98 protein-coding genes and 8 pseudogenes (1 of these 106 only partly in view) are annotated in these 115,343 nt (G+C 50.3%); 64 read left to right on the top strand and 42 right to left on the bottom strand.

Annotated elements, in window-relative coordinates:
- Positions 1-1,154 (top strand): annotated as a pseudogene (locus tag G434_RS29985) (MFS transporter) (it extends 208 nt beyond the left edge of the window).
- Between the two features lie 48 nt (positions 1,155-1,202).
- On the opposite strand, the gene tsr reads toward G434_RS29985, so the two are convergent.
- Positions 1,203-2,867, bottom strand: coding sequence for a methyl-accepting chemotaxis protein (tsr, locus tag G434_RS06360; RefSeq protein WP_000919543.1), 1,665 nt, complete (start codon positions 2,865-2,867; stop codon positions 1,203-1,205).
- 118 nt (positions 2,868-2,985) lie between these two features.
- On the bottom strand, positions 2,986-3,432 hold the full coding sequence (gene hpaR, locus G434_RS06365; protein ID WP_000543916.1) for a homoprotocatechuate degradation operon regulator HpaR: 447 nt from the start codon (positions 3,430-3,432) through the stop codon (positions 2,986-2,988).
- A gap of 271 nt (positions 3,433-3,703) precedes the next feature.
- Here hpaR and hpaG point away from each other — a divergent pair, with 271 nt between their 5' ends.
- From hpaG to yjiA, 13 genes are all read left to right on the top strand, one after another.
- Positions 3,704-4,993, top strand: a complete 1,290-nt coding sequence (gene hpaG, locus G434_RS06370; RefSeq protein ID WP_000679091.1) for a 4-hydroxyphenylacetate degradation bifunctional isomerase/decarboxylase — start codon at positions 3,704-3,706, stop codon at positions 4,991-4,993.
- Positions 4,990-6,456 carry a 5-carboxymethyl-2-hydroxymuconate semialdehyde dehydrogenase gene (hpaE, locus tag G434_RS06375; protein WP_000723530.1) on the top strand — a complete coding sequence of 489 codons (1,467 nt, stop codon included), beginning with the start codon at positions 4,990-4,992 and terminating at the stop codon, positions 6,454-6,456. The genes hpaG and hpaE overlap by 4 nt, the downstream gene beginning before the upstream one ends.
- Position 6,457: 1 nt before the next feature.
- Complete coding sequence (gene hpaD / locus G434_RS06380; RefSeq protein ID WP_000516990.1) at positions 6,458-7,309, top strand: 3,4-dihydroxyphenylacetate 2,3-dioxygenase; 852 nt, start codon at positions 6,458-6,460, stop codon at positions 7,307-7,309.
- 9 nt (positions 7,310-7,318) lie between these two features.
- Positions 7,319-7,699, top strand: a complete 381-nt coding sequence (locus G434_RS06385; protein ID WP_001119872.1) for a 5-carboxymethyl-2-hydroxymuconate Delta-isomerase — start codon at positions 7,319-7,321, stop codon at positions 7,697-7,699.
- Positions 7,700-7,766: 67 nt separating this feature from the next.
- Complete coding sequence (hpaH, locus tag G434_RS06390; protein WP_000459750.1) at positions 7,767-8,570, top strand: 2-oxo-hept-4-ene-1,7-dioate hydratase; 804 nt, start codon at positions 7,767-7,769, stop codon at positions 8,568-8,570.
- A 10-nt stretch (positions 8,571-8,580) separates the two neighbouring features.
- Positions 8,581-9,369, top strand: a complete 789-nt coding sequence (gene hpaI / locus G434_RS06395) for a 4-hydroxy-2-oxoheptanedioate aldolase (RefSeq protein ID WP_000431702.1) — start codon at positions 8,581-8,583, stop codon at positions 9,367-9,369.
- A 174-nt stretch (positions 9,370-9,543) separates the two neighbouring features.
- On the top strand, positions 9,544-10,920 hold the full coding sequence (hpaX, locus tag G434_RS06400) for a 4-hydroxyphenylacetate permease (protein WP_001285761.1): 1,377 nt from the start codon (positions 9,544-9,546) through the stop codon (positions 10,918-10,920).
- Positions 10,921-10,929: 9 nt separating this feature from the next.
- Positions 10,930-11,820: a 4-hydroxyphenylacetate catabolism regulatory protein HpaA gene (gene hpaA, locus G434_RS06405; RefSeq protein ID WP_001205639.1), complete on the top strand. Its 891-nt coding sequence runs from the start codon at positions 10,930-10,932 to the stop codon at positions 11,818-11,820.
- Positions 11,821-12,070: 250 nt separating this feature from the next.
- A complete protein-coding gene (gene hpaB / locus G434_RS06410) occupies positions 12,071-13,633 on the top strand; it encodes a 4-hydroxyphenylacetate 3-monooxygenase, oxygenase component (RefSeq protein ID WP_000801481.1) in 1,563 nt (520 codons plus the stop codon).
- Between the two features lie 17 nt (positions 13,634-13,650).
- Positions 13,651-14,163 (top strand): 4-hydroxyphenylacetate 3-monooxygenase reductase subunit, encoded by a 513-nt coding sequence (locus G434_RS06415; RefSeq protein WP_001175460.1) that lies wholly within the window; start codon positions 13,651-13,653, stop codon positions 14,161-14,163.
- 392 nt (positions 14,164-14,555) lie between these two features.
- The gene (gene btsT / locus G434_RS06420; RefSeq protein ID WP_001309197.1) at positions 14,556-16,706 is read left to right on the top strand and encodes a pyruvate/proton symporter BtsT; all 2,151 of its coding nucleotides are present in this window, start codon (positions 14,556-14,558) and stop codon (positions 16,704-16,706) included.
- A gap of 49 nt (positions 16,707-16,755) precedes the next feature.
- Positions 16,756-16,959: a YbdD/YjiX family protein gene (locus G434_RS06425; protein ID WP_000467859.1), complete on the top strand. Its 204-nt coding sequence runs from the start codon at positions 16,756-16,758 to the stop codon at positions 16,957-16,959.
- A gap of 10 nt (positions 16,960-16,969) precedes the next feature.
- Positions 16,970-17,926, top strand: coding sequence for a GTPase (gene yjiA / locus G434_RS06430; RefSeq protein ID WP_001309196.1), 957 nt, complete (start codon positions 16,970-16,972; stop codon positions 17,924-17,926).
- Positions 17,927-17,971: 45 nt separating this feature from the next.
- Here the strand turns inward: yjiA and mrr are convergent, their stop codons facing one another.
- Positions 17,972-18,886 (bottom strand): adenine/cytosine-specific restriction endonuclease Mrr, encoded by a 915-nt coding sequence (gene mrr / locus G434_RS06435; protein WP_000217934.1) that lies wholly within the window; start codon positions 18,884-18,886, stop codon positions 17,972-17,974.
- A 187-nt stretch (positions 18,887-19,073) separates the two neighbouring features.
- Here mrr and hsdR point away from each other — a divergent pair, with 187 nt between their 5' ends.
- The 3 genes from hsdR (at position 19,074) to hsdS (ending at position 25,767) form a co-directional block, all read left to right on the top strand.
- Entirely contained in the window at positions 19,074-22,586 is a 3,513-nt protein-coding gene (gene hsdR, locus G434_RS06440) for a type I restriction-modification system endonuclease (protein ID WP_000981385.1), read from the top strand.
- Positions 22,587-22,786: 200 nt separating this feature from the next.
- Entirely contained in the window at positions 22,787-24,376 is a 1,590-nt protein-coding gene (gene hsdM, locus G434_RS06445; protein ID WP_001063200.1) for a type I restriction-modification system methyltransferase, read from the top strand.
- Positions 24,373-25,767 (top strand): type I restriction-modification system specificity subunit, encoded by a 1,395-nt coding sequence (hsdS, locus tag G434_RS06450; RefSeq protein ID WP_001272445.1) that lies wholly within the window; start codon positions 24,373-24,375, stop codon positions 25,765-25,767. Before hsdM ends, hsdS begins: the two co-directional genes overlap by 4 nt.
- A gap of 191 nt (positions 25,768-25,958) precedes the next feature.
- Here the strand turns inward: hsdS and G434_RS06455 are convergent, their stop codons facing one another.
- Positions 25,959-26,927: an IS5 family transposase gene (locus tag G434_RS06455; protein ID WP_073970534.1), complete on the bottom strand. Its 969-nt coding sequence runs from the start codon at positions 26,925-26,927 to the stop codon at positions 25,959-25,961.
- 133 nt (positions 26,928-27,060) lie between these two features.
- Between G434_RS06455 and symE the strand changes: the two genes are divergently transcribed.
- The 3 genes from symE to mcrC all read left to right on the top strand — a co-directional run bounded on the left by symE (position 27,061) and on the right by mcrC (position 29,989).
- Positions 27,061-27,402, top strand: coding sequence for an endoribonuclease SymE (symE, locus tag G434_RS06460; RefSeq protein WP_000132601.1), 342 nt, complete (start codon positions 27,061-27,063; stop codon positions 27,400-27,402).
- Between the two features lie 161 nt (positions 27,403-27,563).
- The gene (gene mcrB / locus G434_RS06465) at positions 27,564-28,943 is read left to right on the top strand and encodes a 5-methylcytosine-specific restriction endonuclease subunit McrB (protein ID WP_000443951.1); all 1,380 of its coding nucleotides are present in this window, start codon (positions 27,564-27,566) and stop codon (positions 28,941-28,943) included.
- Entirely contained in the window at positions 28,943-29,989 is a 1,047-nt protein-coding gene (mcrC, locus tag G434_RS06470) for a 5-methylcytosine-specific restriction endonuclease system specificity protein McrC (RefSeq protein ID WP_000437621.1), read from the top strand. Before mcrB ends, mcrC begins: the two co-directional genes overlap by 1 nt.
- 56 nt (positions 29,990-30,045) lie before the next feature.
- On the opposite strand, the gene G434_RS06475 is transcribed toward mcrC, so the two are convergent.
- The 3 genes and pseudogenes from G434_RS06475 to G434_RS06490 all read right to left on the bottom strand — a co-directional run bounded on the left by G434_RS06475 (position 30,046) and on the right by G434_RS06490 (position 40,348).
- A complete protein-coding gene (locus tag G434_RS06475) occupies positions 30,046-36,390 on the bottom strand; it encodes a DEAD/DEAH box helicase (protein WP_016238980.1) in 6,345 nt (2,114 codons plus the stop codon).
- 12 nt (positions 36,391-36,402) lie between these two features.
- A pseudogene (gene yjiT / locus G434_RS06480) lies at positions 36,403-39,685 on the bottom strand (protein YjiT).
- A 498-nt stretch (positions 39,686-40,183) separates the two neighbouring features.
- Positions 40,184-40,348 carry a DUF1127 domain-containing protein gene (locus tag G434_RS06490; protein ID WP_000394280.1) on the bottom strand — a complete coding sequence of 55 codons (165 nt, stop codon included), beginning with the start codon at positions 40,346-40,348 and terminating at the stop codon, positions 40,184-40,186.
- Between the two features lie 176 nt (positions 40,349-40,524).
- Between G434_RS06490 and G434_RS06495 the strand changes: the two genes are divergently transcribed.
- Positions 40,525-41,937, top strand: a complete 1,413-nt coding sequence (locus tag G434_RS06495) for an aminotransferase-like domain-containing protein (protein ID WP_000199300.1) — start codon at positions 40,525-40,527, stop codon at positions 41,935-41,937.
- Between the two features lie 243 nt (positions 41,938-42,180).
- Here the strand turns inward: G434_RS06495 and G434_RS06500 are convergent, their stop codons facing one another.
- Positions 42,181-43,101 (bottom strand): Rpn family recombination-promoting nuclease/putative transposase, encoded by a 921-nt coding sequence (locus tag G434_RS06500; protein ID WP_000181202.1) that lies wholly within the window; start codon positions 43,099-43,101, stop codon positions 42,181-42,183.
- Between the two features lie 478 nt (positions 43,102-43,579).
- On the opposite strand from G434_RS06500, the gene mdtM reads away from it, so the two are divergent.
- The 7 genes from mdtM to G434_RS06535 all read left to right on the top strand — a co-directional run bounded on the left by mdtM (position 43,580) and on the right by G434_RS06535 (position 50,602).
- Positions 43,580-44,812: a multidrug efflux MFS transporter MdtM gene (gene mdtM, locus G434_RS06505; protein ID WP_001137036.1), complete on the top strand. Its 1,233-nt coding sequence runs from the start codon at positions 43,580-43,582 to the stop codon at positions 44,810-44,812.
- A gap of 40 nt (positions 44,813-44,852) precedes the next feature.
- Positions 44,853-46,133 carry a DUF445 domain-containing protein gene (locus G434_RS06510; protein WP_001037419.1) on the top strand — a complete coding sequence of 427 codons (1,281 nt, stop codon included), beginning with the start codon at positions 44,853-44,855 and terminating at the stop codon, positions 46,131-46,133.
- Between the two features lie 115 nt (positions 46,134-46,248).
- Positions 46,249-47,400, top strand: a complete 1,152-nt coding sequence (locus G434_RS06515; RefSeq protein WP_001309191.1) for a double-cubane-cluster-containing anaerobic reductase — start codon at positions 46,249-46,251, stop codon at positions 47,398-47,400.
- Positions 47,401-47,409: 9 nt separating this feature from the next.
- Positions 47,410-48,177: a putative 2-hydroxyacyl-CoA dehydratase activator YjiL gene (gene yjiL / locus G434_RS06520; protein WP_000331745.1), complete on the top strand. Its 768-nt coding sequence runs from the start codon at positions 47,410-47,412 to the stop codon at positions 48,175-48,177.
- On the top strand, positions 48,174-48,431 hold the full coding sequence (locus tag G434_RS06525; RefSeq protein ID WP_000657675.1) for a putative Se/S carrier protein: 258 nt from the start codon (positions 48,174-48,176) through the stop codon (positions 48,429-48,431). The genes yjiL and G434_RS06525 overlap by 4 nt, the downstream gene beginning before the upstream one ends.
- Positions 48,432-48,495: 64 nt before the next feature.
- Positions 48,496-49,356: an SdiA-regulated domain-containing protein gene (locus tag G434_RS06530; RefSeq protein WP_001318795.1), complete on the top strand. Its 861-nt coding sequence runs from the start codon at positions 48,496-48,498 to the stop codon at positions 49,354-49,356.
- Positions 49,357-49,423: 67 nt separating this feature from the next.
- Positions 49,424-50,602 carry an MFS transporter gene (locus G434_RS06535; protein WP_001141224.1) on the top strand — a complete coding sequence of 393 codons (1,179 nt, stop codon included), beginning with the start codon at positions 49,424-49,426 and terminating at the stop codon, positions 50,600-50,602.
- Positions 50,603-50,614: 12 nt separating this feature from the next.
- Here the strand turns inward: G434_RS06535 and kptA are convergent, their stop codons facing one another.
- Positions 50,615-51,169 carry an RNA 2'-phosphotransferase gene (kptA, locus tag G434_RS06540; RefSeq protein WP_001151855.1) on the bottom strand — a complete coding sequence of 185 codons (555 nt, stop codon included), beginning with the start codon at positions 51,167-51,169 and terminating at the stop codon, positions 50,615-50,617.
- Between the two features lie 249 nt (positions 51,170-51,418).
- On the opposite strand from kptA, the gene G434_RS06545 reads away from it, so the two are divergent.
- The 4 genes from G434_RS06545 (at position 51,419) to hypT (ending at position 54,721) form a co-directional block, all read left to right on the top strand.
- Entirely contained in the window at positions 51,419-52,102 is a 684-nt protein-coding gene (locus tag G434_RS06545) for a nucleoside recognition domain-containing protein (RefSeq protein ID WP_001295597.1), read from the top strand.
- Complete coding sequence (locus G434_RS06550; protein WP_000211971.1) at positions 52,099-52,560, top strand: YjiG family protein; 462 nt, start codon at positions 52,099-52,101, stop codon at positions 52,558-52,560. The genes G434_RS06545 and G434_RS06550 overlap by 4 nt, the downstream gene beginning before the upstream one ends.
- 12 nt (positions 52,561-52,572) lie before the next feature.
- Positions 52,573-53,745: a beta-aspartyl-peptidase gene (gene iadA, locus G434_RS06555; RefSeq protein ID WP_000568432.1), complete on the top strand. Its 1,173-nt coding sequence runs from the start codon at positions 52,573-52,575 to the stop codon at positions 53,743-53,745.
- Positions 53,746-53,809: 64 nt separating this feature from the next.
- Entirely contained in the window at positions 53,810-54,721 is a 912-nt protein-coding gene (gene hypT, locus G434_RS06560) for a hypochlorite stress DNA-binding transcriptional regulator HypT (protein ID WP_000340740.1), read from the top strand.
- Here the strand turns inward: hypT and iraD are convergent.
- The 3 genes from iraD to ytiD all read right to left on the bottom strand — a co-directional run bounded on the left by iraD (position 54,714) and on the right by ytiD (position 55,445).
- Positions 54,714-55,106, bottom strand: a complete 393-nt coding sequence (iraD, locus tag G434_RS06565; protein ID WP_001309187.1) for an anti-adapter protein IraD — start codon at positions 55,104-55,106, stop codon at positions 54,714-54,716. The two genes, hypT and iraD, sit on opposite strands and share 8 nt — an antisense overlap.
- The gene (gene idlP / locus G434_RS29980) at positions 55,103-55,186 is read right to left on the bottom strand and encodes an iraD leader peptide IdlP (RefSeq protein WP_120795393.1); all 84 of its coding nucleotides are present in this window, start codon (positions 55,184-55,186) and stop codon (positions 55,103-55,105) included. Before idlP ends, iraD begins: the two co-directional genes overlap by 4 nt.
- Before the next feature lie 115 nt (positions 55,187-55,301).
- Positions 55,302-55,445, bottom strand: coding sequence for a protein YtiD (ytiD, locus tag G434_RS30995; protein WP_001301448.1), 144 nt, complete (start codon positions 55,443-55,445; stop codon positions 55,302-55,304).
- A gap of 333 nt (positions 55,446-55,778) precedes the next feature.
- Here ytiD and G434_RS06575 point away from each other — a divergent pair, with 333 nt between their 5' ends.
- Complete coding sequence (locus tag G434_RS06575) at positions 55,779-56,609, top strand: YjfZ/YjiC family protein (protein WP_000062552.1); 831 nt, start codon at positions 55,779-55,781, stop codon at positions 56,607-56,609.
- A gap of 140 nt (positions 56,610-56,749) precedes the next feature.
- Here G434_RS06575 and uxuR read toward each other — a convergent pair whose 3' ends face one another.
- From uxuR to uxuA, 3 genes are all read right to left on the bottom strand, one after another.
- A complete protein-coding gene (gene uxuR, locus G434_RS06580; RefSeq protein ID WP_000833679.1) occupies positions 56,750-57,523 on the bottom strand; it encodes a Uxu operon transcriptional regulator in 774 nt (257 codons plus the stop codon).
- A gap of 214 nt (positions 57,524-57,737) precedes the next feature.
- Positions 57,738-59,198, bottom strand: coding sequence for a fructuronate reductase (locus tag G434_RS06585; RefSeq protein WP_000208205.1), 1,461 nt, complete (start codon positions 59,196-59,198; stop codon positions 57,738-57,740).
- A gap of 80 nt (positions 59,199-59,278) precedes the next feature.
- Positions 59,279-60,463, bottom strand: coding sequence for a mannonate dehydratase (uxuA, locus tag G434_RS06590; protein WP_000438562.1), 1,185 nt, complete (start codon positions 60,461-60,463; stop codon positions 59,279-59,281).
- A 339-nt stretch (positions 60,464-60,802) separates the two neighbouring features.
- Between uxuA and gntP the strand changes: the two genes are divergently transcribed.
- Positions 60,803-62,146: a gluconate permease GntP gene (gntP, locus tag G434_RS06595; protein ID WP_000558251.1), complete on the top strand. Its 1,344-nt coding sequence runs from the start codon at positions 60,803-60,805 to the stop codon at positions 62,144-62,146.
- A gap of 242 nt (positions 62,147-62,388) precedes the next feature.
- Here the strand turns inward: gntP and fimH are convergent, their stop codons facing one another.
- From fimH to fimB, 9 genes are all read right to left on the bottom strand, one after another.
- A complete protein-coding gene (gene fimH, locus G434_RS06600) occupies positions 62,389-63,291 on the bottom strand; it encodes a type 1 fimbria D-mannose specific adhesin FimH (protein ID WP_000832247.1) in 903 nt (300 codons plus the stop codon).
- 19 nt (positions 63,292-63,310) lie between these two features.
- Positions 63,311-63,754 (bottom strand): type 1 fimbrial minor subunit FimG, encoded by a 444-nt coding sequence (locus G434_RS06605; RefSeq protein WP_306174507.1) that lies wholly within the window; start codon positions 63,752-63,754, stop codon positions 63,311-63,313.
- A 72-nt stretch (positions 63,755-63,826) separates the two neighbouring features.
- A complete protein-coding gene (fimF, locus tag G434_RS06610; protein WP_001244827.1) occupies positions 63,827-64,357 on the bottom strand; it encodes a type 1 fimbria minor subunit FimF in 531 nt (176 codons plus the stop codon).
- A 9-nt stretch (positions 64,358-64,366) separates the two neighbouring features.
- On the bottom strand, positions 64,367-67,003 hold the full coding sequence (gene fimD, locus G434_RS06615) for a fimbrial usher FimD (RefSeq protein ID WP_000121002.1): 2,637 nt from the start codon (positions 67,001-67,003) through the stop codon (positions 64,367-64,369).
- A 66-nt stretch (positions 67,004-67,069) separates the two neighbouring features.
- Entirely contained in the window at positions 67,070-67,795 is a 726-nt protein-coding gene (gene fimC, locus G434_RS06620; protein ID WP_000066560.1) for a type 1 fimbria chaperone FimC, read from the bottom strand.
- A gap of 36 nt (positions 67,796-67,831) precedes the next feature.
- On the bottom strand, positions 67,832-68,371 hold the full coding sequence (locus G434_RS06625) for a type 1 fimbrial minor subunit FimI (RefSeq protein WP_000824114.1): 540 nt from the start codon (positions 68,369-68,371) through the stop codon (positions 67,832-67,834).
- A 64-nt stretch (positions 68,372-68,435) separates the two neighbouring features.
- Positions 68,436-68,984 (bottom strand): type 1 fimbrial major subunit FimA, encoded by a 549-nt coding sequence (gene fimA / locus G434_RS06630; protein ID WP_000695564.1) that lies wholly within the window; start codon positions 68,982-68,984, stop codon positions 68,436-68,438.
- Between the two features lie 481 nt (positions 68,985-69,465).
- A complete protein-coding gene (gene fimE, locus G434_RS06635) occupies positions 69,466-70,062 on the bottom strand; it encodes a type 1 fimbria switch DNA invertase FimE (protein ID WP_000044711.1) in 597 nt (198 codons plus the stop codon).
- Positions 70,063-70,539: 477 nt separating this feature from the next.
- Positions 70,540-71,142, bottom strand: a complete 603-nt coding sequence (gene fimB / locus G434_RS06640; protein WP_000790583.1) for a type 1 fimbria switch DNA invertase FimB — start codon at positions 71,140-71,142, stop codon at positions 70,540-70,542.
- Positions 71,143-72,597: 1,455 nt separating this feature from the next.
- Here fimB and nanC point away from each other — a divergent pair.
- The 4 genes and pseudogenes from nanC to G434_RS30805 all read left to right on the top strand — a co-directional run.
- Complete coding sequence (gene nanC / locus G434_RS0125840) at positions 72,598-73,314, top strand: N-acetylneuraminic acid outer membrane channel NanC (RefSeq protein ID WP_001295734.1); 717 nt, start codon at positions 72,598-72,600, stop codon at positions 73,312-73,314.
- A 19-nt stretch (positions 73,315-73,333) separates the two neighbouring features.
- Positions 73,334-74,440: an N-acetylneuraminate epimerase gene (gene nanM, locus G434_RS06645; RefSeq protein ID WP_001309184.1), complete on the top strand. Its 1,107-nt coding sequence runs from the start codon at positions 73,334-73,336 to the stop codon at positions 74,438-74,440.
- A 64-nt stretch (positions 74,441-74,504) separates the two neighbouring features.
- Positions 74,505-75,485: a 9-O-acetyl-N-acetylneuraminic acid deacetylase gene (locus tag G434_RS06650; RefSeq protein ID WP_000991438.1), complete on the top strand. Its 981-nt coding sequence runs from the start codon at positions 74,505-74,507 to the stop codon at positions 75,483-75,485.
- Between the two features lie 109 nt (positions 75,486-75,594).
- Positions 75,595-75,800: pseudogene (locus tag G434_RS30805) on the top strand (restriction endonuclease); the annotation flags it as partial.
- Positions 75,801-76,099: 299 nt separating this feature from the next.
- Here the strand turns inward: G434_RS30805 and G434_RS06655 are convergent.
- Positions 76,100-77,080 (bottom strand): IS5-like element IS5 family transposase, encoded by a 981-nt coding sequence (locus tag G434_RS06655; protein ID WP_000019400.1) that lies wholly within the window; start codon positions 77,078-77,080, stop codon positions 76,100-76,102.
- Between the two features lie 186 nt (positions 77,081-77,266).
- A pseudogene (gene yjhR, locus G434_RS06660) lies at positions 77,267-78,507 on the bottom strand (helicase YjhR); the annotation flags it as partial.
- A 115-nt stretch (positions 78,508-78,622) separates the two neighbouring features.
- On the opposite strand from yjhR, the gene G434_RS30800 reads away from it, so the two are divergent.
- The 18 genes and pseudogenes from G434_RS30800 (at position 78,623) to G434_RS06735 (ending at position 93,960) form a co-directional block, all read left to right on the top strand.
- Positions 78,623-78,754 carry a GNAT family N-acetyltransferase gene (locus tag G434_RS30800; RefSeq protein ID WP_001309182.1) on the top strand — a complete coding sequence of 44 codons (132 nt, stop codon included), beginning with the start codon at positions 78,623-78,625 and terminating at the stop codon, positions 78,752-78,754.
- Between the two features lie 490 nt (positions 78,755-79,244).
- Positions 79,245-79,502: a YjhX family toxin gene (locus G434_RS06665; RefSeq protein ID WP_001054376.1), complete on the top strand. Its 258-nt coding sequence runs from the start codon at positions 79,245-79,247 to the stop codon at positions 79,500-79,502.
- 11 nt (positions 79,503-79,513) lie between these two features.
- Entirely contained in the window at positions 79,514-80,059 is a 546-nt protein-coding gene (locus G434_RS06670; protein WP_001309181.1) for a GNAT family N-acetyltransferase, read from the top strand.
- A 55-nt stretch (positions 80,060-80,114) separates the two neighbouring features.
- Entirely contained in the window at positions 80,115-80,861 is a 747-nt protein-coding gene (locus G434_RS06675) for an SAM-dependent methyltransferase (protein ID WP_000354251.1), read from the top strand.
- A gap of 168 nt (positions 80,862-81,029) precedes the next feature.
- Positions 81,030-81,248, top strand: a pseudogene (locus G434_RS29280) (hypothetical protein).
- 37 nt (positions 81,249-81,285) lie between these two features.
- A pseudogene (locus tag G434_RS30540) lies at positions 81,286-81,402 on the top strand (VOC family protein); the annotation flags it as partial.
- 244 nt (positions 81,403-81,646) lie between these two features.
- The gene (locus G434_RS06680) at positions 81,647-82,768 is read left to right on the top strand and encodes a M42 family metallopeptidase (protein ID WP_000010829.1); all 1,122 of its coding nucleotides are present in this window, start codon (positions 81,647-81,649) and stop codon (positions 82,766-82,768) included.
- Positions 82,765-83,043, top strand: coding sequence for a PTS sugar transporter subunit IIB SgcB (gene sgcB / locus G434_RS06685; RefSeq protein WP_000722973.1), 279 nt, complete (start codon positions 82,765-82,767; stop codon positions 83,041-83,043). Before G434_RS06680 ends, sgcB begins: the two co-directional genes overlap by 4 nt.
- Positions 83,044-83,054: 11 nt before the next feature.
- Entirely contained in the window at positions 83,055-84,368 is a 1,314-nt protein-coding gene (gene sgcC, locus G434_RS06690) for a PTS sugar transporter subunit IIC SgcC (RefSeq protein WP_000460843.1), read from the top strand.
- A gap of 12 nt (positions 84,369-84,380) precedes the next feature.
- Positions 84,381-85,187 (top strand): BtpA family protein SgcQ, encoded by an 807-nt coding sequence (gene sgcQ / locus G434_RS06695; RefSeq protein WP_000118626.1) that lies wholly within the window; start codon positions 84,381-84,383, stop codon positions 85,185-85,187.
- Between the two features lie 130 nt (positions 85,188-85,317).
- Positions 85,318-85,749: an SgcA family PTS sugar transporter subunit IIA gene (gene sgcA, locus G434_RS06700; protein WP_000606406.1), complete on the top strand. Its 432-nt coding sequence runs from the start codon at positions 85,318-85,320 to the stop codon at positions 85,747-85,749.
- Between the two features lie 11 nt (positions 85,750-85,760).
- Positions 85,761-86,393: a ribulose-phosphate 3 epimerase family protein gene (locus tag G434_RS06705; RefSeq protein ID WP_000600622.1), complete on the top strand. Its 633-nt coding sequence runs from the start codon at positions 85,761-85,763 to the stop codon at positions 86,391-86,393.
- Positions 86,394-86,409: 16 nt separating this feature from the next.
- The gene (locus tag G434_RS06710) at positions 86,410-87,192 is read left to right on the top strand and encodes a DeoR/GlpR family DNA-binding transcription regulator (RefSeq protein WP_000082780.1); all 783 of its coding nucleotides are present in this window, start codon (positions 86,410-86,412) and stop codon (positions 87,190-87,192) included.
- Positions 87,193-87,494: 302 nt separating this feature from the next.
- Complete coding sequence (locus tag G434_RS06715) at positions 87,495-88,283, top strand: IclR family transcriptional regulator (protein WP_000251798.1); 789 nt, start codon at positions 87,495-87,497, stop codon at positions 88,281-88,283.
- A gap of 4 nt (positions 88,284-88,287) precedes the next feature.
- On the top strand, positions 88,288-89,193 hold the full coding sequence (locus tag G434_RS06720; protein WP_000714563.1) for a dihydrodipicolinate synthase family protein: 906 nt from the start codon (positions 88,288-88,290) through the stop codon (positions 89,191-89,193).
- A 10-nt stretch (positions 89,194-89,203) separates the two neighbouring features.
- Complete coding sequence (gene yjhG, locus G434_RS06725; RefSeq protein ID WP_000116326.1) at positions 89,204-91,171, top strand: xylonate dehydratase YjhG; 1,968 nt, start codon at positions 89,204-89,206, stop codon at positions 91,169-91,171.
- Between the two features lie 106 nt (positions 91,172-91,277).
- On the top strand, positions 91,278-92,627 hold the full coding sequence (locus G434_RS06730; RefSeq protein ID WP_001128363.1) for a GntP family permease: 1,350 nt from the start codon (positions 91,278-91,280) through the stop codon (positions 92,625-92,627).
- A gap of 346 nt (positions 92,628-92,973) precedes the next feature.
- The gene (locus tag G434_RS06735; RefSeq protein ID WP_000373366.1) at positions 92,974-93,960 is read left to right on the top strand and encodes a sugar-binding transcriptional regulator; all 987 of its coding nucleotides are present in this window, start codon (positions 92,974-92,976) and stop codon (positions 93,958-93,960) included.
- Positions 93,961-94,000: 40 nt separating this feature from the next.
- Here the strand turns inward: G434_RS06735 and G434_RS06740 are convergent, their stop codons facing one another.
- The 13 genes and pseudogenes from G434_RS06740 to G434_RS06800 form a co-directional block, all read right to left on the bottom strand.
- Entirely contained in the window at positions 94,001-95,005 is a 1,005-nt protein-coding gene (locus G434_RS06740) for a GRP family sugar transporter (RefSeq protein WP_000471147.1), read from the bottom strand.
- Positions 95,006-95,108: 103 nt separating this feature from the next.
- Positions 95,109-95,750, bottom strand: coding sequence for an L-fuculose-phosphate aldolase (locus G434_RS06745; RefSeq protein WP_000439687.1), 642 nt, complete (start codon positions 95,748-95,750; stop codon positions 95,109-95,111).
- Between the two features lie 30 nt (positions 95,751-95,780).
- Positions 95,781-96,896: an S-methyl-5-thioribose-1-phosphate isomerase gene (gene mtnA / locus G434_RS06750; protein WP_001022014.1), complete on the bottom strand. Its 1,116-nt coding sequence runs from the start codon at positions 96,894-96,896 to the stop codon at positions 95,781-95,783.
- 9 nt (positions 96,897-96,905) lie between these two features.
- Positions 96,906-98,165 (bottom strand): S-methyl-5-thioribose kinase, encoded by a 1,260-nt coding sequence (gene mtnK / locus G434_RS06755; RefSeq protein WP_000132327.1) that lies wholly within the window; start codon positions 98,163-98,165, stop codon positions 96,906-96,908.
- Positions 98,166-98,904: 739 nt separating this feature from the next.
- Positions 98,905-99,003, bottom strand: a pseudogene (locus G434_RS28215) (TA system toxin CbtA family protein); the annotation flags it as partial.
- An 89-nt stretch (positions 99,004-99,092) separates the two neighbouring features.
- Positions 99,093-99,461 carry a type IV toxin-antitoxin system YeeU family antitoxin gene (locus G434_RS06760; protein WP_001295723.1) on the bottom strand — a complete coding sequence of 123 codons (369 nt, stop codon included), beginning with the start codon at positions 99,459-99,461 and terminating at the stop codon, positions 99,093-99,095.
- Between the two features lie 162 nt (positions 99,462-99,623).
- Complete coding sequence (locus G434_RS06770) at positions 99,624-99,845, bottom strand: DUF987 domain-containing protein (RefSeq protein WP_000692345.1); 222 nt, start codon at positions 99,843-99,845, stop codon at positions 99,624-99,626.
- Positions 99,846-99,907: 62 nt separating this feature from the next.
- The gene (locus G434_RS06775) at positions 99,908-100,384 is read right to left on the bottom strand and encodes a JAB domain-containing protein (RefSeq protein ID WP_001186775.1); all 477 of its coding nucleotides are present in this window, start codon (positions 100,382-100,384) and stop codon (positions 99,908-99,910) included.
- 15 nt (positions 100,385-100,399) lie between these two features.
- On the bottom strand, positions 100,400-100,873 hold the full coding sequence (locus G434_RS06780) for an antirestriction protein (protein ID WP_000855064.1): 474 nt from the start codon (positions 100,871-100,873) through the stop codon (positions 100,400-100,402).
- Between the two features lie 341 nt (positions 100,874-101,214).
- Positions 101,215-102,033, bottom strand: a complete 819-nt coding sequence (locus G434_RS06785; protein ID WP_001234653.1) for a DUF932 domain-containing protein — start codon at positions 102,031-102,033, stop codon at positions 101,215-101,217.
- Between the two features lie 117 nt (positions 102,034-102,150).
- Positions 102,151-102,346, bottom strand: a pseudogene (locus G434_RS06790) (DUF905 family protein).
- A gap of 70 nt (positions 102,347-102,416) precedes the next feature.
- A complete protein-coding gene (gene agn43 / locus G434_RS06795; RefSeq protein WP_000820498.1) occupies positions 102,417-105,536 on the bottom strand; it encodes an autotransporter adhesin Ag43 in 3,120 nt (1,039 codons plus the stop codon).
- 371 nt (positions 105,537-105,907) lie between these two features.
- Positions 105,908-106,780, bottom strand: coding sequence for a GTPase family protein (locus tag G434_RS06800; RefSeq protein ID WP_001069760.1), 873 nt, complete (start codon positions 106,778-106,780; stop codon positions 105,908-105,910).
- Positions 106,781-108,010: 1,230 nt separating this feature from the next.
- Between G434_RS06800 and G434_RS06805 the strand changes: the two genes are divergently transcribed.
- Complete coding sequence (locus G434_RS06805; RefSeq protein ID WP_001297234.1) at positions 108,011-109,495, top strand: YfjI family protein; 1,485 nt, start codon at positions 108,011-108,013, stop codon at positions 109,493-109,495.
- Positions 109,496-109,816: 321 nt separating this feature from the next.
- Here the strand turns inward: G434_RS06805 and G434_RS06810 are convergent, their stop codons facing one another.
- Positions 109,817-110,419, bottom strand: a complete 603-nt coding sequence (locus G434_RS06810; protein ID WP_000813451.1) for a hypothetical protein — start codon at positions 110,417-110,419, stop codon at positions 109,817-109,819.
- Between the two features lie 94 nt (positions 110,420-110,513).
- Positions 110,514-110,720, bottom strand: coding sequence for a helix-turn-helix transcriptional regulator (locus tag G434_RS29275; RefSeq protein ID WP_000235217.1), 207 nt, complete (start codon positions 110,718-110,720; stop codon positions 110,514-110,516).
- Positions 110,721-111,462: 742 nt separating this feature from the next.
- On the opposite strand from G434_RS29275, the gene G434_RS31120 reads away from it, so the two are divergent.
- Positions 111,463-111,630 carry an HHA domain-containing protein gene (locus G434_RS31120; RefSeq protein ID WP_001322502.1) on the top strand — a complete coding sequence of 56 codons (168 nt, stop codon included), beginning with the start codon at positions 111,463-111,465 and terminating at the stop codon, positions 111,628-111,630.
- A 213-nt stretch (positions 111,631-111,843) separates the two neighbouring features.
- Here G434_RS31120 and G434_RS30795 read toward each other — a convergent pair whose 3' ends face one another.
- Positions 111,844-112,044 carry a hypothetical protein gene (locus G434_RS30795; RefSeq protein WP_001297900.1) on the bottom strand — a complete coding sequence of 67 codons (201 nt, stop codon included), beginning with the start codon at positions 112,042-112,044 and terminating at the stop codon, positions 111,844-111,846.
- Between the two features lie 199 nt (positions 112,045-112,243).
- Between G434_RS30795 and G434_RS06820 the strand changes: the two genes are divergently transcribed.
- The 6 genes from G434_RS06820 to G434_RS06845 form a co-directional block, all read left to right on the top strand.
- Positions 112,244-112,813 (top strand): inovirus Gp2 family protein, encoded by a 570-nt coding sequence (locus G434_RS06820; RefSeq protein WP_000221515.1) that lies wholly within the window; start codon positions 112,244-112,246, stop codon positions 112,811-112,813.
- A gap of 259 nt (positions 112,814-113,072) precedes the next feature.
- Positions 113,073-113,474, top strand: a complete 402-nt coding sequence (locus G434_RS06825; protein WP_000270962.1) for a putative zinc ribbon protein — start codon at positions 113,073-113,075, stop codon at positions 113,472-113,474.
- Positions 113,462-113,896, top strand: coding sequence for a zinc-ribbon domain-containing protein (locus G434_RS06830; protein ID WP_001221615.1), 435 nt, complete (start codon positions 113,462-113,464; stop codon positions 113,894-113,896). The genes G434_RS06825 and G434_RS06830 overlap by 13 nt, the downstream gene beginning before the upstream one ends.
- Before the next feature lie 354 nt (positions 113,897-114,250).
- Positions 114,251-114,631 (top strand): IS66-like element accessory protein TnpA, encoded by a 381-nt coding sequence (gene tnpA / locus G434_RS06835; RefSeq protein ID WP_001171523.1) that lies wholly within the window; start codon positions 114,251-114,253, stop codon positions 114,629-114,631.
- A complete protein-coding gene (tnpB, locus tag G434_RS06840) occupies positions 114,628-114,975 on the top strand; it encodes an IS66 family insertion sequence element accessory protein TnpB (RefSeq protein ID WP_000612591.1) in 348 nt (115 codons plus the stop codon). Before tnpA ends, tnpB begins: the two co-directional genes overlap by 4 nt.
- 49 nt (positions 114,976-115,024) lie before the next feature.
- A partial coding sequence (locus G434_RS06845; RefSeq protein ID WP_016249744.1) for an IS66 family transposase occupies positions 115,025-115,343 on the top strand: 319 nt, incomplete at its 3' end.

Raw genomic sequence — 115,343 nt, 5'->3', positions numbered from 1 at the left:
AAGAATTGGGATTAAGTGCCACCGAAATCGGCGCTTTGCTCTCCGTGTTTTCACTCGCTTACGGGATTGCGCAACTTCCTTGCGGCCCACTATTGGATCGTAAAGGCCCACGCCTGATGCTGGGACTGGGGATGTTCTTCTGGTCACTGTTCCAGGCCATGTCTGGCATGGTGCACAGCTTTACGCAGTTCGTGTTGGTGCGTATCGGTATGGGGATTGGTGAAGCGCCGATGAACCCATGTGGCGTAAAAGTCATTAACGACTGGTTCAACATCAAAGAGCGCGGACGCCCGATGGGCTTCTTCAACGCAGCTTCTACCATTGGCGTTGCCGTAAGCCCACCGATTCTGGCGGCGATGATGCTGGTGATGGGCTGGCATGGGATGTTTATTACCATTGGTGTGCTGGGGATTTTTCTCGCCATTGGCTGGTATATGCTCTATCGCAACCGCGAGCACGTAGAACTGACTGCCGTTGAACAAGCTTATCTCAATGCAGGTAGCGTCAATGCCCGCCGAGATCCGCTCAGTTTTGCCGAATGGCGCAGCCTGTTCCGTAACCGCACAATGTGGGGAATGATGCTCGGATTCAGTGGCATCAACTACACTGCGTGGCTGTATCTGGCCTAGCTTCCTGGTTACCTGCAAACAGCCTATAACCTGGATTTAAAAAGCACAGGGTTGATGGCGGCTATCCCTTTCCTGTTTGGGGCTGCCGGGATGCTGGTCAACGGTTACGTTACTGACTGGCTGGTCAAAGGGGGAATGGCTCCGATTAAAAGCCGTAAGATCTGCATTATTGCCGGGATGTTCTGTTCTGCCGCCTTTACGCTGGTCGTACCGCAAGCGACAACATCCATGACGGCGGTTCTGCTGATTGGCATGGCACTGTTCTGTATTCACTTTGCCGGAACATCCTGCTGGGGCTTGATCCACGTCGCAGTTGCTTCTCGCATGACGGCGTCGGTGGGCAGTATCCAGAACTTTGCCAGCTTCATCTGCGCCTCTTTTGCGCCGATCATTACTGGTTTTATTGTTGATACCACCCACTCATTCCGTCTGGCACTAATCATCTGCGGTTGCGTCACCGCAGCGGGAGCACTGGCGTACATCTTCCTGGTTCGTCAGCCGATCAACGACCCGCGTAAAGATTAAACTCCCTATGCCCGATAACATTTTGCTTATCGGGCATTTTTATGGCGATTAAAACGTTTCCCAGTTCTCCCCGCTATCTGCCACTGCCATTTTACGCGGCGTAGCTGGCGTCACGTTTTTTACCACAGCCGATGTTTCACGCTGCTGTTGCTGCTGTTGCTGAATCCGGAACACTGCCACTGCTTCGGTCAGGCGACTGGCCTGCTCTTCCAGCGCGGCGGCGGCGGCGGCAGATTCTTCCACCAGCGCGGCGTTCTGTTGAGTTACCCGGTCCATCTCAGCAACCGCTAAGCCAACCTGATCGATACCACGGCTCTGCTCATCAGAAGCAGAAGCAATTTCGCCCATAATGTCCGTCACGCGGGTCACAGCACTGACAATCTCCGCCATTGTTTCCCCGGCGCTTTCGACCAGCGTAGAGCCAACATCCACTTTCCCCACCGAGTCTTCAATCAGGCTTTTAATTTCACGAGCCGCCTGGGCGCTACGCTGGGCCAGATTACGCACTTCTCCCGCAACCACCGCAAAACCACGTCCTTGCTCACCCGCACGCGCTGCTTCAACCGCCGCGTTCAAAGCCAGAATATTGGTCTGGAAGGCAATGCCGTCAATTACGCTGATAATATCGGCGATTTTCTGCGAACTGGTGGAGATATCACGCATAGTCTGCACCACGTTATCTACCACTTTGCCGCCGCGTTGCGCCGTTTCAGAAGCACTTAACGCCAGGTGGCTGGCCTGGCGCGCATTCTCGGCGTTCTGTTTCACCGTTGCGGTCAGTTGCTCCATGCTGGCTGCCGTCTCTTCCAGCGAAGCAGCCTGTTGCTCGGTGCGCGAAGAGAGATCGTTATTGCCGGTAGCGATTTCGCTGGCACCGCTATAGATGGCATTGGCCCCGTTGCGCACATCACCGACGGTACGCATCAGCTCTCCCTGCATATGGCGCAAACTCTCTGCCAGTTGCCCCATCTCATTAGAGCCATCCACCTCAATCGGTTTCACCAGATCGCCGCCTGCAATATGACGAATGCTGTCAATCAGGCGATTCATTGGCGCTACCAGCGAGGCTTTAATACCGAACCAGACGGCGAAGATGACCGCCAGTACGACGATCATCACGCCCACCAGAATCCACATCGCCTGGCTGTAGGAGGCATTGTTATCGCTGACGGCGATATCATGGAGCCGATCGTTTTGTTCCATGTAAGCCACATACTGCTTCTCGAAACCGTCCTGATATCCCTGGGTTGGCTGATCAAAGAACTCGTTGATTTTGCCTGCACCTAACAGTTGGATCAGCTCCGCCAGCGCATTGTGATAAATATCGTAATTACGTTTGATCTCTGCCGCTGCGGCGGTGCTCTGACGCGGGTCACGCGGCAACGCTTCGTAATCCGCCCAGTTTTTTTCCGCCTGTTTCAGCGAAATACTGGCACTCTGCATCAGCTCAGCAACGGTTGAACCGCTACCAATATTATTCTGATCCATCATGTAGCGGATACCCGCGCGGTTGAGGGTGTTACGCGTCTGCAACAACGCGACCCAGCTGCCATTCAGCGTGGATTGCTGCTGGCGAATGGTTTGTAAAACAGTGAAATTTTCTTTGTCATTCTTTAAGGCATTAAAGAACAGACCGCCTGATGTCAGTTGTAAAAGGCCAAAAACGGCCAAAACCAGCAGTAAGCTGGTCACAATTTTGATACGTTTTAACATGGTTTCTCTTTCCTGTGGACCGATGCAAGATTTTCGGCCTGGAAAGGAAAAACTTTATGAAAAGGTGTAACCCGCCATCCATGGAAAAACCAGGCGCTGGTTATCAGATATTAAAAAGTTATTCATTATCGCCCGGGATGTCTTCTTGTCGGGAATTACCCAGAGCAATAAATTCCTCTAACAGATGGGTTAACTGTTGCATTTTCTCGGCAGTAAACTGAGCTTCAATCTGCCGATAGGCCTCTTCAATCTGTGTCTGAGCGCGGTTATACAGCGCCTGCCCCTCTTTGGTCAGCGAGATATAGAGCTTCCGCTGATCATTGATCGGCTTTAATCGCAACACTAAACCGTCGCGTTCCATCCGCGTGAGGATCCCGGTCAGGCTTGGGCGCAAAATGCAGGCGCGATACGCCAGATCGTGAAAATCCATTGATGGGCTTTCCGCCAGAATACGCACGATGCGCCACTGTTGCTCAGTCAAATTATGCCGTTTAACGATTGGGCGAAAATAACTCATCGCCGCTTCTCGCGCCTGGAGCAACGCAATGGTTAGTGAGTCGTGCATTATCTTTCCCCTGAAAAATTCAAAATCATTAATATAGAAACAGTTAATCATCACGTTACCGGGACTGAGCTATCCCCGCAATTCCTCATTTTATCAAAATTGAGCATACTTTATTAACTTACTGATATTTAGTATTTTATTACCTGCAAATGTAAATAGTTTGTTAATTAGATCACATTTACATCACTTACTTTTGCCAAACTACGCAATCGGGAATAAAAGTAATCATTAACATATTAATGATTAAGATGATCGAATCCGAGGAGTGGTAATGAAAGGCACTATCTTCGCCGTAGCGTTGAACCATCGCAGCCAACTTGATGCATGGCAGGAAGCGTTCCAGCAATCCCCCTACAAAGCCCCGCCTAAAACTGCGGTCTGGTTTATTAAACCGCGCAATACGGTGATTGGTTGCGGTGAACCGATTCCCTTTCCACAGGGTGAAAAAGTACTGAGCGGTGCGACTGTTGCGCTGATTGTGGGGAAAACGGCGACGAAAGTACGTGAAGAAGATGCGGCAGAGTACATCGCCGGATATGCGCTGGCTAACGACGTCAGCCTGCCGGAAGAGAGCTTTTACCGCCCGGCAATCAAAGCAAAATGTCGTGATGGATTCTGCCCCATTGGCGAAACCGTGGCTCTCAGCAATGTCGATAATCTGACTATCTATACCGAGATCAACGGGCGTCCTGCCGATCATTGGAACACCGCCGATTTACAACGTAACGCCGCGCAGTTGCTGAGCGCTCTGAGCGAATTTGCCACGCTGAATCCAGGCGATGCCATTCTGCTCGGCACGCCACAGGCGCGCGTGGAAATACAGCCAGGCGATCGCGTGCGTGTTCTCGCAGAAGGTTTCCCGCCGCTGGAAAATCCGGTAGTGGACGAACGTGAAGTGACCACGCGCAAGAGCTTCCCAACGCAGCCACACCCGCACGGCACGCTGTTTGCCCTCGGCCTGAACTACGCCGACCACGCCAGCGAACTGGAATTTAAGCCACCGGAAGAACCGCTGGTGTTCCTGAAAGCGCCGAATACCCTCACTGGCGATAACCAGACCTCCGTGCGCCCGAACAATATTGAATATATGCACTACGAAGCGGAGCTGGTGGTGGTGATTGGCAAGCAGGCGCGTAACGTCAGCGAAGCCGATGCTATGGATTATGTCGCGGGCTACACCGTGTGTAACGACTACGCCATTCGCGACTATCTGGAAAACTACTACCGCCCTAACCTGCGGGTAAAAAGCCGCGACGGACTGACGCCGATGCTTTCAACCATCGTGCCGAAAGAGGCGATCCCGGACCCGCATAATCTGACCCTTCGCACCTTCGTCAACGGCGAACTGCGCCAGCAAGGCACCACCGCCGATCTGATCTTCAGCGTGCCCTTCCTGATCGCCTACTTAAGCGAATTTATGACCCTGAATCCGGGCGACATGATCGCCACCGGCACACCAAAAGGCTTATCTGACGTGGTGCCTGGCGATGAAGTTGTGGTGGAAGTAGAAGGCGTGGGCCGCCTGGTGAACCGAATTGTGAGTGAGGATACAGCGAAATGAAAAAAATAAACCATTGGATCAACGGCAAAAATGTTGCAGGTAACGACTACTTCCAGACCACCAATCCGGCAACGGGTGAAGTGCTGGCGGATGTGGCCTCTGGCGGTGAAGCGGAGATCAATCAGGCGGTAGCGGCAGCGAAAGAGGCGTTCCCGAAATGGGCCAATCTGCCGATGAAAGAGCGTGCGCGCCTGATGCGCCGTCTGGGCGATCTGATCGACCAGAACGTGCCTGAGATCGCCGCGATGGAAACCGCGGACACGGGCCTGCCGATCCATCAGACCAAAAATGTGTTGATCCCACGCGCTTCTCACAACTTTGAATTTTTCGCGGAAGTCTGCCAGCAGATGAACGGCAAAACCTATCCGGTTGATGACAAGATGCTCAACTACACGCTGGTGCAGCCGGTGGGCGTTTGTGCGCTGGTATCGCCGTGGAACGTGCCGTTTATGACCGCCACCTGGAAGGTCGCGCCGTGTCTGGCGCTGGGCAATACCGCGGTGCTGAAGATGTCGGAACTCTCCCCGCTGACCGCCGACCGCCTGGGTGAGCTGGCGCTGGAAGCCGGTATTCCGGCGGGCGTGCTGAACGTGGTACAGGGCTACGGCGCAACCGCAGGCGATGCGCTGGTTCGTCATCATGACGTACGTGCCGTGTCGTTCACCGGCGGTACGGCCACCGGGCGCAACATCATGAAAAACGCCGGGCTGAAAAAATACTCCATGGAACTGGGCGGTAAATCGCCGGTGCTGATTTTTGAAGATGCCGATATTGAACGCGCGCTGGACGCCGCCCTGTTCACCATCTTCTCGATCAACGGCGAACGCTGCACCGCCGGTTCGCGCATCTTTATTCAGCAAAGCATCTACCCGGAATTCGTAAAACGTTTTGCCGAACGCGCCAACCGTCTGCGCGTGGGCGATCCGAACGATCCAAATACCCAGGTTGGGGCGCTTATCAGCCAGCAGCACTGGGAAAAAGTCTCTGGCTATATCCGTCTCGGCATTGAAGAAGGCGCAACCCTGCTGGCGGGCGGCCCGGATAAACCGTCTGACCTGCCTGCACATCTGAAAGGCGGCAACTTCCTGCGCCCAACGGTGCTGGCAGACGTAGATAACCGTATGCGCGTCGCCCAGGAAGAGATTTTCGGGCCGGTCGCCTGCCTGCTGCCGTTTAAAGACGAAGCCGAAGGTCTGCGCCTGGCAAACGACGTGGAGTACGGCCTCGCGTCATACATCTGGACACAGGATGTCAGCAAAGTGTTACGCCTGGCGCGTGGCATTGAAGCAGGCATGGTGTTCGTCAACACCCAGAACGTGCGTGACCTGCGCCAGCCATTTGGCGGCGTAAAAGCCTCCGGCACCGGGCGTGAAGGCGGTGAGTACAGCTTCGAAGTGTTCGCGGAAATGAAGAACGTCTGCATTTCCATGGGCGACCATCCAATTCCGAAATGGGGAGTCTGATATGGGTAAGTTAGCGTTAGCCGCCAAGATCACGCACGTACCGTCGATGTATCTCTCTGAACTGCCAGGGAAAAACCACGGTTGCCGCCAGGGCGCGATCGACGGGCATAAAGAGATCAGCAAGCGTTGCCGGGAAATGGGCGTCGATACCATTATCGTTTTCGATACCCACTGGCTGGTCAACAGTGCTTATCACATCAACTGTGCAGACCATTTTGAAGGCGTCTACACCAGTAACGAGCTGCCGCATTTTATTCGTGACATGACCTACAACTACGAGGGCAACCCGGAGTTGGGGCAGCTTATTGCCGATGAAGCCTTAAAGCTCGGCGTGCGGGCAAAAGCGCACAATATTCCCAGCCTGAAACTGGAATACGGCACGCTGGTGCCGATGCGCTACATGAATGAAGACAAGCACTTCAAAGTGGTCTCCATCTCCGCATTCTGTACCGTTCATGATTTTGCCGACAGCCGCAAGCTGGGCGAAGCGATTCTGAAAGCGATCGAACAGTACGACGGCACCGTGGCGGTCCTTGCCAGCGGTTCGTTATCGCACCGCTTTATTGACGATCAGCGTGCGGAAGAAGGGATGAACAGCTACACCCGCGAGTTCGACCGCCAGATGGACGAGCGCGTGGTGAAGTTGTGGCGCGAAGGCCAGTTCAAAGAGTTCTGCAATATGCTGCCGGAGTACGCCGACTACTGCTACGGCGAAGGCAATATGCACGACACGGTGATGCTGCTGGGGATGCTCGGCTGGGATAAATACGACGGCAAGGTGGAGTTTATTACCGAGCTGTTCCCAAGCTCTGGCACTGGTCAGGTTAACGCTGTTTTCCCGCTTCCCGCGTAAGGAAAAACCATGCCGCACTTTATCGTGGAATGTACTGAAAATATTCGTCAAGAAGCCCGCTTACCTGAGCTGTTTGCCAGTGTTAACACCGCACTGGCGGCGACGGGGATTTTTCCGCTTGGGGGAATACGTAGCCGGGCACACTGGATCGATACCTGGCAAATGGCTGATGGCAAGCACGATTACGCCTTTGTGCATATGACGCTAAAAATCGGCAGCGGGCGCAGTCTGGAAAGCCGTCAGGAAGTAGGCGAAATGCTGTTTGATCTGATTAAAACGCACTTCGCCTCACTGATGGAGAGCCGTTACCTGGCGCTTTCATTTGAGATTGCAGAGCTGCACCCGACGTTGAATTTCAAACAGAACAACGTACACGCGTTGTTTAAATAAATTTGCACCAGCTTCCAGGCTGGATGATAAGGCGCAGCCGCATCCGGCAATGCCACAGGATATCGCTATGTTCGATAAACACACCCACACCCTGATCGCCCAGCGTCTGGATCAGGCAGAAAAACAGCGTGAACAGATCCGCGCGATCTCGCTGGATTACCCGGAGATCACCATTGAAGACGCCTACGCCGTACAGCGCGAATGGGTCCGACTGAAAATCGCCGAAGGCCGCACGCTGAAAGGCCACAAAATCGGCCTGACCTCGAAAGCGATGCAGGCCAGCTCACAAATCAGCGAGCCAGATTACGGTGCATTGCTGGACGACATGTTCTTCCACGATGGCAGCGATATCCCGACCGATCGCTTTATCGTGCCGCGCATTGAAGTGGAGCTGGCTTTTGTGCTGGCAAAACCGCTGCGTGGGCCAAACTGCACGCTGTTCGACGTCTACAACGCCACGGACTACGTGATCCCGGCGCTGGAGCTGATCGACGCCCGCTGCCACAACATCGATCCGGAAACCCAGCGCCCGCGCAAAGTGTTCGACACCATTTCTGATAACGCCGCCAACGCCGGAGTGATCCTCGGCGGTCGTCCGATCAAACCAGACGAACTGGATCTGCGTTGGATCTCCGCCCTGATGTATCGCAATGGCGTGATTGAAGAAACTGGCGTCGCCGCTGGTGTGCTAAATCATCCGGCAAACGGCGTGGCCTGGCTGGCGAACAAACTCGCACCGTATGACGTACAACTGGAAGCCGGGCAAATCATTCTCGGCGGTTCGTTCACCCGCCCGGTTCCGGCGCGTAAGGGCGATACCTTCCACGTCGATTACGGCAACATGGGCTCCATTAGCTGCCGCTTTGTTTAAGGAGAGAACGATGGAAAACAGTTTTAAAGCGGCGCTGAAAGCAGGCCGCCCGCAGATCGGATTATGGCTGGGGCTAAGTAGCAGCTACAGCGCAGAGTTACTGGCCGGAGCAGGATTCGACTGGTTATTGATCGACGGTGAGCACGCGCCGAATAACGTGCAAACCGTGCTCACCCAGCTACAGGCGATTGCGCCCTACCCCAGCCAGCCGGTGGTACGTCCGTCGTGGAACGATCCGGTGCAAATCAAACAACTGCTGGATGTCGGCACACAAACCTTACTGGTGCCGATGGTTCAAAACGCTGACGAAGCCCGTGAAGCGGTACGCGCCACCCGTTATCCCCCCGCCGGTATTCGCGGTGTGGGCAGTGCGCTGGCCCGAGCCTCGCGCTGGAATCGTATTCCTGATTACCTGCAAAAAGCCAACGATCAAATGTGCGTGCTGGTGCAGATCGAAACGCGTGAGGCAATGAAGAACTTACCGCAGATTCTGGACGTGGAAGGGGTCGACGGCGTGTTTATCGGCCCGGCGGATCTGAGCGCCGATATGGGTTATGCCGGTAATCCTCAGCACCCGGAAGTACAGGCCGCGATTGAGCAGGCGATCGTGCAGATCCGCGAAGCGGGCAAAGCGCCGGGGATCCTGATCGCCAATGAGCAACTGGCAAAACGCTATCTGGAACTGGGCGCGCTGTTTGTCGCCGTCGGCGTTGACACCACCCTGCTCGCCCGCGCCGCCGAAGCGCTGGCAGCACGGTTTGGTGCGCAGGCTACAGCGATTAAGCCCGACGTGTATTAATGCCGGATGCGCTGCGCTTATCCGGCCTACACTCGCACCAAACCGTAGGCCGGATAAGGCGTTTACGCCGCATCCGGCAAAAAGCCGTACCAAATCGCGGACCGGATAAGGCGTTTGTGCGCATCCGCCATAAACCTTGTCGTACCCTACAAAAATCCCATTAGAGGAAGAAAAATGAGCGACACCTCACCTGCCATACCGGAGAGTATCGATCCGGCGAATCAGCATAAAGCGCTGACTGCCGGACAACAGGCGGTTATTAAGAAGCTGTTTCGCCGCCTGATCGTCTTTCTGTTCGTGCTGTTTATCTTCTCGTTCCTTGATCGCATCAACATCGGCTTTGCCGGACTCACGATGGGACGCGACCTCGGTCTGAGCGCCACCATGTTTGGCCTCGCCACCACCCTGTTCTACGCCGCTTATGTCATCTTCGGCATTCCCAGCAACATTATGCTGAGTATTGTCGGTGCGCGGCGCTGGATCGCCACCATCATGGTGCTTTGGGGCATCGCCTCTACTGCCACCATGTTTGCCACTGGCCCCACCAGCTTGTACGTACTGCGTATACTGGTTGGCATTACCGAAGCCGGCTTTCTGCCTGGCATTCTGCTGTATTTAACCTTCTGGTTTCCGGCCTATTTCCGCGCCCGTGCCAACGCCTTGTTTATGGTGGCAATGCCGGTAACGACAGCGTTGGGATCGATCGTTTCCGGCTACATTTTGTCGCTGGATGGCGTAATGGCATTAAAAGGCTGGCAGTGGCTGTTTTTGCTGGAAGGCTTCCCGTCGGTATTACTCGGCATCATGGTGTGGTTCTGGCTTGATGACTCACCGGACAAAGCTAAGTGGCTGACGAAAGAAGACAAAAAATGCCTGCAAGAGATGATGGATAACGATCGTCTGACGCTGGTTCAGCCAGAGGGAGCCATCAGCCACCACGCCATGCAACAACGCAGCATGTGGCGGGAGATCTTCACTCCGGTGGTGATGATGTATACCCTGGCGTATTTCTGCCTGACCAACACACTTAGTGCGATCAGCATCTGGACACCGCAGATCCTGCAAAGCTTTAATCAGGGCAGCAGTAATATCACCATCGGCCTGCTGGCCGCCGTACCGCAGATTTGTACCATTCTCGGGATGATTTACTGGAGCCGTCACTCAGATCACCGCCAGGAACGAAGGCATCACACCGCCCTTCCTTATTTGTTCGCTGCCGCTGGTTGGTTACTGGCTTCGGCAACTGATCACAACATGATCCAGATGCTGGGGATCATTATGGCTTCGACCGGATCATTCAGCGCAATGGCGATTTTCTGGACAACACCGGATCAGTCCATCAGCCTGCGGGCACGAGCGATCGGTATTGCGGTGATCAACGCCACTGGCAACATTGGTTCAGCATTAAGTCCGTTTATGATCGGCTGGTTGAAAGATCTGACCGGCAGCTTTAACAGTGGATTGTGGTTTGTTGCCGCGCTGCTGGTGATTGGTGCGGGGATTATCTGGGCGATTCCAATGCAGTCCTCCCGTCCGCGAGCGACCCCGTAAGGAACGACGATGCGTGACCGTCAGATTGCCAATATTGATATCAGCAAAGAGTACGATGAAAGCCTGGGTACGGACGATGTGCATTATCAGTCGTTCGCCCGCATGGCGGCATTTTTTGGCCGCCATATGCTGCCACATCGCCACGAACAGTACTTTCAGATGCATTTCCTCAATAGCGGACAGATTGAGCTACAGCTTGACGATCATCGCTACTCGGTGGAAGCGCCCCTGTTTGTCCTGACGCCGCCGTCAGTACCTCATGCGTTTATTACGGAGTCTGACGCCGACGGTCATGTGTTGACGGTACGGGAAGATCTGATCTGGCCCCTGCTGGAAGTTCTGTATCCGGGCACTCGGGAAACCTTCGGCCTGCCGGGGATTTGCCTGTCACTGGCAGATAAACCCGACGAACTGGCGGCGCTGGAACACTATTGGCAACTGATAGAGCGGGAATCGGTGGAACAACTGCCTGGACGGGAACACACCCTGACGCTCCTGGCACAGGCAGTGTTCACCCTACTGCTGCGTAACGCAAAACTCGACGACCATGCCGCCAGCGGGATGCGCGGAGAATTAAAACTGTTCCAGCGTTTTCATATGCTGATTGAAAGCCATTTTCATCAGCACTGGACAGTACCGGATTACGCTAACGAACTGCATATCACCGAATCACGACTCACGGACATCTGCCGTCGCTTTGCCAACCGTCCGCCAAAACGGTTGATTTTCGACAGGCAGCTGCGAGAAGCCAAGCGGCTGCTGCTGTTTTCTGATAACGCCGTGAACAATATTGCCTGGCAACTCGGTTTTAAGGATCCGGCTTATTTTGCGCGCTTTTTTTATCGCTTAGTCGGTTGCTCGCCCAGTGCTTATCGTGCCAAAAAAGTACCTGTGACGTGAAAATCCCTTAGCCTTAACGGGAAACCAGGCACCACCTGCTATTCCCCTTTCTCCGCCTGGAGCAAGGGGATTTAGTAACGTCAAAAATCGCTAAAAGCGACCTCGATCACAAAACCGTACCCGACCTGAAAAGTACCAGCCATTGTCCCAAAAGTCTCTTCCCGTAATCGCCCCTGCAAGCTTCAATTGAATAACAAAAACAACACACAAAATTAACAATCGTATTCCGATTAATACTGTAGAGGTCGACATGAAACCAGAAGATTTCCGCGCCAGTACCCAACGTCCGTTCACCGGGGAAGAGTATCTGAAAAGCCTGCAGGATGGTCGCGAGATCTATATCTATGGCGAGCGAGTGAAAGACGTCACTACTCATCCGGCATTTCGTAATGCGGCAGCGTCTGTTGCCCAACTGTACGACGCGCTGCACAAACCGGAGATGCAGGACTCTCTGTGTTGGAACACCGACACCGGCAGCGGCGGCTATACCCATAAATTCTTCCGCGTGGCGAAAAGTGCCGACGACCTGCGCCAGCAACGCGACGCCATCGCTGAGTGGTCACGCCTGAGCTATGGCTGGATGGGCCGTACCCCAGACTACAAAGCTGCTTTCGGTTGCGCACTGGGCGCGAATCCGGGCTTTTACGGTCAGTTCGAGCAGAACGCCCGTAACTGGTATACCCGTATTCAGGAAACTGGCCTCTACTTTAACCACGCGATTGTTAACCCACCGATCGATCGTCATTTGCCGACCGATAAAGTGAAAGACGTTTACATCAAGCTGGAAAAAGAGACTGACGCCGGGATTATCGTTAGCGGTGCGAAAGTGGTTGCCACCAACTCGGCGCTGACTCACTACAACATGGTTGGCTTCGGCTCGGCACAAGTAATGGGCGAAAACCCGGACTTCGCGCTGATGTTCGTTGCGCCAATGGATGCTGATGGCGTGAAATTAATCTCCCGCGCCTCTTATGAGATGGTCGCGGGTGCTACCGGCTCACCGTATGACTACCCGCTCTCCAGCCGCTTCGATGAGAATGATGCGATTCTGGTGATGGATAACGTGCTGATCCCATGGGAAAACGTGCTGATCTACCGCGATTTTGATCGCTGCCGTCGCTGGACGATGGAAGGCGGTTTTGCCCGTATGTATCCGCTGCAAGCCTGTGTGCGCCTGGCAGTGAAACTCGACTTCATTACGGCACTGCTGAAAAAATCACTCGAATGTACCGGCACCCTGGAGTTCCGTGGTGTGCAGGCCGATCTCGGTGAAGTGGTGGCGTGGCGCAACACCTTCTGGGCATTGAGTGACTCGATGTGTTCTGAAGCGACGCCGTGGGTCAACGGGGCTTATTTACCGGATCATGCCGCACTGCAAACCTATCGCGTACTGGCACCAATGGCCTACGCGAAGATCAAAAACATTATCGAACGCAACGTTACCAGTGGCCTGATCTACCTCCCTTCCAGTGCCCGTGACCTGAACAATCCGCAGATCGACCAGTATCTGGCGAAGTATGTGCGCGGTTCGAATGGTATGGATCACGTCCAGCGCATCAAGATCCTCAAACTGATGTGGGACGCCATTGGCAGCGAGTTTGGTGGTCGCCACGAACTGTATGAAATCAACTACTCCGGTAGCCAGGATGAGATTCGCCTGCAGTGTCTGCGCCAGGCACAAAGCTCCGGCAATATGGACAAGATGATGGCGATGGTTGATCGCTGCCTGTCGGAATACGACCAGAACGGCTGGACTGTGCCGCACCTGCACAACAACGACGATATCAACATGCTGGATAAGCTGCTGAAATAACGCAGCAGGAGGTTAAGATGCAATTAGATGAACAACGCCTGCGCTTTCGTGACGCGATGGCCAGCCTGTCGGCAGCGGTAAATATTATCACCACCGAGGGCGACACCGGACAATGCGGGATTACGGCAACGGCTGTCTGCTCGGTCACGGATACACCACCGTCGCTGATGGTGTGCATTAACGCCAACAGTGCGATGAACCCGGTTTTTCAGGGCAACGGCAAGTTGTGCGTCAACGTCCTCAACCATGAGCAGGAACTGATGGCACGCCACTTCGCGGGCATGACAGGCATGGCGATGGAAGAGCGTTTTAGCCTCTCATGCTGGCAAAAAGGTCCGCTGGCGCAGCCGGTGCTAAAAGGTTCGCTGGCCAGTCTTGAAGGTGAGATCCGCGATGTGCAGGCAATTGGCACACATCTGGTGTATCTGGTGGAGATTAAAAACATCATCCTCAGTGCAGAAGGTCACGGACTTATCTACTTTAAACGCCGTTTCCATCCGGTGATGCTGGAAATGGAAGCTGCGATTTAAGCTCCAGCCCCTTCACGCATTCGTCGAAGGGGCATTTTTATTGTGATCTCAATCACATATCCACCCGATGAATAATTCTTGCCCAACCGCTCACCGCCATTCCTGACCGCTTACATCCCTAAAATAACCACTCAGTTATTTACCTTACTTTACGCGCGCGTATCTCTGGCAACATCACTGCAGGATAGCGGTCAATTTACCTCCTCAAACGCAACGCAAACCTAGAACGGCTTCGGCCTATGATTAACAAATTACTCTATGGATTTTGGTTTGCAGGAAGGCAGCAAGTGAGTGAATCCCCGGGAGCTTACAACAGTAAGTGTCAGAGGTGAACGAACGCAGCTGCCGCACCTGTAAGCCAAAAGACGACGAGTAAAATGCCAGGTTTTACTATGGATACGAAAAAACTATTCAAGCACATACCCTGGGTGATTCTCGGAATCATCGGTGCATTCTGCCTCGCGGTAGTTGCATTACGTCGGGGGGAGCACGTCAGCGCCCTGTGGATCGTGGTCGCCTCTGTGTCGGTGTATCTGGTGGCGTATCGCTACTACAGTTTGTACATCGCCCAGAAGGTGATGAAACTCGACCCCACGCGCGCGACGCCTGCGGTTATTAACAACGACGGTCTGAACTACGTTCCGACCAACCGTTACGTGTTGTTTGGTCACCACTTCGCCGCTATCGCCGGTGCTGGTCCGCTGGTTGGTCCGGTTCTCGCCGCGCAGATGGGCTACCTACCTGGCACGCTGTGGCTGCTGGCGGGGGTAGTACTGGCCGGTGCGGTACAGGACTTTATGGTGCTGTTTATCTCCTCTCGCCGTAACGGCGCATCTCTCGGTGAGATGATCAAAGAAGAGATGGGACCAGTACCGGGGACTATCGCGCTGTTTGGCTGTTTCTTAATCATGATCATCATCCTTGCCGTCCTGGCGCTGATTGTGGTTAAAGCCCTGGCCGAAAGCCCGTGGGGTGTTTTCACCGTTTGCTCAACCGTACCGATTGCGCTGTTTATGGGTATCTACATGCGCTTTATCCGTCCGGGGCGTGTGGGTGAAGTCTCTGTCATTGGTATCGTGCTGCTGGTTGCCTCTATCTACTTCGGTGGCGTGATTGCTCACGATCCGTACTGGGGTCCGGCACTGACCTTTAAAGACACCACCATTACCTTCGCGCTGATTGGCTATGCGTTTGTTTCCGCACTGCTGCCGGTGTGGCTGATCCTCGCACCGCGCGACTATCTGGCAACCTTCCTGAAAATCGGCGTTATCGTCGGCCTGGCGCTGGGTATCGTGGTGCTGAACCCGGAACTGAAAATGCCTGCGATGACCCAGTACATTGACGGTACTGGCCCGCTGTGGAAAGGCGCTCTGTTCCCGTTCCTGTTCATCACCATCGCCTGTGGTGCGGTATCTGGCTTCCACGCGCTGATCTCTTCCGGTACGACGCCGAAACTGCTGGCTAATGAAACCGACGCGCGTTTCATTGGCTACGGCGCAATGCTGATGGAGTCCTTCGTGGCGATTATGGCGCTGGTTGCTGCGTCCATCATCGAACCGGGTCTTTACTTCGCGATGAATACCCCGCCTGCTGGCCTTGGCATCACCATGCCTAACCTGCATGAAATGGGTGGCGAGAACGCGCCGATCATCATGGCGCAGCTGAAAGACGTTACCGCACACGCGGCGGCAACCGTCAGCTCCTGGGGCTTCGTGATTTCGCCAGAGCAGATCCTGCAAACCGCGAAAGACATTGGTGAGCCTTCTGTCCTGAACCGTGCAGGTGGTGCGCCGACGCTGGCGGTAGGTATCGCTCATGTGTTCCACAAAGTGCTGCCGATGGCTGACATGGGCTTCTGGTATCACTTCGGTATTCTGTTCGAAGCCCTGTTCATCCTGACCGCGCTGGATGCGGGTACCCGTTCTGGCCGCTTTATGCTGCAAGACCTGCTGGGTAACTTCATCCCGTTCCTGAAAAAAACCGACTCTCTGGTTGCCGGTATCATCGGTACTGCGGGCTGTGTGGGTCTGTGGGGCTACCTGCTGTATCAGGGCGTGGTCGATCCGCTGGGCGGCGTTAAGAGCCTGTGGCCGCTGTTCGGTATCTCCAACCAGATGCTGGCAGCCGTGGCGCTGGTACTGGGCACCGTTGTGCTGATTAAGATGAAGCGCACCCAATACATCTGGGTTACCGTTGTTCCGGCTGTATGGCTGCTTATCTGCACCACCTGGGCACTGGGTCTGAAACTGTTCAGCACCAACCCACAGATGGAAGGCTTCTTCTACATGGCAAGCCAGTACAAAGAGAAGATTGCTAACGGTACTGACCTGACGGCGCAGCAGATTGCCAACATGAACCACATTGTTGTGAACAACTACACCAACGCGGGCCTGAGTATTCTGTTCCTGATTGTGGTGTACAGCATCATCTTCTACGGTTTCAAAACCTGGCTGAAGGTGCGTAACAGCGACAAACGTACTGACAAAGAAACACCGTACGTTCCAATCCCGGAAGGCGGCGTGAAGATCTCTTCGCACCACTAACCGTGTTTAGCCCCGCTTCGGCGGGGCTTTGTTCTTATCAGAGTGAACTATGTTTGGTAACTTAGGACAGGCAAAAAAATATCTCGGCCAGGCGGCGAAGATGTTGATTGGCATTCCAGACTACGACAACTACGTCGAGCATATGAAGACCAACCATCCCGACAAGCCGTACATGAGCTATGAAGAATTCTTCCGCGAACGCCAGAACGCGCGCTACGGCGGCGATGGTAAAGGCGGTATGCGCTGTTGTTAATGGAGAGAGCATGAACCCGATTGCAGTTACCCTACTCACCGGTTTTTTAGGCGCGGGCAAAACCACCCTGCTGCGCCATATTCTTAACGAACAACACGGCTACAAGATTGCCGTGATTGAAAACGAATTCGGCGAAGTCTCCGTTGATGATCAACTGATTGGTGACCGCGCCACGCAGATCAAAACGCTGACCAACGGCTGCATCTGCTGTTCGCGCTCCAACGAGCTGGAGGACGCGCTACTCGACCTGCTGGATAATCTCGACAAGGGCAATATTCAGTTCGACCGTCTGGTCATTGAATGCACCGGCATGGCCGATCCCGGCCCGATTATTCAGACCTTTTTCTCCCATGAGATTTTATGCCAGCGTTACCTGCTGGACGGCGTGATTGCGCTGGTGGATGCGGTACATGCCGATGAGCAGATGAACCAGTTCACCATCGCCCAGTCACAGGTTGGCTACGCCGACCGTATTCTGCTGACTAAAACCGACGTCGCAGGCGAAGCAGAAAAACTGCGCGAACGCCTGGCGCGCATCAACGCCCGTGCACCGGTCTACACCGTTACCCACGGCGACATCGACCTGGGCCTGCTGTTCAACACCAACGGTTTTATGCTGGAAGAGAACGTCGTCAGCACCAAACCGCGTTTCCACTTTATCGCGGATAAACAAAACGATATTTCGTCGATTGTGGTGGAACTGGATTACCCGGTAGATATCAGCGAAGTTTCCCGCGTGATGGAAAACCTGCTGCTGGAATCGGCGGATAAACTGCTGCGTTACAAAGGGATGCTGTGGATTGACGGCGAAGCTAACCGCCTGCTGTTCCAGGGCGTCCAGCGCCTCTACAGCGCCGACTGGGACAGACCGTGGGGCGATGAAAAACCGCATAGCACGATGGTGTTTATCGGGATTCAGTTGCCGGAGGATGAGATTCGGGCGGCGTTTGCGGGGTTGAGGAAGTAAGGGGTTATGGGCCGGATAAGGCGCAGCCGCATCCGGCCTGATATTTCACTCAAAATAGTCCATATCCAGTTTCGGCACCTTCAACAAACGTGAAGAAACCCCTACTTCGTTTTCGATCATTAAGTGCACCAGGCGTTCCCCATCAACCAACACCATACCCTCGACGGATTGAGCAAAGTCACGCGCCTGAGACGTAAATCCAGAAGTGGTAATAAACACCCCACGTTTCGCCTTTTGCCCAGCCAGTGCGCCGTAAAATGCCTGTAATTCTGGCCTGCCTACAGTGTTCTGCCAACGTTTTGCCTGAACATAAACTTTCTCCAGGCCAAGTTTATCAAGCGATATCACACCATCGATGCCACCATCTCCAGTACCGCCAACACGCTGCAAATCATCACGGTGGCCGCCATACCCCAGGCGATGCAAAACATCCAGAACAATGACTTCAAAGCGCGAAGGAGAAACCTGCAATAAGTTTTCCAGAACCTCATCAGCCACCGCATCACGAAGCTCTTTTAGCGCCTGATCTAACCGATCGTCCGGGCTGCTCTTTGCTAGTTCTTCATGATCGGGAGAGTCGGCTTTCGGATCTAAATCGACGGCATCCGGCCGTGACTTAAGTTTGACATTCACAAAATCGAAGGCCAGATGGTTCGTCTCCTGCTCCGTCATTGGCTGGGGATGAGACGCAACCCAGTCAAAACCCGCAGGAGTCAGGCACCATTTGCCACGCGACAAACTTTGCGACAACCCGGCACGTTTTAAACGGTCATGTGCCCAGCCTGCACGATTTTTATAAACAAGTTGTCCGCTGGTAATGACTTTCGCTCGCTGGCTGTCATCCAGTCCTAATGCATCCGCGGCAGCCTCATGAACATCACGCGCGGCTGCACCTTCCGGTTTTGTCGCCAGATAACGCAGAACAGGTTCAATAAATTTGTCATAGGTAGGAACCGTCATAGTACATCCTTGCAGAATCAGGTAGATGTTTTTCGGCTACTATAACACTACCAAAATAGACGAACACGTTAGAAATGAGTCAGTTGCTGTGACTCCGGTCATTGTCCGGAAAGGTACAGAAAGCTAAGATAAGACGTTATGGGCCTTAAATATTTGGACAGGCCCACACAGCAATGGATTAATAACAATGATGAATAAATCCAACTTCGAATTCCTGAAGGGCGTCAACGACTTCACTTATGCCATCGCCTGTGCGGCGGAAAATAACTACCCGGATGATCCCAACACGACGCTAATTAAAATGCGTATGTTTGGCGAAGCCACAGCGAAACATCTTGGTCTGTTACTCAACATCCCCCCTTGTGAGAATCAACACGATCTCCTGCGCGAACTCGGCAAAATCGCCTTCGTTGATGACAACATTCTCTCTGTATTTCACAAATTACGCCGCATTGGTAACCAGGCGGTGCACGAATATCACAACGATCTCGACGATGCCCAGATGTGCCTGCGACTCGGGTTCCGCCTGGCTGTCTGGTACTACCGTCTGGTCACTAAAGATTATGACTTCCCGGTGCCGGTGTTTGTGTTACCAGAACGTGGCGAGAACCTCTATCACCAGGAAGTGCTGACGCTAAAACAACAGCTTGAACAGCAGGTGCGAGAAAAAGCGCAGACTCAGGCAGAAGTCGAAGCGCAACAGCAGAAGCTGGTTGCCCTGAACGGCTATATCGCTATTCTGGAAGGCAAACAGCAGGAAACAGAAGCGCAAACCCAGGCTCGCCTTGCGGCGCTGGAAGCACAGCTCGCCGAGAAGAACGCGGAACTGGCCAAACAGACTGAACAGGAACGTAAGGCTTACCACAAAGAAATTACCGATCAGGCCATCAAGCGCACACTCAACCTTAGCGAAGAAGAGAGCCGCTTCCTGATTGATGCGCAACTGCGTAAAGCAGGCTGGCAGGCCGATAGCAAAACCCTGCGCTTCTCCAAAGGCGCGCGCCCGGAACCCGGCGTCAATAAAGCCATTGCCGAATGGCCGACCGGGAAAGATGAAACGGGTAAACAGGGCTTTGCGGATTATGTGCTGTTTGTCGGCCTCAAACCCATCGCGGTGGTAGAGGCGAAACGTAAAAATATCGACGTTCCCGGCAAGCTCAATGAGTCGTATCGCTACAGTAAATGCTTCGATAATGGCTTCCTGCGGGAAACCTTGCTTGAGCACTACTCACCGGATGAAGTGCATGAAGCGGTGCCGGAGTATGAAACTAGCTGGCAGGACTCCAGCGGCCAACAACGGTTTAAAATCCCCTTCTGCTACTCCACCAACGGGCGCGAATACCGCGCAGCAATGAAGACTAAAAGTGGCATCTGGTATCGCGACGTGCGTGATACCCGCAATATGTCGAAAGCCTTACCCGAGTGGCATCGCCCGGAAGAGCTGCTGGAAATGCTCGGCAGCGAACCGCAAAAACAGAATCAGTGGTTTGCCGATAATCCCGGCATGAGCGAGCTGGGCCTGCGTTATTATCAGGAAGATGCCGTCCGCGCGGTGGAAAAGGCAATCGTCAAGGGTCAACAAGAGATCCTGCTGGCGATGGCGACCGGTACCGGTAAAACCCGCACCGCAATTGCCATGATGTTCCGCCTGATCCAGTCCCAGCGTTTTAAACGCATTCTCTTCCTTGTGGATCGCCGTTCTCTTGGCGAGCAGGCGCTGGGGGCGTTTGAAGATACGCGTATTAACGGCGACACCTTCAACAGCATTTTCGACATTAAAGGGCTGACGGATAAATTCCCGGAAGACAGCACCAAAATTCACGTTGCCACCGTACAGTCGCTGGTGAAACGCACCCTGCAATCAGATGAACCGATGCCGGTGGCCCGTTACGACTGTATCGTCGTCGATGAAGCGCATCGCGGCTATATTCTCGATAAAGAGCAGACCGAAGGCGAACTACAGTTCCGCAGCCAGCTGGATTATGTCTCTGCCTACCGTCGCATTCTCGATCACTTCGATGCGATAAAAATCGCCCTCACCGCCACCCCGGCGTTGCATACGGTGCAGATTTTCGGCGAGCCGGTTTACCGTTATACCTACCGTACCGCGGTTATCGACGGTTTTCTGATCGACCAGGATCCACCAATTCAGATCACCACCCGCAACGCACAGGAGGGTGTTTATCTCTCCAAAGGCGAACAGGTAGAGCGCATCAGCCCGCAGGGGGAAGTAATCAACGACACCCTGGAAGACGATCAGGATTTTGAGGTCGCCGACTTTAACCGTGGCCTGGTGATCCCGGCGTTTAACCGCGCCGTCTGTAACGAACTCACCAACTACCTTGACCCGACCGGGTCGCAAAAAACGCTGGTCTTCTGCGTCACCAATGCCCATGCCGATATGGTGGTGGAAGAGTTGCGTACCGCGTTCAAGAAAAAGTATCCGCAACTGGAGCACGACGCGATAATCAAGATCACCGGTGATGCCGATAAAGACGCGCGCAAAGTGCAGACCATGATCACCCGCTTCAATAAAGAGCGGCTGCCCAATATTGTGGTAACCGTCGACCTGCTGACGACCGGCGTCGATATTCCGTCGATCTGTAACATCGTGTTCCTGCGTAAAGTACGCAGCCGTATTCTGTACGAGCAGATGAAAGGCCGCGCCACGCGCTTGTGCCCGGACGTGAATAAAACCAGCTTTAAGATTTTCGACTGCGTCGATATATACAGCACGCTGGAGAGCGTCGACACCATGCGTCCGGTGGTGGTGCGTCCTAAGGTGGAGCTGCAAACGCTGGTCAACGAAATTACCGATTCAGAAACCTATAAAATCACCGAAGCGGATGGCCGCAGTTTTGCCGAGCACAGCCATGAACAACTGGTGGCGAAGCTCCAGCGCATCATCGGCCTGGCCACGTTTAACCGTGACCGCAGCGAAACGATAGATAAACAGGTGCGTCGTCTGGATGAGCTATGCCAGGACGCGGCGGGGGTGGGCTTTAACGGCTTCGCCTCGCGCCTGCGGGAAAAAGGGCCGCACTGGAGCGCCGAAGTCTTTAACAAACTGCCTGGCTTTATCGCCCGTCTGGAAAAGCTGAAAACGGACATCAACAACCTGAATGATGCGCCGATCTTCCTCGATATCGACGATGAAGTGGTGAGTGTAAAATCGCTGTACGGTGATTACGACACGCCGCAGGATTTCCTCGAAGCCTTTGACTCGCTGGTGCAACGTTCCCCGAACGCGCAACCGGCATTGCAGGCAGTTATTAATCGCCCGCGCGATCTCACCCGTAAAGGGCTGGTCGAGCTACAGGAGTGGTTTGACCGCCAGCACTTTGAGGAATCTTCCCTGCGCAAAGCATGGAAAGAGACGCGCAATGAAGATATCGCCGCCCGGCTGATTGGTCATATTCGCCGCGCTGCGGTGGGCGATGCGCTGAAACCGTTTGAGGAACGTGTCGATCACGCGCTGACGCGCATTAAGGGCGAAAACGACTGGAGCAGCGAGCAATTAAGCTGGCTCGATCGTTTAGCGCAGGCGCTGAAAGAGAAAGTGGTGCTCGACGACGATGTCTTCAAAACCGGCAACTTCCACCGTCGCGGCGGGAAGGCGATGCTGCAAAGAACCTTTGACGATAATCTCGATACCCTGCTGGGCAAATTCAGCGATTATATCTGGGACGAGCTGGCCTGACACGTATACACTTCATCCTTCAGGCTGCCTCTGCGTTGGCTGCGCTCGTTCACCCCGGTCACGTACTTCTGTACGCTCCCGGGGATTCACTCACTTGCCGCCTTGATGCAACCTGAATGATTTTGTGTATATTACCCTCGGCAATTTCTTCTTCTGCGGCTCGATGAATTTGGGCCGCTGCTTAATTTACGGAACTCACAATGAACAATAACGATCTGGTCGCGAAGCTGTGGAAGCTGTGCGACAACCTGCGCGATGGCGGCGTTTCCTATCAAAACTACGTCAATGAACTCGCCTCGCTGCTGTTTTTGAAAATGTGTAAAGAGACCGGTCAGGAAGCGGAATACCTGCCGGAAGGTTACCGCTGGGATGACCTGAAATCCCGCATCGGCCAGGAGCAGTTGCAGTTCTACCGAAAAATGCTCGTGCATTTAGGCGAAGATGACAAAAAGCTGGTACAGGCAGTTTTTCATAATGTTAGTACCACCATCACCGAGCCGAAACAAATAACCGCACTGGTCAGCAATATGGATTCGCTGGACTGGTACAACGGCGCGCACGGTAAGTCGCGCGATGACTTCGGCGATATGTACGAAGGGCTGTTGCAGAAGAACGCGAATGAAACCAAGTCTGGTGCAGGCCAGTACTTCACCCCGCGTCCGCTGATTAAAACCATTATTCATCTGCTGAAACCGCAGCCGCGTGAAGTGGTGCAGGACCCGGCGGCAGGTACGGCGGGCTTTTTGATTGAAGCCGACCGCTATGTTAAGTCGCAAACCAATGATCTGGACGACCTTGATGGCGACACGCAGGATTTCCAGATCCACCGCGCGTTTATCGGCCTCGAACTGGTGCCCGGCACCCGTCGTCTGGCACTGATGAACTGCCTGCTGCACGATATTGAAGGCAACCTCGACCACGGCGGCGCAATCCGTCTGGGCAACACCCTGGGCAGCGACGGTGAAAACCTGCCGAAGGCGCATATTGTCGCCACTAACCCGCCGTTTGGCAGCGCCGCAGGCACCAACATTACCCGCACCTTTGTTCACCCGACCAGCAACAAACAGCTGTGCTTTATGCAGCATATTATCGAAACGCTGCATCCCGGCGGTCGTGCGGCGGTGGTGGTGCCAGATAACGTGTTGTTTGAAGGCGGCAAAGGCACCGACATCCGTCGTGACCTGATGGATAAGTGTCATCTGCACACCATTCTGCGTCTGCCGACCGGTATTTTTTACGCGCAGGGCGTGAAGACCAACGTGCTGTTCTTTACCAAAGGCACAGTGGCGAACCCGCATCAGGATAAGAACTGCACCGACGACGTGTGGGTGTATGACCTGCGTACCAATATGCCGAGTTTCGGCAAGCGCACACCGTTTACCGACGAGCATTTGCAGCCGTTTGAGCGCGTGTATGGCGAAGACCCGCACGGTTTAAGCCCGCGCACTGAAGGTGAATGGAGTTTTAACGCCGAAGAGACGGAAGTTGCCGACAGCGAAGAGAACAAAAACACCGACCAGCATCTTGCTACCAGCCGCTGGCGCAAGTTCAGCCGTGAGTGGATCCGCACCGCAAAATCCGATTCGCTGGATATCTCCTGGCTGAAAGATAAAGACAGTATTGATGCCGACAGCCTGCCGGAGCCGGATGTATTAGCGGCAGAAGCGATGGGCGAACTGGTACAGGCGCTGTCTGAACTGGATGCGCTGATGCGTGAACTGGGGGCGAGCGATGAGGCCGATTTGCAGCGTCAGTTGCTGGAAGAAGCGTTTGGTGGGGTGAAGGAATGAGTGCGGGGAAATTGCCGGAGGGGTGGGTTATCGCCCCAGTATCTACGGTCACAACTCTAATCCGAGGAGTAACGTATAAAAAAGAGCAGGCAATAAATTATCTAAAAGATGATTATTTGCCTCTTATCCGTGCGAACAATATTCAGAATGGCAAGTTTGATACTACGGACTTGGTTTTTGTTCCTAAAAATCTTGTTAAAGAAAATCAAAAAATATCTCCTGAAGATATTGTTATTGCAATGTCATCAGGGAGCAAATCCGTAGTTGGTAAATCCGCACATCAGCATCTACCATTTGAATGTAGTTTCGGCGCATTTTGCGGTGTATTACGTCCTGAAAAACTTATATTTTCTGGTTTTATTGCTCATTTCACAAAATCTTCTCTTTATCGAAACAAAATTTCATCACTTTCTGCTGGTGCAAATATTAATAATATTAAGCCGGCAAGCTTTGATTTGATAAATATACCAATCCCACCACTTGCCGAACAAAAAATCATCGCTGAAAAACTCGATACGCTGCTGGCGCAGGTAGACAGCACCAAAGCACGTTTTGAGCAAATCCCACAAATCCTGAAACGTTTTCGTCAAGCGGTATTGGGGGGCGCAGTTAATGGAAAATTGACAGAAAAATGGCGTAATTTTGAGCCGCAACATTCTGTATTTAAGAAGTTAAATTTTGAATCTATCTTAACTGAATTACGTAATGGTCTTTCATCAAAGCCAAATGAAAGTGGTGTTGGTCATCCAATACTACGCATTAGTTCTGTACGTGCTGGCCATGTAGATCAAAACGATATTCGGTTTCTAGAATGTTCAGAAAGTGAACTAAACCGCCACAAATTACAAGATGGAGATCTTTTATTTACTCGCTATAACGGAAGTTTAGAATTTGTTGGTGTTTGTGGGTTATTGAAAAAATTACAACATCAAAATTTGCTATATCCTGATAAACTTATTCGAGCTCGATTAACCAAAGATGCTTTACCAGAATATATCGAAATATTTTTTTCATCCCCCTCAGCACGAAATGCAATGATGAACTGCGTGAAAACAACTTCTGGTCAAAAAGGTATTTCAGGAAAAGATATCAAATCCCAAGTTGTTTTATTACCTCCAGTAAAAGAACAAGCCGAAATCGTTCGCCGCGTCGAGCAACTCTTCGCCTACGCCGACACCATAGAAAAACAGGTCAACAACGCCTTAGCCCGCGTCAACAACCTGACGCAATCCATCCTGGCAAAAGCGTTCCGTGGTGAACTTACCGCCCAGTGGCGGGCCGAAAACCCGGATTTGATCAGCGGAGAAAACAGCGCCGCCGCGTTGCTGGAAAAAATCAAAGCTGAACGCGCAGCTAGCGGGGGTAAAAAAGCCTCACGTAAAAAATCCTGAACATTATTTTCTGGCGCACCTTTCCGGTGCGCTTTTTATTATTTCACGCCAATCATAACCCACATAAATATATTTAAATCATTCCAGAAATTGCCCATTTTATTCTATTTTTAGCTGGACTTTCCCCATATTTACGGCTTTGTTGAATAAATCAGATTTCGGGTAAGTCTCCCCCGTAGCGGGTTGTGTTTTCAGGCAATACGCACGCTTTCAGGCATACCTGCTTTCGTCATTTTGTTCAGCGCTCGTACCAGGGCCATAGCCTCTGCAACCTGACCATCGTAGTCACGCAGTGTCAGTGAACCTCCGAACAGCTGTTTTACCCGGTACATCGCCGTTTCCGCTATCGAGCGACGGTTATAATCTGTTGTCCATTTCCACCGCGCATTACTCCCGGTCAGCCGCTGATTCGCAACAGCACGGTTACGGTCTGCATATTCACCGGGCCAGTAACCCGCGCCTTTTCGGGGCGGGATAAGCGCGCTGATTTTCTTACGCCGCAGTTCATCGTGACAGAGCCGGGTGTCGTAAGCGCCGTCTGCCGATGCTGCCCTGATTTTTCTGTGAGTCTGCCGGATAAGACCCGGGAAGGCTTCTGAGTCCGTCACATTGTTCAGCGACAGGTCTGCACAGATGATTTCATGTGTTTTGCTGTCAACTGCCAGATGCAACTTTCGCCATATACGACGGCGTTCTTTGCCGTGTTTTTTGACTTTCCATTCGCCTTCACCAAAGACCTTCAGCCCGGTGGAATCAATCACCAGATGCGCGATTTCACCTCGGGTGAACGTTTTGAAACTGACATTAACCGACTTTGCGCGCTTGCTGACACTGGTGTAATCCGGGCAGCGCAACGGAACATTCATCAGTGTAAAAATGGAATCAATAAAACCCTGTGCAGCCCGCAGGGTCAACCTGAACACGCGTTTAATGACCAGAACGGTGGTGATGGCGAGATCAGAATAGCGCTGAGGTCTTCCCCGTGATGAAGGCGTTGCCGACTCATACCAGGCCTGAATAGCTTCATCATCCAGCCAGAAAGTTATGGAGCCACGGTTGATGAGGGCTTTATTGTAGGTGGGCCAGTTGGTGATTTTGAACTTTTGCTTTGCCACGGAACGGTCTGCGTTGTCGGGAAGATGCGTGATCTGATCCTTCAACTCAGCAAAAGTTCGATTTATTCAACAAAGCCCATATTTACTGATGATATATACAGGTATTTAGCGCGGTGCGGATGTGCGCCAACACACCCGCATCGCTAATCACAATCACTATTCCTGGAGAATAGCAGTTATGACTGACACGCATTCTATTGCACAACCGTTCGAAGCAGAAGTCTCCCCGGCAAATAACCGTCATGTCACCGTCGGTTATGCGAGTCGCTACCCGGATTACAGCCGTATTCCCGCCATCACCCTGAAAGGTCAGTGGCTGGAAGCCGCCGGTTTTGCCACTGGCACGGCGGTAGATGTCAAAGTGATGGAAGGCTGTATTGTCCTCACCGCCCAACCACCCGCCGCCGAGGAGAGCGAACTGATGCAGTCGCTACGCCAGGTGTGCAAACTGTCGGCGCGTAAACAAAAGCAGGTGCAGGCGTTTATTGGAGTGATTGCCGGTAAACAGAAAGTCGCGTAACAGCGTTTACTCCCGGTTAACCACCGGGAGCCTTCCACTGACTCAATAGAAACTTTCCCCCTCAGTAAATATTTACCAGTCTGATTTTGCAGTAAAAATCTATTGTTTCAGTACGTTGCGAAAGCGATAATAGAGGCTTAGCAATGAGGAAGGCATATCTTATGGAATCTATTCAACCCTGGATTGAAAAATTTATTAAGCAAGCACAGCAACAACGTTCGCAATCCACTAAAGATTATCCAACGTCTTACCGTAACCTGCGAGTAAAATTGAGTTTCGGTTATGGTAATTTTACGTCTATTCCCTGGTTTGCATTTCTTGGAGAAGGTCAGGAAGCTTCTAACGGTATATATCCCGTTATTCTCTATTATAAAGATTTTGATGAGTTGGTTTTGGCTTATGGTATAAGCGACACGAATGAACCACATGCCCAATGGCAGTTCTCTTCAGACATACCTAAAACAATCGCAGAGTATTTTCAGGCAACTTCGGGTGTATATCCTAAAAAATACGGACAGTCCTATTACGCCTGTTCCCAAAAAGTCTCACAGGGTATTGATTACACCCGATTTGCCTCTATGCTGGACAACATAATCAACGACTATAAATTAATATTTAATTCTGGCAAGAGTGTTATTCCACCTATGTCAAAAACTGAATCATACTGTCTGGAAGATGCGTTAAATGATTTGTTTATCCCTGAAACCACAATAGAGACGATACTCAAACGATTAACCATCAAAAAAAATATTATCCTCCAGGGGCCGCCCGGCGTTGGAAAAACCTTTGTTGCACGCCGTCTGGCTTACTTGCTGACAGGAGAAAAGGCTCCGCAACGCGTCAATATGGTTCAGTTCCATCAATCCTATAGCTATGAGGATTTTATACAGGGCTATCGTCCGAATGGCGTCGGCTTCCGACGTAAAGACGGCATATTTTACAATTTTTGTCAGCAAGCTAAAGAGCAGCCAGAGAAAAAGTATATTTTTATTATAGATGAAATCAATCGTGCCAATCTCAGTAAAGTATTTGGCGAAGTGATGATGTTAATGGAACATGATAAACGAGGTGAAAACTGGTCTGTTCCCCTAACCTACTCCGAAAACGATGAAGAACGATTCTATGTCCCGGAGAATGTTTATATCATCGGTTTAATGAATACTGCCGATCGCTCTCTGGCCGTTGTTGACTATGCCCTACGCAGACGATTTTCTTTCATAGATATTGAGCCAGGTTTTGATACACCACAGTTCCGGAATTTTTTACTGAATAAAAAAGCAGAACCTTCATTTGTTGAGTCTTTATGCCAAAAAATGAACGAGTTGAACCAGGAAATCAGCAAAGAGGCCACTATCCTTGGGAAAGGATTCCGCATTGGGCATAGTTACTTCTGCTGTGGGTTGGAAGATGGCACCTCTCCGGATACGCAATGGCTTAATGAAATTGTGATGACGGATATCGCCCCTTTACTCGAAGAATATTTCTTTGATGACCCCTATAAACAACAGAAATGGACCAACAAATTATTAGGGGACTCATAGTGGAACAGCCCGTGATACCTGTCCGTAATATCTATTACATGCTTACCTATGCATGGGGTTATTTACAGGAAATTAAGCAGGCAAACCTTGAAGCCATACCCGGTAACAATCTTCTTGATATCCTGGGGTATGTATTAAATAAAGGGGTTTTACAGCTTTCACGCCGAGGGCTTGAGCTTGATTACAATCCTAATACCGAGATCATTCCTGGCATCAAAGGGCGAATAGAGTTTGCTAAAACAATACGCGGCTTCCATCTTAATCATGGGAAAACCGTCAGTACTTTTGATATGCTTAATGAAGACACGCTGGCTAACCGAATTATAAAAAGCACATTAGCCATATTAATTAAGCATGAAAAGTTAAATTCAACTATCAGAGATGAAGCTCGTTCACTTTATAGAAAATTACCGGGCATTAGCACTCTTCATTTAACTCCGCAGCATTTCAGCTATCTGAATGGCGGAAAAAATACGCGTTATTATAAATTCGTTATCAGTGTCTGCAAATTCATCGTCAATAATTCTATTCCAGGTCAAAACAAAGGACACTACCGTTTCTATGATTTTGAAAGAAACGAAAAAGAGATGTCATTACTTTATCAAAAGTTTCTTTATGAATTTTGCCGTCGTGAATTAACGTCTGCAAACACAACCCGCTCTTATTTAAAATGGGATGCATCGAGTATATCGGATCAGTCACTTAATTTGTTACCTCGAATGGAAACTGACATCACCATTCGCTCATCAGAAAAAATACTTATCGTTGACGCCAAATACTATAAGAGCATTTTTTCACGACGAATGGGAACAGAAAAATTTCATTCGCAAAATCTTTATCAACTGATGAATTACTTATGGTCGTTAAAGCCTGAAAATGGCGAAAACATAGGGGGATTATTAATATATCCCCACGTAGATACCGCAGTGAAACATCGTTATAAAATTAATGGCTTCGATATTGGCTTGTGTACCGTCAATTTAGGTCAGGAATGGCCGTGTATACATCAAGAATTACTCGACATTTTCGATGAATATCTCAAATAAGCGGTAAGTTTTATAGAAAATACCGCTCCCGACACCACATCGGGAGCGGCTCATCATCAGGAGGCGATCACCTCCACCAGCACATCCGTTGCCCAACTCTCTTCGCTGTTGGCGACATTCCCTTCCTTGCAGGCCTGAGCCATTTTGACTAACTGGAAAGAAACGTCATCGCGGAAATGAAAGTAATGCCATTGCGATGAAAAGTTGATGCGCCAGTAGCCCATCCCCTGATCGAAGCGGATCTTCAATACCTGACCATCCTCAAAAGTCACCGTCAGTTTACGATGGTGAGGGATATCGCGCGGCGAGTCGAACACCGTCAGTTCTACCGGCCTGCCCAGCGCAGCAGCAAACCACTGATCAGCGAAATCCTGAAAATCCGCTATGCTCATCCAGTCATGGAAAGGCCGGTTACCGGGGCGATCTTTATCTTTAAATAGCGTATCCAGCGTCACTTCAGCGCCATCGGTCAGCTTTGTTTTTAGCGGTCTCAGAATTGATCCCAACAACGCCAGCGCAACCGGGTTTTGCAGATAGCGATCGGTATAGTGAACGCCGGTAATTCGCGTGTTATTCATCAGTGACTGCGCTTCTTCATGGTCGTTAAACAGCACGTCCCAGAAGCGTTGCCCAAACTGCGACAGTGGTCCATTCAACTGTTTGTGGATCTGAATGTCTTTGACCCGCTCGACAGCGTTGGTGGCTTTAGCCGGCAGAATAAACTCGTTCAGTTCTACCGTTTTATAACCGAGACTACGCACCACCAGTTCGTCATTCAGGTGCCACTCCGGCCCCGGAATCGTTGCCTGCTGGCTGCGAGAGGCCAGCGTCATCACGCGATCGGTAAAGGTGACCTGGGCAACGATCGGTAATTGCAGATCCTGTTCAACATGGCACAGCCGCACACCCAGCGCAGTAAATTGCGATAGTTCATGCAACAGGTCCGGGTCATCCACTCCCGTAGGAATAACAAGATCGACCTCGACGTTGTCTTTTAGCCGATAGTTCTGAACCGCCGCGCGGAACTGACGTGCGTATAAATCCCACTCATTGGGCGCGCCGGTCATCCACAGGGTGAGCTTTTCAGCGCCTTCGTTAATCGCCCGGCGAATCGTATCGCCAATGGCGCCAGGGCAGTAGCGGGCATCCGGCAGCGAGAATGTCTCTTCATCCGGTAAACCGATGTAATACGTGAAGTCATCGCCAAGCCAGGCCAGCGCCGCTTTGCGATCCAGCAAATCGTGATCGTGGCGAGTCTGGGAATCAAGCAGGCATTCACTACATGCAGTCTCACAATGGCGGCAGCCTAACTGTTTCACCATTCCCTGCAATATAGCTTCAATGTGTACCGGTGCGCTGGAGGCAAAACCTGCACCACCGCTGATCACATCATAAAGCTGTACGGCTAATACCGATTGCCCATCCTCCAGTCTGACCGGACGTACAGAATAGCCGAGTTCTGCGGCGGAGATACCCAGAACGCCCGCCAGCGCCTGACGCAGAGCAACCGCCAGAGTCATGGCAACAATCCGCCCCTCCTCTGTGTTATCTGGCAGATACTCGCCGTTTTGCGGTTTGCGCAGAACCATTTCAAAGACATCGGTACGCGCCAGTGCGCCCAGGGTGACATTCTTCATGAGTGCCGTCGAACCGGGGCAAATCAGACGATGATTCTGGCTGTCGCGATCCGCTTTACCCGGACGCGGTGGATAGTGAGCTTCCATACTTTTCGGCGCATCATTTTCATTCAGCATCGACTCAGCACGGCCACAGCTCAGACACAATGCATAACCGTGTCCACCTTCCCCCAAACTTTGCTGGAAAACATGCCCATCAGCCCCAGAAGCCATATAACCCATTAGCGGGTTAGGCAACGGTACGGGCTCTGCTTTAACAAAGACCCACGCGGGGACAACCGGGACGAATTTCATGGTTTCAATATTGTTCGTTACCGGAGCGTGTGCATCGGTGACAAACCCGGCAGGCTGCAGCACCTGACGGCGATTATCCATGATTATTTTTTCGCCGCAGGCGCTATTGGAGCAAAAGAGCATCCCGGAACTGCTCATCCCCTCTTCATAGCCAATGGTCCCGCATTTGTGACAGCGCCAGGCGCAATCCAGACGCTGGGCTTCATTGGTATCAGCATTAATGTTGTGCCAGTGCAGTGAGACACCGGCAGAGCGGAAGACACGGCCATCAAGGATGATCTCTGCTCCCGGTGCATATTCACGAATGGCAACACCGAGGTTACGGGAAGGTAATCCTTTATAACGGGAAACGTTATCTTCACGGTCCTTTTTATCACGACTTTTCTGCGATTTTTCGCGGATATAATCTTCCATCGTGAAGTTATCAAACGTCACTACATCTGTCGGGAAACCGTATCCCGGCAGGAAGGTTCTGGCAGCCAGATCGCGCAGCAGATACTCGCCACAGTGCCGTTTCTTCTCCAGCTCTATGCGCTTACGATAAGGCGTTTGCGGCTGCGACTCACGCTCCTGTGTCACGAGATCGCGATAAACGGAGAGCCACCGCTGTTGCAGGAAGGTGATCGCGTTGATTGTTTTATCCCGCAGATATTCGGCTCTTGCACCATGCAACGCCGTACCTTTCACCAGCCGTTCCAGCGCCGTGTCGATATCAAGAACCGGACGTTCCAGCCAGATTTTAAAGCGTTCGCATTTTGACTGCCCGTCATCTTCACCGAAAAACCAGAGGCTATCGAGGCTGGTTTTTTCTTTATCGGTTTCGCCAATAACGTTACATAAAAAGTCGGACAGTAATAATGCATTGACGTGACGTTGCACCAGTCGGGCGGAGTTCATCGCGACCATGGGTGCCGGGATCATGGTTTCAAATGGCCAGAGCGGGTTGGCAAAAACCTGCTGGTCGTGTGGGTTACCTTTACATAGGGTGTAAGAGATCGCGCGTGATTCTTTACTACGCCCGGCTCGCCCGGCGCGCTGTAAATAGTTGGCCGGATGTGGCGGTACGTTGTTCATTACCACCGCAGTAATACCCCCGATATCAACCCCCATTTCCATGGTGGTGGAACAGTTGAGAACATTTAGTTGCCCATTCTTGAACATCTTTTCATAGCTTTGCAGACGTTCTGACGACTGCTGGGCAGAGTGCTCGGCAGTACGATAGTAGAAGCCGCCTTCCACGACACGATCGTTAATGTCTGTCCAGACGTTTTCCGACCGCAATTGTGCGATCAGCGGATCATGGCTGACCCAGTCGCGTGCTTTTGCCAGACCCTCTGCGTAGTCTTCCTGTGAACGATCCAGCTTCCAGATTTCCGGCATTGTGACTTTCTGCGCGACAAAAGTGTCATATTGCGCCAGGGTAAGATGCTCGAACGAAATATGGGTAGGCAGATAAGGGGTTAAGCCTTTAAAAGCCGTATCCAGGATTTTATTGGTTACCGGGCAAATCCAGGCATCCGTGATTAAAGAAAAAGTCATATGCTCTTTCGGTAAATAAAAACGGTTGCCATCGGGTTTCAGTACTGCAAGCGGTCCGGTAAGTTGGGCCCATGCTTCTTTCAGCCATGTATTGATAATATCAATAGTTGCCGCATTGACGGTTTTGAATCCAGCCCCCAGCATCAGCAACTTCGCTAAACGATGGGATACGTTGCCATTACGAATTTGAGGCCAGCGTCTGTTCTGATTATCTTCAGGATCTTTTGATTCCGGGTTACGGACGAATTTTGATGAAAAACGGCTACCAATCCAGTTTTTCAGCTCATCATCCAGCTGTGTGAAGTTGCTCTCGCGAACGTAATGATCCAACGTAACCTTGAGAAAATCGCGCCAGTCATCCAGCGTTAATCCTTTTTCCTGCCAGTGCAAGGGGCTCTTATGTATTTTCTCCAGCCCCTGGTAACCAACCTGAACCAGCCCCTGTGTTTCCAGGCTGTTAGTCCGTTTAGGGCGACGCATGAATTCCCGGAACAACAACATTTCAGAAAGCTTAAGGGGGCCGCCGTTTTCATTAAACACTTCAGGCTTAAGATAATGGTTATATTGCAGAACCGGCCCGCGGATATCGGCTCTCTCTTTAAGCTCGTTAACCATCTCCGTCCAGGTTCGGGATACCAGGATAGTCGCAGCTTTCCCACCGGTTGCAGCCTGATAAGCCTGTTCAAGCTGTTCAGCCTGTGCTTGTGACAATTTCGCCTGGTCTGGCATTCCCCAGCTTCGATATTCTTCTGCCTGCTCACGGGCTTGCTTCGCCCTGGCCGCTAATTTTTCCAGATCGGCATTGGCATTCGGCGCTGTAGACGTTTGCGTCCTTTGATGCCAGCTGAGAATTTCGACTACGCTTCCGCGTAAGCGACTGCGTTCTGCTTCTTGCTGCATACGCACCGCCATTCGGGCTGTCCCTTGTCGACTGTCTGTAAAGGTGATGAGTCGACGACCTCGTCCTGGCAACGAATCTGGTCCGACGCCCTCTTTGCCTTCATCACTGGTAAAGTCCTGACAATACTCTAGAACGGTGGGCACGATATTAGTAACGTAAAATGGCCCACCTAATAGTGCACGCCGGAAGGGCTGTTTCCCACTCATGCCTCTGTAGCCACAGCCACTGGCACTACAAACCTGTTCAATATCATTAATAATCAGCGGAATGCTGTCATTGTTAATAACGCCAATACGGCGCGTCTGACGGTCGAGGCGTTGTAGGGTATAACCTGCCTCGCTGGTCTCTCCTGCGGCAATAATCAACGGAGGCTGAAAACTGTTCTCTTTTTCGACTTTTTCTTCTGTAGCGTCATGTTCAACAGGTACTTCATCCTGCAAAGAGAATTCATCGCCACCTTTATTTTCCCACTGGACTAGTTTGCCCTTTTTGTCCCGTGCCAGAAGATGAGGCTCATTACAATCATTACAGAATGCAACTTCGTATACAGGGCTTCCACAGTCACAATTTTGTCGCTGGTTCACATACACATAGCCAAAGGGCCAGCCTTTGTCGAGCGGTGTACCGTGCTTTAATCTGCAATCTTTATCAACACAAGCCCATATTCCCTGGGTATTACGCTGGAAGATATGCGCCCTGACTTTAAGAAATGCGGGATCCTTTGCATTAGGTTGAGTCCCTGAACAGACATCGATCCAACGCAGTACTTCCTGCTGGCTGTAATGCTGTTTTGTCAGCACGTGTAACCGCTCTGTTATCTCATCCAGCTTCATCGGATTGGGCTGTTTGACCAACATCTCACGTATGTAACGCGCTTCGGGGGAATGCGTAAGCGCATAAAAGCGCTCAGGACTTATCCCTTTAATTTTATTATCATTTTTATCTCTTAGATCCAGATCAGGTATTTGCTCTATCTCGTCTAACGGAACAGAAACGTTTTTGGATGGTTCCAGTTCAGGAATCACCCGACTTCCGTCCAGAACATCGATGCGCTCCTGCGGGATACCGGATAATTCAGAGAGAAATTTTTTCAGCTGCTTTTCAGCGTCGCTGCCGGCAATGGTCGCAGAGGTCGCGACAAAGCGCACGTCATCTGGTGTCACGCCAAACGCGGTCATCACACGACGCAGCTGGAGCGCCAGTTCAGCGGCCTGCGACCCTACATAGGTATGCGCTTCATCCAGTACAATCCAGCGTAGTGATTTTTGTGCTTTAGATTGCTGGATAATCGGGGCGTCGACCTGGCGAACCATCATATATTCCAGCATCGTGCCGTTGGTCACCAGAATCGGCGCAGGTTCTTCACGCATTTTTTCGCGCGAGAGCACCTCATTCGGCCTTTTTGCCTGTTCGCTTTTTACCGAAGCGTGTAGGTTTTCGGTGTTGCCGTTGTAAAGGCAGTAGCGGATCCCTGTACCAAAACCACGCGTCCAGGCATCCAGACGCTCGCGCTGTGAATTAATCAGGGCGTTCAATGGATAGAGAAAAAGGGCTCGGACACCGACCAACGGATTGTTGCCATTTTCATGCAGTTCCCGGTAAAGATCTTCCAGCACCGGTACCATAAAACATTCCGTTTTACCTGAACCCGTACCACTGGTTACCACCACTGAATGTTTCTTTTCCAGCAAAGCTTTCCAACTGGCTAACTGGTGCGTAAAAGGCCTCCAGTCAGCACCAAACCGGTACCGGCCATTATTCTGATCATCCAGTGAATCAACCACTGCTTTGCTCAACAATGCGTTGCCTTCCGTCAGGCTGCGCATCGTGTGGTTTGACTCCTTCCAGCCAAACATTTGCTGGAATACCGGAGAAGCAAGGAATGAGCCCGGTTTCCCACAATCAGCCCCCATTTGTTGCGCGAGATGTTCACGCAGCTGCGGGTTGGTAACGCCCATGATACTGAGCGTTGCTTCAGTTGAACGAGACAACGATTGTTCAATAAGTGACGAAAAATAGCGTGTAGTCATCCTTATTCCTTTTTATTTTTTAGCAACATAACGCAACAGGCTGCACTGGAAGATGGCCTTAAACCAGCGGGAATCGAAATCCCTGACTTGCCTCAGGAAAAATACGGCACCGGGTTTACGGTCAAATACAGATTCAAAAGAAGCATTTCCGCTTGCCACAGCTGCAGCGAAGACGGGTAACAAGGCCACGGAATAGCGGTGATTTGCGTCAGGATTAATACCAATCACTGGATTTTTTTGTGATGCCATCCAGCTATGCAGCCGCTTGCTGCCGTACTCTGGCCATTGAGCTTCACTATGCTCACGTAAAAGCTCCTGATACCACACGTGGACAAAAGACTCAGGAATAGACGGGGGGAAATGTCCGTTACTTAACCATTTCTCAATTTCATCGGCATATGTCGGGAACACGAGCCCCAGCCGTTGAAACATATTAGTAACCAGTAATTTCTGGGTTTCCTCCGGTGCACCTTTTTGGCTCAGGAACAATTTGAAACGCTCAGATGCCGCTTTGATCTCAAAGATGGGGAAAAACTCCCATAGAATAGGGAACTCATTCTCAATACGACTCAGGTACTCTGCTGACATTTCAAATTTGAAGAGCGACATTGCCAATGCCTGCGGATGCTGCACCAGTGCACGCCATACTTCAAAGGTTGCCAGTGGTAAATAACCAAATTGATCGTACAGGCTACGCATAAATTGCCAGCCGGAATGGGCAGGATCGTTAGCCATCTGTCCGAGAACCAGTGTGATGGTATTAACTTCTGCCTGTGGATTAAAAAGCTGGGTCGCTTTCTGCAATGAGCGGATGTTGCTTTCTTCTACCGGTAACGAAGATTCGCCACGAATGAAGCAGGGACGAAAAGCCATCTCTTCACCCGGTTTAGGGACAACCAACCACGGTCCATTTTTGTTAACGATTGAGCTCAACTCATATTCACCGACAGGCACTCCCTCGCTCATTCTTGATGCTAAGGGGATGGATTTCCTCTCGGGTTCACTTAACAGCATGATAACGGGGGAAGGAATCTGTCCAGCACGATGGTTCACTGACTGGCTGAGTAATAGTTCTTTTTCATAATCATAGCGCAGACTGTATTTATAGCGACGAATTTGCCAGGCCATGACCACACCCGCCCCCGTAATACGCATCTCAACAACCTGGTCAATACCTGCCTCAAGTGAAATCAGGTTCTCAATATGTTCGCGCAGACTATAGAGATTCAATTCAACAGGACGATCGCTCAACGCCGTATAACACCATTCGTGCCATGCCTGTAATCCACTAACGGAGCGCAAATGCAACTGCAATGTATATCTTGTCGGCTCGCCATTTCTGGAGAACAGAAACGCTCTGGAACCCAGCAGATCATGCAGCGTAATGTTTTTATCCAGAGGACGTCCGTTTACATCAAGAGCGAGACAGCCTTTAGCGGGAAAAGGTAACTCAATATCGATGGGGTCAGCCGCCAAATTAGGCAGAACTTGTAATGTAATAAATGCCGGAGGTACCCCTTCCGCTTTGAGTTGTATCTCTGTTCGCCCCTCAGTACGCTTACGTGTAGCCTCCAATGTTTTATCTTTAAGTTTTGCTACACAAGGATGCTGTGTGGTGATTACGATAGTGCCTTCATTTGCGTGTATTCCACCTTTTATCTCAATACTGAAATCAGCAGGCAAAATACCGATTTTGCGACGCAAGAGCGTTTCATTCTTACTATTACGGATAGAAAGATATTGAGCCCCCAGCATCTCTTGTATATGACATTGCTCAATTGAAATTCCGCTCAGGTAACGCGTTACATCAATGCTTTGAATATCCGGTAGTGTAGAAATGACTTTTGGTACACCAATAAATGTTTCATCTGGATGACAAACCCAGCTTGCACGCTTTCCATTTAGAGCAAACCTTCCGATGCTGATTTGTTCTCTTCCGGTGCGAATCCGATAAGTTTCATTTGCTGTAACTGTAACGTCCTGACATCCCTTCACAGGTAGTGCTTTTAGTCCTAATACGTTTACTGCCCTCGATTGGCCATCAAAACCAGCAACATTGCTATTATCCCGAGGGAGCACAATCAGAACATCGCTGCTTCGCACACTGCAAGAAGCCTGTCCCTGTAACAGCCATTGATCTGCATCAACGATGAAGGTTAACGGCACCTCACCAATGGCAATTTCACTGTCATCAAGTTTAATGCTCCCAACAATCATCCCTCCAGCACGAGCCACTAACGACAAACCTGCCGATGGATTTTGCCTGCCAAATCTCACTTCGCTTTTACGTAATCGAACTGTTGCCTGTCTGTTTTCCAGAGAAGCATAGGCTGGCCCAAGGCCAGAGACTTCCTCACCATCTTCACAAATGGCAAGTTCAAAGCGCGTAGTTGACGGCTCGCTTGTTACAGGAAAGGAAACTTCGTCCGGAAGAGATACTATCACCCTAAGCTCATCTGGATGCTTTTCTGACCAATAGAATTGGCAACGCGTACTCTTATTTTTTTGTAGTCGAGGCTTAGCCTCTACAGAGGCTGCGCATAGCAGTCCATTCAAAAAATGCGTTCCTGTTTCATCATCTAACGGTATTGGAAACTCGCTTCGCCAGGTAGGGTGAACCTTCTCAAGCTGTTGTACTGGTTCTTTGTGATTTATTAGGTTGTGAGTAAGTACTAAGGAATTGAGGTTATCAGCCATATGACTCTACAGAGGTATCTTCGCTAAAAACAGTTGGCAGCGCTGATTTTTCTATGACAGCTCTTGCCAGCGAAAGGGCAGAAAAACCTGACTGCTTTGCTTGCTCATATTGTCCAAGGATCCTGGAGAAAACAGCCAGAAAGCGACTGTCTGATTCTTTGAGTAGCCGGAAAGGTAAACCACCTTCACTGAATAATGTTCCGAGAAAATTGCGTCGTTCAGATTCATAAAATCGAATTGGGCGCAGCCAGTAATCTTCCATCCCTTTCGGTACGATAGTACCAAGCTCTGTGGCGGTGAATGAAATCCCTATTTTTTTATATATAGGGTCCCACGTCCATCCGCATTGCCGTTCATAATCCCTGCGGTACCACTCAGAGCAAAAAAGAACAAAACAGGCAGCAAAGTCCCTATTACATATATTAGATTGTGATTGACCGACTGCACGGAGTAGCTGCGTTAATTGGGTATATTCATCATTGGTTGCATGATATTCATAAAGAGGACGGCCATCCGGTTGTCTCAACCCTCTAAGATTCACAAAGTTACTTAGCCAGGAAGTACATTTTACCCATGAAATGTATTCTGATTGACCCAAAGCAAGCTCCTTAGAGATAAAAGATACAAAAACAAAACCCCACAACATTTCTAATTTGAAAGAAAACCTTTCAGAATATTGTATAGTTACTCAGGCGGCAACAACTATTTTTTCAGGTCGATACTATAAATCAATTTTAGATAAAAATGATATCAACCATCTATTAATCACAACTCATTTATCACCTGATTTTATAATTTCAAATGAAAATAAATCTCAAACAATCAAAAAGTATTCAGTAGCTGACATTTAACTTTCCAGGGTATAAAACAATTAGAGAAACTGCACAATAGCGAATAATGAGAGTTGTAAAGTCAGTCAAAAAACACAAGTAATCACTGTGCGTTTTTTGACCGTTATCGACATGAGTTTAAAGAGGTTAGTGAAGAAGATATTCCTGTACACTCCATACCTATTGATGAATTGTCTCGGGAAAATTTTTATAACTTAATTTAAAAACATAAAAACGTTTTATTATATATAAATCTATATCCCCCCTCACTCCACATCCTCCCTGCGTAACCCGATATCCTTCAACCGCTCATCACTCATCTGCTGTAACACGCGTCGGGTCTGCATTTGCCGCCGCCAACGCCTCACCGCCTGCCAGAGTTGCACCAAGCCGATAAACGGCGCTTTAGCTCTGTTTTCGTGAAATTCCATCTGCTACCTCCTCATCTTTCAGAGGCTTCATCATCCACCTTCTGGCAGTTCACAATACAGATTCAAATATTACTTTTATTTAACATACAGACAGGTTAAAACAGCATCTGCATCCGGTTTTTTAGCCTCATCTGTACCGGTTTTTCTCTCTGTATGGTCCACATAAGGAATACAGCATGACGCGTTATCAACATCTGGCGACTCTGCTTGCCGAACGGATTGAGCAAGGGCTGTATCGTCACGGGGAGAAATTGCCGTCGGTGCGCAGCTTAAGTCAGGAGCACGGCGTCAGTATCAGCACCGTGCAGCAGGCGTATCAGACGCTGGAGACGATGAAGCTCATCACTCCGCAGCCGCGTTCGGGTTATTTTGTCGCACAACGTAAAGCCCAGCCGCCAGTACCGCCGATGACGCGTCCGGTGCAGCGCCCGGTGGAAATTACCCAGTGGGATCAGGTGCTGGATATGCTGGAGGCGCATAGCGACAGTTCCATTGTTCCGTTAAGCAAAAGCACACCGGATGTCGAAGCGCCCAGCCTGAAACCGCTGTGGCGGGAGCTAAGCCGGGTGGTGCAGCATAATCTGCAAACCGTTCTCGGTTATGACTTGTTAGCCGGTCAGCGAGTATTGCGAGAGCAGATTGCCCGCCTGATGCTCGACAGCGGCTCGGTGGTCACCGCCGATGACATCATCATCACCAGCGGCTGCCATAACTCGATGTCGCTGGCGTTAATGGCAGTGTGTAAACCGGGCGATATTGTCGCGGTCGAATCCCCCTGTTATTACGGTTCGATGCAGATGCTGCGCGGCATGGGCGTGAAAGTGATTGAAATCCCAACCGATCCAGAAACTGGCATCAGCGTTGAAGCGCTGGAACTGGCGCTGGAACAGTGGCCGATTAAAGGCATCATTCTGGTGCCAAACTGTAATAATCCGCTGGGATTTATTATGCCGGACGCGCGCAAACGGGCCGTTCTCTCTCTCGCTCAGCGTCATGATATTGTGATTTTTGAAGATGATGTCTATGGCGAACTGGCGACGGAGTATCCGCGCCCGCGGACCATTCATTCCTGGGATATCGACGGGCGAGTGCTGTTGTGCAGCTCGTTCAGTAAAAGTATTGCACCAGGCCTGCGCGTGGGTTGGGTCGCACCGGGGCGTTATCACGATAAACTGATGCATATGAAATACGCCATCAGCAGCTTTAATGTGCCGTCCACGCAAATGGCGGCGGCAACGTTTGTGCTGGAAGGTCACTATCATCGCCATATCCGGCGGATGCGGCAGATCTATCAGCGCAATTTGGCGCTTTATACCTGCTGGATACGGGAATATTTTCCCTGCGAAATCTGTATTACGCGCCCGAAAGGCGGATTTTTACTGTGGATAGAATTGCCTGAACAGGTCGATATGGTCTGCGTCGCGCGGCAGCTGTGCCGCATGAAAATCCAGGTGGCGGCAGGCTCGATTTTCTCAGCTTCCGGCAAATACCGTAATTGTCTGCGCATCAACTGCGCTTTGCCGCTCAGCGAAACCTATCGCGAAGCACTGAAGCAAATTGGCGAGGCCGTGTATCGGGCAATGGAATAAATTCGAAATAGCGGCGAAGCGCCTGATTTCCTCTCATGCATAACCTGTGACTCGTTTTATCTTTGCTGGGTCATCGCCACGTTCCAGCCTGAATTAAGCAAAGTACGCTTTGTTCATGCCGGATGCCATGTGAACGCCTGACCAGGTCTACAAAAATCTTTAAAGTTCAATATATTTAATGGGTTATGTAGACCTGATAAGCATAGCGCATCAGGCTGCTTTGCGTTTGTCATCCGTCTCTGATTAACTCTTGAGCCATGAATAGCGCTCACGCTCAGGCAAGGGCTGCCTTAATGCCTGCATTTGCTCTGCCGAAAGTCCGGTAATCTTTTGTATCCATTCAGGATCCGCCCCATTCTGCAACAACAATCGAAGAATGCGCTGCTCCCCTTTTATATATCCATCATTATGAATTCGCTCTGCAATCGTCATTATTCGCTCCCTGTGTTGTGGCATTCGACGGGTAAGTTCACTGATAAACTCATTAAAACGCGCTTCATCGCCAGTCAGTAAAATGTAATTTAACAGCGCAGTTATCTGGCTGTCATTAGCACACTCTGTAACCAGTAATACTACCAGTTGATCGATAAGCCCCATCAGATCGCGCTGGCGAATATGCTTTTGGATCAACTCCAACAGGGCGACTCTGCGATGCTGCACAATCTCGTCGTCTGGCACGACAGTAACATCCACCAGCGGGAACGCGGCGTTATAAAGCTTCCGTGCGGTAGTCGGGTCGGCAAATTCGTCCAGCCAGCACAGGGACCAGGGGTAAGGACTACGGCTACCGTGATAAAATAGCATCGGGATGACCAACGGTAGCGGCTGGCGTTTATCATGCTCTATATGGCGCTGCATCACCGCCATGGAATAGCGCATCAGGCGAAAGGCCATATGAATGTCCTCGCGGCTCTGATGTTCAATCACCACATAGATATAGCCATCGCCTTCGCGGGTCTTTACCGACCATAAAATATCGGAGTGTAGCGCCCGCAATTTTTCATCGACAAAGCTGGCGGATTCCAGTTTTAAGCTATCGAGATCGCACAGTTCACGTAAATCTTTAGGTAAATGAATCTCCATAAAATCCCGCGCAGTGTCAGGGTGCGTGAGAAAGGTTTTAAATAATGCATCATGCGGCGTGCTGGTCGTGAAGTTTGTCATGGCGATCCATCACCTGTTGAAAAAGATGGCCTGACTTTAGCGACTAACAAAACCATTCTCACCCGGCAATTTCCCATTCCCCGAGGCGCTTTCCAGGCTATTTTTATTCTTCTGCAAACGATACATTTTTCCGGAAACAAGCTCGCGTTTTACATGTCCTGTACCCGGCAGATATTCCCCTTTCCACCGCGCTCTTTTGATTAACCGCAAATTTTAATTACACTTAAGGTGTATATTTTCTATGCAACCCATCAATTCAAGAGGTGTAATGTGCTGATGACTATTTGTAATCGTTATACATTCTGACCCGAAGTCAGAAAGTATTTCTCTGTCTGTGTGTTCACAGGCAGTGTGGTTGATTACATGAAATTCAGTACATTTGCAGTCTCGTTGCCCTTCTCACCTGCCTTTCGTCATTACCGACGGTATTGAATTTCGTTTTCCCCGTTGGGGTTCTCCGGACAAGGAGTTGTTTGTTATGCCACGTTTTTTTACCCGCCATGCCGCCACGCTGTTTTTCCCGATGGCGTTGATTTTGTATGACTTTGCTGCGTATCTGTCGACGGATCTGATCCAGCCTGGGATCATTAATGTGGTACGTGATTTTAATGCCGATGTCAGTCTGGCCCCTGCTGCCGTCAGTCTCTATCTTGCTGGCGGTATGGCGTTACAGTGGCTGCTGGGGCCGCTTTCCGACAGAATTGGCCGCAGGCCGGTGCTGATTACCGGGGCGCTAATTTTTACCCTTGCCTGCGCCGCGACAATGTTCACAACGTCTATGACACAGTTTCTTATCGCGCGTGCAATTCAGGGCACCAGTATCTGTTTTATTGCCACCGTTGGTTATGTCACGGTGCAGGAGGCGTTCGGACAGACAAAAGGGATCAAGTTGATGGCGATTATCACCTCCATCGTACTGATTGCGCCGATTATCGGCCCGCTTTCCGGCGCAGCTCTGATGCACTTTATGCACTGGAAAGTCCTTTTTGCCATCATTGCGGTTATGGGTTTTATCTCATTTGTTGGCTTACTGTTGGCGATGCCAGAGACGGTGAAGCGCGGCGCGGTTCCGTTTAGCGCCAAAAGCGTCTTGCGCGATTTTCGTAATGTCTTTTGCAATCGGCTGTTCCTCTTTGGCGCAGCAACCATCTCTTTAAGCTATATCCCGATGATGAGCTGGGTGGCTGTCTCGCCGGTGATCCTTATCGATGCAGGCAGCTTAACAACTTCGCAGTTCGCCTGGACACAGGTTCCGGTGTTCGGCGCGGTGATTGTTGCGAATGCCATCGTGGCGCGTTTTGTTAAAGATCCGACCGAACCGCGGTTTATCTGGCGTGCCGTACCCATTCAACTGGTCGGCCTCTCGCTGTTGATTGTCGGCAATCTGCTGTCGCCGCACGTCTGGCTGTGGTCGGTGCTGGGCACCAGTCTGTATGCTTTCGGGATTGGTTTGATTTTCCCGACCTTATTCCGCTTTACGCTGTTTTCCAATAAGTTACCGAAAGGGACCGTCTCCGCATCGCTAAATATGGTGATCCTGATGGTGATGTCGGTCTCGGTCGAAATCGGCCGCTGGCTATGGTTTAACGGCGGTCGCTTGCCGTTTCATCTGTTAGCCGTTGTGGCGGGCGTTATCGTCGTTTTCACCCTGGCGGGATTGCTCAATCGCGTGCGCCAGCATCAGGCAGCCGAGCTAGTGGAGGAGCAGTGATTTTTGCGCGATCCGGCCGTCAGGCTCTATTCTTAACGTTATGAATAAACTCATCGAACTCAGACGCGCCAAAAGGTTGGCGCTCTCTTTACTGCTTATCGCCGCTGCTACCTTTGTCGTTACGCTGTTTTTGCCGCCCAATTTTTGGGTGAGCGGCGTGAAGGCGATTGCTGAAGCGGCGATGGTCGGCGCGCTGGCGGACTGGTTTGCGGTGGTGGCGCTGTTTCGCCGCGTGCCGATTCCGATCATTTCTCGCCATACGGCGATTATCCCGCGTAATAAAGACCGGATTGGCGAAAATCTCGGCCAGTTCGTGCAGGAAAAATTTCTTGATACTCAATCCCTGGTGGCATTGATTCGACGCCACGAACCGGCGTTGCTGATTGGCAACTGGTTTAGCCAGCCAGAAAACGCCCGCCGCGTTGGTCAGCATCTGTTGCAGATCATGAGCGGTTTTCTCGAACTTACCGATGATGCGCGTATTCAGCGCCTGCTTAAGCGCGCGGTCCATCGGGCGATTGATAAGGTCGATCTTTCCGGCACCAGTGCGTTGATGCTGGAGAGTATGACCAAAAACGATCGTCATCAGGTGCTGCTGGATACGCTGATCGCACAGTTGATCGCCCTTCTCCAGCGCGATAAATCGCGCAAGTTTATCGCCCAGCAAATTGTTCGCTGGCTGGAGAGCGAGCATCCACTGAAAGCCAAAATTCTCCCCACCGAATGGTTGGGCGAACATAGCGCGGAGTTGGTTTCTGACGCGGTGAATTCTTTGCTTGATGATATTAGTCGCGATCGTGCGCATCAGATCCGCCATGCGTTTGATCGCGCCACCTTCGCCCTGATCGACAAGCTGAAAAACGATCCGGAAATGGCAGCGCGAGCCGATGCCGTAAAAAGCTATCTGAAAGAAGATGAAGCTTTTAATCGCTATCTCAGTGAATTGTGGGGGGATTTACGGGAATGGCTGAAAGTGGATATCAACAGTGAAGATTCTCGTGTGAAAGAACGCATCGCACGAGCGGGTCAATGGTTTGGCGAAACGTTAATTGCCGATGATGCCTTGCGGGCGTCGTTAAATGGTCATCTTGAACAAGCCGCGCACCGCGTCGCGCCTGAGTTTTCCGCATTCCTGACGCGCCACATCAGCGATACGGTAAAAAGCTGGGATGCGCGGGATATGTCGCGGCAAATAGAGTTAAATATCGGCAAAGATCTGCAGTTTATTCGTGTCAACGGTACGCTGGTTGGCGGTTGTATTGGGCTAATTTTATATTTGCTGTCGCAGCTCCCGGCCTTGTTCCCCCTCGGCAATTTTTAGAAATCCATGAAAAACTAAGTGGCTAACCGCGAGAGAGATCAAATAAACCATACTAAAAGAATGGTAATAATGTGGCCTCTTTTCATTATCTCCCGTGGTACGGGGAAGGAAAATCATGTCACTTGTCACCGATCTACCCGCCATTTTCGATCAGTTCTCTGAAGCTCGCCAGACAGGCTTTCTCACCGTCATGGATCTCAAGGAGCGCGGCATTCCGCTGGTTGGCACTTACTGCACCTTTATGCCGCAAGAGATCCCGATGGCAGCCGGTGCGGTTGTGGTTTCGCTCTGTTCCACCTCTGATGAAACCATTGAAGAAGCGGAGAAAGATCTGCCGCGCAACCTCTGCCCGCTGATTAAAAGCAGCTACGGCTTCGGCAAAACCGATAAATGCCCCTACTTCTACTTTTCGGATCTGGTGGTCGGTGAAACCACCTGCGACGGCAAAAAGAAAATGTATGAATACATGGCGGAGTTTAAGCCTGTTCATGTGATGCAATTGCCCAACAGCGTTAAGGACGATGCCTCGCGTGCGTTATGGAAAGCCGAGATGCTGCGCTTGCAAAAAACGGTAGAAGAACGTTTTGGGCACGAGATTAGCGAAGATGTTCTGCGCGATGCCATTGCGCTGAAAAACCGCGAACGTCGCGCACTGGCTAATTTTTATCATCTTGGGCAGTTAAATCCTCCGGCGCTTAGCGGCAGCGACATTCTGAAAGTGGTTTACGGCGCAACCTTCCGGTTCGATAAAGAGGCGTTGATCAATGAACTGGATGCAATGACCGCCCGCGTTCGTCAGCAGTGGGAAGAAGGCCAGCGACTGGACCCGCGTCCGCGCATTTTAATCACCGGCTGCCCGATTGGCGGCGCAGCAGAAAAAGTGGTGCGCGCGATTGAAGAGAATGGCGGCTGGGTTGTCGGTTATGAAAACTGCACCGGGGCGAAAGCGACCGAGCAATGCGTGGCAGAAACGGGCGATGTCTACGACGCGCTGGCGGATAAATATCTGGCGATTGGCTGCTCCTGTGTTTCGCCGAACGATCAGCGCCTGAAAATGCTCAGCCAGATGGTGGAGGAATATCAGGTCGATGGCGTAGTTGATGTGATTTTGCAGGCGTGCCATACCTACGCGGTGGAATCGCTGGCGATTAAACGTCATGTGCGCCAGCAGCACAACATTCCTTATATCGCTATTGAAACAGACTACTCCACCTCGGATGTCGGGCAGCTCAGTACCCGTGTCGCGGCCTTTATTGAGATGCTGTAAGGAGTGGCAGTGGCATATTCGATTGGCATTGATTCCGGCTCAACCGCCACCAAAGGGATCTTACTGGCAGACGGCGTGATTACGCGCCGTTTCCTCGTTCCAACCCCCTTTCGCCCGGCAACAGCAATTACTGAAGCCTGGGAAACTCTGCGCGAAGGGTTAGAGACAACGCCGTTTCTGACGCTCACCGGCTACGGGCGGCAACTGGTGGATTTTGCCGATAAACAGGTAACGGAAATCTCCTGTCACGGGCTGGGCGCACGGTTTCTTGCGCCAGCAACGCGCGCGGTAATCGACATCGGTGGCCAGGACAGCAAAGTGATTCAGCTTGATGATGACGGTAACCTGTGCGATTTCCTGATGAATGACAAATGCGCGGCGGGCACCGGGCGTTTCCTGGAGGTGATCTCGCGCACGCTTGGCACCAGCGTCGAGCAACTCGACAGCATTACCGAAAATGTCACGCCGCACGCCATCACGAGTATGTGCACAGTGTTTGCTGAATCAGAAGCGATCAGCCTGCGCTCAGCGGGCGTCGCGCCAGAAGCGATTCTCGCCGGAGTGATTAACGCGATGGCGCGGAGGAGTGCCAATTTCATTGCTCGTCTCTCCTGTGAAGCGCCGATTCTGTTTACTGGTGGCGTTAGTCATTGCCAGAAGTTTGCCCGGATGCTGGAATCTCACCTGCGAATGCCGGTAAATACCCATCCTGATGCGCAATTTGCTGGCGCAATTGGCGCGGCGGTAATTGGTCAACGAGTGAGGACACGCCGATGAAAGAGTTTTTATTTTTATTTCACTCCACGGTCGGCGTCATACAAACCCGCAAAGCGTTGCAGGCAGCGGGCATGACTTTTCGCGTCAGCGATATTCCCCGTGATTTACGCGGCGGCTGCGGGTTATGCATTTGGCTGACCTGTCCCCCCGGCGAGGAAATACAATGGGTGATCCCTGGGCTGACTGAGTCAATTTATTGCCAGCAGGATGGTGTCTGGCGCTGCATTGCACATTACGGGGTTTCTCCGCGTTAAGGATTCATTAAGGTCGCTACGTATACTTCTCGATATCTTATTGATTTGCCTTAAAGGGATTACCGTGACAAAAAGTATTTCGTTAAGTAAACGCATCTCCGTTATTGTGATTCTTTTTGCCATTGTGGCAGTGTGTACTTTCTTCGTGCAATCTTGCGCCCGTAAAAGCAATCATGCAGCATCATTTCAGAATTACCACGCCACCATTGACGGCAAAGAAATTGCAGGCATAACGAATAATATCTCTTCGCTGACCTGGTCGGCACAAAGCAATACTCTTTTTAGCACTATCAACAAACCTGCCGCCATTGTTGAAATGACCACCAATGGTGATTTTATCCGCACAATTCCTCTGGATTTTGTTAAGGATCTCGAGACGATCGAATACATTGGCGATAATCAGTTTGTCATTAGCGATGAGCGCGATTACGCCATTTATGTGATTTCACTGACCCCAAACTCGGAAGTAAAAATCCTCAAAAAAATAAAAATCCCGCTGCAAGACTCCCCAACCAATTGCGGTTTTGAAGGGTTGGCTTATTCTCGCCAGGATCACACTTTCTGGTTTTTTAAAGAGAAAAATCCGATTGAGGTCTACAAAGTTAACGGGCTGTTAAGTAGCAATGAATTACACATCAGCAAAGACGAGGCACTACAACGGCAATTTACTTTAGATGATGTGTCCGGCGCAGAATTTAACCAGCAAAAAAATACGCTTCTGGTGCTGTCTCATGAATCTCGCGCACTCCAGGAAGTAACCCTGGTTGGCGAGGTTATCGGTGAAATGTCACTAACCAAAGGCAGTCGAGGTTTGTCGCATAACATCAAACAGGCCGAAGGGGTTGCGATGGATGCCTCTGGTAATATTTATATCGTTAGCGAACCAAATCGTTTTTATCGCTTTACCCCTCAATCATCGCATTAACAGGCTGGCATGCTTCACCTTTTTGTTATTAACTTGTTAACAACAAAAATGACAAACAAGGTTAAACATGCCTTCGTCCACGCATCCCGTAGAACGCTTTTCTTTCAGCACCGCGCTTTTCGGGATGCTGGTTCTGACCTTAGGTATGGGTTTAGGCCGCTTCCTTTATACGCCTATGTTGCCCGTCATGATGGCGGAAGGATCGTTTTCATTTAGCCAGCTCTCGTGGATTGCCAGCGGCAACTATGCGGGGTATCTGGCTGGCAGTCTGCTATTTTCTTTTGGCGCATTTCACCAGCCATCGCGCCTGCGCCCATTTCTGTTGGCTTCTGCCCTGGCGAGCGGGTTGTTGATCCTCGCAATGGCATGGTTGCCGCCATTTATTCTGGTGTTATTGATTCGCGTCCTGGCGGGTGTCGCCAGCGCCGGTATGCTGATTTTTGGTTCGACGCTGATTATGCAGCACACGCGCCATCCTTTTGTGCTGGCAGCTTTGTTTTCTGGCGTTGGCATTGGCATCGCACTGGGCAATGAATATGTTCTGGCAGGCCTGCATTTTGACCTCTCCTCGCAAACGTTATGGCAAGGCGCCGGGGCGCTTTCTGGCATGATGCTGATTGCACTTACGCTTTTAATGCCCTCGAAAAAACACGCCATCACAACAATGCCATTGGCAAAAACGGAGCAACAGATAATGAGCTGGTGGTTACTGGCTATTCTGTACGGCCTGGCGGGATTTGGTTATATCATCGTCGCGACTTACCTGCCGCTCATGGCGAAAGATGCAGGCTCACCATTGTTAACCGCCCATCTCTGGACGTTAGTCGGCTTATCAATTGTGCCTGGTTGCTTTGGCTGGCTATGGGCAGCAAAACGTTGGGGGGCTTTGCCCTGCCTGACGGCGAATTTGCTGGTGCAGGCTATCTGTGTGCTGCTTACTCTCGCCAGCGACTCGCCTCTCTTGCTTATCATCAGCAGTCTTGGTTTTGGCGGTACCTTTATGGGCACGACATCTCTGGTGATGACTATCGCCCGCCAACTGAGCGTACCGGGAAATCTCAATCTTTTAGGCTTTGTGACGCTCATTTACGGCATTGGGCAAATCCTCGGCCCGGCGCTGACCAGTATGCTCAGCAATGGAACATCGGCGCTTGCCAGCGCCACTCTCTGCGGCGCGGCGGCGTTGTTTATTGCTGCGCTTATCAGCACAGTGCAATTATTTAAGCTACAAGTGGTCACTTCATGAGGGAAGTTTCCCTTACCACTCAAGAAACTCAACCGCAACCGTTGATGTCAGCCAGACCCCGTTTTCCGCTTGCCAGAAAGGGAGGCCTCGTTTCGCCATTTCCTGTGCTTTGACGGTTAAAATAACCGGCGATCCGTGTCTTGCTCCCACTTTGCGTGCCGTTGCTTCATCAGCAGAGAGATGTACGTAGTGACGCTCACCTGCAATCAGCCCCTGTTTTTTTATCTCGTCAAGGAAACGGCTTGCCGTACCGTGGTAGAGAAACTGTGGCGGTGTTTTTTCGGCAAAGGAAATAGCGACCTGCGAAGTCGAATGCCCCTGAACCGCGCGGATGCACCTACCATCACTGGAATAACTAAAACGCTTTTTATCGCTGGTGGCAACCACAGTATCCAGCAATGCACGGGTTAACCGCTTGCCCGCTTTTTGGGCACAAAGTATGAGCTTATCGATATCCGCCCATCCTTCACGGTCCAGTACGATACCAATCGCCTCCGGTTTGTGTCGGAGGACAAAACTTAAAAACTTGCTCGTATCCGCCAGCTCTTTTTCGTTGTACTTTGCCATCTCGTTTTCGTCCCTGGATTTTCTGTTTTTATTTACTGATGTCATTGTCACTTGGTTTATGAATTTTCTGCAACTCAATCCTGCGCAGAGCCTTTTCCACACAGCGTAATTTTTCCGCTATGCAAAAAACGCATAGCCAGAAACATACTTGCATTTTCCCCATACCCACATGGCTGATAAGGTTTTTCAGTTCCAGGAATTTTCCTGGCTCAAGCAACACACAAACACAAAAAAACAATGGGGATTGTTATGACACAACAAGGGGATGCTGTAGCCGGGGAGCTGGCGACAGAAAAAGTGGGCATTAAAGGGTATCTGGCCTTTTTTCTCACCATAATCTTTTTTTCCGGTGTTTTTTCCGGAACAGACAGCTGGTGGCGCGTTTTTGATTTTTCCGTTCTGAACGGATCGTTTGGGCAACTGCCTGGTGCGAACGGAGCCACCACCTCATTTCGCGGCGCGGGTGGCGCGGGGGCTAAAGATGGCTTTCTCTTTGCGCTGGAGCTGGCACCGTCAGTCATTCTCTCTCTGGGGATTATTTCAATTACCGATGGTCTTGGTGGATTACGCGCCGCGCAGCAGTTAATGACACCTGTGCTAAAACCGTTGTTGGGCATTCCAGGGATCTGCTCGCTGGCGCTGATCGCTAACCTGCAAAACACCGATGCCGCCGCCGGTATGACCAAAGAGCTGGCGCAGGAAGGTGAAATTACCGAACGCGATAAAGTGATTTTCGCCGCATATCAAACCAGCGGTAGCGCCATCATCACCAACTACTTCTCTTCCGGCGTCGCGGTGTTTGCCTTTCTGGGCACGTCCGTAATCGTACCTTTAGCCGTCATCCTGGTGTTTAAATTTGTCGGAGCCAACATTTTGCGCGTCTGGCTTAACTTCGAAGAACGTCGCAACCCAACGCAAGGAGCGCAAGCATGACAACTCAGGTCCGCAAAAACGTCATGGATATGTTTATCGATGGCGCGCGCCGTGGCTTTACTATCGCCACGACCAACCTGCTGCCAAACGTGGTGATGGCGTTTGTCATCATTCAGGCGCTGAAAATTACCGGCCTGCTCGACTGGGTGGGGCATATCTGTGAACCCGTAATGGCGCTGTGGGGATTACCCGGTGAAGCGGCAACCGTCCTTTTAGCCGCATTAATGAGTATGGGTGGCGCAGTCGGTGTTGCCGCCAGTCTGGCAACCGCTGGCGCATTAACCGGTCACGATGTCACCGTTTTACTGCCCGCGATGTATTTAATGGGCAACCCGGTGCAAAATGTCGGTCGCTGCCTGGGGACAGCCGAAGTGAATGCCAAATATTACCCGCATATCATTACGGTCTGCGTGATTAACGCATTGCTGTCGATCTGGGTTATGCAGCTTATTGTTTAACAAGGAGTTACCATGATTGATTATACCGCAGCCGGTTTTACCCTGCTGCAGGGAGCGCATTTGTATGCGCCGGAAGATCGGGGAATTTGCGATGTCCTCGTCGCTAACGGCAAAATTATCGCCGTTGCCAGCAATATCCCTTCTGACATTGTACCGAACTGCACGGTTGTCGATCTCAGTGGGCAGATCCTCTGCCCAGGTTTTATTGATCAACACGTCCATTTGATTGGCGGTGGCGGCGAAGCAGGTCCCACGACGCGCACGCCGGAAGTGGCGCTAAGTCGCCTGACGGAAGCGGGCGTCACGTCAGTGGTTGGTCTGCTGGGCACCGACTCTATCTCTCGCCACCCGGAATCCCTGCTCGCCAAGACCCGTGCGCTCAATGAAGAAGGCATCAGCGCCTGGATGCTGACCGGCGCTTATCATGTCCCTTCCCGCACCATTACGGGTTCCGTGGAAAAAGACGTGGCGATTATCGATCGTGTGATTGGCGTGAAATGCGCCATCTCTGATCACCGTTCTGCCGCACCGGACGTTTATCACCTGGCCAATATGGCGGCAGAATCCCGCGTTGGCGGTTTGCTCGGCGGTAAACCTGGCGTCACCGTGTTCCACATGGGCGACAGTAAAAAGGCGTTACAGCCTATTTATGACCTGCTGGAAAACTGCGATGTGCCGATCAGCAAGCTGCTGCCGACCCACGTTAACCGCAACGTACCGTTGTTTGAGCAGGCGCTGGAGTTCGCGCGCAAAGGCGGCACCATCGATATCACCAGCAGCATTGACGAACCGGTCGCCCCTGCCGAAGGTATTGCCCGCGCCGTTCAGGCGGGTATTCCGCTGGCACGCGTCACCCTCAGCTCCGACGGCAACGGTAGCCAGCCGTTCTTCGATGACGAAGGGAATTTAACCCATATCGGTGTTGCCGGTTTTGAAACGTTGCTGGAAACCGTGCAGGTGCTGGTCAAAGACTATGATTTCAGTATCAGCGATGCCCTGCGCCCGCTCACCAGTAGCGTAGCCGGTTTCCTTAACCTGACCGGGAAAGGCGAAATTCTGCCAGGCAATGATGCTGACTTGCTGGTCATGACGCCAGAACTGCGCATTGAGCAGGTATACGCTCGCGGCAAACTGATGGTCAAAGACGGCAAAGCCTGCGTGAAAGGAACGTTTGAAACGGCTTAAACGGTTGTCAGCCGCCCGAATGGACGTAGAATGCCCGCAAGGGCGGCTGACAGAGTAAAACGTAATGGATGACTGTGGTGCGATTTTGCATAATATTGAAACCAAATGGCTTTATGATTTTCTGACCCTGGAAAAATGCCGCAATTTTTCCCAGGCGGCAGTCAGTCGCAACGTCTCGCAACCGGCATTCAGCCGCCGCATCCGTGCGCTGGAACAGGCGATTGGTGTTGAATTGTTTAACCGCCAGGTAACGCCGCTGCAACTCTCAGAACAAGGGAAAATCTTCCATTCGCAGATCCGCCATCTGTTGCAACAGTTAGAGAGCAATCTGGCAGAGCTGCGTGGCGGCAGCGATTACGCGCAACGAAAAATCAAGATAGCCGCTGCACACTCTCTTTCCCTCGGGCTGTTACCGTCCATTATCAGCCAGATGCCGCCGCTCTTTACCTGGGCAATTGAAGCTATTGATGTCGATGAAGCGGTCGATAAACTGCGTGAAGGGCAAAGTGACTGTATTTTTTCCTTTCACGACGAAGATTTGCTGGAAGCGCCGTTTGACCACATTCGCTTATTTGAATCTCAATTGTTCCCTGTCTGCGCCAGTGACGAACACGGAGAAGCACTTTTTAACCTCGCGCAGCCACACTTTCCGTTACTGAATTACAGCCGCAACTCCTACATGGGGCGATTGATTAATCGCACCCTGACGCGCCACAGTGAGTTAAGTTTCAGCACCTTTTTTGTCTCTTCGATGAGCGAGCTTTTAAAGCAGGTTGCCCTCGACGGCTGTGGGATTGCCTGGCTGCCGGAGTACGCCATCCAACAAGAAATTCGCAGCGGGAAGCTCGTTGTACTGAATCGGGACGAACTGGTGATCCCGATTCAGGCCTATGCATACCGGATGAATACCCGCATGAATCCCGTTGCCGAACGCTTCTGGCGTGAACTGCGCGAGCTGGAGATTGTGCTTAGCTGACATTCTCCAGCGTCGCACTGCGCCAACCGCCATTATCCCAGACCAGATCAAACGTTAGCGGTTCATCGTCGTGGTACAGCATTATCTCAAGGCTGATCGCCAGAGTGTGGCAGTACGCTTCTTTCAAATTAACCTGCAACGCCGCAATCCGTGGCTCATGAAATAACAGTGCAGAACGCAGCTGACGGCAATACCAGCTCTGGAGATGTTTGTCGCTCGGGTTATGCACTTGCCACTCGGGCATGCCTGAAACAAGTAATGACGGTAATGCCGAATGAGGAGAATTAAAAAGAGTGAGGAGATCGCTGCATACCGATTTACGCAGCGATGACGTTTTATTGCCTGAAATTTCAGGTAAAACAGCCTGAAGTGATTGTCGCATCATTTTGCGCACTCCTGACGTTTAGCAACATATGCGGCTTGCCCTGAACACCGGGCACCACTGTATTGATGCTCATTTTCCATAGCCATTCCCTTTTGTTCATTACATCCATGTCAGTCTGAGACAGGCCTGAATCCTGTCAGCAAAGTATAAAACCTTACTTGCCTATGAATATCTACTGACTTTTCAGGAAAAAAGTCATGATTTGATAAAAATCATCAAACTCAAAAAAAAACCGCTAGTATATTCTGAATATTCCGAATAGTTACGTAGATGAAAATACTTGTCACCGCTGCTACTTAATTCCGGTGGGAAATTATTTATTTCCGCATAATCAGCCATGTATTATTTGAAACAATTAGTTTGTAAATAATATAAATTGATAACATATCAAATACATCAAAAATACCATTCACAGGCATTATTAATATAGACCTCAATATAGCAACATCAAATTCCAATTAGTAATAAGATATGCTTTTAAATTGCATGCAAATAATTTTAAATGAGCGTTTTTTGATACTTTAGAGTGTTTCCTACCCTTTAATATCACCGTGTAGAGTTGATATCACTACAACAGAAACATGCATGTCATTTGTTTACTTCTCTTTTTACTACAGAAAAATTTATCTATTTTTCTAAACATCAGTGAAATACTCATAAAAGGTAACTATTATGTCTATGCCATTAAGCAATGCCCTTCAGAGTCAAATTATTACAGATGCTCACTTCCTTCATCACCCAATAGTCGACAGTGAGTTTACACGTAAATTAAAATATGCACGCATGGATTCGGAAAACATCTATCTTCCGCCTCTTACTCGTGGCAATAACCATAATTACGATGGAAAAAGCGTTGTCGAAATTAGAAAACTTGATATTAGTAAAGAGCCTTGGCCATTTAATTATGTGACAGGAGCATGCAGAGAATCCGATGGTATTACAACAACAGGACGTATGCTCTATCGGAACTTGAAAATCACCTCAGCTTTAGACGAAATATATGGTGGCATATGTAAAAAGGCGCATGCTACCACAGAGTTAGCAGAAGGTTTACGGCTAAATTTATTTATGAAGAGCCCTTTCGATCCTGTTGAGGACTATACAGTTCATGAAATAACATTAGGCCCTGGTTGCAATGTTCCTGGTTATGCCGGAACCACGATAGGATATATTTCAACCCTTCCAGCTTCTCAGGCAAAAAGATGGACCAATGAGCAGCCAAGGATTGATATCTATATTGATCAGATAATGACGGTAACAGGGGTAGCAAATTCTTCCGGATTCGCCCTTGCCGCATTACTTAATGCTAATATTGAGTTGGGTAATGACCCAATAATTGGTATAGAAGCCTATCCCGGTACCGCGGAGATCCATGCAAAAATGGGATATAAAGTTATCCCGGGTGATGAAAATGCACCACTCAAACGTATGACTCTGCAACCGTCATCTCTTCCAGAACTGTTTGAATTAAAAAATGGTGAATGGAATTATATTGGTAAATAACTACCAGGAAGAATGAGTACTAACATTCAGGTTATACAGATAGCTAAACAATACCCTGCAATTTACAAAGTAATACTCATTGCGACTTCTTAATTTAAGAAAGCGCAAGGAACGTTTACCCTTGCGCTTATTATAATAAGTCAGGCGTCGACTTTATCCAGCGGCCATGAATCAAACAGATAGCCATCAAAATAAATATCGTCAACGTTCGAGAATTCCAGCAGACGTTGCTTAACGTTTTCCAGATGCTGCCACATTGCCAGCTTCGCCGCTCGGGCATCTTTTTTGATTAACGCGGCGAGGATCTGTTTGTGATCGCCCAACCACTCTTTGCGATACAGGCTGTCATCCAGATGGCTGTGCAACTGGATCCACATTGGATTGTTTTCCCGCCACTGCCAGGACTGACGGAACAGCTCCACCAGCATGCTGTTATGCGTTGCTTCGGCAATAGCGAGATGGAACTGCATGTCACCGCTTTCGCTGCTGCCCGGCGCACTGGAAGCCAGTTCACGCTCTTCCAGTTGCAATGCCTGACGCATTTTGACGATATCTTCGCGGGTAGCCTGCAAAGCGGCAAACTCGGCGATGTTGCTCTCCAATAACTGCCGCGCCTGTAACAGCTCAAAAGGACCGGCATCGTTGCAGACGTTGGCATCCGGACTGTCTGTGTTCTGGCTGCCTGAGTTATCAAGAACATAGATACCGGCACCCCGGCGTACTTCCACCAGCCCTTTGATCTCCAGCATGATCAGCGCTTCACGTACCACCGTCCGCGTGACATCAAGCATTTCTGCAATTTCACGCTCCGGCGGCAGCCGTTCGCCAGGATTGTACGGCGTCTTTATGATCAGATCGCGGATCATCGCCCCGACTTCCTGGTAAGGTCTTTGCGCAGAGGTGGCAGATTTCATGGTGTTGTGTCCGTTAGGTGCGGTTAATCAAATTTTTGCCGGATGCGGCGTGAACGCCTTATCCGGCCTACAACGGGCAATTTTACGGCCCCCGTTAATCTCAAACTATACCATTAGCACTGGAAGTTGGCACGTACAGGTGGGCAAAAAAACGAAAACTGGTCAACCAAATATCAGTTTGATTGACCAGTAAGTCTGTAGGGTAATCAGTTAGTTACAGCGCAGCCACACACTCGCGCGCACCGCGTTCGCACAGCTGCTGATATGCCGCCGTCACTGCGCCAACAAAGTCGGCATTCTGCGGCAGATCATCGGCAAAAATACCGCTCAGGCCCAGCAGCGCTTTCACGCGGTCTGCGCCCTGATACTGCGCGTTGATCTTCTGGAACTCCGCCAGCATCGGGTCGACCACGTCAATGGCATTACCCTGCTCATCCACGCCCTGGGTGTAACGCATCCAGCCAGCCACGCCCAGCGCCAGGTGACGCCAGCTGCCGCCGTTTTGCAGGTGCAGACGCACCGGGTCCAGCAGACGCTGCGGTAACTTCTGGCTGCCGTCCATCGCAATCTGCCAGGTACGGTGACGCAGAGACGGGTTGCTGAAACGCTCGATCAGCAGCGTCGCATAGGCGTTCAGGTCTGTACCTTCCGGCATCGACAGCGTTGGCGCTTGTTCCTGCATCATCAGGGCAAAGGCCGCTTTGCGATAAGCCGGGTTAGTCACGGTGTCGGCAATGGTTTCATAGCCGCCGAGGTAACCGAGGTACGCCAGAAAAGAGTGGCTGCCGTTCAGCATACGCAGCTTCATCATTTCGAACGGCACAACGTCTGCAACGAACTGTGCGCCCACTTTATCCCAATCCGGGCGACCATTAACGAAGTTATCTTCAATCACCCACTGACGGAACGGTTCGCAGGCAATGGCGCACGGGTCGTAAACACCCAGCTGGTCAGCAATTTCCTGTAAGGTTTCTGGCGTCGCCGCCGGAACGATGCGGTCAACCATGGTGCACGGGAAGGTGACATTTTCTTCAATCCATGCCGCCAGCTGCGGGTCACGCGCCTGAGCCAGCCCCAGTACCGCGACCTTCGCCACATGACCGTTTTCACGCACGTTATCGCAGGACATCACCGTAAACGCTTTCAACCCTTTTTCACGACGCAGACGCAACGCTTCGACGATGTAACCAATCGCGGACTTCGGCGCAGTCGGGTTTTCCAGATCGTGCTTGATCAGCGGGTTATTGAGATCCAGTTGACCGCTTGCCGCATCAGCGCAGTAGCCTTTTTCCGTGACCGTTAGAGAGACAATCGCCGTTTGCGGACGCGCCATCGCGTTGAGAATACCTTCGCAGCCATCGATTTCCGGATGCAGCGCTTCTTTCATCGAACCGATAATTTTCAGCTCGGTGCTCTCTGCGCCTTTTTCCGCTACGGTGTACAGCAGTTGCTGTTTTTTCAGGTTTTCGATCAGCACGCGGTCGTTGCCTGGCATCAGGTTAACTTCGCAGATGCCCCAGTCGCTGTCGGTGCTTTCCAGCAGATGATGGGTATACAGCGCCTGGTGCGCGCGGTGAAACGCCCCGCAACCGAGATGCACAATGCGTGATTCCAGACGAGAATGATCCCATGACGGGCGGGCAACCGGCAGATTGCTGTCAACAATAGTAGTCATCGTAAACTCCAGAATCCGTCTTCAAAGAGTGACGGCAAGGAAGAAGGAACCGGCACGGCGCGCAGCCATGCCGGTGGATATTAACGGCTAAAGAAAGCGCGCTGGATCGCCAGTTCGACACCGCGAACTTCGGCCAGGCCTTTCAGACGACCAATTGCGGAGTAACCTGGGTTGGTTTTCTTCTTCAGGTCGTCCAGCATCTGATGACCGTGGTCCGGACGCATCGGGATCAGGTCTTCTTTGCCTTCCGCTTTACGACGGTGTTCTTCTTCAACAATCGCTTTCACCACTTCGTACATATCAACGTCACCGTTCAGGTGCGCCGCTTCGTGGAAGGTTTTCGGGTTATCTTCACGCATGGTGGAGCGCAGATGGGTGAAGTAAATACGCGGACCGAACTGCTTGATCATATCAACCAGATCGTTGTCAGCACGCACGCCGTAGGAACCGGTGCACATGGTAAAACCGTTTGCCATGCTGTTTACGGTATCAACCATCCACTGCATATCTTCAATGGTGGAAACAATGCGCGGCAGGCCGAGGATCGGGCGCGGCGGATCGTCCGGGTGAACAGCCATACGCACGCCGACTTCTTCAGCAACTGGAATAATCGCTTTCAGGAAGACGGCAAAGTTTTCGCGCAGCTTCGCTTTGTCGATATCTTTGTACAGCTCCAGGTGTTTACGGAACTGGTCGAGGGTGTAGCCTTCTTCCGCGCCCGGAAGACCAGCAATGATGTTACGGGTCAGACGCGCTTTGTCTTCATCGCTCATAGTGGCGAAGCGTTCAGCTGCCTGAGCAATTTCTTCTTCGGTGTAATCCGCTTCCGCGCCTGGGCGTTTCAGGATATGCATTTCGAATGCAGCGAATTCGATCTGGTCGAAGCGCAGAGCTTTGGAGCCGTCTGGCAGCACGTATTCGAGGTCAGTACGGGTCCAGTCGAGCACCGGCATGAAGTTGTAGCACACGGTGCGAATGCCACACTGCGCCAGGTTGCGCAGAGTCTGCTGATAGTTAGCGATCCACTGCTCATAGTTGCCAGTGTGGGTTTTGATATCTTCGTGAATTGGCACGCTTTCTACGACAGACCACACCAGGCCTGCGTCTTCAATGATCGCCTTGCGTTTGAGGATCTCTTCAACGGACCATACTTCGCCGTTCGGGATATGGTGCAGCGCGGTAACCACGCCAGTTGCGCCCGCCTGACGGACATCAGCTAAAGAAACCGGATCGTTTGGGCCGTACCAGCGCCAGGTCTGTTCCATGATTTTTCCTCTTTCACATAGTGGGTTCCACAGCAAAGAGACGCGGAACCCTGGAGTTGTTTAGGTATCCGGATGAACAACCAGACCGCAGCCGTGGCGTTGCATCGGATGAGATGGCGTATAAGTTCTACCTTTTGGTAAGACATGTCAACCCGAATTCTGAAATTGGTTAACCACATCACAAGAATTTCACTCTCATGGTTGTTGCTGCAAATTGCAGCAAAGGGTAATCGATGGTTATTGATCAGAGGATGTGACATTCATCGCAACAATGGTTGACCAATTTACATAACATATCGCCCAAAATAACAACGGTTCAACCAGGTAAGGTAAAACGTTATGCATGTGCTTAACATTCTCTGGGTGGTATTCGGCATTGGTCTGATGCTGGTACTGAATTTGAAGTTCAAAATCAATTCAATGGTGGCTTTGTTGGTGGCGGCGCTGTCCGTCGGGATGCTGGCGGGCATGGATTTGATGTCGCTGCTGCACACTATGAAAGCGGGCTTCGGCAACACGCTGGGGGAACTGGCTATCATCGTGGTGTTCGGTGCGGTCATCGGTAAATTGATGGTCGACTCCGGCGCGGCTCACCAGATAGCGCATACGCTGCTGGCGCGTCTCGGTCTGCGCTATGTACAGCTGTCGGTGATTATCATCGGCCTGATTTTTGGTCTGGCGATGTTCTATGAAGTGGCCTTTATCATGTTAGCGCCGCTGGTTATTGTTATTGCCGCCGAAGCTAAAATTCCGTTCCTGAAACTGGCGATCCCGGCAGTAGCAGCTGCCACTACCGCACATTCACTGTTCCCACCGCAGCCGGGTCCGGTGGCGCTGGTGAATGCTTATGGCGCGGATATGGGGATGGTTTATATCTATGGCGTACTGGTGACGATCCCAAGTGTAATCTGCGCAGGTCTGATCCTGCCGAAGTTCCTCGGCAATCTTGAGCGCCCAACGCCATCATTCCTGAAAGCAGATCAACCGGTAGATATGAATAATCTGCCCTCTTTCGGCGTTTCGATTCTGGTGCCGCTGATCCCGGCGATCATTATGATCTCTACCACCATCGCCAATATCTGGCTGGTAAAAGATACCCCTGCCTGGGAAGTGGTTAACTTTATCGGTTCCTCGCCGATTGCAATGTTTATTGCGATGGTGGTTGCATTCGTACTCTTTGGCACCGCACGTGGTCATGACATGCAGTGGGTGATGAACGCTTTTGAAAGCGCGGTGAAGAGTATTGCAATGGTGATTCTGATCATCGGTGCGGGTGGCGTGCTGAAGCAGACCATCATCGACACCGGCATTGGCGACACCATCGGCATGTTGATGTCCCACGGCAATATCTCGCCCTACATCATGGCATGGCTGATCACTGTGCTAATTCGTCTGGCGACGGGTCAGGGTGTCGTTTCGGCGATGACCGCCGCCGGGATTATCAGTGCTGCAATCCTAGATCCAGCAACTGGTCAGCTGGTTGGCGTGAATCCGGCGCTGCTGGTACTGGCGACGGCTGCGGGTTCCAACACCCTCACCCACATTAACGATGCATCTTTCTGGTTGTTCAAAGGTTACTTTGACCTGTCAGTAAAAGACACGTTGAAAACCTGGGGTCTGCTGGAGCTGGTCAACTCCGTGGTTGGGCTGATTATTGTGCTGATTATTAGCATGGTAGCGTAAAAGGACACCAGAGCCTGCCAATGGCAGGCTCAGACTGATGACAAAGTCTAAAAATGTGCCCGGACAGTCCCCTCGCCCCTCCGGGGAGAGGGTTAGGGTGAGGGGAACAGACCAGCAAAGTGCGCTTTGTTTATGCCAGATGCGACGCTGACGCGTCTTATCTGGCCTACAAAGGGCTAACGTGCAGGTTTTTAGCTTCAGGTAATATTGCGTACCAGCATTAGCAATGTCCTGTGATTTCTTTATTGATAAACAAAAGTCACGCCAATAATCGATTGCACATTCCCTGCAGTCACCTGCCCTCCGGTACGTGCATAATTTGCCGTTAATCCCAGACTCACCGCCGAAGTCCCTACTGCTCCTAACGATACCGTGTTATTCGCTGGAATAATCGTACCGTTGCGCGTCAACTGTACGCCGACGCCCTGTGCAGGTGAAAACGACGCGGTATTGGTGAAAATCGAGTTGCCCGCATCTGCGGTTGTGCCGGAGAGGTAATACCCCAGGTTTTGGCTTTTCGCACAATAAACGGTAAGAGGAATTGGCACTGAACCAGGGTAGTCCGGCAGAGTAACGGTGACATCACGAGCAGAAACATCGCAGCCGCCAGTAGGCACCACCACATCATTATTGGCGTAAATATTCCACACAAACTGGAAATCATCGCTGTTATAGTTGTTGGTCTGTCGCAAAATAAGCACGGCAATTAATGAGCCAGCTTTAATCGCCACCCCGCCCGCACTGCTCACAGGCGTCAAATAAAGCGCCACCGGCCACGGCTTATCCGTTCTCGAATTATAAACAACGCGCGGCGTTTCGCTGGTGGTAGGAAATGGATAGCTACTGCCACTATATTTTACGGTCCCGGAAAAATTAGATAACACGCCGCCATAAGCCGAGCCTCGTTGCAGTGTGACATAGTCTGTAATGGTTTCCGGATAATCGTTATGGCAAAAGATTTGCGTCGAAAGATCCACGACCAGGTTTTGCCCCACATTCACGACGGGCGCAAGGTTTACATAAACATTGGCGCTGCCACCGCCAATAGGGATAGCGGTACCATTGGCGGTTTTACAGGCGAATGACCAGGCATTTACCGACCAGCCCATCAGCAGTACAGCAAACAGGGTAATAACTCGTTTCATTACAATCATCTCTTCGGGTTCAGCTGTAGGTATAGGTGATGCTAATCACTGCCTGAATGGTTCCCTGAGTGGCTCCGCCATTTACTGTCAATGCTCTGACCTGTAACGGGAAGTGCGCTGATTGTGAGGAATCATCCACCTGAACTGTTTTGGTTGCGCCAGTATTCAATGTGTTGCCACTGTCATCCTGTAGCTCTAACTGGATGTTTTGCGCGGTCCCCTGGTTTTTATAATATCCGGTACTGTCGGCTGCCCCGCTGAAGCTGGCAGTGACCCTCGACGTTCCCACCGGACAATTAGTCAACTCAAGCGCAACATCATGCCAGGCCGATGCCGCCCCGGCAGACATAAGACTGAAAGAATAAAGATCGCCGAGATCAACCGTGGCATTGGTGGTGGAAACCGTACACGGTTTGGCGATGACCTTACCGTTCACCGTGATGGTGACATCGGCTGCCTGTATCGTCGCACTTGCGAGCGCCAATATTGCCGCCAATACATACCCACGTTTGCACCATTTCATGAGCATCTCCAGTTACTGATATTCAAGAGTGAAGGTAGCCGTGGCATTGATATGCCCCGCAGTGACAGGCACCTGTGTCGCCATTAGCCGGGCGTAAAAATTCAGCGTATTTGGTTTACCCGGCGTCAGGGTCGTCCACGAAAGCGCGGACGATGGAGCATTAAGGGGTATTTGATTTTGCTGCTCATTCAGAAGCTGTATTCCCAGTCCCGAAGCCGCTGACACCGTATTTTCAAGTGCAAGCAGGTTGGCATTGTGGCTATCTGCAACGCCAGTAAACCCAACCTTTACGGCAGAAACGGCATTACCACAGGGTGACAGCAAAATACGAAATGGAACAACAGGAGTCGTCGCGCCAATGTTGTTAAATTGCTTCGCCGCGTTTTCCATCAGATCAACAGTAAAATTGGTTGATTCAGCGGCCACACTACAGCCGTTATCCCTGACATAGCCGCGGATAGTAATCGTGCTATCCGCAGCCAAAGCGTGACTCACCGCCAGCCACAAAAAAGCGCACAGAAGATAAAAAGGTTTGTTTCTCATCACGCCCCCTTAACGACATTCAGCTGATAGCTGGGTTAATAACTGCTGCTGACTCTCTGGTGGCAGTTGATAATTGGCGACACAGTGAGCATTTTCCTCTTCTCCCCATTTCACCTGAACTTTTCCCGCTAAAGGCATTCCGCTGAGGTAAACCTGACCATTATCCGCAACAATGCCGCTACTCTGGCTACTCTCTGATGTCACCATCGCCCCAAACGGCAGCGGCTTATTATTGTGGGTCAGCGTCATGAGCAGTTTTATCCCAACGCGCGCTTTAAACTCTGCTCGCACGATCGCCCCACGAGTGGGAACAACGTTAGCAACCGCGTTATCTAAATCGACGTTATCAGCCAGGGTATTGGTATCCAGCGCCACTCTATTTTCCCGATATTCAGTGGCATAAGGCAGCACGGCATAACCACGCCAGTCGGTACGCACCCCCGTCTGGTTTTCGACTTTTGCATCTTTTGCGCCAGGCGCTTTAACAAGCACCACCGTATCGTTTAACGGCTGCCCCAGCGTTACGCCATTGGCATGAGCCAGTACCCCACCGCTGACTCCGTAATAGAGCTGCTTAATATCATCGCTATGGCTGTAACCGATATTGGCATTGCCGTAACCACCGCGATAATTCAGCGTGGCGTAGCCTGTACTTCCGCTATTTCCATCGCCTCCCCCGGCATAGCCGGTTTGCACGCTATAGCTGAGGTTGTTGTCTTCCAGCAACGTACCGTATACACCAGCCAGATTGGTCATCCGACCGTTGAGATCGTGTGACATGCTGTAGCTGGCACTGGCATGTCGCCACTGAGATTTACTGTCAGAACGCAGCCAGTGGCTGAAAGGAATATTGACGTTAAGCGCTAACATCTGATCCCGTCCTTTTTGCCAGGCGTTTTTCGTCAGGCTATAGCTGAGCGTCCAGTTGATATCTTCGAACGCAGTATTTAATCCAGCCTGGAATTGCTCATCGACATTACTCGTTCCCCAATAAGTTTGATGGCTACCACTCAAATACAGTGTTGATGTGCGCCCGAGTTGCTGAGTAACGGTGAGTTGTAATTTCCCGCGTTTGTTATAAGCGAGGTTGTAATAGTCGGTGAATTTCGGCTTAACCTGAATAACTCCGTCCTGTGTTTCGATGTTGTAGCCATTCATTCGACTGTATGTTGTATCAGCGAAATTAAAATATCCGCTGGTCGAATAACGGTAACCCACTAACTGAATATTCGTGCCTGATTCATTGAGCGATTTGTTATAGAGAAAACGCACCGATTGTCCGTCATGCTGACTGTCATCGGGAAGTGTGGAATTAGCCTGCGTCATATCCACAGACAGAGCGCCCAGTGCCCCCATGTTTTTCCCGATACCGAAATTAAAAGCACGATAACGATCCGCCAGTTGCGTTCCACCATATATTGTCCAGCCAGCCGGAAGGCCGTGGAGTAATGTACTCTGGAAAAAGCGGGGTTTTTCCTGCTGCGCATTTCCACTACGGTATTCTCCTGCCGTAATGGAATAACGAGTATGCCCTTCACGTTGCAAAAGCGGGACTGACGAATAGGGTACGGTAAAAATCTGCGTGCTGCCGTCAGCCTCTTTGATCGTTACCTGCAAGTCACCACTATTACCTGCGGCATAGATATCGTTGATGGTAAAAGGCCCCGGTGGCACCGTACTATTATAAATGTCATACCCATTTTGTTTAATAGTGACCTGTGCAGTACCACGAGCAATACCGTGGATCACCGGGGCAAATCCTCTTTGACTATCGGGTAACATATTGTCATCTGAGGCCAATTGTGCGCCGCGAAAGTTAATACCATCGAAAATATCGCCCTGAGTATAACCATCACCCAGCGTCAGCCGGGAACGTAACGGTATTATGTCTCGCTCAAGCCAGGTATTGATATGCTGCCATTTATTTTTGCTACCTGATGATCTGTCGCTACTGTTATAACTCCAGGTGGTATTGTCGCGTAAACGCCACGCACCAATATTTAACCCACTCTGTAGGTTTAAATATGCATAATGGCTGTTACCCCCAATCCGATTCTGTACACTATTTCCGCTGAAATTATAATTGAGCAATCCGGCATTAATACCGGGATCCCATAACTCAGGAGGAATATAACCACGCGCGCGATTACTCATAAATGCCTGAGGGATCGTCAGGTTCAGTCGCTGCTGACCAACATCCAGATGCGCAGTAGCGTCCTGGACCATTGTGGTTAATGGCACACAGGCATCATCCGCCAGCAGATTCATACCGGCGACAGAAGCCGTATTCAGCCCCATACTGGCGAGTTGCGCGCGTGTCAGGCAGGGAACAATCCCTTGTTCACTGTCGCCCGTATTAAATGTGACATCACGCGTTGCCATATAACCATTATTCAAATAGATATCGACGCGATACGTCCCTGGCGGTAATTCTTGCCCATTTTCAAAACGCGATAAATCGGCCACAGCCTGGGGATCATCCGCTAAAAAGCGCGGATTAAAATAGAGGTCGGCAGATGACAAAGGTGCCTGTGCGGCAAAAGCACAGGCGACAACGAGTCGGACAAAAAAACCAGCCAAACGATGCTTACGAATATGCAAGCATTGTGTGTTTCGCTGGTAAAGTCTTAAATTCAGATATGACATTATTCCTCCGGCTTAAAATCACCCGGCAGTCAATTCTTTTTATTCAGGCGAAAAATTCCCCCTGCGTTATTCCATTACGCCCGTCATTTTGGGGGTAAGTGCGCCATAATCATTTATTGTTCGGTAAGTAATATTGCTTCCTGCATCAGAAGGCAATTTAACCGTGCTTTCGCCCATTGGAGGCACCAATGCATTTTCAAGAACCCGGGTTCCGGCATTCAACTCTGTTACCGTCAGGTAATAGGGTGTCGGGTTAATCAGCGTCAGAGAATTCGCGCTACGACGAAATCTTAATTTTTCTGCGGCCTGATCGGGTGGCAACGCTAATTTAGCCGGGCGATAGTACAGTTTAATGCGGCTGATAATTGCGAGCTGTAGCGTATTCTCAGTCAATTTTGATTTATCCATTGACGGAATCGCTTTAACGTTCATCCAGAATAAACTTTCCCGGTCCTGTGGCAATTGGTTATTTGTTGCATCAAGAATACGTAAGGTATTCTCTTTTTTTCCCTTCATCGCAAACAGAGGAGGCGTCACGATAAAACGACCATCCTTTACACCATCGGCATTTTCCACCCATGATTGAATTAAATAGGTACTATTTTCATCATTATTTGTCACGGCAAGTTGCACTTGTTTTTGCCCTGCCGGATAAATTACGCGAGTCGCACCTAAGGCCACTCCCGCTTCAGCGCGTCCGGCAACCATCATTGCCATGAACATCAGGATACCTGCCAGCAAGCAGAATGTTATTTCCTGCGATTTCCTTACATTGACGTTTTTATTACTCACTGTCCTGTTCCTGTTATCACATTATCTGCTGAACAATTACTGATAGGTTAAAGAGAACCAGGCCTGGGCATTGGCGATGCCGCCAGTAACCCGACGCCCGGTAGCACGATATTTGGCGATGAAATGTAGCGAAGTAGAGCCTGAATAAAGCCGTTTCCAGTTTGCTGGAGGACGATTAATCGGTACGAGGTTTCCTTCATCATCAAACAACGCTACGCCAATATTGGTGGCTATCCCTGGCCCCTCTCCCACGGAAAGCACATCCGGATTTTTACCATCCGCGACACCGTGAAACGCCACACCTACACGTTCACTCACCACCGTGCTACATTCCCGTAAATGAATAACAAAAGGCACCGGTGCGCTATCTTCCCCAACCGCATGAAACCGGTTACTGCTGATTTGCCCCATATTGACCGTCATTTGTTTATCACCGGCTTCAATCCGGCAAGTTTCCGCAATAATGACGCCCTGAAATTGCATATTTCCGCCGGGCAACGTGGTATTCCATTTATTTCCGGCCAGAGCAAACATTGGCAGCAACGACGCTAATAGAAATAATCTCTTCCTTTTCATCGTTATTTTTATCGCACAAGGGTGGGCATCCCTGCCCGTAATGACGTCCCTGAACCTGGGTAGGTTATTGATACTGAACCTTGAAGGTCGCATCCGCATTAGCAGCACCCGGGGTTGCGGCCCCGGTTGCAAAATAACGCGCCTGGAACGGAATGGTATTGGTTCCGTTATTCAGGGTTGTTTCTGAACTAAATGTCGCACCATCCAGCGTCAGCGCAGCACCCGTTCTGTCCAGGATCTGCACACCAACGTTTGTTGCGCTACCCGCAGCTGAACTCTGCAGAGCCAGAACGTTGGTATGACCCGCATCAATCGCCGTACCTAAAAAGGCAACAGCGGCTTTAGATGCAACATTGGTATCGCAATCATTCAGCTGAATGTTAAAACCGACAGCAGAACTGGTTGCTCCTTCCTGTGCCAGCGATGCGGTACGAACCTGTCCTAACTGAACGGTTTGATCAACAGAGCCTGCATCAACTGCGCAAGCGGCGTTAACAACTTCCCCTTTAAAGTGAACGGTCCCACCATTAACCGTCGTGGCAGCGGCCAGAGCCGCTGTAGAACTGAGGGACAGAGCCGACAGAACAACGATTGCCAGAGTTTTAATTTTCATGCTGCTTTCCTTTCAAAAAACTATTTCTAAATCGACATGGGCAGTCGTTCTGTACACTTTGTTTTGTAAACGAGTTTGACTGCCAACACTGCACAGTTTTCCCCCAAAAGATGAAACATTTGGGGCCATTTTGACTCATAGAGGAAAGCATCGCGGACAAACTTTTTCAGTTTATTTGTTGGCTTAATATTCTATTGTTATCTTTATTTATAGATGTTTATATTGCATGAGGTGGTTTTTGGAGAGAAGAATGAGGAAGATGCGTCGAGCCACAGAAACGTTAGCTTTACATATAGCGGAGGTGATGTGAAATTAATTTACAATAGAAATAATTTACATATCAAACAGTTAGATGCTTTTTGTCGTTTTTTAATATTTTTATGCTTGAGAAAAAATACGTAACTTATTTATGATATGGACAGTTTGGCCCCAATTGTCTTGTATTTATTTGTTTTTTTAACTTTATTATCAATAAGTTAAATCAAACCTCTTCTCTTTTTAATTTTTCGTTTATGAGATTATTTCTTTCCCATAATCCGGCAAAACGAGCAGCATTACTGGCGGTATAACGCACAGTATGGCGAATATTTCGATGCCCGAGATAATCCTGAATTAAACGAGTATCTGCACCACGCTCCGCCAATTCATAACCGCAAGCATGCCTTAACATATGAGGATGAGTCTGCGTTACGGTTCCAGCTTCAATACCGGCATCGCGAATAATGCGATAGGCCTGCTGGCGAGAAAGCCGACTCCCGCGGCGAGAAATAAATATAGCGTCAGTCCGGTCAGCGCCTTTCCAGTTAGCACGTTCCTGGGTCCAGCGTTCCACGGCTTCACGCTCATCAAAACGTAACGGGTGAACGGTAGAAAATCCGTTCTTCAGTCGGCGAATATTTATTCTACCTTCATTAAGGTCAAGGTCCTGATAATGCAGATCAAGCAGTTCACTAATACGCATCCCATGCCGATATGCCAACAGAATAAGACAATAATCTCTGGCTCCCGTTGCCCCGTAACAAACCGCCTGCATCATGGCCTGAACTTCTTTACCGGTAAGATAACGACGTTTACTCACAATAGTAGTACTCCTAACTGAGATATATTTGAATGAATACCTATAGGAAACCTCAATCGGTCAAAATTAGCCCAATAGATAAAAAGATAACCACACACGGAGTGATGTGGCTATCAGTCAATTACATTAAATATCATACAAAAATAAAATATCACTGATGTGACAACATCTATTTTCATTGATTTGATTCAATATAACAATAGATTGCAGTGGATTAACTTCCAGTTGCTTAAAAAATAAAGAAAAAAGTGCGGAAACAGGAGATTTTAAGTGATGTGTAAATTTATGAATGATTTTGTTTATTTATTTTGAAGAACATAAACCATTGTATTTTGTATGGATATGGTTAACTTAATGTTTATTATGATAATTAAGAATCACACTTACAATAACATCAATTAATAAATGGTTAATCATTTTTGATATATCGTAAGAATAATGTAGTTTTTAACACCATCCCTGGTATCTCAACTATCTCTATAAAACAGCGTGACGCTGTCGTCCTCTGGCTCTATCCCAGATGCCGTAAAAACGCCCTGCATTGCTGGCGGTATACCAGACAGTATGACGAATATTGCGATGCCCAAGATAATCCTGGATAAGTCGCGTATCTATTCCCATATTCGCCAAAGCAAAACCACACGAATGGCGTAACATGTGCGGATGAATCTCCAGTGACAACCCGGCATTACCACCGGAAGTCGAGATAATATGGTAAAACTGTTGCCGAGAAAGCGGATTCCCCTTACGTGATAAAAATACCCACTCGCTCTCAGCATGCGGGTACGAAGTACGGATACTCAACCAGTTTTTTAAAGCCTGAACTTCTTTATTCAATAGCGGGTGCGTTGTTGAAAAGCCTTTTTTTAATCGATGGATATATATACACTTTGCCTTAAGATCAATATCCGAAATCCTCAATCGACAAATTTCACTCGCCCGGAAACCATGAATAAAACAAAGCAAAGTCAGACAATAATTACGTGCTGCATGAGGCCCGGTATTTGCTGCTTTAAGGAGTGATTCGATTTCACTATGGGTCAGGAAGTTCCTTTTTTTGTTATCAGCCTTATTCTTCATCGTTTTTCCCTTATAATTACAGACGCGCACTAGCTGTGCTGGGTTAGCAATAATCCAACATTTTTATCCTGATTATGTTTATAAAAGCGAACGTTTGCTTAATAACTAACGTAAGTGGACCAGTTCTTCTGAGTGAACTTAAATGGAGTAGCAACTGTTAATTATAATAACGTTGCCATACAAACGCCATGCTCTTGCATGCTATGTACCTTTATATATTTATCAATCGGATACGAATCTAATAATAACCCTCATCATTAATGCAACTAATCTTATCTATATATCATGTGATATGTTCTGTAACAAGTAAAATCAACATAAAAAATTCAGCAAAATTTAATATTCGTTCAACTAGCCGTCTCACATATGACATTATTAGTCAACTCCATTTGCCACAAAATGGCTATTTCATGGAGCGCAGTAATTTCTTAGTGGCTATTATCATGCTAATTCTTAGGTCCCTAGCGATTATTCCTGCTGATTCGTCAGCTTACGCCATGAGATTGTTACATTCCTTTTTATCCTGGAGATATGGGGGAACGCAGGAGATGATTTTTTCATCTACATTCGTTGGTAAATATAGCTTTGGTCACTACGACTTAAACCTTCCTCAATCACAGCCATTCGCCGGGCGATACGGCAAACAAACTAAGTGAAACATCATCCTGAAAACACCAACATCAACAAGCCTCTCCAGATCGACTTCAGAAGTGACCAGTTACAAGCCACAAACCAGGAAACATATTTCATGATGAGAATTATGCTCAGCCTGATGGCGGGTAAACACTGATTTTCACCAAGCTCACTGAGTTAGCTTGCAAAGCTCCCCTTGTTTAGACTCTAAATAAATTATTTATAAAACAAATAGTTAAACTAAGATCTTTAGTTTTTGAAGACCACCGCAAGTGTTCGTCTGGCTTCACATGGCATCTTCCTCTTAGAAAAAGATCGACATATTTTGTGACACGAATTGCAAATCTGGTTTTGTTGTATGGATTGCGTGATTTTTGATCTGGTATAACAGGTATAAAGGTGCACCAAGATAGTCAATGAGACAGGGCATCTCGCAATCTATGGCAAACATCACTTCAGTTCTTTCTCATCGGGTGATGAAAACGCACTTCAGTCTGAAAGGAATATGAAAATGAGATCAACAGACATTCTATTTTATGACTCTGGGTAAAATGGATTGAGTAAGTGATATAGCTTACGAACATTCAAATCAATTAAACATCAGAAGAGATTTTATACTCAGGTATTTAATCTGGATCTCTGTTTATTTAAATAATGTGAAAAGAGATTTTTCACAGGAGACCTTATACAAAAAAATATAAAATACAGCTACCGGTTGCCAAAGACACTATAAGCCTGGCAAAAAAATATTACACAACATAAATGCTAATTGTTTATGCGGGCTTTGTATTGCTTTCTGTATCCTACAAATGAGTGAAATTTATGAAAAAGGCTAAAATACTTTCTGGCGTATTATTACTGTGCTTTTCGTCCCCATTAATTTCTCAGGCTGCGACACTGGACGTACGTGGTGGATATCGTAGTGGAAGCCACGCCTATGAGACTCGACTCAAAGTCAGTGAGGGATGGCAAAATGGATGGTGGGCAAGCATGGAAAGTAATACCTGGAATACCATTCATGATAATAAAAAGGAAAATGCCGCACTCAATGATGTTCAGGTTGAAGTTAATTACGCGATTAAACTTGATGATCAATGGACGGTGCGCCCGGGAATGTTAACGCATTTTAGCAGCAACGGCACACGCTACGGACCCTACGTAAAACTGTCCTGGGACGCGACAAAAGATCTTAATTTTGGCATTCGCTATCGTTACGACTGGAAAGCTTACCGACAACAAGACTTATCCGGTGATATGTCTCGTGATAACGTTCATCGTTGGGATGGATATGTCACTTACCATATTAATAGTGATTTCACCTTCGCATGGCAAACGACGCTATACAGCAAACAGAACGATTATCGCTATGCAAACCATAAGAAATGGGCGACGGAAAATGCATTTGTTCTACAATACCATATGACGCCCGATATTACGCCATACATAGAATATGACTACCTTGACCGTCAGGGTGTTTACAACGGCAGAGATAATTTATCGGAAAACAGTTATCGCATTGGTGTGTCATTTAAACTGTAGTAGACAGGAGACAGTCACAATGAATAAAACAATAACGGCGCTTGCTATCATGATGGCTTCATTTGCCGCAAACGCGTCTGTATTACCGGAAACTCCTGTGCCATTTAAAAGTGGTACCGGAGCAATTGATAACGACACTGTCTACATTGGTTTAGGTAGCGCAGGTACGGCATGGTACAAGCTGGATACACAGGCCAAAGATAAAAAATGGACAGCGTTAGCTGCATTCCCTGGCGGACCAAGAGATCAAGCAACCTCTGCATTTATTGATGGCAATCTGTATGTGTTTGGCGGCATTGGCAAAAACAGCGAGGGCTTGACTCAGGTATTTAATGACGTACACAAATACAACCCCAAAACCAATAGTTGGGTTAAATTGATGTCGCACGCGCCGATGGGCATGGCGGGCCATGTGACTTTTGTACACAACGGCAAGGCTTATGTTACTGGTGGTGTTAACCAGAATATCTTCAATGGCTATTTTGAAGATCTCAACGAGGCTGGAAAAGATTCAACCGCTATAGATAAAATCAATGCTCACTATTTTGACAAAAAAGCAGAAGATTATTTCTTCAATAAGTTTCTGTTGTCTTTTGATCCCTCAACACAGCAATGGAGTTACGCTGGCGAATCGCCCTGGTACGGAACGGCTGGTGCGGCGGTTGTGAATAAAGGTGATAAAACCTGGCTTATTAATGGCGAAGCCAAACCAGGATTGCGAACGGATGCCGTATTTGAACTTGATTTCACCGGTAATAATTTAAAATGGAATAAGCTTGCTCCCGTCTCATCACCAGATGGCGTAGCTGGCGGTTTTGCGGGGATAAGCAATGATTCTCTTATATTTGCCGGAGGGGCCGGATTCAAAGGTTCACGAGAAAATTACCAGAACGGTAAGAACTATGCGCATGAAGGCCTGAAAAAATCATATAGCACTGATATTCATCTTTGGCATAACGGGAAATGGGATAAATCGGGTGAATTATCGCAAGGTCGGGCCTACGGAGTATCATTGCCCTGGAATAATAGTCTATTGATTATTGGCGGTGAAACTGCAGGCGGCAAAGCGGTGACGGATTCAGTTTTGATCACTGTGAAGGATAATAAAGTCACAGTACAAAACTAACGCTTCAGGGCCCCGGTAAAGGGGCCCTGCTATCAATTTGTCATTTCAATTACGCGAAATTTATATGAACGCAATAATATCGCCCGATTATTACTATGTTCTTACCGTTGCTGGTCAGTCTAATGCCATGGCGTATGGCGAAGGACTGCCATTACCGGACAGGGAAGATGCGCCTCATCCCAGAATTAAACAATTAGCGAGATTTGCGCATACGCATCCCGGAGGCCCGCCATGTCACTTTAACGACATTATTCCACTGACTCACTGCCCACACGATGTTCAGGATATGCAGGGTTATCACCATCCTCTGGCAACGAATCATCAAACACAGTACGGCACCGTTGGCCAGGCACTGCATATTGCACGGAAATTACTGCCCTTCATTCCTGATAATGCAGGGATTCTTATCGTTCCGTGTTGCCGTGGCGGATCGGCTTTTACCGCGGGCAGCGAAGGGACATATTCAGAACGGCACGGAGCCAGCCATGATGCTTGTCGTTGGGGAACGGATACTCCGCTGTACCAGGATTTAGTCAGCAGAACGCGAGCCGCACTGGCAAAAAATCCGCAGAACAAATTCCTCGGCGCATGCTGGATGCAAGGCGAATTTGACTTAATGACCAGTGACTACGCGTCACACCCTCAACACTTTAATCATATGGTTGAAGCCTTTCGTAGGGATCTAAAACAATACCATTCTCAGCTTAATAATATTACTGACGCGCCGTGGTTTTGCGGCGATACCACCTGGTACTGGAAAGAAAATTTCCCGCATTCGTATGAAGCTATTTATGGCAATTATCAAAATAATGTTTTAGCCAATATTATTTTCGTCGACTTCCAGCAACAAGGTGAAAGAGGACTGACGAACGCGCCTGATGAAGACCCGGACGATTTAAGCACGGGATATTACGGTTCAGCGTACCGGTCACCGGAGAACTGGACGACGGCACTGCGAAGCAGTCATTTCAGCACTGCAGCCCGTCGGGGGATTATTTCTGACAGATTTGTAGAAGCAATTTTGCAGTTTTGGCGCGAAAGGTGAGCGGGGAGTTTATTCATGGGGGATGTCCTTGTTCGTTCTCAGAGTAGACAACAAAAAACAAATGAGATCAAGGTAATATCTCTTCACTTGCGGGCTCGAACAGCAGGCAATTGCCAATATAATAATCTGGCACAAGGGTGAAAAACGCGCACCGCATAAACCGTTGTTATTGCTTACAGATTAGCCGGATGCCTTAATAGACATCCGCGCCTTTTCGATTATGGCTCGGAAATCTACGAACATCTACACAGTTTACTGGAACGTTTTGGGCCACAGCGTTCGCAGCACCGTCCTGATATGCCGTTCTGGCGATTATAAGTCGACGGATTCTGGCAAATAGACGATGATGATATGCTTAATGATGTTCAAAGAAATTAGGCCATTATTATATTATTGCTTGCATTTTCTTTCATTCCTAAAAGCACCCGCCATTAATCCCAGGCGCATTATGCAAAGGAAAATGATTAGGGAAGGTGCGAATAAGCGGGGAAATTCTTCTCGGCTGACTCAGTCATTTCATTTCTTCATGTTTGAGCCGATTTTTTCTCCCGTAAATGCCTTGAATCAGCCTATTTAGACCGTTTCTTCGCCATTTAAGGCGTTATCCCCAGTTTTTAGTGAGATCTCTCCCACTGACGTATCATTTGGTCCGCCCGAAACAGGTTGGCCAGCGTGAATAACATCGCCAGTTGGTTATCGTTTTTCAGCAACCCCTTGTATCTGGCTTTCACGAAGCCGAACTGTCGCTTGATGATGCGAAATGGGTGCTCCACCTTGGCCCGGATGCTGGCTTTCATGGATTCGATGTTGATGGCCGTTTTGTTCTTGCGTGGATGCTGTTTCAAGGTTCTTACCTTGCCGGGGCGCTCGGCGATCAGCCAGTCCACATCCACCTCGGCCAGCTCCTCGCGCTGTGGCGCCCCTTGGTAGCCGGCATCGGCTGAGACAAATTGCTCCTCTCCATGCAGCAGATTACCCAGCTGATTGAGGTCATGCTCGTTGGCCGCGGTGGTGACCAGGCTGTGGGTCAGGCCACTCTTGGCATCGACACCAATGTGGGCCTTCATGCCAAAGTGCCACTGATTGCCTTTCTTGGTCTGATGCATCTCCGGATCGCGTTGCTGCTCTTTGTTCTTGGTCGAGCTGGGTGCCTCAATGATGGTGGCATCGACCAAGGTGCCTTGAGTCATCATGACGCCTGCTTCGGCCAGCCAGCGATTGATGGTCTTGAACAATTGGCGGGCCAGTTGATGCTGCTCCAGCAGGTGGCGGAAATTCATGATGGTGGTGCGGTCAGGCAAGGCGCTATCCAGGGATAACCGGGCAAACAGACGCATGGAGGCGATTTCGTACAGAGCATCTTCCATCGCGCCATCGCTCAGGTTGTACCAATGCTGCATGCAGTGAATGCGTAGCATGGTTTCCAGCGGATAAGGTCGCCGGCCATTACCAGCCTTGGGGTAAAACGGCTCGATGACTTCCACCATGTTTTGCCATGGCAGAATCTGCTCCATGCGGGACAAGAAAATCTCTTTTCTGGTCTGACGGCGCTTACTGCTGAATTCACTGTCGGCGAAGGTAAGTTGATGACTCATGATGAACCCTGTTCCATGGCTCCAGATGACAAACATGATCTCATATCAGGGACTTGTTCGCACCTTCCTTAGGTAAACAATAAGATTTATAATCAGGAAAGGCGACTCGCAATAAAACGGAAAGTCGCCTTAACATTGGTAAAATATGCCCTTTACTACTCCTGTATCATGAACGGCTCATCACATTTAAAGCTGACGTTGATCCAGACTACCATATATTGCCTTTATTTCATTTTTTACGCCTTCACCACGGTACACCAAAGACGTATCGTATCGTTGATACTTATCTTCCCGTGTAGCACTGAACCAGTTAAAAGATCCGACACACAGCAGTTCTTCATCCTCAATCACAATTTTGCTGTGAACACGATTAACCAATTTCGTAGCGATACCCATCTTATTGAGCTTTTCAACAGCATCATTCAGCAGATGTTGTTTCTCCTGACGCTTATCATCATCGACATGCGCTATATTGCAGTTTTTATCCGTCACCACGGTAATATCAATGCCCCGGGAACGGGCCAAAGCCATTGATGCCAGAAATCCCGTTTGCTCCACTTTTTGCCAGGATAACCAAGGGGAAATAATCGTTATTTTCTTTTGAGCTCCGGCAAGAGTCTTGTTCAAAAATTCATCATGCTGCTCCACACCATGCAGCGTTGAAATTTGTGTATGTGCGGAAATTAAATCCTGTCGTTTCTGAAACTCAAATTGCAACGCATTATTATCTGAAGAAAAGAGATATTTTGCCAATAACCCTCGCGGCGAAAATGCGGGCTGCATCTCGATAAGGTCCATATCGCCAAATACCAGAAAACTATCTTTAGCGCGTGAGACAGCAACATTGAGGATAGTGCTGTTGCTATCAAGAAACCTGCCATCTTCATGTTTTGAGTAGACAGGAGAAAAGAGAACAATCGCCCTTTCCGCCCCCTGCAAGGAGTGCACAGTCCCCACTGTCAGTAAACCCTGCTCGTCTTTGCCATTAATTTCCAGCTTACGCAATGACATTTTGATAGCATTAACCTGCGCCGAAAATGGCGTCACAACACCAACAACTTTGTACAGTGGTTCCCCGTAATGGCGCTCTATATCATCCTTATGTGCCACCAGCCATGCTGCTATTGTTTCAGCTTCAAGAGGGTTATGACGGCTCCCTCCATTTGGCTTCATGCCTCTACCATCAATATGTAAATATCCCATTGCGGGGAAAATCGTCCTTTTTCCATCCCTCTTTTAGGCTGCAACTTACCGTGATAGCAAAGTGAGTTACAGTAGTCGATGATGTTATTGAAACAGCGACGATGCTCATACAGATACATTCCGCGCTCGAACTTGGGATCATACTGGTAGTGAGAGTTGAACTGGGCTACCTGCATTACGCTGCCAGATGCTGCACTTTTTCCAGACCCATTTATTATCGAATACGGTGGCCGCCTGAGCGGCCACCTTTAATCGTGGGCAGTTACACAGAATTATTTACAGGGTCTTGCTGGGAGTTCTTACACTTGCTCGCGATATTCAATTGGCCATTGTCAACAAATGACGCAGGTTTTGATTGGTGATATCTATTTACGTCAGCAATGCGATGTGTTTTGGCTCGGCTATACCATCAGTCCCGCTTATGCTCGCCAGGGATATGCAATTGAAGCAATTACCGCCACGATTGACTGAATAAAAGAGAACGGTTTTTCACTCATCAAAGCCGGTGTGAATCCGGAAAATACCCTTTCAAAAAAATTACTTATCAGGATTGGCTTCAATTTTTCAAGCATCGAAGATGGGTGAGCATATTTATGTTCTGGATTTAACAAAAGGAGAATAATCTCCCGAAGGGAAAAGCCGATGAGGCCATTTCAGGCGTACTTCAACATGCATTCGTCAGTGTCATCTGCCTTTTCCAGTAAATGGGTTGGCATTCAATTTCCAAAGTACATCACACTTTTTCTACTGAAACATATCCCTCCTATAACTACGTGTTAATATTCGCTCCGTAAATACCTTTCAACTCAACCCGAGGCTTTGATGCTGGAGAATGTAATCATCCGATAATCAGTTCCCCGACCTTTTCAGGCCGGACTGATTATCAATGCGCCGAAATCGAATGCGGACACCGCGGTGTGTTTGCACGTTTTGCACATGATGATTAAATAGGTTCTTCAGTATGAATTTATCCCGTCAGGAACAACATACCTTACACGTTCTCGCTAAAGGTAGACGTATTGCGCACGTCCGCGATTCTTCAGGCCGCGTCACTTCCGTTGAATGCTACAGCCGCGAAGGGCTGTTGCTGACCGACTGCACGCTCGCCGTCTTCAAAAAACTCAAAACCAAAAAACTTATCAAGTCCGTCAATGGCCAGCCCTATCGAATCAACACCACCGAGCTGAATAAAGTTCGCGCTCAGCTCGATAATCGCTAAGGAGAGTTTCTATGACAGTACACCACTTCACTTTTCATATCACAGATAAAAGTGATGCCAGTGATATCCGGGAAGTCGAAACCCGCGCATTTGGCTTCAGCAAAGAAGCCGATTTAGTGGCCTCTTTACTTGAGGATGAAAGCGCGCGCCCCGCGTTATCGCTGCTAGCCCGGTATGAAGGCAAAGCCGTCGGGCATATTTTATTTACCCGGGCAACCTTCAAAGGAGAAATGGATTCACCGTTGATGCACATCCTCGCTCCCCTGGCGGTCATACCGGAATACCAAGGGATGGGCGTGGGAGGACGGTTGATACGCACTGGCATCGAGCACCTGAGGTTGATGGGCTGCCAGACGGTTTTTGTTCTCGGCCACGCCACCTATTACCCCCGACATGGGTTCGAACCCTGTGCCGGAGACAAAGGCTATCCGGCACCTTATCCCATCCCGGAGGAGCACAAAGCCTGCTGGATGATGCAATCACTCACCGCTCAGCCCATGACCCTGACCGGCCACATCCGGTGCGCAGACCCTGATGAAACCGGAGCACTGACGTGAATAACAATCTTGTTGTGTCCTTTTTAAGGCTTAACCCAATAACAGGAATTAAATAATGGATATCCCACGTATTTTTACCATCAGCGAAAGTGAACACCGCATCCATAACCCGTTCACCGAAGAGAAGTACGCCACGCTGGGTCGCGTGCTGCGCATGAAGCCGGGCACCCGCATTCTTGACCTCGGCAGCGGCTCGGGCGAGATGCTCTGCACCTGGGCCAGGGATCATGGCATTACGGGGACTGGCATCGACATGAGTTCGCTCTTCACCGCGCAGGCAAAGCGTCGCGCGGAAGAACTCGGCGTCAGCGAACGCGTACATTTTATTCATAACGATGCGGCCGGTTACGTCGCAAATGAAAAATGTGACGTGGCGGCCTGCGTCGGCGCGACATGGATTGCCGGTGGGTTTGCCGGGGCGGAGGAGCTGCTAGCGCAAAGCCTGAAACCGGGCGGGATCATGCTTATCGGCGAACCCTACTGGCGTCAGCTACCAGCAACAGAAGAAATAGCCCAGGCCTGCGGCGTCAGCTCGACAAGCGATTTCCTGACGCTGCCAGGACTTGTCGGAGCGTTCGACGATCTCGGCTATGACGTGGTGGAAATGGTACTGGCAGACCAGGAAGGCTGGGACCGGTATGAAGCCGCAAAATGGCTGACCATGCGCCGCTGGCTGGAAGCGAATCCTGACGATGACTTCGCCGCCGAAGTCAGGGCCGAACTAAACATCGCGCCGAAACGCTACGTGACCTACGCGCGGGAATGCTTTGGCTGGGGCGTGTTCGCACTCATCGCCCGGTAACAACAGGTTCCCGGTATTTCTGGCTGGAAATATCGAGGCTTTACCTTTGCTTTGATCTGATGTATCACCTGCACAATACATATTCAGTATGTTTATTAATCAAGATGTCACCATAAGGAGCATCATATGTCACAACATGAACAGTTCTGTCAGGCTTGCGGAATGCCGATGTCGGCACCAGATGCACACAGTGCCAGTGATCAATATTGTGCGTAATGCAGCGACAGCAACGGCAATCTCAAACCCTGGGAAGAAGCGGTATCAGGTTTAGCCAGCTTCCTTGATTCCTGGCAAAAAGTCGGCCCGGAGGAAGCACATAAGCGTGCAAAACGTTATCTGACGGCAATGCCAGCCTGGGCTCATAAAGCGGAGAGTGATTTGAGCTGATTATCTATACTCCCTCTGAATCTATTCAGGAGATCCGATGTTTTCTTACATTATGCTGGGAACCAACGACCTGCCACGCGCCATTACATTCTAAGATCCGCTGATGGAGATGCTGGGGTATCCACGTGCAGGACGTAATGAAGAGGGAGCGTCCTGCAACAAAGTGGTGCTATAACAGTTACCGCGTTTTATTCATCCTCATTATTTCAACCATAATCACTGGTCTCTCCAGCCCGTAACTTTCACAAACGTTGAGCGCTTTTATTCCACTCGGCTCACATAATTTTTTATTTGTTCAGCTTTGCGCGTTTTCACGTGAACGTTCTCACAATTATTCGACCAGTCTGCGCCTATAAAACGCTCAACGAGTGATTGTTTTACGGTCTACGGAGATAGCTATGTCATTTTCTGTGCAGGAAACCCTGTTCTCGCTTTTGCAGCACAATGCGATTTCAGGACACGAAAACGCTGTCGCTGACGTCATGCTGTGCGAATTCAGGCGTCAGGCAAAAGAGGTCTGGCGAGACAGGCTTGGGAATGTCGTCGCGCGCTACGGTAGTGATAAACCCGATGCGCTGCGACTGATGATTTTTGCGCATATGGATGAAGTCGGTTTTATGGTGCGCAAAATAGAGCCGTCTGGATTTTTACGCTTTGAACGCGTAGGCGGTCCTGCGCAGGTCACTATGGCTGGTTCCATCGTCACCCTCACCGGGGACAAAGGGCCAGTCATGGGGTGTATCGGCATTAAGTCCTACCACTTTGCCAAAGGCGACGAGCGCACGCAGTCACCTTCTGTCGACAAACTGTGGATTGATATTGGTGCCAAAGACAAAGACGACGCTATACGGATGGGCATTCAGGTCGGTACGCCTGTCACTCTGTATAACCCGCCGCAACTCCTGGCAAACGATCTGGTGTGCAGTAAAGCACTAGACGATCGTCTAGGCTGTACTGCCCTGCTCGGTGTAGCGGATGCTATCAGTACTATGGAGCTTGATATCGCCGTTTATCTGGTGGCTTCGGTACAGGAAGAATTTAATATCCGCGGCATTGTTCCCGTATTACGCCGTGTAAAACCTGACCTGGCGATTGGTATTGATATCACTCCATCGTGTGACACCCCTGATTTACACGATTATTCCGAGGTCAGGATTAATCAGGGCGTTGGGATCACCTGCCTGAACTACCATGGTCGGGGAACGCTGGCCGGATTAATCACGCCTCCTCGCCTGATACGGATGTTGGAACAGACGGCTCTTGAACACAACATTCCGGTGCAGCGAGAAGTGGCTCCCGGCGTGATAACAGAAACCGGTTATATCCAGGTTGAGCAGGATGGTATTCCCTGCGCCAGTCTCTCTATTCCTTGTCGCTATACCCATTCTCCGGCGGAGGTTGCCAGCCTGCGTGATTTGACTGATTGCATCCGCCTATTGACCGCTCTGGCAGGTATGTCAGCAGCACATTTCCCCGTTGAGCCTGATTCAGGCACTACACAAGAGGCACATCCATTATGAAAAAGATCCTTGTGGCATGCGGTACCGGCATGTCGACTTCAACCATGATTGCACACAAGCTGCAAGAGTTCCTGACTGAACAGGGCATTTCAGCCACTACCGCCCAATGCTGTCTGAATGAGATCCCTCTTAACTGTAACGGTATGGACCTTATTGTAACCTCCATGCGAACCAACAGTGATTACGGCATCCCTACGCTTAATGGCGCCGCCCTGCTCACAGGGATCAACGACGACGCGTTAAAACAACAAATCAAGGCTCTGTTAACTCAATAAAAGGAGGCATTATGTTTGATTACATCCTGTCTCTCGGCGGTACCGTTTTCGTCCCTATCATCATGATCGTGATTGGCCTTATCTTCCGCATCCCCTGGCTGCAGGCGATTAAGGCAGGGGTAACGGTTGGGATTGGTTTTGTCGGTATGGGACTGGTGATCGTCATGGCGATCGACAGCCTCAGTCCCCCTATCAAAGTGATGATTGAGCGTTTCGGCCTAGCCCTGCATGTCTTTGACGTTGGCGCAGGCCCTGCCTCCGGCGTTGGTTATGCGACAGCCATTGGCGCCATGATTATCCCAGTTATTTTTCTTCTCAATGTCGCCATGCTGGTCACCCGTCTGACCAAAACGATGAACGTCGATATTTACAATTACTGGCACTACGCCATTACGGGTACGGTGGTCCAGCTTATGACCGGTAGCCTGATTTATGGTGTGCTGGGGGCAATCTGCCATGCGGCGCTATCGTTAAAAATGGCCGACTGGACGGCAAAACGGGTACAGAACATCGTCGGGCTGGAAGGTATTTCGATACCGCAAGGCTACGGTTCCAGTTCAGTACCGCTTTTCGTTCTACTTGATGCTATCTATGAAAAAATCCCTTTCATGAAGGGACGCAATATCGATGCTCAGGAGATCCAGAAACGCTACGGCATGGTCGGCGATCCGGTGATTATCGGCGTAGTGCTCGGTCTGATTTTTGGCCTGGCGGCTGGTGAAGGCTTTAAAGGTTGCGCCAGTCTGATGATTACCGTTGCGGCAATCATGGTGTTGTTCCCGCGCATGATCCGCCTGATTGTTGAGGGCCTGCTGCCCATCTCCGACGGTGCAAGAAAGTTCTTCCAGAAATATTTCAAAGGACGTGAAGTGTATATCGGTCTGGATACTGCTGTGACGCTGGGGCATCCAACCACCATTGCTGTCGGTCTGCTACTGATACCCATTATGTTAATTCTGGCCAGCATTTTACCGGGCAACAAAGTGTTACCCCTCGCAGACCTGCCGGTAGCACCGTTCTTTATCTGTATGGCTACGGTTATCCACCGCGGAGACCTGGTCAGGACGTTGATAAGCGGGGTCATCGTGATGATTACCGTCCTGCTGATCGCCACCCAGTTCGCGCCTTACTTCACTGAAATGGCGCTCAAAGGCGGTTTCAGTTTTGCCGGTGAAAGTGCGCAAATCTCAGCGTTGTCCGTGGGCAATATGTTCGGTTGGTCGATTTCTGAATTGATGTCGCTTGGGATTATTGGCGTTGTCGTGGCGGTCGGTATTGTCGCCAGCGTCGTGCTGTTCTTACGTAAACGTGAATTATCGGAATAAGGAGTACTTTCAATGAGTTGGCTGAAAGAGGTTATTGGGACGGAAAAAGCGGTCATCGCCATGTGCCATCTACGTGCATTGCCCGGCGACCCGAGTTTTGATGCGCAGTTGGGGATGAACTGGGTTATCGACAAAGCCTGGGACGATCTGATGGCGCTCCAAAATGGTGGGGTGGATGCAGTCATGTTCTCCAACGAGTTTAGTCTTCCCTATCTCACGAAGGTGCGTCCGGAAACCACTGCGGCAATGGCACGAATCATCGGGCAATTAATGAGCGATATCCGCATCCCGTTTGGCGTGAATGTTCTGTGGGATCCGGTCGCCTCATTCGACCTGGCGATGGCTACCGGCGCTAAGTTTATCCGCGAGATATTTACCGGTGCCTATGCCAGCGACTTTGGCGTCTGGGACACTAACGTCGGTGAGACCATCCGTCATCAACACCGGATTGGTGCAGGCGAAGTGAAAACCTTGTTCAATATCGTCCCAGAGGCCGCCGTGTATCTGGGCAATCGCGATATCTGTTCTATTGCTAAATCGACAGTATTTAACAACCATCCTGATGCGCTCTGTGTTTCTGGCCTGACCGCCGGGACGCGTACCGACAGCGCGCTGTTAAAACGGGTCAAAGAAACGGTGCCTGACACCGTCGTGTTGGCCAACACGGGCGTCTGCCTGGAAAACGTGGAGGAACAACTCAGTATCGCCGATGGCTGTGTGACCGCAACCACCTTTAAAAAGGACGGCGTTTTTGCCAATTTCGTTGACCAGGCGCGAGTCAGTCAGTTTATGGAGAAAGTGCATCATATACGCCGATAAGATGGGGATAAGCAGAGCGCTTATCCCCGGCAAAGAGCAATAACCCTTCTGCGATCCCTGCCGCCTTCGTCAAAAGTATCGACGGGGATCGCTACCAGATTAACCCGAATCGGCATGGAGTCAACGACGGATGATTAACGATATTAAATGGGTACAGGCACAACGTAAAGCCACCGACTGGCGTCAGGCCGTGGAAATCGCCACCCGCCCGCTGGTAGCCTATGGTGCCGCGCAGCCATGCTACGTTAATGGGATCATCGAAAATACCCTTAACTGGGGGCCTTATTATCTGATAGCCCCAGGAATCGCCTTGCCTCACGCCCGACCAGAGCAAGGCGCAAACTATAATCAGGTCAGTATCACCACGCTACGCACCCCGGTCGCCTTTGGTAACGAGGAGTGCGACCCCGTCTGGCTGCTTCTCTGCGTCAGCGCCACGGATGCCAACGCACATATTTTGACCATTCAGCGCATCAGCCAGTTTATTGATTCGCCACAACGCTTAACGGCAGTGGGAAATGCCAGCACAGACGATGCACTGTTTGCGCTGGTATCAGGTTAACGGAGGCGCTTATGATCCTGCACCCTTCTCTCGCCAGCGCAAATCCTCTGCACTATGGTCGTGAGCTGACGGCATTGGACAATCTGGATTTTGGGAGCCTGCATCTGGATATTGAGGACAGCAGCTTCATTAACAACATTACGTTTGGGATGAAAACGGTGCAGGCCGTCGCCAGACAGACGCCTCATCCCTTGTCCTTTCATTTCATGCTTGCCCGGCCACAGCGCTGGTTTAACGCGCTGGCTGAAATCAGACCCGCGTGGATCTTCGTTCATGCAGAAACGCTGGACTATCCTTCGGAAACGTTAACTGAGATCCGCCATACCGGCGCACGAGCCGGACTGGTATTTAATCCGGCAACCCCGATCGACGCCTGGCGATATCTGGCGTCTGAGCTGGACGGAGTGATGGTGATGACCAGTGAGCCCGATGGGCAGGGACAGCGGTTTATTCCCTCCATGTGCGAGAAAATCCAAAAAGTACGCACGGCTTTTCCTCAGACCGAGTGCTGGGCCGACGGTGGAATTACGCTGGCAGCTGCACAGCAACTGGCAGCAGCTGGGGCGCAACATATGGTGATTGGGCGCGCCCTGTTCTCTTCATCTGACTATCGCGCGACCTTAGCTCAATTCGCCACCCTGTAAGAGGAGATTGTTTCTGATGAGCCAACAGAGACCTGACCGTATCAAACAGATGCTGCACTACCTGTGGCAACATCGTCACCTCTCCACACAGCAGGCCATGGAGCTTTTTGGCTATGCGGAAGCGACTGTCCGTCGTGATTTCCAGTATATTGTCAACCAGTATCCAGGCATGATCCGCGGTCACGGTTGCCTGGACTTCGACGACAGTACAGACGACAAAGAGTACGTCTTCGACGTGAAACGTACATTGCAATCTGTGGCGAAAAGAGAAATAGCTGCCCTTGCCCGAACAATGATCAAAGATGGCGACTGCTTTTTTCTCGACTCCGGCTCAACCTGCCTCGAACTGGCGAAATGCCTGGCCGATGCGCGGGTAAAGGTCATCTGCAACGACATTAAAATCGCCAATGAACTGGGCTGTTTTCCCCATGTGGAAAGTTACATTATCGGAGGACTGATTCGCCCAGGTTATTTTTCGGTAGGAGAGAGTCTGGCGCTGGAGATGATCAATGCCTTTTCCGTAGAACGTGCGTTTATCTCCTGCGATGCGCTGTCGCTGGAGACGGGGATCACCAATGCCACCATGTTTGAGGTCGGGGTGAAAACACGGATTATTCAACGCTCGCGTGAAGTTATTCTCATGGCCGATCACTCAAAATTTGATGCCGTTGAGCCGCATGCTGTAGCAACACTATCATGTATTAAAACGATCATCAGTGACAGCGGGTTACCTGAGACTATTGCACAGCGTTATCAGCGAGCCGGATGTCAGTTGTTTTTACCTCATTCAATAAAGTGATAAGTAAGTTCATTCGAGAGGGATTTCAAGCAAAAATAATCAATGGCACCCAATAGAAAATATTGGCGATGCGCTCGAACGAATAAAGAAGCTCTAGGCGCAATCCACACACTACGATGTTGCAACAACACGCCATCTACTTTTTATTCTCATTCACTAAATGTGGCTGTTCTGGATTCATTATTCAAAGTGTGTACAAGATCACATTTAATCACATCATTACGGTTCAGCATGCTGAACAAAGCATATTTTCCACTATGTAATGCCGATACCATTTATTCCATGAGCAAGGAGGAGCCATTATGGTTCGCAAAGGGTGTAATTCATTAGTCCGTGCTGAAAAAATATTAACCCACATTGCATGGGTTGGTATGGCAAGTTATATGGAGTTATTAAATAAATTCCAGTACCCCAAAAGCAGCCTGCTTAATTTATTGAATGTAATGGTGGATTGTGGTTTCTTAATTAAAAACAAAAACGGCTACTATTCACTGGGAATAAAAAACTACGAATTGGGTTGTCAGGCGTTACACCGTCAAAATATATTTGAGGTGACTAAGCGGCCAATGCAGGAGTTGTCGCTGAAAAGTGGACTGGTTTGTCATCTTGGGGCGATGGAGAGCATTTCGGCTATCTATCTCGACAAGATCGAAAGTCCGGACTCTGTACCGACGAGCAAAAGCTGGATTGGCAAAAAACTTGAGTTGCATATTACCGCGTTGGGTAAGGCATTATTAGCCTGGAAGACACGAGAAGAACTGGATTATTTTTTAGAAGCACTCACGTTAACTCCACATACGCGCAATACATTTACCGATAAAAAATTGTTTCTGGAAGAATTACAAAAAACACGCCTTCGGGGATGGGCCATAGACAACGAAGAATCAACCTATGGGGCGGTATGTTTAAGTATGCCGGTATTCAATATGTATAACAGAGTTAACTATGCAATCTCACTTTCTGGCGATCCGGTAGTTTATTCAGGAAATAAGATAGACAGCTATCTGGAATTGCTCCGGAAATGCGCTGAGCAAATATCATATGGGCTGGGATACAGAAACGAAAATGAGCACTTACGAAAAGGAAACTGAGGTAATGAAAAAATTCAGCGGCATTATTCCACCGGTATCCAGCACGTTTCATCGTGACGGAACCCTTGATAAAAAGGCAATGCGCGAAGTTGCCGACTTCCTGATTAATAAAGGGGTCGACGGGCTGTTTTATCTGGGTACCGGTGGTGAATTTAGCCAAATGAATACAGCCCAGCGCATGGCACTCGCCGAAGAAGCTGTAACCATTGTCGACGGGCGAGTGCCGGTATTGATTGGCGTCGGTTCCCCTTCCACTGACGAAGCGGTCAAACTGGCGCAGCATGCGCAAGCCTACGGCGCTGATGGTATCGTCGCCATCAACCCCTACTACTGGAAAGTCGCACCACGAAATCTTGACGACTATTACCAGCAGATCGCCCGTAGCGTCACCCTACCGGTGATCCTGTACAACTTTCCGGATCTGACGGGTCAGGACTTAACCCCGGAAACCGTGACGCGTCTGGCTCTGCAAAACGAGAATATCGTTGGCATCAAAGACACCATCGACAGCGTTGGTCACTTGCGTACGATGATCAACACAGTTAAGTCGGTACGCCCGTCGTTTTCGGTATTCTGCGGTTACGATGATCATTTGCTGAATACGATGCTGCTGGGCGGCGACGGTGCGATAACCGCCAGCGCTAACTTTGCTCCGGAACTCTCCGTCGGCATCTACCGCGCCTGGCGTGAAGGCGATCTGGCGACCGCTGCGACGCTGAATAAAAAACTACTACAACTGCCCGCTATTTACGCCCTCGAAACACCGTTTGTCTCACTGATCAAATACAGCATGCAGTGTGTCGGGCTGCCTGTAGAGACATATTGCTTACCACCGATTCTTGAAGCATCTGAAGAAGCAAAAGATAAAGTCCACGTGCTGCTTACCGCGCAGGGCATTTTACCAGTCTGAGGAGAAACTCATGTCTGTTCGCAATATTTTTGCTGACGAGAGCCACGATATTTACACCGTCAGAACGCACGCCGATGGCCCGGACGGCGAACTCCCATTAACCGCAGAGATGCTTATCAACCGCCCGAGCGGGGATCTGTTCGGTATGACCATGAATGCCGGAATGGGTTGGTCTCCGGACGAGCTGGATCGGGACGGTATTTTACTGCTCAGTACACTCGGTGGCTTACGCGGCGCAGACGGTAAACCCGTGGCGCTGGCGTTGCACCAGGGGCATTACGAACTGGACATCCAGATGAAAGCGGCGGCCGAGGTTATTAAAGCCAACCATGCCCTGCCCTATGCCGTGTACGTCTCCGATCCTTGTGACGGGCGTACTCAGGGTACAACGGGGATGTTTGATTCGCTACCATACCGAAATGACGCATCGATGGTAATGCGCCGCCTTATTCGCTCTCTGCCCGACGCGAAAGCAGTTATTGGTGTGGCGAGTTGCGATAAGGGGCTTCCGGCCACCATGATGGCACTCGCCGCGCAGCACAACATCGCAACCGTGCTGGTCCCCGGCGGCGCGACGCTGCCCGCAAAGGATGGAGAAGACAACGGCAAGGTGCAAACCATTGGCGCACGCTTCGCCAATGGCGAATTATCTCTACAGGACGCACGCCGTGCGGGCTGTAAAGCCTGTGCCTCTTCCGGCGGCGGCTGTCAATTTTTGGGCACTGCCGGGACATCTCAGGTGGTGGCCGAAGGATTGGGACTGGCAATCCCACATTCAGCCCTGGCCCCTTCCGGTGAGCCTGTGTGGCGGGAGATCGCCAGAGCTTCCGCGCGAGCTGCGCTGAACCTGAGTCAAAAAGGCATCACCACCCGGGAAATTCTCACCGATAAAGCGATAGAGAATGCGATGACGGTCCATGCCGCGTTCGGTGGTTCAACAAACCTGCTGTTACACATCCCGGCAATTGCTCACCAGGCAGGTTGCCATATCCCGACCGTTGATGACTGGATCCGCATCAACAAGCGCGTGCCCCGACTGGTGAGCGTACTGCCTAATGGCCCGGTTTATCATCCAACGGTCAATGCCTTTATGGCAGGTGGTGTGCCGGAAGTCATGTTGCATCTGCGCAGCCTCGGATTGTTGCATGAAGACGTTATGACGGTTACCGGCAGCACGCTGAAAGAAAACCTCGACTGGTGGGAGCACTCCGAACGGCGTCAGCGGTTCAAGCAACTCCTGCTCGATCAGGAACAAATCAACGCTGACGAAGTGATCATGTCTCCGCAGCAAGCAAAAGCGCGCGGATTAACCTCAACTATCACCTTCCCGGTGGGCAATATTGCGCCAGAAGGTTCGGTGATCAAATCCACCGCCATTGACCCCTCGATGATTGATGAGCAAGGTATCTATTACCATAAAGGTGTGGCGAAGGTTTATCTGTCCGAGAAAAGTGCGATTTACGATATCAAACATGACAAGATCAAGGCGGGCGATATTCTGGTCATTATTGGCGTTGGACCTTCAGGTACAGGGATGGAAGAAACCTACCAGGTTACCAGTGCCCTGAAGCATCTGTCATACGGTAAGCATGTTTCGTTAATCACCGATGCACGTTTCTCGGGCGTTTCTACTGGCGCGTGCATCGGCCATGTGGGGCCAGAAGCGCTGGCCGGAGGCCCCATCGGTAAATTACGCACCGGGGATTTAATTGAAATTAAAATTGATTGTCGCGAGCTTCACGGCGAAGTCAATTTCCTCGGAACCCGTAGCGATGAACAATTACCTTCACAGGAGGAGGCAACTGCAATATTAAATGCCAGACCCAGCCATCAGGATTTACTTCCCGATCCTGAATTGCCAGATGATACCCGGCTATGGGCAATGCTTCAGGCCGTGAGTGGTGGGACATGGACCGGTTGTATTTATGATGTAAACAAAATTGGCGCGGCTTTGCGCGATTTTATGAATAAAAACTGAAAGCATAAATAAAAACATCCAGACACCTGAATTATCCGACTCTGCATCATTCGTTATTTGCTCAGTCGGATAATGATGGGTCGCTACCCTGTTATGAGAGGACGTTATGCCACTAATTATCGTTGTGGCAGGGATTGCTTTACTCCTGCTTTTAACCATAAAAATTAAGCTTAATACGTTTGTTTCGTTAATTATTGTCTCGATTGCTGTCGCCATCGCCAGTGGTATGGATTTGAGTAAAGTCGTCACCTCAGTCGAATCCGGACTTGGCGGTACGCTGGGCCATATTGGTTTGATATTTGGCTTCGGTGTTATGCTCGGTCGCTTGCTGGCCGATGCGGGTGGTGCGCAGCGAATAGCGCTGACCATGCTGAATTATTTCGGGAAAAATAAACTTGACTGGGCAGTGGTCTGTTCGGCGTTTATTGTCGGTATCGCACTTTTTTTCGAAGTCGGTTTAATTCTTCTGGTACCTATTTTATTCGCTATTGCCCGTGAAGCAAAAATATCACCGATGTTTATGTGTGTGCCGATGCTTTCTGGTTTGCTGGTCGCACACGGTTTTTTGCCGCCGCACCCCGGCCCGACTGTTATCGCCAGGGAATATGGCGCTGATGTAGGATTGGTACTGATATACGGTATCATTGTCGGCATTCCAACCTTTATTCTTTGCGGCCCGGTATTGAATAAATTCTGCCAGCGCATTATTCCGGACGCCTTTAAAAAAGAGGGGAATATAGCCTCTCTCGGCGCGACCCGCCGATTCAGCGAAAGCGAAATGCCAGGCTTTGGGATCAGTTTTCTCACGGCAATGCTGCCGGTGATCCTGATGGCGGTTGTCACCATCATCCAGATGACTCATGCCAAAAGTGCCGCGGATTCAGGCTTATTTTACAACGTGATACTGTTCTTAGGTAATTCAACGATCGCCATGCTGATTTCACTGCTATTCGCGATCTATACCATGGGCCTGGGGCGCGGGAAAACAATCCCTGACCTGATGGATTCTTGCGGAAAAGCTATCGCGGGTATTGCCGGTCTGCTGCTGATTATCGGTGGTGGTGGTGCATTCAAGCAAGTTCTCATCGACTCTGGCGTTGGTCAGTATATTTCCACCCTGGTTTCGGGTATGGATATTAACCCGATCCTGATGGCCTGGGGCGTGGCCGCATTCCTGCGTATTTGTCTGGGTTCAGCCACCGTCGCGGCGATCTCTACCGCCGGTCTGGTCATCCCATTGTTGGCAGTACATCCCAATACCAACCTGGCCTTGATTACGCTGGCTACCGGTGCCGGATCCTGTATTTGTTCTCACGTTAACGATGCCAGTTTCTGGATGATTAAAGACTTTTTTGGCCTGACCACCAAAGAAACGCTGTTATCCTGGACGCTGATGTCCACACTCTTATCCATCAGTGGGCTGATTTTTATTCTGCTCGCCAGCTTAGTTTTATAATCGGGTTCTTGCCAGTGAGCCAACCTGTTGTTCACTGTCCCCCATAATTTAGTGAGTGACGGCAACCGTCTGCACGGTGACGAATCGCTGGCGATCAAAAAGGGGCGATATTGAACCTTCGATTATGCTTGATGGGTGTATTCTCAGTAATACTGTAAAGCCGGAGCATGTCTCCGGCTTTACAGTATGGGGGAACAGCGGGCGATCGCTCAAATGGTATGCTGGTTTATTTCATGTAAAAGAATAAAATATCTGTATAAAATCATGCCACTGGCAATCTGCATCAACTCTCCGGGTAAACAGGGTTAAGATGAGCATTTCCCCGGTTTAATACAGGTATACAAAAGTGGATAGAGATCAAACAAACAGCAGCCTGTTCAATGATGATCCCGTACTTCATGCAACATGGCTGTACTATCAGGAAGGCAAAAGCCAGACTGAAGTTGCAGCTATCATGGGGGTGTCCCGCGTCACGGTTGTCAAATACCTGCAAACAGCCCGGGAAAATGGACTGGTTCATATCAACCTGGATGTGAATGTCTTTGGCTCTATCGACGCTGCTTTGCAAATTCGCGATAAATTCAATCTCCAGAGAGTGATCATCGTGCCGGATGGCGAACATGCCGGAAAACGTGATGATACAAAGCTGATGCGGACTCGCCTTTCACGTGCCGGTGGCATGTATCTGAATCAGGTGATTGAGAATGGTGATGTGCTGGGGGTTGCCTGGGGAAGAACAATCCATCAGATGAGCAAAACCATGACGCCGAAGTCATGTAAAAATGTCACCGTTATACAGATGCTCGGTTCCATGCCATCTCAGCCAGACCTGACGATCATTGAATCCTCATCGCAAATCGCCTACAAGCTTTCAGGCCGTGTCGCCTCGCTGCACGTGCCCGCCGTGGTATCAAGCGCCAGACTGGCCATGGAGTTACAGGCAGAGCCTATTATTCGATCGAATTTTGACGTTCTGACTCGCTGTACGAAAGCCTTTTTTGTCGTGGGTAACGCGCTTGATGAAAATCCCCTGATTCGGGTGGGCGTGCTGAATAAGAAGGAAATGCAGACGTATCGGGATTTAGGCGCAGTAGGTGTCATTTGTGGTCGCTTCTATGACAAGGAAGGGATGCCCGTCGTGGCTGATGTTGACCAGCGTATTCTGGGAATCAGTCTGGCTCAGCTAAGGCAGATTGAACGGAAGATCTTCCTTGCTGGTGGGGAAAGAGGCTATGACGCAACGTTGGGTGCCCTGCTGGGAGGATATGTCACGGACCTGATTGTTGATGAGGGAACGGCAGAGTTTTTGCTGGCGTGTGAATTACCACACTAAAAGAATGAACAACTGCCCCATGTAGATATGGGGCAGGATTTTATTGATTAGCGGCGATAATAAGAACAATACCCACAATGTATGAAATAAACATGGTCAGCAGCAGTTTATTGGTTCCGGCTGGCGCACTGGCAAATTCTCTCCAGATGAAGACTCCCCAGATCACGGCAATCATTGTGGCCCCCTGTCCCAGACCGTAGGAAATGGCATACCCCGCCTGACCAGACGCAATCAGACTGAATGCCAGACCGACACACCAAATCATACCGCCCAGCCAGCCGCAAACATGATCCCGTAAACTCCCGGAAAAATACATTTTCCCGTTGACCGGTTCTCCTGAAATAGGTTTTTTCATGACCAGCCTGTTAAGGACAAAGTTCGACAAAAACAGCCCCACGGCAAACAGAACAAGTGCTGAGTAAGGCGTCATCAGACCGCTGGCAGGCTGGCTGAAATTGTCAGACATGGAGTCCGCCAGGAAGCGGAAAAACCATCCCATGATGATACCCGCCAGAATGGCAGTAATGAGACCTTTATTACGGCGAGATTTATCCGCCTCCTGCGTGACACGACCATAGGCTATCGCGGTAAAAATAATGGCGATCACAACGCAGACGACACCGAGGAACAGAATGAGCGGATCGCCCTGCGGATTGCCGATATAGGTGGTGATCACACCCAGAGCCAGTGCCAGCCCCACACCCACAGGAAAAGCTACCGCCATACCGGCAAGATTAATAGAAGCGACCAGAAGAATATTGGAAATATTGAAGATAATCCCTGCCAGTATTGCCGACATCAGACTACTGCTGCTCGCCTGCTGAATATCAGGTATAAAACTGCGACCGGCTTCGCCCATAGAACCCAGCGTGAAGGCAAATAACAAAGAACACAGCAATAATCCAATTGAATAATCCCAATAGAATAGAGGGAACTCCCATTTTTTATTGCTGACAAGTTTAGTTGTATTCGCCCATGAACCCCAGCAAATCATGGTAATAAAACACATTATTATGGCGACAGCATACGATTCCACGATAAACATAAATAACTCCTTGTGGTAGTTATAATCAATCGTTGTGGACAGAGGGAATAGCAGCCATTCTGCGAATGGCTGTCATATGTTATTAATTAAAATAAAGCTGTAATTACGCTTTCAAACCATACGTTTTGAATTTTTCAAGGACGATGGTCATTTCGGCTTCAGACAGCACGGGAACATCGTGATGTAATCCGCCACATTTGATGTATAAATCAGCCAGCGTCTCGGTTTCACCCGCCAGCCACAACGTCTTTTCCAGCGTGACGTCCATGGCCAGCATACCGTGGTGCTGCATCAGCAAGGACTTACTTTCTCTGATTCCTTTAGATACACCGTCGGCCAGTTCAGGACTGCCAAAGGTATAATAGGGAATACAGGGAATATGATCCGTCCCCGATACCGCCACCATATAATGAATGGCCGGAATTGAATGATTATGTATTGCCACCGCCGTGGAATTCACCGCATGCGTATGTATGACAGCATTCAATTCTGGTCTGGCTTTATAACACGCCAGATGAATTAACCATTCACTTGATGGTATTTTACCCGCTTCAGGTTTTCCCTTATCGTCTACAAAGACAATCATGTCCGGCGTCATCTTTGAATAAGCGATCCCACTCGGCGTAATCAACATGCCACCGGTATACCTGGCACTCACATTACCTGATGTTCCTTGATTAAGACCTGACGCATTCATTTCCCGACAAGTGGAAATGATTTTTTCTGCTAACTTAATCCGTTCCATTCCTGATCCTTAATAGCAATGGCCGCTGTTTTAATGCTGTTCCCCCTGGAGTGCTTTACTCTTCAGGTCAGCAAACATATCCGCCAGCGCTGACTTACTGGCAGCACAGACTCCCCGCTCAGTAATGAAGCCGGTAATGTATCGGGCAGGCGTGACGTCGAAAGCGTAGTTCCCACAACGGGTTCCTTCAGGGGCGGTATTGACCCAGCTCAATTCTCCCTGAGGGTTTATCCCATAGACATGGGACTGCTCTTTTCCGTCACGTTGCTCAATCGGAATGCTTTTTCCGTCCTCGATAGTCCAGTCAATAGTGGGAGAAGGTAACGCGACGTAGAAGGGAACATGGTTATCATGGGCCGCCAGCGCCTTAAGATAGGTACCAATTTTATTACAGACATCCCCTCTGGCCGTGGTTCGATCGGTCCCAACAATGCAGAGATCAACGTCACCGTGTTGCATCAGGTGGCCACCCGCGTTGTCGGCGATCAGGGTGTGAGGAATACCGTGTGAGCCCAGTTCAAATGCCGTGAGTCCGCCCTGATTACGTGGCCGCGTTTCATCCACCCAGACGTGAACAGGGATTCCGTTTTCATGCGCTTTGTAGATGGGAGAAAGCGCGGTTCCCCAGTCTACAGTCGCCAGCCAGCCTGCGTTACAATGTGTCAGGATATTGACCACACTCCCGGCCGGTTTTTTCTGGGCTATTTCGCGGATGACTTCTGCACCATGTAATCCAATTTGTTCACACAACGCGACATCTTCCTCGGCAATTTCTGCCGCCAGCGCCCAGGCCACATCCTTGCGCTCTGATACACAGAGATCCTTCAGTGTGTCTATCATCCTGTCGAGGGCCCATTTGAGATTAATTGCCGTTGGTCGGGTTTTGATAAGAAGGTCATAGTAACGCTGCAGACCCATGTCACTGGCATCGTGATTCATTCCCAGCGCGATGCCATAGGCTGCAACGACACCAATAAGCGGAGCGCCACGAACCCACATATCCTGAATAGCCGTAGCGGCCATTTCCGCAGAGGTAAGCGCCACCACCTCGAACTTAAAAGGCAACTTAGTCTGATCGATGATTTCTACCGCTTTTCCATCCCCGGAAACCCAGACCGTACGATAGTGTTTACCTTTAATATTCATAATGACCTCTTACTTAACCTTCGCAGACTGGATGACGGAATCCATATTTTTAAACTGGCGGGCATTGACGATAAGATCGCGCGCCATGGTCAATGCACGTCGTTCACATCCTGCGCGAAGCTCTGTATTTTCAATCTGTTTCAGCTCGGCAACGCCAGCAAAACCAATGATCCGGCGATTCATTTCCATGCCGGCATTCACCAGGGAATCTTCAAGCAGCGTGGCAAAAAACTGATCCTGTGCGTCCTCAAGAGCGGCCCTGTTCTGTTGATACATTTCTGTCGACCACGCGTCGCCCTGTGTTTTGTTGTCCCAGAGCTGGCGGAACTCCCGGGTGAAAACGGACCAGGTTTGGACAATCTGCTGAAGCAGCCATTCCTGATAGTCAGCGCGACGTTGCTCATTCGCATCCCACCCAGGGCGTGAGAAGTACGCCAGCAGGAGGTTGCCAATATAGTTGCCGATATCAAACGCCATTGGCCCCATGAAACCGAACTCCGGATCAATCACTTTGGTATCCGTGTCGGTCACCATGATTGAGCCTGAATGAAGGTCGCCATGTAACAATGCCTGCGCTTCTGTCATAAATTTGTACTTATAACGCATGGCAACCTGGATCATCTCTACATCAGCCCAGGCCTTATGGACGGCATCGTCCAGCTCAGGAGAAGTCCAGTTATTCCGTTCAGCGTTGTAATAGGGCTCTGTGAAGATCAGATCTTCCGTAATTTTGCACAGCTCATGATTCAACGCGAACTCGGCAGTAAGCGCTTTTTTCTGTTCTGCTGACATGCCAATGTCAGACGTATTGAAGAGAGTCTGTGCTAAAAATCTGCCGATATCTTCAGCTAGTTTAGGGAATTTTTTACCGTTAATCAGTTCCTTACGCAGAATCACGTGAGGAGTCAGATACTCCATGGCAAACAGCGCCATTTCCGGGTCGTAAAAATAGACCTGCGGAATCAGTGTGTGACCCGCGTACTTGGCTTCCTGACATAAGACGTTGTACTCAAAGCCCGCACGGCTCAGAGATAAAGGCCATCCTTCGCCCCCGGCACGAAGCCAGGGCAGAGCTTGTTTTACAATGATGGTTTTATGTGTCCCCTCAACGATAAACACCATGTTCAGGTTTCCGTCCCCCACTTCTGAAACTTTCCACTCTTCAGGTAACCCTCCCGGTTCGCATGAAGGGGTCAGTCTGGACGAGAGATAACCCGGCAGCGTGTCACATGTCAGCGGCTTGTAACCTGATGGAATTGAATCCGTCATAACAGTTCTCCTTGTCTACACAGAATGATAATCAACTTGTCATGTGACAACTATACATTATCAAATGTAAAATTATTTGTGACACATGTAGATTTTTTGAACTGTATAAAATTAAAAATGATGTCGTATGGAGTCATGATCCTTACAGGAATCAGCAGAGGAAAACATCTATTATTACCATGTAATTCATGTTGTTATGTCGCAACAATAGTACTGCACGGGGAATTATTACGGGCAAACTTAGGCGAAAGGAAGTACTGAAGTGACAGAATAAATCACACTTTTTGTACATATGTACTTTTCTATTGTCTTTTGTTGTGGAAACAAATGGTGTTTGTCATGCCGATGCTAATAGACAGATAGATTCGAGGGCCAACAGCCCCATCATCATGATGGAGCAACAGAGGTGAGTCTAACGTTTCCGCACTTCTTATCGATCGGCACTAACGATCAATATCGATAAACTGATCTATCAAAACGATTATCTTTCTTGCAACCTGCCTAGTTATCCTTCTCTTACATTGCTCGCAGAAAAGCCCTTTTATTACGGTTAGTTATCTAGCTGAGGCTTGCTACGCCCATTTTCCATGTACCCCAAATCACGAGGTCACAAAGGCGCGGAAAGATGAAGGGATGTGCACGTTGCAACAAAAAAAAGAAGCGTCCTTGAACAGAGGCTCTCACTCGATAAAGAATTCTGCGACGAGTGCTTATTCGATATCGATGAGGAAATCAGGGAATGCTGGTCCAGTAACCGGGTGAGCAGTGTCTGCCAGATGGTGACTGGAGACGGGCAGCACGATACCTCCCGTACATGCGTGTCGGGTAATGTTTTCATACTGAAGATTTTCCTGATATGCAGAGATAAAAAATGGGACAGTGGCGTGGTGAAAACACCAGGCCGGAGCAGAAGGTTATTCTGGTGGTTTACTTTTTCGTTTCAGGTGTCGGATAAACAGCCAGATAAACGTAACCACAGGAGCCGAGGGTGTCGGCTTCACAGGTCAGCCCCTTCGCATACAGTGTCACGGTATGCTGATGGCGGGGATTCAGTTCACCACTGGTGAGCATTAATTTCAGTTGTTTCATCAGCAGCGGAAAGGCCTGGTCCAGAGGGTACGCATCCGCATCTCTGAACCGGCCTCTGATACCGGCACGGTCGGCAAGGTAATGCAACCGGTTACCCTCCTGCACCAGACGGGCGCCGAAACAGGGCGTCACTGTGCAGGGTAGTCCCCACCAGGGATGGTCGTCATTGTCATCGGGATGCGTTGTCCCGGAAAGTGTGTCTGACACGATAAAATCCTCACAGAAAATCGGTGAATGATAGTTTAACGATGACGGGTCAGCCGGCGCGCAGACCGGCTTCGGTAAAGGTGTATTCGTTGATGAGCAGGACCTCATCCACAGCGGCGTCTGAGCTCTGCCAGTCGTACTCGTTTTCCGGGTGACGGAACATCAGTTCAGGGTGACGCTCATCAGCCGGACATACGGACCAAAACTGTCCTTACGGCGTTCTGCAAACACGGCCAGCACACCGGGAATATCCTGCACTTCACGACCGGTATACGCTTCAGCACTGCCGTGCCAGCGGTATTTGCCGGTACAGAACGGAAAAAGACGGGATGCCGGATGCTGACGGTGAATACGCATGGCTTCGCCACGGGTGATGATTTTCATAGTGGGATACCTCTGAAGACAGAAGATAAAAGTGAAAACAGGTGTGATGTGGTTGTGACGGGTTAAAGCAGACCATATTCGGCAAAGGAGAAAACCTGGCTGCCACCGACTATCAGATGGTCCGGCACCCGGATATCCACCAGGCCCAGTGCCTGTACCAGACGTTCCGTGATAAGGCGGTCTGCCTTGCTGGGTGTGACTTCACCGGACGGGTGATTGTGTGCCAGCACCACAGCAGCGGCATTGTGATACAGGGCGCGTTTAATCACTTCCCGGGGATGGACTTCCGTGCGGTTGATGGTGCCGGTGAAGAGGGTTTCACCGGCAATCAGCTGATTCTGGTTGTTCAGATACAGCACCCGGAACTCTTCACGCTCCAGTCCCGCCATGTTCAGAATCAGCCATTCTCGTGCCGCACGGGTGGAGGTGAAGGCCACGCCGGGTTCATGAAGATGGCGGTCCAGGGTTTTCAGGGCCCGTTGAATGAGGCTGCGCTCGCCGGGCGTCATCTCTCCGGGCAGAAAGGAAAGCTGCTGCATTGTCCCTGCCTCCATTCAGTCGATGATGCGCATAATGGCGCTGCATTCCGGATGCTGCAGGGCGTAATCCCGCAGCCGGTAATAATGGACCGTCATGGCATAACACTCCGTACGACAGGCATGATGACTGTACGTCATCAGACAGGCAGCAATGCCGGCGGCTTCCGGGCTCATTTCAGCGCGGTTACCGTTCATGGCATTGAACAGTACCCATGTTTCGTCATCATCGTCATCCGGTTCGGGTGCCATAAATGCCCCGCCGTTGTTCAGGGTGTACAGATTCCAGATACCACCGCAGTAGTCTTCACACAGACGGTCCATCCAGCCGAAGATACGGGGCTCCAGGGTCACCCACTGTGGAATGAGGCCAAAGTGCTGCGGCCAGAAGCTGATGCGCCGTTCATCAGGGACGGGAGTGGCTACCAGTTGTTGCAGGTCAGTCTCCGGTGCACAGGCCGAAGAGGTGGTGTTCTGAGACAATGTTTTCATGTATGAAATCCTTGTAATGTGAATAAATGAGAGGGAGTAAAGGTCGGGAGCTGGCAACATCACGTTCATCACTGACCGTGATGACCCGGTAATATCAGGGATGAATGATATTCGGCTGAAATTCCGGACAGCCGTACGCGTAACCGTTCCGGTCACAGACGGATGGCCAGATGCCATTGCCTGTATACTCAGTCTGCACAGACTGATTTCTCCGGGACGGTAAAGCAGACGGGTACACCAGGCGCACAGGTCATCATCAGAAATGGAACGACACCCCGGCAGCGCCTCCGGGGCGTCGGGTGATTCTGGTGCCTGAATCACGCTTTCAGGGACATGCTGCATCAGCGCAGGCTCTCCAGCAGCGTTTCTGCCATTACCCACAATGCGCGGTTGAGCTTAATATCGGTGTCGATGTTGTGAATGGCACGGGTGTGGATACGTTTTCCTTTTGCACTGCGGCCGGAAATTCCGCCTTTCAGCATATTCTCCTGGATGGTCTGATATGCGCTCCACAGGTCCTGACCGTAATCCTCCCTGCGTCGTGGTGTCAGAATGTCAGCGGTGGTGACCGGCTGATGTTCGTCACCATAACGGTAAGTCAGTGCCGCCTGTGCCAGCGCCTGGCGTGCCGGTGGCGGCAGGACCAGCGACTGCATGGCATCACGCTTTTCCTCAATCCGGTCAAAAACCCCCACCACTTCGTAAGCCCCTTCGATAACTTTCTCCACCACATTTCCCCGGTGTGGAACACGCACTTCCCCCAGAGACTGACCGCAGACGCAGCCATTCTGGCAGACGAATCTGAAGTAACCCGGCAGCATCTGGTAGCTGGAGGTACCGTCATGAGAGTTGAGCAGAATAATTTCAGGGACATGTTCTCCGTTTATCTCTCCGGCCCGCCGCAGACGCAGCATGTGTTTTGTGTATCCCCGGCGGCCCGGGTCGCGCACGCGGGTCTGGCAGGCGAAGAATGGCTGAAAACCTTCCTGCTGCAGGCTTTCCAGTACGGTGATGGTGGGAATGTACGCATATCGTTTACTGCGGGAAGTATGCCGGTCTTCACCGAAAATACTGGGAACATAGTGCATCAGTTCTTCGTGTGTCAGCGGACGGTCACGGCGTATCTGGTTCGCATAACCAAAACGACTGGCTAGTCGCATAATTTGCTCCTTATCGGTGGTTACGATTTACTGGTGTAATAAATGAAAAAGCCACGTCTCCCGGAGAAGACGCGGCCTGACAGATGAAATGAATGACGTTTATTGTCTGAGAAGCCCTTAACTGGCGAGCTGAGTATTAAGCTGTGTTCCAGCATCACCAGCGCAACTGACCTTCAGCATTACGGATAACCAGCCGGGAATATGTTCCCTGGTCATCTTCAGTAAACACATTGCGGTAAGCTGTTTTGACGGCAACAGCCTGTTCGCGTGAGAAAGGGCCTTCGGGCAATAAACGTGATGTACAACCCGGCATATCTGTTGCTCCCTGAAAGTAAAAAGCCCCGGTCATGATGACCGGGGCCTGAAGGAGAGTGACCTGATTATCAGAAAGTCACATTCAGCGTGGCCTGACCGTTATAACCTTCAGCGCTGCTGCCGCTGACACTGTGGGCATAACCGGCCTGAACGCCCAGGGTGATATTTTCCCGGACACGGGCTTCCAGTCCGGCCTGCAGGTCCAGTGACGTGCCATTCCGGGACGGTGAGAACGTCATGTTACTGCCGGCTGCGGCTGTACCCATGCTCATGTCACCCCGGGAGCTGAAAGTGCGGATAACAGAAGGCTGTACCCACCAGTTCACCGGCAGTTCACGCACACGGTGTTTTGCACTGTCGCGCAGGGTGTCACGGGATGAGGTGCCTTCACCAAAGCTCATATCGTTGTGGCTGCCCAGACGGAAACCGGCACGCACATGTTGTGCACTGCCATGCCCGAACTTCACATAACCGGCGTTATCCTGGCCGTCATCCAGGGAAAGTCCCTGCCAGGTATACTGCAGTTGTGGCTCCAGCATCAGGTTGTCAGTGATACTGAAGGGCAGACCGGTTTCCAGTGAGCCCAGCCAGCCCCAGCCCCGGGCGCGGAAGTCGTTATTGTCCGATGACGCTTTCATGCTGTGGCGGGTTCCCTGTGCCACAATGTCAGCCCACAGGCCGGAGGACGTGTGTGTCAGATTCAGGTATCCGCCCAGGCTGCCGGCATCATCCCGGACCGTGCCGGCGCGGGAACCGTCATCATCCTTAACATCAACGGAAGAATGGCCTGCGGCACCATACACCCCTGTCGTCAGAGACATACCGGCAACCTCTGTTCTGAGCAGGTCACCCTCCAGACGGACGAAGCCATAGCTGCCGCTGCTTTCCGGCGTGGCTCCACGGGCAATACCGCCGTTGTTATCGTGACCGAGATGACCGCCCTGAATGCTGAGACGGACGCTGTTATTTTCACCGTTTACACCGGTCTGATGGCTGCGGGAGCCTGCCAGAATCCGGTCATAGTCCATTGCCTGTGTCAGCATGGATGTATACAGGGGGACTTCAGCACGATAAGCATTTTCACTGCGCAGATACCAGCTCTCATCACTGTCCCGGTTGAGGGAGTAGTTAAAGGCACCGGCCTGCAGCTTATTCCCCTGGATAAAGGCCCCTTCCTCCGTGGTGGCACCGTTAATGGCTTCCACCACCTGAATACCCTTACCGCTGGTCGCCAGCCCCGACGCACTGTTGCCGGCGTTCACCAGGTTCAGGATGGTTTTTCCGGTTGCCCTGCCACCGTCAATGACCAGTCTGTCAGCATTGTTCTGTGCCATATCCGGGCGTACACGCAGGCTGATGGTGCCATTCTGTCCGTTCAGGTTTTTCACTTTCAGGGTTGCCGGTACGAACTTCCCTGTGCGGGTGGAGGTGAAATGAATCTGTCCGGCATGGCTGAGGTCATCCACCACCGACTGCACCGTGGCGTTATCGGGAATATTCCAGGTGGCACCAGAGGCGAGAGTGACATTCGTGGGGTCAATGGCACCGTTCAGCACAGTGCTGCCGGTCAGCTTCAGGGCTGTACCGCGCTGAGCAATGACATCCGTGGTGACGGTACTGTCGTTCAGCGTCAGCGTGCCTTCATTCAGGTTGACGGCTTTCTGGGTGAGTGTGGTGTTGCTGACAGTGAGTGTGCCACTTCCTGATTTTTCCACGCTGCCGTTACCGGTGAGAGAGCCTCCCTGCAGGAGTGCATCGCCTTCACGGATGGTCAGGGTATCGTTGTTCACCGTCTTCCCGGAAAGGGTAAGTATGGCGCCGTTATTCAGCGTGGTGGTGCCCGCCAGTGTGCCGCCCCTGGCGGTGAACAGTCCGCCATTTACCGTGGTATCCGTGGCCGTATCACCGGCGTTCAGCGTGAATGAACTGCCTTTTTCCAGCATCAGGGCATCCGCCTGACCGCCTCCGATACTGAATGCCTTTCCGTCGCTCCGGGTACCACTGACAGCGGCACCGGAATCGGCCAGCAGTACACCGCCATTTCCCATGGATACGGTGGTGGCGGTGCCACCGTTGCGGACATCCAGCGTTCCGCCATCATCCACGCGGGTATTAGTGGCTGTGTGTCCGGTCAGCACATCCAGGCGTCCGCCATTTTCCAGTACGACATTATCAGCTTTACCCTCCACAACAGAGAATGCTCCCAGGCGGTTTATGCCGGTAACGGTTGCAGCCGTACTGGTAACCAGTGCGCCGCCCTGCTTCAGGGTGACATTCGTGGCTGTACCACCGGCGTCCACCTGCAGTCTGCCCTTCTGATTAACGGTGGTATTCCCGGCCACACCCCCGTTTTTGACAATCTGCCAGCCGTCACTGTTTACAACAGTGCCAGACGCCGTACCGCCGTTGTGCACATACTGGTACCCCCCATTCAGCGTGGTATCCAGTGCGTGACCATGTACAGTCTGGTCGCCGCCGGCATAAACCACAGTGGTATTTGCCGTTCCTTCAGCAGCCACAATCTGACGACCATTTTTATTGATGGTGGTGCGTACGGCATCTCCGTAGACGGTCTGCCCGGTATCACCATTTTCCGCATCCGGTCCCCCTTCCGCGCCGGTATTCACAACCGTGTCGGTTGCCACTGCGCCGGATTTGATGGCCTGCCAGCCCTTCTCATTAATGACGGTACCCGTTGCAATCCCGCCTTCATGTACCCACTGCTCACCGCCGTTCAGAGTGGTGTTCACTGCCTGCCCCTGAAGGCTCTGTCCGCCTCCGGCACTGATAACCGTGTCTGAAACGCTTCCTCCGGCATTCACTCTCTGAAGACCACCACCGGTGACAGTAGTGTTGTTGGCGATACCGCCATTTTGTATCCATTGTCCGCCGGTATTGGCCTCGTTATCCGGCCCATACTCCAGACCGGTACTGATGGTCATTCCGTTGGCCGTACCGAGGACAATCTGGTTGTCATGATTTGTCAGTGTTCCGTCGTTCACGGTTTCTCCCGCCTGTACAACCTTGTCAGCAGCCAGTGCCGGGACTGATGTGACAGCAGCAAGAGACAGCGCAACCGCCACACCAGCGCGTTTTCCCCGTGAGCGGGCCAGTTCGGAGGCCACCACCAGGGTGCCCGTAATGTGATTCCATACCAGCCTGTAGCTGGTGTTCAGATGTCGTTTCATCAGCTTTTCCTTACAGAGGGTGAATAAAAAAGCCGGTACCCACAAATGTGGATACCGGCAGGTACAAAACAGCATGCTCAGATAAAGTGGTTTTTCCCGGACATAAATGCTTCCCCTCTCTCATCCGCCAGAGAAGTATCAGTCCGTTGTGTGCAATTCCGTTCTGCATGATGAAGAGATTCAGCTGCCTTTTCGCAGACCATTAACCACTATAAACGATCGATAGCAACGATCGATACCTGTTTTATCGATCGTTTTATTCTATTAACGACAAGGCGGTCACGCAAGAGAAACAGGAGGAGTATGAGGGGTTTGTGTCATGTTTTCAGTTGGTTAACGTAATGTTATCAGGCATTTCCCTGGCAGACTGTTCAGAAGAAAATCCAGTTCCATACAGCGCGGGCAACAGAGACCACCGTGTCACGGACGGCACGCAGAACCGTACGGGCAACAGAGGCAACACAGACGCTCTCCGCCGTGTCAAATATCCGGTCCACCGCACCGGTAAACTGTTCACGGGCCTGAGCGCGGACAGATTCCGTGCGCAGCTCGTCCTGCAGGCGGGTCATCAGGGGACTGGCGGCATGGTCGGGAAGTGCTGTCATTAGCGCACTGACCAGCGTATCCAGTTCCCAGCCGGTGCGGGCCGATACGGCAACAACCGGATGTACGGGCCGGAACAGACGGAATACCGCCTCCGTTTTCTCCCGAATGTTCTGTGCCTGTGCGGGAGAAGGCTGAATGCCGGCCATATCCCATTCATGGCAGGGCTCCGTTTTGTCGGCCTGCGTCACCACAAACAGCACCTGCTGATGTCCCCGGTGCAGGATGTGTCGCCAGAAATACTCATCCACAGACAGGGCGCGGTCATCGGCTTTAATCAGCCACAGCACCAGGTCCAGTTCGGGCAGAATGTCACGGTACAGGGCTTCATACTCTGCATCCCTGTCCCGGCTCTCGCCCACCCCGGGCAGGTCAGTGATAACCATGCTGTGACCGTGGCCACTCAGACGGAAGCGCCGCACTTCCCGGGTGCCGGCGTGAACATCACTGACCGGGGTGACCTCCCCCTGAAACAGTGCATTACAGAGTGAGGATTTACCGGCCCCGCTTTTACCCATAATGCCAATCACGGGTTCGTGACTGGTGAGTTTGCGCAGATGTTCCAGGATGTGACGGGAAAGTGAGTAAGGCAGGGAGGAGAGCGGTTTTTCAATTGCCTCAATGGCATCAGACGGATTCATACATGTATTCCCGGTGAAAAAAGACAAAACCCCGCGCACCGGAAAGGTGGCGGGGGATTCACGGAGATAATATCTGTCTGAAATTGTTTTGAATCGATGGGATTGTTGCGTATTAACATGAAGGAGATCAGGACTTATCCGTTACTGGGTGATCTCCTTCCATGAAAATACGCCGTTATTGTTAAACAGCAGGCTGATTTCTCCGTAAAGGGGAAAATATTTATCGGCTGTATGATTATCAGGTGTATCTGTGTTTACTGCTGTGAGTATTTTTTAGTGTATTGTGGGGGAGATGTCAGTGGGAGATATTAAATTTACGTTTATAATTATCTTACTTCTTCTGTGTGTTTTTTATAAGAGTGCACACGTAATGATATCTGTTGATACCATGTGGTTAAGTGTTTCCCTTCCTGGTCATGCGTAATGATTAAATGCTTTTGTGACACCATTCTTCCGGTCTGAATATTTATCCCGTTCTTTTTTATTTGTGCAGTGATACTGTCGGAAGAGAATTCAGTAATGTGAGGTGTCCTGGTCAGGATAATATCTGCTGAGATATTATTAGTTGAGTGTGTTTTACTGAGCAAAAGCTGGCTTTTAATTCCTGTACTGAAACACTGTCGCTCGTCCGGGGTTAACTGAAACTGGATGATGATGTAAAATGAAGGCTGTTTTTGTGTTTGTCGAAGAAGTGTTATTTTAATCCATTCTCATCATTGGCTGGCGATTATACAGAAGTATTTGAAGAAAAAATGGTGCATTTTATCTGTGTCAGCAGGGAAGAAGTATTTTATTGATGTATCAGTATTAAATGGTTTTTGTTATTTATAAAAATGTCATCCTGTCCATAAAATATTGTACTCAGCATTCAGTGCAGGAACTGTAGTCTTCTTTATTTTATTCTTCTTCAGGAGGGGGGGTGATTCCTGAAGGCGTTATTCCCGGTGTTCTGTTTATGATTCTTCCCGGCAGGAAACCGGTATCTGCAATACCCGGGATGATGCTTTTTGTTCGTACGTGGTTGTGTAAAATTTGAATAGTGGATGTGCTCCGAAGGGAAGGAGGGGACACACAGATTCATTTTGTCTTTCTTCAGCAGCAAAATACACTGTGGTTATTATTTAACCATTAAATCAACAAAAAATTTTACCTCATATTGATTTGACTGCTATTTTTGCTATTAATAGCCAGAATTGCAGTGCTTTTATATCTGTGTATAGTGAGGTTACTATGTCATTCGGTCAGCCTTGTGATGAGTTTCCCCTGAGTTCGCTGCCTCCACTCATTCGTGATGCCGTTATTGAAGCTCAGCAAATTACGCAGGCTCCCCTTGGGCTTGTGGCAGCGTCTGCCCTGGGCGCTGTTTCACTTGTCTGCCAGAATCTGATTGATGTCTGCAGACTGAATACACTGCGGGGGCCGGTCTCTCTTTTTTTCCTGACGCTTGCCGAGTCCGGAGAACGAAAAACCGCAGTGGACAAATTATTAATGAAGCCCCTGTACCAGCAGGAGATGCAGTTATATTCCAGATACAAAAGTGAACTGGCTGTCTGGAAAAACAAGGAAGAGCTTTTAAAGGCTCAGAAAAAAGCATTGTTGTCAAAACTGAATAAAGAACTCCGCAAAGGCGCGGATGAGTCAGAAACCCTCAGACAACTGGAAGTACTTCAGAAAAACAGTGCGGAAGAACCTGTGAGGTATAAATTCATTTTTAATGATGCCACGACTGCGGCAATTAAGAATCAGCTTTGTGGTAAATGGCGTTCAGTTGGTATTATGTCAGATGAAGCCGGTATTATATTTGATGGATATACCCTGTCTGAGTTGCCTTTTATTAACAAAATGTGGGATGGCTCTGTATTGTCTGTGGACAGAAAGAATGAACCCGAACAGATGATTGAAAATGCCAGAATGACGTTATCCCTCATGGTGCAACCCGGTCTTTTTGACCGATATATGGAGCGAAAAGGTTCTGTTGCCAGGGACAGTGGTTTTCTTGCCCGTTGTCTTATCAGTAAACCTGCAACCACGCAGGGGAAACGCTTTATTAACGGAGCTGTGATTCCGGGAGGATCATTAACGGCATTTCATGAACGATTAATGGAACTGGCCAGAGGCAGTATTGAAAAATCCAGTGAGGATGAACGGTATTGTCTGCATTTTTCGCCTGAAGCGCAAAAAATATTTATTGAGCACTATAATGTTCTGGAGCAGGATTTATCCCCTTCCGGACCCTTAAGCCCGTTTCGGGGACATGTTTCAAAAAAAACAGAAAACATTGCAAGAATTGCAGCGTTATTTCAGTATTTCAGCTATGGTGAAGGGAAAATCTCTGCCGATATCATGACGTCTGCTGTCGTAATAAGTTCGTGGTACACAGATGAATATAAAAAATTATTTGCGTTACCTGATGAATCTGAACTGCAGCAGAAGGACGCCGAGGAGCTGTTCGACTGGCTCATTGAGGAGTGCCGCGGAGAATGCCCGCCCCGTGTCAGGAAAAATTATATTCTCCAGTGTGGCCCGGGCCGGTTCAGAAACAGGAAAAAACTGAACGCATTGCTGAACATTCTTGAATCTCAGTTCAGGCTTTCTGTCGTGCCGGAAGGAAAAACCATGTATGTTCTGCTTCCCCAGATAGCCAGTTTAAAGTTGTCTGATGTCTCTGGTATTTTTACCTCGGGTTATCACTACAATAAGCTGAGAGCGAAGTAACCGGTGAGCAGTTTTTCTCCATTATGCTTCAGACTTAGATGATTGATTATTATGGGGATTTCATCACCGATATTCAGATGTATGAATATCGGTGATGAACTAAAGCTCAGGAGCTGCGTGGTGGTGATGAATCAACAGGCATATAACTGATACCCGCCGGTCAGAAGTTCCAGCCTGCGACTTTCCTGTCTGCGTGCCCGCAGTCCGGCGTTCAGGTGCAGCGTGTGACAGAACGCACGGAGAGCGAAACGGCAGGCAGACAGGCCGTTCAGTCAGCCCTGGCACCCTGCCCGGATACCAGCTTCCCTGAAACAACTGGCATCAGGTGCGCTTATCGTCAACCGTTGTGCGGTATGACAGGAGCACGTACTGATCCATCAGATCCGTCAGTGCTGCGCTCTGCTTCTGACGGTTGATGATCCATTCCTCCAGCTCTTTTTCTGATTTCCGTTTCAGATTCTCCGTCCAGTCGTCAAGGCAGTTTCCGGTCATTAAATCAAGCCAGCAAAGCCAGACCAGTTTGAGGCGCAACTCCGTGCCACCAAACTGACGGAAGAGGCTGATCAGTTTATTTGCCAGAGAACGCTGCCTCAGACGTTCACATTCAGACAGGAGAATGCCTTCCAGCATCGGATGATGAACCAGCAGATGTTCACTGGTGCATAAATTCACTATCAGATCATCATCCAGGGGCGGTGTGGCCCGTTTGTCAGGGCCATAAATCAGCCGGTGCAGGCTCTGGGGTACGATGGCAATCTCCGGTTTTTCACCATTGAATGACACCCAACCGGGCGTCAGATTATGGAAGTAGTAGATATTCGGATGACACACGCCCCAGGATACGGCGTGCCGGGTGAAGCCGGTCAGCCATTTCTGGTAGCTTTCGTGGAGCCATTCGTAGCGGGTCTGATACTGTTGTTTCATTTTCATATTCCTCACGGGGATATAACAGGCAGCAGAATGCCGCCGGCAGGCCGGAGATTACGTCTGCTGCGGGTGAACGGATAACGGTCAGAAATTACGGACGGGACTGTGCAATACGCGCCTGCAGCCAGGCTTCCACTTCACTTTTCAGCCAGCGGGAGCTGCGCCCCATTTTGATGGGGGCAGGAAAGCCCCCATCTTTGATGAGTTTGTAAAACCACTTATCGGTTAAGCCGGTAAGTTGAGTGATAAACGCCATGTCGACCATCTGGTCATCCATCAGCGAAACAGGGGTAGCCATGAGAATGTTCCTCCGGATGTTGTTAAACCAGCCGGTGTGGTCATGAAAACAGCGCGCCACCTTCACTGGCATAACAACCGGGGAGAAACGTAAAAAATAATCGGGAATGTGGCTGTCCGGAGATAAACGGGGGGATTGCGATGGCAGAGCCGTAGCGGAATCCCGGGGGGTTGTTGCGAAAAGATGCTTCCGCACGCACGCGCGATAAAGGAGGGAGGACTTTCGTGAGACAAGGGGAAAACTAGCGTTCTGATAATTGCAGAGTTGTTTTCGGAGGTGGTTACAGTGAGTCAGCCCGTTCCTGGCGAGGAGGAGACTGATATCACCGATGGGATAAGGCTGTCTGATTGGTATTATAAATATAAGAAGTCATCAGAGAGTAACGTAAAGGATTTGCCAGAGTAAGCTAAGAGAGTAAATCTCTCCGGTAACAGAGCGCTGTGAAGCATTCTGTATCAGAGTGCAAATACATGAACGCTGATGCGTAAAATCAGCAGTGACACGCCAGCTCCCCCTGTGCCCATTCCTGTATAAGACATGAACTGAGCGTATTAATGCTCCTGCTCTGAGACTGAGCCGGTGAGTGAGGGGCTGAGAAATCCCTCTTGACACAGCTCTAAACCAGAAATACTTCCCCGGTTGTTGCGGTGCGTCCGGATCCCCGATAACGGAACACTAAGGCTGTATTGCGGGACACCGGGTAAGTGGCAGCCTGTAATGTGTTCTGTCAACGCCAGAAAAAATGATTTTTCACACGCGTTATAGACTCACTCCTGTGGACCTGGAAGCCCGTAACTCTGCGGTTGCCCACCGACTGACGGAACTGACCGCAAACTTTACGAGTGCGTGCAGGGCTTCAGTCTGGTCACCTGAGCGTTCGGTAACGGAGGCGCGGGCGGTAATAGGCTGATTTTCAGGTATTACCGGCTTACAGCGTGTGGTTGATATTGAGGGGCTGTGAGTTTCGCGTATTTGTCAGAAACCCAGACGAGTTTTCCTGTATGGGACGAAATAAGGCAGCGGCAATACCTGGAAAAATTTAATATGGTATGAAGGAGAACCTGTCGGTTACGCTTAATATACCCGGTACACTGTCAGCTCAGGGGATACATGAACCGTTATCTCACCAGCTACACAGTATATACACACTGACGCTGACAGTAGTCAGCAGGACCACAATAATCAGTGCCAGCAGTATGGTAACGATACGGTCTGTATTCCGGTAATAGCCGAAGGGGTCGACAGAACCACAATACGGGCAACACACTGTATTATGAGTAATCGCGTTTCCACAGTCCCTGCACTTCTTTTTGCGTATCACCATCACTCCCTCCTCACAGCCTTACCCGTAACCGGTTTTTTACATTAAAAAAACAACGCTGAAAATTCAACCGTCAGTCCGGAGACGACCGTTCGGGTTATCACAGAGTGCCTGAGACAGTGTCCTGCCGGAGGTCACTTCAGGGACTCTGCGCATTTTTTACGACGTGGCTATTCCGTATGAACCATACGGAGATTTAACCATGACCTACAAATACAACCCCTTCTGGCAGCAACGTATTCGTGAGACGGTGCGGCACGCACTGAATGTTCATCCCCGCCTGACGGCATTGCGGGTTGACCTGCGTTTCCCGGATGTACCGGCAGCAACGGACGCAGCTGTGATATCCCGCTTCATCAATGCCCTGAAAGCCCGAATCGACGCTTACCAGAAACGTAAGCATCGGGAAGGTAAACGCGTGCATCCCACAACCCTGCATTACGTCTGGGCCCGGGAGTTTGGGGAGTGCAAAGGTAAAAAACACTATCACCTGATGCTGCTGGTCAACCGGGATACCTGGTGTCGTGCCGGTGATTACCGCGCTCCGGAGTCTCTGGCCGGGATGATTAAACAGGCGTGGTGCAGTGCCCTGGGAGTGGATGTCGGGTGCCATGCCACGCTGGTGCATTTTCCGGCCTGGCCGGCGGTGTGGCTGGCGCGTAATGATGACACCGGCTTTCAGCAAGTGCTGGAACGTGCTGACTATCTGGCGAAGGAGTATACCAAAGCTCACTGCACCGGTGAGCGCAATTTTGGCTGTAGCCGGAGTTGAGCACGACTGGCGCGCCAATATCCGGCAAACCAAAAGTATGGGTTGTTGTCTGGCGGCAACGATGTATCCACTCGCCCACTGACTGTTTTTTACGTCAGTGTTCCATTGTGTGACAACCACAGTGCTGTAACAGCAACCAGCCTGCTTTACCCAAACTCCAGTCCAGATTTTAACTGAACCGCCATTCACACCCTGACCACGCTGCCCGTACCGGGACGGCTGTTGCCTGCGTGTCGTCTGGCGGCTAAGGAATATGACTATGTACGCAAAATCCTTTATCGCTCTTGATGGCAACGGACGTCTGACGGGCGCCCGTACTGCACAGGCCGCACCTTATGCTCACTACACCTGCCACTTGTGTGGCAGTGCACTCAGATACCATCCGCAATACGACACTGAACTTCCCTGGTTTGAACACACTGACGACAGGCTGACAGAGCACGGTCAACAGTGCCCTTATGTCAGGCCGGAGCGCAGAGAAATACAGTTGATTAAACGTCTGCAGCAATTCGTACCGGATGCCTTACCCGTGGTGCGTAAAGCCAGCTGGCACTGCAGACAATGTCACCACGATTATTATGGGGAGCAGTACTGCACACACTGCCAGACCGGAGGATTCAGTATTCCCCGGACAACTCAGGAGGAAATATGCGAATTCTGAACTGTTATATGGCGAATGACAGCAAAGGCCATTTTGTTACGGCGAAAGAAGCTGCGAAGCACAACCGACAGGACGTTTTGTGCTGTGTGTCCTGTGGATGCCCGTTAACACTTCAGCGGGGCAATGACGGACAACCACCGTGGTTTGAACATGACCAGATGACTGTCGCTGAAAAAATCCTGCTGCGATGTACCTGGCTTGACCCGGCAGAGAAAGAGGCCCGTCGTTTGCATCTGCAGGGCATGACGGTTCCGGATTATACGGTGAAGGTGAGAAAGTGGTTTTGTGTGATGTGTGACGAAGATTATGAGGGGGAAAAGTGCTGCCCACGCTGCGGTACCGGGGTATACAGCAGGGCGTGGGGGCGGCAGGAGGTGCCGTCGGAAGATGCCAGGGCTGATAATCCGTTACAGAGGCTGTAATGGTTGCCTCCGGAGCAGTTTGCGGTGATGCCTTTCCCGGGAATGGATTGCCAGTGCGGGGACTGTGGAGCTTAATTCCGGTGTTGGTGGCCTTTCCATTGATTTTATGCCAACAGCCCCCTGTGACTGACAGGCTGCCTCGTCATTCCATTCGTATCTCCAGTAACAGGGGGTTGTATTGTATTTTATTGTACCGGTTCAGGTGTGCGTTTCCCGGCGCGTCTGCACCGGCTTAACCAAATTCAACAGGGATAAAATAGTGGTAAGCGTACAGCCTGAACCGTCTGGTCAGAATCTGACGAATTAGACAAAGTGGTGTCCACCAAATAAGTAGTGGGAACCAAAGTGTCAGATATGCAGAAAAATGTGACTCCCGGCAGGCGAAAAGGCTGCCCTAATTATCCTCCCGAATTTAAACAGCTGCTCGTTGCTGCCTCCTGTGAACCCGGGATATCCATCTCAAAACTTGCTCTTGAAAATGGCATTAACGCCAATCTGTTGTTCAAATGGCGACAACAATGGCGCGAGGGAAAGCTGCTATTACCTTCTTCAGAGAGCCCCCAGCTACTTCCTGTGACTCTCGATGCAGCTGCCGAACAGCCAGAATCGCTCGCAGAGGACCCGGAAACCCTCAGTATCAGCTGTGAGGTAACGTTCCGGCACGGGACGCTCCGCTTCAATGGCAATGTCAGCGAAAAGCTCCTGACTCTGCTGATACAGGAACTGAAGCGATGATCCCGTTACCTTCCGGGACCAAAATTTGGCTGGTTGCCGGTATCACCGATATGAGAAATGGCTTCAACGGCCTGGCTGCGAAAGTACAAACGGCGCTGAAAGACGATCCCATGTCCGGCCATGTTTTCATTTTCCGGGGCCGCAGCGGCAGTCAGGTTAAACTGCTGTGGTCCACCGGTGACGGACTGTGCCTCCTGACCAAACGGCTGGAGCGTGGGCGCTTCGCCTGGCCGTCAGCCCGTGATGGCAAAGTGTTCCTTACGCAGGCGCAGCTGGCGATGCTGCTGGAAGGTATCGACTGGCGACAGCCCAAGCGGCTGCTGACCTCCCTGACCATGCTGTAAATCTCTTTATCCTGGTTGTCACAGAATAAGCCCGGTAAAATACGGGCTTATGAACGACATCTCTTCTGACGACATCTTCCTGCTAAAACAGCGCCTGGCCGAACAGGAAGCGCTGATCCACGCCCTGCAGGAAAAGCTGAGCAACCGGGAGCGCGAAATAGACCATCTGCAGGCGCAGCTGGATAAACTCCGCCGGATGAACTTCGGCAGTCGTTCCGAAAAAGTCTCCCGCCGTATCGCACAAATGGAAGCCGATCTGAACCGGCTTCAGAAAGAGAGCGATACGCTGACTGGTAGGGTGTATGACCCGGCAGTACAGCGTCCGTTGCGTCAGACCCGCACCCGTAAGCCGTTCCCTGATGTCACGA

This window comes from Escherichia sp. KTE172, assembly GCF_000408845.1.
In the GTDB taxonomy this organism is placed as follows: Bacteria; Pseudomonadota; Gammaproteobacteria; order Enterobacterales; family Enterobacteriaceae; genus Escherichia; species Escherichia coli.
This window is presented reverse-complemented; position numbering and strand designations above follow the sequence as displayed.

Coding starts and splice junctions, on each gene's coding strand:
- tsr (WP_000919543.1), bottom strand. CDS start 2,867: ATGTTAAAACGTATCAAAATTGTGACCAGCTTACTGCTGGTTTTGGCC.
- hpaR (WP_000543916.1), bottom strand. CDS start 3,432: ATGCACGACTCACTAACCATTGCGTTGCTCCAGGCGCGAGAAGCGGCG.
- hpaG (WP_000679091.1), top strand. CDS start 3,704: ATGAAAGGCACTATCTTCGCCGTAGCGTTGAACCATCGCAGCCAACTT.
- hpaE (WP_000723530.1), top strand. CDS start 4,990: ATGAAAAAAATAAACCATTGGATCAACGGCAAAAATGTTGCAGGTAAC.
- hpaD (WP_000516990.1), top strand. CDS start 6,458: ATGGGTAAGTTAGCGTTAGCCGCCAAGATCACGCACGTACCGTCGATG.
- G434_RS06385 (WP_001119872.1), top strand. CDS start 7,319: ATGCCGCACTTTATCGTGGAATGTACTGAAAATATTCGTCAAGAAGCC.
- hpaH (WP_000459750.1), top strand. CDS start 7,767: ATGTTCGATAAACACACCCACACCCTGATCGCCCAGCGTCTGGATCAG.
- hpaI (WP_000431702.1), top strand. CDS start 8,581: ATGGAAAACAGTTTTAAAGCGGCGCTGAAAGCAGGCCGCCCGCAGATC.
- hpaX (WP_001285761.1), top strand. CDS start 9,544: ATGAGCGACACCTCACCTGCCATACCGGAGAGTATCGATCCGGCGAAT.
- hpaA (WP_001205639.1), top strand. CDS start 10,930: ATGCGTGACCGTCAGATTGCCAATATTGATATCAGCAAAGAGTACGAT.
- hpaB (WP_000801481.1), top strand. CDS start 12,071: ATGAAACCAGAAGATTTCCGCGCCAGTACCCAACGTCCGTTCACCGGG.
- G434_RS06415 (WP_001175460.1), top strand. CDS start 13,651: ATGCAATTAGATGAACAACGCCTGCGCTTTCGTGACGCGATGGCCAGC.
- btsT (WP_001309197.1), top strand. CDS start 14,556: ATGGATACGAAAAAACTATTCAAGCACATACCCTGGGTGATTCTCGGA.
- G434_RS06425 (WP_000467859.1), top strand. CDS start 16,756: ATGTTTGGTAACTTAGGACAGGCAAAAAAATATCTCGGCCAGGCGGCG.
- yjiA (WP_001309196.1), top strand. CDS start 16,970: ATGAACCCGATTGCAGTTACCCTACTCACCGGTTTTTTAGGCGCGGGC.
- mrr (WP_000217934.1), bottom strand. CDS start 18,886: ATGACGGTTCCTACCTATGACAAATTTATTGAACCTGTTCTGCGTTAT.
- hsdR (WP_000981385.1), top strand. CDS start 19,074: ATGATGAATAAATCCAACTTCGAATTCCTGAAGGGCGTCAACGACTTC.
- hsdM (WP_001063200.1), top strand. CDS start 22,787: ATGAACAATAACGATCTGGTCGCGAAGCTGTGGAAGCTGTGCGACAAC.
- hsdS (WP_001272445.1), top strand. CDS start 24,373: ATGAGTGCGGGGAAATTGCCGGAGGGGTGGGTTATCGCCCCAGTATCT.
- symE (WP_000132601.1), top strand. CDS start 27,061: ATGACTGACACGCATTCTATTGCACAACCGTTCGAAGCAGAAGTCTCC.
- mcrB (WP_000443951.1), top strand. CDS start 27,564: ATGGAATCTATTCAACCCTGGATTGAAAAATTTATTAAGCAAGCACAG.
- G434_RS06475 (WP_016238980.1), bottom strand. CDS start 36,390: ATGACTACACGCTATTTTTCGTCACTTATTGAACAATCGTTGTCTCGT.
- G434_RS06490 (WP_000394280.1), bottom strand. CDS start 40,348: ATGGAATTTCACGAAAACAGAGCTAAAGCGCCGTTTATCGGCTTGGTG.
- G434_RS06495 (WP_000199300.1), top strand. CDS start 40,525: ATGACGCGTTATCAACATCTGGCGACTCTGCTTGCCGAACGGATTGAG.
- G434_RS06500 (WP_000181202.1), bottom strand. CDS start 43,101: ATGACAAACTTCACGACCAGCACGCCGCATGATGCATTATTTAAAACC.
- mdtM (WP_001137036.1), top strand. CDS start 43,580: ATGCCACGTTTTTTTACCCGCCATGCCGCCACGCTGTTTTTCCCGATG.
- G434_RS06510 (WP_001037419.1), top strand. CDS start 44,853: ATGAATAAACTCATCGAACTCAGACGCGCCAAAAGGTTGGCGCTCTCT.
- G434_RS06515 (WP_001309191.1), top strand. CDS start 46,249: ATGTCACTTGTCACCGATCTACCCGCCATTTTCGATCAGTTCTCTGAA.
- G434_RS06525 (WP_000657675.1), top strand. CDS start 48,174: ATGAAAGAGTTTTTATTTTTATTTCACTCCACGGTCGGCGTCATACAA.
- G434_RS06535 (WP_001141224.1), top strand. CDS start 49,424: ATGCCTTCGTCCACGCATCCCGTAGAACGCTTTTCTTTCAGCACCGCG.
- kptA (WP_001151855.1), bottom strand. CDS start 51,169: ATGGCAAAGTACAACGAAAAAGAGCTGGCGGATACGAGCAAGTTTTTA.
- G434_RS06545 (WP_001295597.1), top strand. CDS start 51,419: ATGACACAACAAGGGGATGCTGTAGCCGGGGAGCTGGCGACAGAAAAA.
- G434_RS06550 (WP_000211971.1), top strand. CDS start 52,099: ATGACAACTCAGGTCCGCAAAAACGTCATGGATATGTTTATCGATGGC.
- iadA (WP_000568432.1), top strand. CDS start 52,573: ATGATTGATTATACCGCAGCCGGTTTTACCCTGCTGCAGGGAGCGCAT.
- hypT (WP_000340740.1), top strand. CDS start 53,810: ATGGATGACTGTGGTGCGATTTTGCATAATATTGAAACCAAATGGCTT.
- iraD (WP_001309187.1), bottom strand. CDS start 55,106: ATGATGCGACAATCACTTCAGGCTGTTTTACCTGAAATTTCAGGCAAT.
- idlP (WP_120795393.1), bottom strand. CDS start 55,186: ATGGAAAATGAGCATCAATACAGTGGTGCCCGGTGTTCAGGGCAAGCC.
- ytiD (WP_001301448.1), bottom strand. CDS start 55,445: ATGGCTGATTATGCGGAAATAAATAATTTCCCACCGGAATTAAGTAGC.
- G434_RS06575 (WP_000062552.1), top strand. CDS start 55,779: ATGTCTATGCCATTAAGCAATGCCCTTCAGAGTCAAATTATTACAGAT.
- uxuR (WP_000833679.1), bottom strand. CDS start 57,523: ATGAAATCTGCCACCTCTGCGCAAAGACCTTACCAGGAAGTCGGGGCG.
- G434_RS06585 (WP_000208205.1), bottom strand. CDS start 59,198: ATGACTACTATTGTTGACAGCAATCTGCCGGTTGCCCGCCCGTCATGG.
- uxuA (WP_000438562.1), bottom strand. CDS start 60,463: ATGGAACAGACCTGGCGCTGGTACGGCCCAAACGATCCGGTTTCTTTA.
- gntP (WP_000558251.1), top strand. CDS start 60,803: ATGCATGTGCTTAACATTCTCTGGGTGGTATTCGGCATTGGTCTGATG.
- fimH (WP_000832247.1), bottom strand. CDS start 63,291: ATGAAACGAGTTATTACCCTGTTTGCTGTACTGCTGATGGGCTGGTCG.
- fimF (WP_001244827.1), bottom strand. CDS start 64,357: ATGAGAAACAAACCTTTTTATCTTCTGTGCGCTTTTTTGTGGCTGGCG.
- fimD (WP_000121002.1), bottom strand. CDS start 67,003: ATGTCATATCTGAATTTAAGACTTTACCAGCGAAACACACAATGCTTG.
- G434_RS06625 (WP_000824114.1), bottom strand. CDS start 68,371: ATGAAAAGGAAGAGATTATTTCTATTAGCGTCGTTGCTGCCAATGTTT.
- fimA (WP_000695564.1), bottom strand. CDS start 68,984: ATGAAAATTAAAACTCTGGCAATCGTTGTTCTGTCGGCTCTGTCCCTC.
- fimB (WP_000790583.1), bottom strand. CDS start 71,142: ATGAAGAATAAGGCTGATAACAAAAAAAGGAACTTCCTGACCCATAGT.
- nanC (WP_001295734.1), top strand. CDS start 72,598: ATGAAAAAGGCTAAAATACTTTCTGGCGTATTATTACTGTGCTTTTCG.
- nanM (WP_001309184.1), top strand. CDS start 73,334: ATGAATAAAACAATAACGGCGCTTGCTATCATGATGGCTTCATTTGCC.
- G434_RS06650 (WP_000991438.1), top strand. CDS start 74,505: ATGAACGCAATAATATCGCCCGATTATTACTATGTTCTTACCGTTGCT.
- G434_RS06655 (WP_000019400.1), bottom strand. CDS start 77,080: ATGAGTCATCAACTTACCTTCGCCGACAGTGAATTCAGCAGTAAGCGC.
- G434_RS30800 (WP_001309182.1), top strand. CDS start 78,623: ATGACGCAGGTTTTGATTGGTGATATCTATTTACGTCAGCAATGCGAT.
- G434_RS06665 (WP_001054376.1), top strand. CDS start 79,245: ATGAATTTATCCCGTCAGGAACAACATACCTTACACGTTCTCGCTAAA.
- G434_RS06670 (WP_001309181.1), top strand. CDS start 79,514: ATGACAGTACACCACTTCACTTTTCATATCACAGATAAAAGTGATGCC.
- G434_RS06675 (WP_000354251.1), top strand. CDS start 80,115: ATGGATATCCCACGTATTTTTACCATCAGCGAAAGTGAACACCGCATC.
- G434_RS06680 (WP_000010829.1), top strand. CDS start 81,647: ATGTCATTTTCTGTGCAGGAAACCCTGTTCTCGCTTTTGCAGCACAAT.
- sgcB (WP_000722973.1), top strand. CDS start 82,765: ATGAAAAAGATCCTTGTGGCATGCGGTACCGGCATGTCGACTTCAACC.
- sgcC (WP_000460843.1), top strand. CDS start 83,055: ATGTTTGATTACATCCTGTCTCTCGGCGGTACCGTTTTCGTCCCTATC.
- sgcQ (WP_000118626.1), top strand. CDS start 84,381: ATGAGTTGGCTGAAAGAGGTTATTGGGACGGAAAAAGCGGTCATCGCC.
- sgcA (WP_000606406.1), top strand. CDS start 85,318: ATGATTAACGATATTAAATGGGTACAGGCACAACGTAAAGCCACCGAC.
- G434_RS06705 (WP_000600622.1), top strand. CDS start 85,761: ATGATCCTGCACCCTTCTCTCGCCAGCGCAAATCCTCTGCACTATGGT.
- G434_RS06710 (WP_000082780.1), top strand. CDS start 86,410: ATGAGCCAACAGAGACCTGACCGTATCAAACAGATGCTGCACTACCTG.
- G434_RS06715 (WP_000251798.1), top strand. CDS start 87,495: ATGGTTCGCAAAGGGTGTAATTCATTAGTCCGTGCTGAAAAAATATTA.
- G434_RS06720 (WP_000714563.1), top strand. CDS start 88,288: ATGAAAAAATTCAGCGGCATTATTCCACCGGTATCCAGCACGTTTCAT.
- yjhG (WP_000116326.1), top strand. CDS start 89,204: ATGTCTGTTCGCAATATTTTTGCTGACGAGAGCCACGATATTTACACC.
- G434_RS06730 (WP_001128363.1), top strand. CDS start 91,278: ATGCCACTAATTATCGTTGTGGCAGGGATTGCTTTACTCCTGCTTTTA.
- G434_RS06740 (WP_000471147.1), bottom strand. CDS start 95,005: ATGTTTATCGTGGAATCGTATGCTGTCGCCATAATAATGTGTTTTATT.
- G434_RS06745 (WP_000439687.1), bottom strand. CDS start 95,750: ATGGAACGGATTAAGTTAGCAGAAAAAATCATTTCCACTTGTCGGGAA.
- mtnA (WP_001022014.1), bottom strand. CDS start 96,896: ATGAATATTAAAGGTAAACACTATCGTACGGTCTGGGTTTCCGGGGAT.
- mtnK (WP_000132327.1), bottom strand. CDS start 98,165: ATGACGGATTCAATTCCATCAGGTTACAAGCCGCTGACATGTGACACG.
- G434_RS06770 (WP_000692345.1), bottom strand. CDS start 99,845: ATGAAAATCATCACCCGTGGCGAAGCCATGCGTATTCACCGTCAGCAT.
- G434_RS06775 (WP_001186775.1), bottom strand. CDS start 100,384: ATGCAGCAGCTTTCCTTTCTGCCCGGAGAGATGACGCCCGGCGAGCGC.
- G434_RS06780 (WP_000855064.1), bottom strand. CDS start 100,873: ATGAAAACATTGTCTCAGAACACCACCTCTTCGGCCTGTGCACCGGAG.
- G434_RS06785 (WP_001234653.1), bottom strand. CDS start 102,033: ATGCGACTAGCCAGTCGTTTTGGTTATGCGAACCAGATACGCCGTGAC.
- agn43 (WP_000820498.1), bottom strand. CDS start 105,536: ATGAAACGACATCTGAACACCAGCTACAGGCTGGTATGGAATCACATT.
- G434_RS06800 (WP_001069760.1), bottom strand. CDS start 106,780: ATGAATCCGTCTGATGCCATTGAGGCAATTGAAAAACCGCTCTCCTCC.
- G434_RS06805 (WP_001297234.1), top strand. CDS start 108,011: ATGTCATTCGGTCAGCCTTGTGATGAGTTTCCCCTGAGTTCGCTGCCT.
- G434_RS06810 (WP_000813451.1), bottom strand. CDS start 110,419: ATGAAACAACAGTATCAGACCCGCTACGAATGGCTCCACGAAAGCTAC.
- G434_RS29275 (WP_000235217.1), bottom strand. CDS start 110,720: ATGGCTACCCCTGTTTCGCTGATGGATGACCAGATGGTCGACATGGCG.
- G434_RS31120 (WP_001322502.1), top strand. CDS start 111,463: ATGATTTTTCACACGCGTTATAGACTCACTCCTGTGGACCTGGAAGCC.
- G434_RS30795 (WP_001297900.1), bottom strand. CDS start 112,044: ATGGTGATACGCAAAAAGAAGTGCAGGGACTGTGGAAACGCGATTACT.
- G434_RS06820 (WP_000221515.1), top strand. CDS start 112,244: ATGACCTACAAATACAACCCCTTCTGGCAGCAACGTATTCGTGAGACG.
- G434_RS06825 (WP_000270962.1), top strand. CDS start 113,073: ATGTACGCAAAATCCTTTATCGCTCTTGATGGCAACGGACGTCTGACG.
- G434_RS06830 (WP_001221615.1), top strand. CDS start 113,462: ATGCGAATTCTGAACTGTTATATGGCGAATGACAGCAAAGGCCATTTT.
- tnpA (WP_001171523.1), top strand. CDS start 114,251: ATGCAGAAAAATGTGACTCCCGGCAGGCGAAAAGGCTGCCCTAATTAT.
- tnpB (WP_000612591.1), top strand. CDS start 114,628: ATGATCCCGTTACCTTCCGGGACCAAAATTTGGCTGGTTGCCGGTATC.